This window comes from Pseudomonas sp. H3_C08, assembly GCF_054669455.1.
Window position 1 is genome coordinate 1,600,584 of the sequence record NZ_CP162803.1, and the last position, 115,343, is coordinate 1,715,926.

Genomic DNA, 115,343 nt, shown 5'->3' on the forward strand with positions numbered 1-115,343 from the left:
ATAACGACACCCTCACCGAAGACCCGCAAAGCGAAATCTCGCTGATCTGGTACGGCAACCGTGGCGGCCTCGAAGACCGCATCTTCCGGATCAAGACCGAGCGCTCCAGCGCGACCATTCCCGACACTCGCACCTCACACAACCTGAGCAACATCGAGATCGTCGAGCACAGCGAAGGGCAATGCCAAGTGCGTTTCAACTGGCACACCTTGAGCTTTCGCTATCAGGTCACCGACAGCTACTTCGGCAGCAGTTTCTACACCCTCGATCTGCGTGGCGAACAGCCGCTGATCAAGGCCAAGAAAGTCGTGCTGAAAAACGATTACGTCCGTCAGGTCATCGACATCTACCACATCTAGTCGACACGGCGAGGTGCACCATGAATTTCCAGATTGCGCTTAATTTCGAAGACGGCGTCACCCGTTTCATCGAGGCCGGCGGCCATGAAACCGTCGCCGACGCGGCGTATCGCCAAGGCATCAACATCCCGCTGGACTGCCGCGATGGCGCCTGCGGCACCTGCAAATGTTTCGCCGAGGCAGGGCGTTACGACATGGGTGACAATTTCATCGAAGACGCCTTGAGCGCCGATGAACTCGCGCAAGGTTATGTGCTGACCTGCCAGATGCGCGCTGAAAGCGATTGTGTGGTGCGAGTGCCGGCCGGCTCGCAGGTGTGCAAGACCGAACAAGCGAATTTCCAGGCATCGATCAGCACTGTTCGGCAATTGTCCGAGAGCACTATCGCGCTGTCGATCAAGGGCGAGGCGCTGAGCAAACTGGCGTTTCTGCCGGGCCAGTACGTCAATCTGCAAGTGCCAGGCAGCGAGCAGACCCGCGCTTATTCCTTCAGCTCATTGCAGAAAAACGGCGAGGTCAGCTTTCTGATTCGTAACGTGCCTGGTGGCTTGATGAGCAGCTTTCTCACCGGGTTGGCCAAGGCCGGCGACAGCATGAATCTGGCCGGGCCGTTGGGCAGTTTCTACCTGCGCGAGATCAAGCGGCCGCTGCTGTTGTTGGCGGGCGGCACCGGCCTGGCACCGTTCACCGCGATGCTGGAAAAGATCGCCGAGCAGGGCTGCGATCATCCCGTGCATTTGATCTACGGCGTGACCAACGATTTCGATCTGGTCGAACTCGATCGTCTCGAAGCCTTCGCCGCCCGCATTCCCGACTTCAGTTTCGGCGCCTGCGTGGCCAACCCGCTGAGTGCGCATCCACTCAAGGGCTACGTCACCCAGCACATTGAACCGCGCCACCTCAATGAAGGCGATGTCGACGTGTACCTGTGTGGCCCGCCGCCGATGGTCGAAGCGGTCAGCCAATACATCCGCGAGCAGGGCATCACCCCGGCGAACTTCTACTACGAAAAGTTCGCTGCTGCGGCTGCCTGAAACCCTTCTTTCGAGGTTGTCATGAACAACAGATTCTCCAACAAGGTCGCGCTGGTCACCGGCGCGGCGCAGGGTATCGGCCGCCGCGTCTGCGAACGCCTGCTGAACGAAGGCGCACAAGTCGTCGCCGTCGATCGCTCTGAACTGGTTCACGAACTGCAAGGCGAGGGCGTTCTCGCGCTGACCGCCGACCTTGAGCAATACACCGATTGCGCGCGGGTCATGGCTGAAGCCATCAACACCTTCGGCCGTCTCGACATTTTGATCAACAACGTCGGCGGCACGATCTGGGCCAAACCGTTCGAGCATTACGAAGTCGAACAGATTGAAGCGGAAGTGCGCCGTTCGCTGTTCCCGACGCTGTGGTGCTGCCACGCAGCGCTGCCGTACATGCTCAAGCAAGGGCGCGGCGCCATCGTCAACGTCTCGTCGATTGCCACCCGCAGCGTCAATCGGGTGCCGTACGGCGCCGCCAAGGGCGGCATCAACGCACTCACAGCATGTCTGGCCTTCGAAAACGCAGAGCGCGGCATTCGCGTCAACGCCACGGCTCCGGGCGGCACCGAAGCGCCGCCCCGGCGCATCCCGCGCAATGCCGCCGAACCGTCAGCGCAGGAGCAGGCCTGGTATCAAGAGATCGTCGCGCAAACCCTCGACAGCAGCCTGATGAAACGTTACGGCAGCCTCGACGAACAGGTCGGCGCGATCCTCTTTCTGGCTTCCGATGACGCCTCGTACATCACCGGCGTGACCCTGCCGGTCGGTGGCGGCGACCTTGGTTGATCACTCTGTAAAGGACACAGACATGCAGCGAATTCTGATTGAAAACCTGACGACGATCATCGTCGACCTGCCGACCATTCGCCCGCACAAACTGGCGATGCACACGATGCAGAAGCAGACTCTGGTGATTCTGCGACTGCGCTGCAGCGATGGCATTGAAGGCATCGGCGAAGCCACCACCATCGGCGGTCTCGCTTACGGTTATGAAAGCCCGGAAAGCATCAAAGCCAATATCGATGCGCATCTGGCGCCGGCGCTGGTGGGTATGGACGCCAACAACATCAACGCGGCGATGCAGCGGCTCGACAAGATCGCCAAGGGCAATACTTTCGCCAAGTCCGGCATCGAAAGTGCACTGCTCGATGCCCAGGGCAAGCGCCTCGGTTTGCCGGTCAGCGAGTTGCTTGGCGGCCGCGTGCGAGACAGCCTTGAAGTGGCCTGGACCCTGGCCAGCGGCGACACCGCCCGCGACATCGCCGAAGCCGAGCAGATGCTCGAAGCACGTCGCCATCGCATCTTCAAATTGAAGATCGGCGCCAACCCGCTGGAGCAGGATCTCAAGCACGTCGTGGCGATCAAAAAAGCCTTGGGCGAGCGCGCCAGTGTGCGGGTTGACGTTAACCAGTATTGGGACGAATCCCAGGCGATTCGCGGCTGCCAGGTGCTCGGTGACAACGGCATCGACCTGATTGAACAACCGATTTCACGGGTCAACCGTTCCGGGCAGATTCGCCTGAATCAGCGCAGTCCGGCGCCGATCATGGCCGACGAATCGATCGAAAGCGTCGAGGATGCTTTCAGCCTCGCCGCCGACGGCGCCGCCAGTGTGTTCGCCCTGAAAATCGCCAAGAACGGTGGTCCGCGTGCCGTGCTCAGAACCGCGCAGATCGCCGAAGCCGCCGGCATTGCGCTGTATGGCGGCACCATGCTCGAAGGCTCCATCGGCACGCTGGCTTCGGCGCACGCCTTCCTCACGCTCAAGCAACTGACCTGGGACACCGAACTGTTCGGCCCGTTGTTGCTGACCGAAGACATCGTCACCGAAACGCCGCAGTACCGCGATTTCCACTTGCACGTCCCACGAACTCCAGGCCTGGGCCTGACGCTGGACGAAGAGCGTCTGGCGCGTTTTCGTCGCCACTGAATCAGGAGAGTCACCATGCTGTTCCACGTAAAAATGACCGTGAAATTGCCCATCGATATGGACCCGTCTCTGGCCAATCGGCTCAAGGCTGACGAGAAGGAACTGGCCCAGCGGCTGCAACGCGAAGGCATATGGCGACACCTGTGGCGCATCGCTGGGCATTACGCCAATTACAGCGTGTTCGATGTGCCGAGCGTCGAGGCGCTGCACGACACGTTGATGCTTTTGCCGTTGTTCCCCTACATGGACATCGAGGTCGACGGCCTGTGCCGGCATCCGTCGTCGATCCACAGCGACGACCGCTGACCCAATCCGGTCCCTGTAGGAGTGAGCCTGCTCGCGATAGCGGTGTGTCATTCAGCATCGATGGCAACTGGCAGACCGCTATCGCGAGCAGGCTCACTCCTACAAGGGACGGTGATGGAGCTCAAGAACTGCGCCAACAAAACAACAAGATGAGGTAAACCACCATGACCGTGAAAATTGCCCACACCGCCGAGTTGCAAGCCTTCTTCAAAGAAGCCGCCGGTTTCGCCAACGACGAGGGTAACTCCCGGCTGAAAACCATCGTTCTGCGGATCTTGCAGGACAGCGCGAAAATCATCGAAGACCTCGAAATCAGCGAGGACGAGTTCTGGAAAGCGGTCGACTATCTCAACCGTCTGGGCGCTCGTTCGGAGGCGGGATTACTGGTCGCCGGCCTTGGCATCGAGCACTTCCTCGACCTGTTGCAGGACGCCAAGGATGCACAGATCGGCTTGACCGGCGGCACACCACGCACCATCGAAGGCCCGCTGTACGTGGCCGGCGCGCCGCTGTGTGAAGGCGAGTGCCGCATGGATGACGGCAGCGAAGAGGGCGTCGCCACCGTCATGCACCTTGAAGGCCAGGTGTTCGATCTGCATGGCCAGCCGTTGTCCGGCGCCACCGTTGACCTGTGGCACGCCAACACCAAGGGCACCTATTCGTTTTTCGACCCGAGCCAGTCTGAGTACAACCTGCGTCGACGCATCATCACCGACGCCGAAGGCCGCTACCGCGCTCGCAGCATCGTGCCGTCCGGCTACGGCTGCGACCCGCAAGGGCCGACCCAGGAATGCCTGAACCAACTCGGCCGCCATGGCCAGCGTCCGGCCCATGTGCATTTCTTTATCAGCGCGCCGGGGCATCGGCACCTGACCACGCAGATCAATCTGTCGGGTGATCAATACCTGTGGGATGACTTCGCCTACGCGACCCGTGAAGGCTTGGTCGGGGAGGTGGTGTTCCGTGCGGACGCGGTGTCGGGGCGTTATGCCGAGCTGAAGTTCGACTTCCAACTGCAACCGGCGCCGGACGCCAGTGCCGAACAACGCAGCCAACGGCCGCGTGCGTTGCAAGACGCTTGATACCGAGTCGTCAGTGCCCCTCACCCTAGCCCTCTCCCAGAGGGAGAGGGGACTGATCGGGGTGATCTTGAGTGCTACGTCGACCTGAACGTTTTGTACCGAATCCAACCTGGTCGTTCAGGTCGATGCATAACGCTAAACAACTCGGTCGGCTCCCTCCGGGAGAGGGTTGGGAGGGTACTGACCGAGTCGATATTTAGTGCTACGCCGACCTGAACAGTTTGTGCCGAATCCATAATCGACTCGGTCGTTCAGGTCGATGTATCGCGATATACACCTCGGTCGGCTCCCTCTCCCTCCGGGAGAGGGCTGGGGTGAGGGGAAATCAGGCCTAAGGTAATGCGAAAAAGATATTGGCTACGTATTTTTAAGATCGTTTAGTTTTGTCGCAACGACGAATCAAAACGCATCAAACCGATAGACCCCCGATTGCCATGACGGCACATGCTGAATCGATCACAGGTTCTTCAGGTTTGATTCACACGGGAGTGAATCATGCCGCATACCCTCGACATCACCGCATTACCGACGCTGGACCTGTCGCTGTTCGAAGGCACGACGCAACAGCGCTACGAATTTCTTGAAAACCTGCGCGATGCCGCCCGTGACGTCGGGTTCTTCTACCTGACCGGGCATGGCATCGACAGCGCTTTGCTCAAGCAGGTACAGGCCTACGCCCGCCAGTTTTTCGCTTTGCCCGACAGCGAGAAAAACGCCGTCGGCATGATCAATTCACCGCACTTTCGCGGTTACAACCGTGCCGCCTCGGAGATCACCCGTGGCCAGCCCGATCTGCGTGAACAGTTCGATCTGGGCGCCGAGCGCGAGGTGTTGCCATTGACGGCGGACAGCCCGTCCTGGGCGCGGCTGCAAGGCCCCAACCAATGGCCGGCGGCACTGCCGGAACTGAAACCTTTGCTGCTGGAATGGCAAGAGGCGATGACGCGGATGTCGTTGCGCCTGCTGCGAGCGTTCGCTCAGGCACTCTCGCTGCGCGCCGATGCGTTTGATCAGCTCTACGGCGACAAACCCAACGAACACATCAAATTGATGCGTTATCCCGGTCAATCCAGCGAGTCAAGCCACCAAGGTGTCGGCGCACACAAGGACTCCGGGTTCCTCAGCTTCCTCCTGCAAGACCAACAGGCCGGTCTGCAAGTCGAAATCGAAGAGGGCCGCTGGATCGATGCGTTGCCACGCGAGAACACCCTGGTGGTGAACATCGGCGAATTGCTCGAACTGGCCAGCAACGGTTATCTGCGGGCCACGGTACATCGCGTGGTTTCGCCACCGGCGGGTAGCGAACGCCTGTCTGTCGCGTTCTTCCTTGGCGCGCAACTGGATGCCGTGGTGCCGCTGTATCCGCTGCCCACCGCACTGTTGCGCGAGGCGCGCGGGCCGGCGAGTGATCCGCTCAATCCGCTGTTTCGCGATGTCGGCTGGAACTACCTCAAGGGTCGTTTGCGCTCGCATCCGGATGTCGCGCAGCGCTTCTACGCCGATGCACTGCTGCCGCCACCGCCCGTTCGTAAATCCGCATGACTCAACCACCGCTCAAGGACTCCGCACATGATCAAGAAAGCAGGTTTGACCCTGGCCGTGCTCGGCGCACTGGTGACGTCGTTTGGTGCGCAGGCGCTGGAGCCGTTGCGCGTCGCCGCCGATCCGGTGCCCCACGCGCAGATTCTGACGTACATCCAGAAAATCGATCCGCAGCTAAATCTTAAAGTCATCGAGATCCCCAACGGGGTGAACTCCAATGAGCTGTTGGTACACGGTGATGTCGACGCCAATTACTTCCAGCACCTGCCGTACCTGAAATCCCAGGAAAAGGCCCTCGGCGAAAAACTCGCGGTGGCCGCCACGGTGCATATCGAGCCCTTGGGCATCTACTCGCACCGGCACAAAAGCTTCGCCGACGTGCCGGTAAAAGGCACCGTCGCCGTGCCCAACAACGTCACCAACCTGAGCCGCGCGCTGTACCTGTTGCAGGACAACGGTCTGATCAAGCTCAAACCCGGCTTCAACGATCCGGCGACCGATCAGGCGACGCCCAAGGACATCGCCGAAAACCCGAAACAACTGAAGATTCTCGAGATCGAATCGCCGCAGATTCCGCGCTCGCTGGACGACGTCGATCTGGCCGTGATCAACGGCAACTACGCGCTCGACGCAGGCCTGGTGCCGGCCAAGGATGCCTTGGGTCTGGAGAAAGCCGAGCACAACCCCTACGCCAACATTCTGGTGACCACACCCAAGCTCGAACACGACCCGCGTATCGCGCAACTGGCCAAGGACCTGACATCGCCCGAGGTCGCCAAATACATCACCGACAACTTCGCCGGCTCGGTGATTCCGGTGGCGGGCGGCAAGCCATGATCGCCGTCGAGCAGTTGAGCAAGACTTATCCTTCGGCCGCGCAACCGGCACTCGATCAGGTCTCGCTGAGCATTCCCGACGGTGCGGTCTACGGGATTCTCGGGCGCAGCGGCGCGGGTAAGTCGACGTTGCTGCGCTGCCTCAATCTGCTCGAACGACCGGACAGTGGGCGCATTCTGCTCGATGGCATCGACCTGACGACGCTGCCGGTCAGCGAACTGCGCCAGCAGCGTCAGCGCATCGGCATGATCTTCCAAGGCTTCAACCTGCTGCATTCGCGCACGGTGTTCGACAACATCGCGGTGCCGCTGGAGATCGCCAAAGTCGGCAAGCCGTGGCGCCATGTGCGGGTTCGCGAACTGCTCGAGCTGGTTGGCTTGAGTGACAAGGCGCAGGCCTTTCCCTCGCAGTTGTCCGGCGGGCAGAAACAGCGCGTCGGCATTGCCCGCGCTTTGGCCGCTGAGCCGGCGTATTTGCTCTCGGACGAGGCCACCAGTGCGCTCGACCCGGAAACCACCGAATCGATCCTGCAATTGCTGCGCGATATCAATCGGCAACTGGGCGTGACCATCGTGTTGATCACCCACGAACTGGACGTGGTCAAGTCGATCTGCGATCACGCCGCGTTCATGGCCAATGGACGTCTGGTCGAGGCCGGGCCGGTGCCACGGCTGCTGGCCGATGCGCAATCGCAACTGGGCGCTTCGCTGCGACCGACCTGCGGTTTGCCGCTGGGCCACGCTGAGCCGGGCCTGAGTTTTCTAAAACAATACGGCGTACGAGCGGCGCACTCATGAACCGCACGGTCAATTGGGATGAAATCCTGCAACTGGTGTTCAACGCCACCGGTGAAACCCTGTACATGGTCCTGCTCGCGGGGCTGTTCACGCTGCTGATCGGTTTGCCGCTGGGCGTGTTGCTGTTCATCAGTCGTCGCGACGGACTGCTGCCGATGCCACGCTTGAATGCCGTGCTGGGTGGCGTGGTCAACCTCGGCCGTTCACTGCCATTCGTGGTGATGCTGATCGCCCTGATCCCGCTGACGCGGCTGGTGGTCGGCACAACGCTGGGCAGCACCGCCGCTGTGGTGCCGATCACCATCGGCGCGTTTCCGTTTTTCGCACGCATCGTCGAAAACGCTCTGGACGAAGTCGACAAGGGGCGCATCGAAGCGATCCTCGCCATGGGCGGCGACATCTGTCATGTGATCTTCAAGGTGTTGCTACCCGAAGCGCTGCCGGCGTTGTTGGCCGGGATCACCTTGACGCTGGTGATGCTGATCGGTTTTTCCTCGATGGCCGGCGTGATCGGCGGTGGCGGGCTCGGTGATCTGGCGATCCGTTACGGCTATCAGCGGTTCAATAATGAAGTGATGGTTGCCACGGTGGTGGTGTTGGTGATCCTCGTCCAAGGCGTGCAAAGCCTGGGTGATCGATTAGTTCGTTCGCTGGCGCATCGCCGCTAAGGAATTGTATGAGTGTGCCGGTCGTCGTCGTCCGCGAACCGCTGATTCGTGTACGTGAGCTAAGCAAAATATTTGGCGCGAGCCGGGCGCTGGACGCGGTCAGCCTGGACATCTATCCCGCCGAAGTGGTGGCGCTGCTCGGCGCCAATGGTGCGGGTAAGTCGACTCTGGTGAAGATCCTCGCGGGCAGCCAGACTGCCGACGCTGGCGAGATCTGGCTGGAGGGCGCGCCACGCCATTTCAGTTCGCCGCTGTCGGCGCGACGCTTCGGTATTGTCGCGGTGCACCAACAGATCAACGAGGGCATCGCACCGGGTCTGAGCGTCGCGGAAAACCTCCTGCTCGATGAACTGTGCAAGCCGGACGCGGACTTCTGGCTCAATCGCCAACGCCTGCTGGAACGCGCTGCGAGCATCGCCGCCGGGCTGGGATTGACCTTGCCCCTGGAGCAGCCGATTGAGCATCTCGGTCAGGCCGAACGGCAATTGGTGGTGCTCGCTCGAGCCTTGGCGTTGCAGCCGCGCCTGTTGATTCTGGATGAGCCGACCGCCGCGCTCTCCGATGCCGAGGCGCAGCGGCTGTTTGGATTGATCGACACCTTGCGCACTCGCGGTGTGGCGATTCTGTACATCTCCCATCGACTCTCCGACCTGCAACGCGTGGCGGATCGCGCCATCGTTCTGCGTGATGGCCAGTTCGCGGGCGAGTTCACGGCGCGGCAATTGCCGGAAGCGGTGAGCGCCATGCTCGGGCAGGCGCTGGCCGAGCATGTTTATCAGCCAAGCGTGGCCGGGCGCGAGGTGTTGAAAATCAGCGCCATGCAAATCCTGCCGCGCTCCGCCGCGTTCGATCTGAGCCTGCACGAGAATGAAGTGGTGGTGCTCACCGGGCTGTTGGGTGCCGGTAAAAGCGAAATCGCCGAGGTGCTGTTCGGTCTGCGTAAAGCGTCCTCGGGCCGCTTGCAACTGGATGGCGCGGACTGGCGTGCGGACTCGCCACGCCAGTCCATTCAAAGCGGGGTGTTCTTCGCGGCCGAAGATCGCGCCAGTCAATCGCTGGTGCCGGATTTCTCTTTGCGTCGCACCCTGACTTTGCCGTTTCTCGAGCGCTTCACCCGCGGCGGTTTTATCCGCAACCGCGCCGAAGCAGCAGCGGTCGAGGCACAAGTGGCGGCGCTGGGGATCAAGACTGTCGGTATCGATGTGCCGATGACTGCGCTATCGGGCGGCAATCAGCAGAAAGTCGTGCTCGGCCGCTGGCTGCTCGGCGAAGGGCGGGTATTGATCCTTGATGAACCCTTTCAAGGCGTTGACGTGCGCGCCCGCCGCGACATCGGCCAACTGCTGCGCGACAGCGCCGAGGGGCGCGCGACTTTAGTGATTTGCGCCGACGTCGATGAAGCCCTGGAAATTGCCGACCGCATTCTGCTGGTGCGCGATCACGCCGTGGTCGCCGTGTACCCGCGTGCCGGCCTCAATCGTGCTGATCTGGTCGCTGCACTGGCCGGCAGCGACGCCACCGAACATTCCCCTCAAGCCACGCCAAGGAGCAGAGCGAGTGCCTGATTCAAGTTCACTGTTATCGACCGAGTCGGCACGCGCCGAACGTCTGCTGCACGTATTGATCCGCTACGGCCTGCTGTGGCTGCTGGCGCTGATCGTGGTGTTTTTCAGTGTGTCCGAGCCGGCATTCCTGCGCGTCGGCAACCTGTTCAGCATCCTGCAATCGGTGTCGATTGTCGCGCTGCTGGCGTTGGGCGTGACGCTGACCATGTCCGTGGGCGGCCTCGATCTGTCGATTGGCGCGGTGGCGGCGATGAGCCTGATGATCGCCAGTTACGTGATGGTCGTGCTCGGCTTGGGCGCGGTGCCGGCGGTGTTGATCAGTCTGGCCGGTGGGGCGCTGGTCGGCCTGCTCAACGGCTGGCTGATCGTCAAACTGCGGGTGCCGGACATTCTCGCGACGCTGGGCAGCATGTTTCTGGTAATCGGCGTGCAATTGATTCCCACCGGCGGACGCTCGATTGCGGTAGGCATGACGCTGCCCAGCGGTGAGGAAACCGAAGGTACCTTCAGTGCTGCGTTTCTGGCGCTGGGGCGTGGGCGGTTGTGGGAGGTGGTGCCGATTCCGGTGTTGATCACGGCGGTGGTCGCGATCGCAGTGTGGCTGTTTCTCGAGCGCACGCGCATTGGTCGTTTGTTCTATGCCATCGGCGGCAACGAGCAAGCCGCACGACTGGCCGGTGCACCGGTGCAGCGCTTCAAGTTATTGGCTTACGTGCTCTCGGCGTCGCTCGCATCGCTGGGTGGATTGTTGCTCGCGGCGCGCTTGGGCCGTGGTGACGTCAGTTCCGGTAACGGTCTGGTGCTGGATGCCCTCGGCGCGGCGCTGATCGGGTTTGCCGTACTCGGCGCGAAGAAGCCCAACGCCTTTGGCACCCTGGTCGGCGCGCTGCTGGTGGCGGCGTTGCTCAACGGTCTGACCATGCTCAACGCGCCGTATTACGCGCAGGATTTCGTCAAGGGACTGGTGCTGGTGCTGGCCCTGATGTTCACGTTCGGCCTCGCGCATCGGGCGCGTTGAGCCGCTTTATGCAAGGAAGTTGTATGCACGGTTCAATCACACAGTTCGCCCGTCACTGCCTCGCCGGTGCGCTGCTTTCGGCATTGGCGCTGAGCGCGCAGGCCAAAGCCTTGCCCGGCGCGCCCGCACCGTTCGACAAAGGTCAGGTGCAGATCGCGCTGGTGGGGTATTTGTTCTCCGGGGACTTCCCCGAGGCGTATTTGCGCGGCGTCGAAAAACAGACCGAAGCACTGGGTGCCAACCTGCGGGTATTCGATGCCCGGCAGCAAGCGGCGAGTCAGGGCGAGATGATCGATCAGGCAGTCGATCTGGGCGTCGACGGCATCATCGTCCAACTCGGCTTGGCCGAAACCCTTAAAGCACCGATTGATCGCGCTATCGCTAAAGGCATCAAAGTCGTCGCTTTCGATGTCGATCTGAACACCCCGCAAGTGACCCAGGTCGAGCAGGACCACCATGCGCTGGCGCGTCTGGCCCTCGATCAAGCCGTCAAGGACAACGGCACAAAGTTTGATGCCGGCTACGTGTACATCAGCGGTTTTACGCCGATGGAGCGCCGCGACGAGATCTGGAGTCAGGTCAAGAAAGCCAATCCGGGGATCGTCGAGAAGGCACGCTTTGGCACACTGAATCCGCCGATTGCCAACTCCGTGGCGGATCAGGCCAGCGCCGTGCTTCGAGCCAATCCAGGCATCAGCGTGATCTTTGCCCCGTTCGATGAGTTCGCCAAAGGCGCAAAAATCGCCGTCGACGAAGCGGGGCTGGCGAGTAAGGTCAAGATCTACAGCGCCGATATTTCCACTGCCGATATTCAAATCATGAAAGAGCCGGACAGCGCCTGGGCGGCGACGGCAGCGGTCAATCCGCAAGTGGCCGGGGCAATCAGTGTGCGCAGTCTGGCGATGTTGATTGCCGGGGAAAATCCGGGGCATCAGGTGCTGGTACCGCCGACACTGATTACTCGTCAACAGTTGCTGGATCTGGATGTGAAAAACGTGCGTGATCTGGCGCAGAAACTCCCGGCCTTCGGTGATACCGCGAATGTCGCACGGGCGTCGTGGATCCCGGTGGCCAACTAGAACATTTGCCACGACGTCGCCCCTGTGGGAGCGAGCCTGCTCGCGAAGAGGTCCGATCAGTTGATATCTCTGTTGACTGACCCAGCGCTTTCGCGAGCAGGCTCGCTCCCACAGGGGTCACGTGTAGTTGCGCAAACTGAGGGAGTTCTGGAGCTTACATGCACAACAAAGCTGACCGCTTACGCAAAAGCCGTTCCCCGAAAACTGATCCGGCGCTCGGTAAACGACTGCCCCCAGGCCAAGTGCTGACGGAGCGTTTTCCAATCCTGCACGAAGGTGAAATACCGGAATACGACCTCGCCAACTGGTCGCTGCGCCTGTTCGGCACGGTCGACCAGCCAATCGAATTACGTTATGCCGATCTGCAGGCACTGCCGCAACGACAACTGCGCTGCGACATCCATTGCGTGACACGCTGGTCGAAGTTCGACACCGAGTGGAGTGGGGTGCATCTGCAGGATTTGTTGCAGGCGTTCGATATCCAGCCGACATCAGCGTTCGTCATGGCTCATGCCGACCCCGATTACCAGACCAACTTGCGACTCGATGATCTGTTACCCCCCGACAGTCTGTTGGCCACCCACTACGCCGGCCAGCCGCTGAGCGCGCAACATGGCTGGCCACTGCGGCTGGTGGTGGCGGGGCGGTATTTCTGGAAGAGCGCGAAGTGGTTGCGCGGGCTTGAATTCGTCGAGCAGGAGCAAGCGGGATTCTGGGAGCGCAATGGCTTTCATCTGCACGCCGATCCGTTTGCCGAACAGCGTTTCAGTGGTGATGAACTGGATATTGCCGAGGATGCCTGGCTGGAAAAAGAGTTCGACTAAGTTTTCTAGACGCAACCTGTTCAAACATTGAAATACGATCAACCTGTGGGAGCGAGCCTGCTCGCGAAGGGGCCGGGCCAGCTGCCTCTTTGGTGACTGATCCAGCGCTTTCGCGAGCAGGCTCGCTCCCACAGGGGGGGATGTGTTCCGCACCTTGCTTAGTTGTAGGTTAGTTGGTTCTGGTGTTGGCTAAGCAACACTTATGTTGAACTAAGAACAATCCTTTAGAGCGATCTAACCTAAGCGTTATTGGTTCTTTTGCGATCAACTGAAGCTCGTCTAGCATCGGGCTTCAAGGGGAAACGTCTCACGCTGGGGAAACTGCAATTCACCGTAAAAAAGCTTCACTGCCTTCCAGAAATCCAAAACTACAGCAGACATTGCCGCGCATTGCTTGCCGAACTTTATTGTCGGTAACGGCCGGGTATTAACTGCGATTCAAGGAGCTGTTATATGCATTACCGTTCCCGTTCATTACTGGCGGCCGCTGTCGTGTCCGCTATTTGGCAACTTCCGGCCAACGCCGAAGAAACTTCCGTCAGCGCCGACAGCGAATCCCGACTCGGCACGGTGTTGGTCACCGGCACCCGGGGTACTTCGCGTACCGTGCTGGATTCGCCGGTTCCGGTCGATGTGCTCACCGCCGAAGACCTCAAATCCGCCGGCGCCGCTGATGGTGAACTGGGCGCGGCGTTGCAGACGTTATTGCCATCCTTCAGCCTACCGCGCCAATCCAACTCCGGCGGCGCCGACCATGTGCGCGCGGCGCAACTGCGTGGCATGAGCCCGGATCAGGTGCTGGTGCTGGTCAACGGCAAGCGCCGCCACACCTCAGCGGTGGTCAACGACTCGTCGAAGATTGGTCGCGGTACTGCGCCGGTCGACTTCAACTCGATCCCGCTCAGCGCTATCAAACGTATCGAAGTGCTGCGTGACGGTGCCGGCGCGCAGTACGGTTCAGATGCGATTGCCGGGGTGATCAACATCATCCTCGACGACGCGCCCGAGGGCGGCGAAGTGTCGACCAGTTATGGCGCTTATCACACCCATCAGGACGCCATCGGCAAGACCACCACCGACGGCCAGAACAGCGTGACCACGGCGAAGATCGGCACGCGTTTAGGTGAGGAGGGCGGGTTTATCCGTGGCGGCACCGAATACAAGGATCGCAACCCGACCAACCGCGCCGGTTTTGACGGCTTTGCCGATACCCCCGGCCAGCGCAACTATGTGATGGGCGACGGCGTCGCGCGGGACGTCAACCTCTGGTTCAACAGCGAACTGCCGCTGGCCGGCGGCAAGGCTTACAGCTTCGGTACTTACAACCAGCGCCACACCACCGGCGCCGAGTTCTATCGCTATCCGTACGAACAGCCGCAGTTCTACCCCAACGGCTACTTGCCGCAATCGCTCGGCGACAACAAGGACATCTCCGCCACCGCCGGTTTCAAGGGCCTGATCGGTGACGAGTGGGATTTCGACAGCAGCGTCACCCACGGTCGCAACCGCTTCGATGGATCGACCCGGCGCACGCTGAACGTCAGCCTTGGAGAAGACTCGCCGACGAAGTTCGACACTGGCGATTACGAGCTGCGCCAGACCACCACCAACCTCGATTTCAGCCGCGAACTGCGTCTCGGCGAGCGCTCCTTTGTATTGGCGGTTGGCGGCGAATACCGCTATGAAAACTACCTGACCTATGCCGGTGACGAGGCCTCCTACATCGGCTCCGGAGCCGACGGCGCCAACGGCCTGCGCCCGAGCGAAGAGTCGGATCTGGATCGCAACGTGTTCGGCACTTACGCCGAGTTGTCCGGCGATCTCACTGATCGCTTCTTCGTCGACGCCGCGACCCGCTGGGAACATTACGACGATGCCGGCAGCAAACTCACCGGCAAACTCAGCGGTCGCTACAAGCTCACCGAGCAATGGGCCTTGCGCGGTGCGGTATCGAACAACTTCCGCGCACCGTCGCTGGCCCAAAGCGGCTTCCAGAACACCACCAGCAACTTCGGCGATGGCGGCACGCTGACTGACATCCGCGTGCTCTCGGTCAACGACCCGATCGCCCGCGCACTGGGCGCCGAGAAGCTTGATCCGGAAACCTCGAAGAACTTCAGCCTCGGGCTGACCTTCCAGTTGAACGAACGCTTCGACGCCTCGCTGGACGTGTTCCGCATCGACGTCAAAGACCGCATCACCCTGTCGCAACGCATTGGCAGCGATGCGCTGGAAAACTACATCAACGACAACTTCGGCGTTGCTGGCGTGCACGACGTCAGCTTCTTCACCAACGCCGCCGACACCAGCACCGACGGTGCCGAACTGGTGCTCAACTACCATCAGCCGTTTTACGAAGGGCAACTGGGTCTGACCACCGCGTACACCTACAACCACACCAAAGTCACCAGCACCAAAGGCACGCCGTCGCAACTGACGGCGCTGGGCATCGGCAATGACGCCCTCGTTGGCGTCGAAGAAACCAACACCCTGACTGACGCGGCGCCAAAGGATCGCTTCATCTTTTCCGCCAACTGGGCCAGTGAACACTGGGGCCTGCTCGGGCGGTTGACGCGCCAGGGTGAGACCACCCGCGTGTTCGATTTCGGCGACTCGCAACCGGAGCAAACCTACGGTGCCGTGTGGCAACTGGACGCCGAGGTGGCCTACAAATTCACTCCGAAATTCAACATTGCCGTGGGCGGCAACAACCTCACCGACAACTACCCGGAACGCTCCGGTTCGGCGATCAACTACGGCGGCAACCTGCCGTACGACGTGCTCTCGCCAATCGGCACCAACGGGGCCTACTACTACGCTCGCGCCACCTATGGTTTCTGACGCAGGGCCGGGGCGGCACCTGCCGGTGTTTCAGGCGTTGCTGATCACGCTGGGCATGGTGATCACCACCGATATTCTGAAAACCGCGCCGACCGTGGCCCTCAACGTCGGGCCAGAGCATTTCTATCTGGTGTGGGTGCTGGGCGGTGTCGCGTCGATGATTGGCGCGCTGTGTTTTGCCGAGATGGCCACGGCGTTTCCGCACCCGGGCGGCGATTATCACTTTCTGCGCACGGTGTATGGCGAGCGCATGGGATTCTTGTTCGCCTGGTCGCGGTTTACGGTGATGCACACCGGGTGGATTGCTTTGTCGGCGTTCATGTTTGCCGATTACGTCAACGCGGTGGTGCCGCTGGGTCAGTACGGCTCGGGGCTGTTTGCCGGGGCGGTGATTGCCGCGCTGGTGTTGCTCAATCTGACGGGCAAACGCATTGGTTTTATCACCCAGACCTTGTTGGTGGGACTGTTGGCACTGGGCTTTTTGAGCATTGCCAGTGCCGGCGTTTTTTTGGCTTGGCAAGGCATCGAAGCGCCTGCGCCGAGTCTTGCGCCCGTCGCGGAAAAAACCGGTATGGCCGGGTTTTCGGCGGCGATGATTTTCGTCTTTCTGGCGTTCGGCGGCTGGAGCGATGCGGCGACGTTGCCGGCGGAAGTGCGTGATGGCCGGCGGGGGATTTTCATCGCCATGCTCGGTGCGCTGAGCGTGTTGATGGCGATCTATCTGGCGCTCAATTGGGCGTTCGTTCAGGGGCTGGGATTCGCCGGACTGGCGGCCAGCAATGCACCGGCGGTTGAGTTGTTGAACCGTGCATTCGGTGCGCCCGGTGTCATGCTGATTTTGCTGATGGTCGGCATCGCCGCGATCGCTACGATCAATTCGACCCTGCTGGTCGGCGCGCGCACCACTTACGCGGCCGCGCGTGATGTGCCGCAACTGCGCGGTTTCGGCGAATGGGACGATCGGCATGGCGTACCGCGTAAAGCGCTGCTGGCGGAAGGTGCGGTGGCGTTGTTGCTGGTGCTGTTTGGCAGTTTTACCCAGAGCGGTTTCAACACAATGGTCGAGTACCTGACCCCGGTGTACTGGCTGTTTCTGAGTTTGAGCAGCGTAGCGCTGATCATCCTGCGACGGCGCTTTCCCGAGGTGCCGAGGCCGGTGAAGGTGCCGTTGTATCCGCTGTTGCCGCTGCTGTTCTTCGGGTTGTGCCTGTACATGCTGTATTCCAGCGTGACGGTGGTGGGGTTTGGGGCGTTTTTCGGGATTGCGGTGTTGCTGGTGGGTGTGGTGCTTTTGGCTGGATTGAGTCGCTTGAAGGCAGACCCTCACCCCAGCCCTCTCCCAGAGGGAGAGGGAGCCGACCGCGGTGTCTTGGGTGATACATCGACCTGAAAGACCGAATCGATTATGGCTTGAAGCAAATACTGATCGAAATCGATTTCGGATTCAGTGAGCCATGCTCAGGTCGGCGTAAATCTCCAATATTCCCGGATCGGTTCCCTCTCCCTCTGGGAGAGGGTTAGGGTGAGGGGCTTCTGATTCTAGAAGGACACCTCCGCCGGCTGCGACAACCGCAGCACCGACAAGTCCCCCGTAATACGCTTGTAAGCCAGGCGAATCGCTTCAATGTTGCCCGCATTCTTCGGGCTGTTCTCATGCAAGATCACAATCACCTTGGTGCTCAAGCGTTCAGGCTCCTTCGCGCCCTTATCCCGCCACTGCCCATACACATCGAACACACTGAAACCATCAGGAAATCGCGACGTCACCTCCTGATCAAGAAACTCGCGCCAGCGCGCCGGACTGACCGCACCTTCCTTGCCATCGATCGAACCCACGGAGAAGTACAACTCGGTGCGAATCCACTGCGCCTGCGCCGGCCGCGAGGCATCGCCTTGCAGGGTCGAACTGGCGGGATCATGGGTGTGAATGGACGCAGGAGGAGGGCTGGCACAACCGGCGACGGCCAAAAACAAGGCCGCCAGTAAAAGACGTTGAGGCATGGAACATCCTTATTGATCGTTAGGTGAACCGCACAAGTATAAGGTTGCGGTTTACCGGCCAATAAAGACCTAAAAAGCAGGCGGCTAGGCGCTTCGGGAATAACTCCGTCTATCGCCTTGATTCACCTACAGCGACTGTCTGTAAGGTCTGCTTGCGGTAACCAGAAGGTTCAGCTCAGTGGCTTGCACGTCGAGAACCGGACTATCTGCCACGGGAACCGGCACACCATCCGCATTCAACTCGGCACGGATTTTTATTTTCAATACGGCATCTGTTGATGCTTTTGCGAGGCAGGGGGCTAAAACGACTTCCAGAGGCGTTTTCTTTCCTTTGTAGAACCAGAAACCGTCTTCCGACGCTTTGACAGCCCACAGATTTTCGAGTGACACGGGTTGTGCGCAATTCAAATTCGGCAGTCCGAGGAACTCACCTAAAACCTCATGCACGGTACCGTCCGCATGTGAAGTGTATTTGACGTAATCGTCAAATACATAAAGCGCCCGAGCCGCATTCAATTTTGATCGGGATAGCACTTCGCCTGGGTCCGGAGTGTTCTTTGCACTCTGATGCGGGCTTTTCTTCAGTAGATCTCCACTGACCATCAATCTGTTTTTGATTTCAACAGACGCCATGTTATCGAGCGATCTCAGTAGCGCCGCAGTGAACGTCACAAGTGCCGCAGCCTGGGACGTACCGCTTACTTTAGTGATTTTTTCGCTGTCATTGAGCCAAGATGAAAGATCGCATCCTGGGGCGGCGAGGTCGACTCTGGTGGCGCTGCGATTACTGAAAGCTGCTAACTCACCATCAGGTTTATGGGCCGCAACTGATATGACGTTGCGCTGTGATAGGCCGCCAAATGCTGCCGGGTAGTAGGGGGCGTCGCTGACGTCGGCTTTTCCATCATTTCCTGCGGAAACAACAAACAGATTGTTGCTCTCTACCAGACGTAAAAATATCTGATTCGAATTCGAGCCGGCGCCGGCATCGTATTCCAGGCTGAGGTTGATAACGCTATTGTTCAGTAGATTGAGTTGTTGACTCAATTCGCTGGTTGAATTGGGGATCAATGTTTCCTCGCCATTGCCGACATTCACAATCCACAGCCGTAACCAGGATCCTCCTCCGGGACGATCAAACACAGAAAGATAGGGCTGAAAGCTGCTGCCGCCTAACACCAGTCCCGTAACGTGCGTCCCATGGCCGCTTACGATGGATGCGTTTGTTTTTCCGTTTAAATAGTTGATTGGATAAATCTGCTTACCGCTCATGGTCATCGGACCGATGATGCCCGTTCCTCCAGTCATCTTGTTCATGAAAAAACGGGAGGGGAAATGAGAGCCAAAAACGAGTTTGCCGGCAACCAGGTTCGCGCCAAAAAAACCATTGTCTGCAATGGCAACTCTGGTGAAAGACTGATCCAGATTCAACAGTCTCACCGCTTGCAGAGAGTCCTTATAGGCATTTGACAACCACAAACTGTTGAATGACTCGGCAGGTGCAGAGGGATCCTCGCACTCAGGCGGGTTTTTATACGACTGAGTTTTCCCGGCTGCAATCTGGAACTCAGGCATTCCGGGCTCGGCAGGCGATGTAGCGGGCAAGGACTCGTCGAAGGATATCTTGACAACGTTTGACGTCTTGTAAGTGCTCAGTTTTGATTTGAGGTTGTCCGGTGAAAACGAAGCATGGACCACTGTCGCGGTGGTGATGTGATTGGGGACGAGTGTTTGACCGGGCTTTAGTTTGTTCAGATTGTGGATGCCTGATGACTGGAAATATTCGTCGACAACCTGACTTTCACCTGGCGCCCCGGTCAAGTTCTTGTAAACGTTGAAGGCGGTATCTCCAGGCTTCACGGTGTAAGGTTGGGCGGGTTTTGTATCCACGATAAGGCAAGCAGGCCAGTTCATCTTGTACGCAAGGTCACCGATGATGGCATTCGGATCAGGTGATAAACCTACAGGCTGGTTCATCTCCTGCAACTTGTCCCAATAGGCCTGATTAAAGGAACCGCACAGCACCGAGATAATCTGGTTGGCGCTTAGTTGATTGAGATCCGGATAGTTTTCTCTTGGCAATTGTTTTGCATCGACCAAGCCCATGAACGCCCTCAGATAATCATCCGAGACCGGCCCGGCGGCACGAACGGCGAACGTTCGTTTCTCTGCGTCCGGCACAGCACTTGACGCCAATGCAACCCCGCAGCAGGTGGTCAGAGAGGTCAATAGAAAGGCAACTCGAGTCAATCTCGACATGGTTTGTACCCTGGGGTCCGATTGAACCCACAAATTACGTTCTGCTTATCGGTGGCCAGCCAGGTTGTCACAAACTTTCTGAACGAGTCGGTGGCAAGCGGCGCTACTCGGGAAATGGCGACGGCGCCGGCCTTGCCTGGAATCACTTCAACAGTAGAGTTCACGGCACGCACTTTTCTTGGCTGGGTCTGCGTGGCTGTTGTCACGCCGGAGAACAATGGGCCACCCGAATCTCCGGGGCAAAGCGCAGGCGCACTGTTGAGCGGTGATTGAATACTCGCAAACTGCTTTGAAAACTCTTGACCGTCACTGCCTGCAGACTGAATTTGTGCATCACCGATGCGAAGTAACCCATCCAGTTTCAAGTCAGTGTTCGGGTGGAGGAGGATCGCACTGTCAGAGCAACCAAATCCTGTCATCAGGACGCTAGTGCCGGAGTTCAGGTTGCTGGCGCTATCTATATTTTCATAGCGCAGTTGGTTGAAGAGTTCGGGCGACACCTCAGTGAGTTTGAAGCTGCACAATGCGTAATCCTGACTGACACGAGGTTCGTTACCTCGCCATCCACCTTCCTGTATTGCCTTGGAGTATTCGTCGGATATTCGACATGAAACCGGCAGCTTTTGCCCCCCGATATCCAGAAACACCACAGAACGAATCGGCCTCTCCAGCCCTGAATCGAAACAATGTGCAGCCGTCAGAAAAACCCCCGGCCCAACGAGCACTCCGGTACAGGTTACCGCCGGCTTGTTCCCCGGCGGCGAAAGCCGGGCATTCAGAATAGTGGGCCAATCCTGCCGCTTGGCCTTTACGCCGTTGACCAGTTGGATATCGCCTTCGACGCCGTGCTCTGCGAATGCTTTAAAGACAACCTCTGTCGGGTCGGATGACTCTTGTAGAGCTCCTGCACCACTAGCGAGCGCATTCAATACGATGAACAAGACTGTTTGAGCCGACGAAGTCAGCTTCGCTCTGTACATGATCCTTCTCCAATGACCCCGCCATGTTTACAACGTTATTTTTTTGCGTTGGAAGGCGCTTTTTCCTGACCCGCATCGGCATCAGTTGGTTTCTTTGCAGCCTTGATCGTTTCGATTAACTGTTTAACAGCTTGGAAGTCATCGGAGAAAGTTGAGAAACCATCCGCGGTGGTGGCGCCTGACACGGTTGCACTGCAAGTTGAGCCGAGTTCAAGTTTTCCATCTATCGATAAAGGTTGCAGGCGCACGGCATCCAGGTTGGATACGGTGACGTGGAACGCAGATTTTGAACCGTCAGATTTTCTGATAATTTCGAGTGTTGCACTTCTGCAAGCAGGTACTGGCCAGTACGGGACTTTACGATTCATTGCTTTTTCTCTGAAGCTTTGCAGAGTTACAGTTCCTGCGGGAGGGGTTGGGTTGTCGTATTTGAATGTATATGTCCAGTCACTATTTATCCTCCCGGACGGTTTGGAAATATCAGCAACAAAAGGCTCAAGATCGACTGCTTGTTCAGACGTTTCGCGACTCACAACTAATGCACCAATCTGCATTGCCGTGGCAACAACCGACGCTATTTGCCCTAGCCGCTTCGGTACCAGATTCTCGGCCTTGGTACTAACCGACGACACCATATCGGTATTTTGATACTTGGTTATTCCCACGGCGGTCGACTTCCAGAACCCTGAGTAGCCTTTAACCGCCATGGCTTGGCTATCATCGGGAAGCTGCACGACTTTGGCCTCCCATTTACGACGATCAATGACAGCTGTTGCCAAGCCGTTGGAGAGGGTGGGTGGCGAAGGCGTGGCGTCTTTCGACGGCGTTTCGGAGGTTTCGTTTTTTTTCTCGGCGGTGGAGCCGGTTTTAGTTTTTACGTTACTCGTCTTTTCCGTGGATTTGTTTTTTTCCTTGTTATTACCTGCTGCCGATTGTTCCTGGGCAGGCGTTTCCTTGCTCGTAACCTCTGCGATCGGCGTAACGAGAATATAAGTTTTTGGAAAGACAAAGTACTCATAATGCTCGTTCGCCTGAGCTTCTACTTCATCGAATTTTCCTTGAGGTGCCGGATCTGTGTATTGCATCTCCACCGTTTCACAACCGGTAAGAGCTAATACAGAAATGAGAGGGAAAATAGTTTTCACGCTAACCTCCTGGGCGATGCGCGAACGTCATCGGTCGGCAACCCGCGACACATTTAGTGTCAGGGAAGAATCCGTTTTGTTGGTTTTTAGGGATTCGCATTCTGTTGAATGCCCGAACGACATGCCCTGTCGGTGTACAACTAAAAAGTTTTGTACAGGTTGCTGAATTTCATTGAGTCCTGATGATGTTTCGAACTTTAGTCGCTGCCCCTGAACTGTCCAGTGGCCATTATTATTTATTAGAAATAATGCTTATTAAAAATGGCGATATTTGCGGTCCTCGCAGAGGCGGTAAAAGAGCTAGTACCCATGCTCAAACAAAAATCATGCGGTGGTCGGCGGTTTCGCCAACGCAATTTCCGCTGCCCCCAAACGCTTGAGAATTTCAAACAACAAATCACTTTTGGCCACCCCGACAATTCTCGGACTGCCTACATACCCGGTCACCGTCAAGGTGATTCCGTCCGGCGACAATTTGCTGAAGCGCACGAACGGTGCCGGTTTATCGAGGATGGTTTCGTTCTCCCGATACGTGTTGAGCAACAGGTCCTTGACCTCTTCGGGATCGATGTCCAGCGGGAACACCAGTTCCAGCAACGCCACGCCTTGCGCGCTGCCGCCCAGCGTGACGTTGCGCAGGTTCTGCGAGATCAGTTGCGAGTTGGGCACGATGACGATCGAGCGGTCGCTGAGCTGGATTTCCGTGGCGCGCACATTGATGCGGCGAATATCGCCTTCCACACCGCTGATGCTGATCAGATCGCCGACCTTCACCGGTCGTTCAGTCAACAGAATCAGGCCGGAGACGAAGTTCTTCACGATCTCTTGCAAACCGAAGCCGATGCCCACCGACAGCGCACTGACGATCCACGCCAGATTGGTCCACTGCACGCCCAGCGACGACAGCGTCAGCAGAATCACGAAGGCGTAACCTATGTTGGAAAACAGCGTGCTCAACGAGGCACACATGCCGGGGTCCATGTCGGTCCTGGGCAGGAACTCGTTGTCGAGCCAGCGACTCAGGGCGCGGATCAGCCAGATGCCGATCATCAGCGCCAGCACGGCATTGAGCAGGTGGCCGGGGACGATGTTCAGCTTGCGCAACCCGGCGCCGCCAAGGATCGCCATGATGTTGCTCGCCAGTTGCCCGAGCGTGGTGCCGATGCCACCGACAAACAGAGCGATCACCGCCAGCAGCATCAGCGCGGCCCGACTGAAGCCGGACAGCAGGATCGAGATCTGATCGAGGCGGCGATCACCGATGCCCAATAACTGTTTGAGCGCCTTGCCGCTCGCATGTCTGGGTGAAAATACGTGCTCGCAGGCGTCCTTGATCAACTGGATCAGCAGGTAGAAACCCGACAAGACGATGTAGGCCCACACCAACTCATAACTGATGAATCGCGCCAGCGACACGTAGCCGGCGAGCAAGGCAATCGCCGAGACAAACATCGAGACGCTGGCGATGGTGTAAATCACCCCGGCAAACGTACTGTTCGCTGCTGCCGCATCATTGGCCGCGACCAGCGCCTTGCGCACTTTGCCGACGCGCAACAACAGGACCGTCACGATCGCCAGCACAACGATCGAAATGACCCCGCGTCCGGCAATCACGATCTGGCTGCTCATGCCGGTGGCATTGCTCACCTGCACCAGCGTCACCAGCACCAATAACGTGCAGGACAGAATGCGCGGGTAGGGCCTGAGCGCCAGCGCCACCTGATCGGCAATCGCCGGCAGGCGCCACGAGGGATGTTCGGTCGACAGCAACGCGCGACTCAACCCGGTGAGCAGTACGCAGGCATAGACGACCTTTTCGAACTCTTCGGAGAAGGTTTCCAGCACTGGTGGCAAAGGTTGATGACGGGTGCAGGCGTAGAACAGTAATTGCAGGGCAATGGCGGTGGTGGCGATGGTCGCCAGCGCCGAGGCGAACGCCAGCGCACTGCGGCGCAGACGTCCCTCGGGCATGCGGTAAATGCACACCCAGGTCAGACCGCGTTCGGCCAGCCGGCGACCGAAGGTCCAGATGATCAGCGCCACTAGCACCAGGATACTGGTGAAGAGGCGTTCGCCTGGCGCCCAAACCGTGGCCCAGGTATCACGTACTTGATCGACGAAAAAACGCAGACGCTGACGATCATCGTCGGTCGGATTCACCAGCGGTGACCAGAAACTCGGACTCAGCACGCTGTCAGTGCCCAAGGTCAACTCGCTCTCGAGCAACGTGCGACGAATGCCGGCGATCTGCGTAATCAGGTCCGCCGCGCTCTGCTTCAACGCCGCCAGGCTCTTCAGGGTTCCGTCGACCTTGCTTTTCTGCTCTGCCAGCGCTGCCCGTTGCACTACGATATCCGCCTGTTCCGCCGCCAGATCAGCATCCGGCGCCGCGCCGAGCACCCCCAACTGCACCGCCAGTTGCGCCTGCTGCGGCAACAACGCCGTCGACAACCGATCGACATCCAGAATGAACGCCTGCACCCGATCCTGCGGGCCTTCGAGCTGGTTGTAATTGTTCGCCGCGGAAATCTGTTGCTTGAGGCCGTCGAGGCGTTGTTGCAGCGCCTGCAGTTCGCTTTGTGAAATCACCGGCAGCGGCGCGGCGGCGGTGGTTGCCGGCGGCGGCAAGTCGGCGGCCAATAGCGTCGGACTGCCGCCAACCAGCAGCATGAATGCAACAAAAAACAACGACTTCAATGTGTTGCGCATGGGTGAGGCGGCTCGAATGGATCACACAGTCTATGAGGTTAGGTGATCGAGGCGATTGGCGAGGAAAAGTTTCCGGCAGAGCAGGGTAGGTGAGCAGAACTTGCAGACGCAAAAAGCCCGACGGGTGAGGTCGGGCCTTTATTCGGTGACGGCGGTAAAGCGCTGCACTCAGACGGCGCGGCGTTCGAGCAAACGGTCGGAACCCCCTTCGGCAACGGCATCGCTGAACAGCGGATCAGTCTGGGTGGCGGCGGCTACTGCGTCGCTGAACAGCGGATCGGTTTGAGTCGCGGGAGCGGCAACAGCGTTCAGGGCGAACAATGAGAAAGCGATGCTGAGAAGGGCTTGGCGTTTCATGAGTGTGTGCTCCTTGGGGTAGTGGTCAGGTCTGGAGCCGATGTTACGCCGTGCTATTGATAAGAGAACTTCATTGAATCAATGGTTGTTATTGATGCGGTTAATGGCTGTGCTTTGTGAAGGCGCAACCCTGCACTCAGTCATAGCCGATCTTGACCTGCGCACTGATCAGCTCGGCCAGCATCCGTACAGGTTCGGTGAAGGTCTGGCGCGATCGGTGCACCAGCCCGATATCACGGTGGAACGTGTGCTGACCGAGGTCGAGCACCCGGACGCCGGCAGGCCAGGCAAAGTCGGGCGCCGTCTGCGGCACCAGCGCCACGCCGACACCGTTTTCGACCAGTTTGATAATTGCCTCCAGTTCATCCAGCTCGCAGACCTCGTGCAGGGTGAAATGCATCTGCCGTAAAAAGCGGTCGACCTGCCTGCCTCCGAAAGAGGAGCGGTCGTATCGAATGAATGGCTGGCTGGAAAGCAATTGGGCCCAGTCATCGCCCGGCACATCGCGTGGCACGATCAACCGGTAAGGCTCCAGCGCCAGCGTGGTCCAGCGCAGATCACTTTGCAGTGAGAAGGGGGGTCGGATGATCACGGCCATGTTGATCTCGCCAGCATCCACCAGGTTGACCAGTTCCATCGACAACCCCGGAACGATCCGGGATCTGCACTGCGGGCAGTGCTGGTGAAACTTCGCGAGTGCATCGGGTAGATAAGAGCGCTGCACCGACGCAATGGCGCCGATGTTGACCAGCACGCTGGGCGGCAGCCCCACCGTTGTCGAGCCGAGGCTGTCGTAGAGCCTGAGCAGTTCTTGCGCTTGCAGCAGTATCTGGTGGCCCATTCTGTTGAGGTGTGCCGAGCGCCCCTTTCGGTCGAAAAGCTCGAAGCCGAGTTCGGCTTCCAGGCGCTGGATCTGGGCGCTGACGGCAGCCTGCGTGAGGCCGATCCTGTTGCCGGCTGCAGCGAAAGTACCTTCGCGTGCTACGGCGATGAGTGTCTTCAGTTCTTTGATCATTCACAAATATTAATTGTGTTTCTAAGAAATATATATTGATTTTTATGTTTGGTTTTCCGCCCTAGGATGTTTCCCATCCCCCGGCAGCGGCTGAACCCAAGGCGCCGATGACGGCAGGAATGTTCACCAACCAACAAAAACATGATTGGAGTTTCTGATGAGCCTCTCGCCTTTTCACCTCGCTATCCCCGTTTACGATCTGGCTGCAGCGCGCACCTTTTACGGTGAAGTCTTTGGTCTTGAAGAAGGGCGCTCCAGTACTCAGTGGGTCGATTTCGACTTTTATGGCCACCAACTGGTGATTCATGAACACCCGAAAACTGCGTCCCAGGAAAGCGTTCACAGCAACCCGGTCGACGGTCACGACGTCCCTGTTCCGCACTTCGGCATCATTTTGGGATGGCAACAGTGGGAAGCATTGGCCGAACGTCTGAAGTCCTTTGGCACCGAGTTTGTGATCGAACCTTACATCCGCTTTCAAGGGCAGGTGGGTGAGCAGGCCACCATGTTCCTCTTTGATCCTTGCGGTAACGCCCTGGAGTTCAAGGCGTTCAAGGATATGAGCCAGCTCTTCGCCAAGTGACAACCGTCATGGCACAACCCGGTTGTGCCATTTGGTCCCTAGTGAGCTGGAAGCTCATGACTCTAGCAACTGCCGCTGACGCAGACCTTTCCTTCCAACAAAAAGGCTAGACATGAAACGTATTCCCCTGGTGTGGCAAATCGTTGCCGGGCTGTTGCTTGGCGTGCTCGTCGGTTGGTATTTCAATACCCATCCGCAATATCAAACGTGGGTCAGTACAGAGATCCTCAAGCCCCTCGGTGACATCTTTATCAAGATGATGAAGATGGTGGTTGTACCGATTGTCTTCTGTTGCATGATTCTGGGCATCGCTGGCGGTGGCGATAACAAGTCGTTTGGCCGCATGGGCATCAAGTCGCTGGGTTATTTCTTTGCTATTACCGCGCTGGCCATTGTCATCGGCTTGTGTTTCGCAAACCTCTTTGAACCGGGTAGCGGCACCGATATTTCCGGCCTGTCGCATGGCACGGCATCGATCAACATGGAACCCTCGAAAGGCGCGCTGGTGATCGTGCAGAACATCGTGCCGGATAATGTTCTGGTGGCGATGTCGGAAGCGAAATTGCTCTCGGTACTGTTCTTCGCCGTGCTGTTCGGCCTCGCTTTGAATGCGTTGCCAAGAGAAAAAAGTGCGCCAGCCATCGCGGTGGTTCAGAGCATTTCCGATGCGATGTTCAAAGTGGTCTCTATTGTCATGGCCTACGCGCCGGTCGGTGTCTTCGGCATGATTGGCGCCACAGTCGCGACATTTGGTTTTGCCTCGCTGTTGCCATTGCTCAAGTTGATCGGGGTGGTTTATCTGGCGCTGATTGTGTTCGCTCTGGTGATACTCGGCGGCATTTGCTACTTGATTGGCGAGAACATTTTCAAATTGATTCGCTACTTCCGCAGTGAATTGATTCTGGCGTTCTCAAGTGCCGCATCCGCCGCCGTCATGCCGCAGTTGATGAGCCGTTTGGAGACCTACGGTGTACCGCGGCGGATCGTCAGTTTCGTGGTGCCGGTGGGTTATGCATTCAATCTGGATGGCGCTTCGATCTTCCTCGGCGTCGCGACGATCTTTGTCGCGCAGCTCTATGGCATCGACCTGTCGCTGTCGCAGCAGATCCTGCTAGTGGTGACGATGGTCCTGACGTCCAAAGGCGCGGCGGGGGTGCCCGGGTTTGCCATCATCATCCTCTCCGCTACGTTGGCTTCGGCCGGTCTGCCCCTGGAAGGCGTGGCATTGATCGCGGGTATTTTCAGGATCATCGACAGCGGTACGACCACGCTGAACGTATTGGGCAATGCCATCGCACCGCTGGTGATTGCCAAGTGGGAAAGGGCAGCGCTTGAACCGTCAGGTGTTCATCCCGCTGCCGAAGTGTGAGCCTTCAAGCGTCGGACCCTCACGTTTGAAACCGCACCGATAACGAGTGCACGCCCGCTGGCGCAGGGGCGTTTTTTTTGGGTTGCTTTACTAGACGACCGGTCTATTGAATAGGAGTGCTTATGATTGATAACGCTGTTGATACCGACCTTTTTTCGCCCATGCAGATGGGCGCGCTGCAATTGGCCAATCGAATTGTCATGGCCCCCGTGACGCGCAGCCGGATGGCCGACGACGGCGTACCGAATGAAATGCATGCGACTTACTACGCTCAGCGTGCGAGTGCAGGTTTGATCATCGCCGAGGCGACGAACATTTCCGCTCAGGGACGTGGCTATGCGATGACGCCGGGCATCTGGTCGCAAGCGCAGGTCGCCGGGTGGAAACAAGTCACCGATGCGGTGCACGCGGCCGGCGGAAAAATCGTCTGCCAGCTGTGGCACGTGGGGCGTTTTTCCAGTGTCGAGTTGCAGCCCAATGGCGAAGCGCCGGTCGCACCCTCGGCCATCAAGGCTGAGGGCAGCACGTATACCGAGAAAGGTTTTGTCGAGGTATCGATGCCTCGCGCGCTTGAGATCGCGGAAATTCCTGGAATCATCGAGCAGTACAAACTCGCCGCCGAGAATGCCAAGCGAGCCGGCTTCGATGGCGTCGAAGTGCATTCGGCCAACAGTTATCTGCTCGACCAGTTTCTGCGTGATTCGACCAATCAGCGCACGGACCTCTATGGCGGCTCCATCGAGAACCGTGCCCGGCTGACGCTGCAAGTGACGGAAGCGGTGGCGTCCATCTGGGGCAGCGACCGTGTCGGTATCCGCCTGTCTCCGGTAACGCCCGATGCCGGCAATACGCCGCCCGACAGCAACGTCATGGCGACTTACGGCTACCTGATCCAGCAACTCAATCGATTCAATCTGGCCTACCTGCATTTCGTCGAAGGCGCCACGGCCACTTCTCGCAGCGTTCCTGCGGGCGTGGATCTTGATGCGCTGAGTGCGCAGTTCGACGGCGCGTTCATTGGCAACAACAACTATGACCTGGCGATGGCGCTTGAGCGTCGGGCGCAGGGCCATATCGATGCGGTGGCGTTTGGGCGTTTGTTTATTGCCAACCCCGACCTGGTCGAGCGCTTGCGCCACGGTCTCGAACTGACCATTGCCCCGCGTGAGAGTTACTACGGCGGTGGCGCGAAAGGCTACATCGATTGGCCAACCGCTAACGCCTGAATGGCAACCCTGACACCGACCGGGCGCAATCGCATTCACTGCAAAGAGGAACGGAACATGAATTATCTACACAACAAAGTCGCCATCGTCACCGGTGCATCTTCCGGTATCGGCGCGGCCACGACGCGCGCGCTGGCGGCACAAGGGGTTCGCGTGGTTGCCGCTGCGCTGGACGAAAAGGGCCTGCAGGCGTTCGTCGCCGAGTTGCGTGAGGCCGGCCATGACGTGGTCGCTTTTACCGTTGATGTGACCCGGCTTGAGCAAACCAGAGCACTCGCCAGGTTCGCGCAGGACGCCTATGGCGGTGTCGACATTCTGGTGAATAACGCCGGGCTGATGCTGTTCTCCAATTGGGTCGATCTGGCCGTGGAGGATTGGGAAAAGATGATCGACGTGAACATCAAGGGTTATCTCAACGCTACTGCGGCAGTGCTGCCTGTGATGCTGGAGCAGCGGTCCGGGCAGATCCTCAATATGGACTCGGTGGCCGGCCATCAGGTCGGGCCGGCGGCGGGTGTTTACAGCGCTACCAAATTTTTTGTGCAGGCCATGACCGAGTCCATGCGCAAGGAACTGGGCGTACAGCATGGCATCCGCGTCAACACGGTCAGCCCCGGCGTTATCAATACCGGTTGGGCGGACAAGGTCAGTGATCCGCAAGGGCGCAAGGCCGCCCAGGAACTCAACCGCATCGCCATCGCGCCTGACGATGTTGCCCGTGCGGTGATCTATGCGCTCAACCAGCCGGAAAACGTCACCGTCAACGACCTCATCATTTCGCCGACGCGCCAGGACTGGTGAGTGTTGGCTGCTGCAGCCACCGGGTGCCAGCCTTGGCTTCCGGTGGCCTTTGTAACTCACCCCCAACGAAAGGAAACAACCATGTCGAAGAACATCAAGGCTGTACCGACCGCCGAATACACCGCTGTCATCGCCACCGCCAATCAATACGTCGAAGGTCTTCGGGTCGGTGATGCTCAAGGCGTTGCTCAAGCCTTCCATAAAGAGGCGGTGATGTACGGTTTCACCAACGGCGAATTACTCGGCGGCCCGATCAAGAACCTGTTTGATTTCGTCGAGAAAAACGGTGCGGCCCCGCAAATCAGCACACGTCTTGACGTGCTGGCGATCACACCGACCACCGCAGTGGTGCGCGTGGACATGGAAACCGATGCGATCGGTGCTGACTACAACGACTACCTGACCCTGATCAAAATGGGCGGCGTCTGGAAGGTCATCGCCAAGGTTTATCACCAGTTCGAGGCCTGAGTCTCGGTCGATCCCGGTAGTCCGTTGCCGGGATCGGCGGATGATCAATTACAAGGGGATACGAGATGAAGGTTAAGTTTTCCGCTGTCGTGGAAGGCGCTGCACAACAGGTCTGGAACGTGGTGAAGCAGTTTGGCGAGATCAAGAACTGGCACCCTTCGATTGTGGACAGTCATATCGAAGGCGCAGGTCCCGAGATTGTGGGCTGCATTCGCACGCTCACGTTGAGCGATGGCACCGTTGTCAGAGAGCGCTTGTTGTCGGTTGATGACTCGGCGTTGAGGCTGTCCTACCGTTTTGAAGAGTCGCCCTTACCGCTGGACAACTACGTGGCCAGCGTGGAACTGGTTGCTTTGTCAGGCCAGGACAGAACACTGGTCAGTTGGCTGGCCAGTTTCGATCTTCGAGAACCGACCAGTGCCGAGCACTATCAGGCACTGATTCGCAGCCTGATCGTCGACGGCCATGGTGGGCTGCAGGCGCTGCTTGCTCGGTAATACAAAACCCAGGTTCACATGCCCCGCATTCCCGCAAGGAATGCGGGGCATGAAGCGAATGAATTTTCCCTCTCGCGCTCTTCGGCGTAGCGTGCTCGAAAAACCAGGAGCATTGCCGTGAGCCAAACCTCGACCAGCCCCGCAGAAAAATTCGACACTTCCCGCGCCAGCGAATACGCCCGCCAAAGCCGCATCGCGCTGGCCGGCTACGACGCCTGTCATGATCTGGCGGCCTGCATGTTGGCGGCGAGCCTGGGTTCGCGTCCGGCCAACATACTGGTGGTCGGCGCTGGCGGTACGGCGCAGGAAATCATTGCGATGGCGGCGCTGGAGCCGCAATGGCATTTCACCGCAGTCGACCCTTCCGTACCGATGCTGGAAACCGCGACAGCGCAACTGCAGGCCAACGACTTGCTGCACCGAATCCAGCTGCATCTTGGCCACGTCGAAGACCTGCCGGCTGCTGCCTCATTTGATGCGGCAACGTTGATCGGCGTGCTCCATCATCTGAACGGTGATGAGCCCAAGCGCCAGATCCTGCAAGCGATTCAGGCGCGGCTCAAACCGGGCGCGCCGCTGATTGTCGCCGGCAACCATTACGCCTATGCCAGTCAGCCATTAATGCTCCAGGCGTGGGGGCAGCGTTGGCGGCAGCAGGGCGTCAGTGCGCAGGAGGTGAAGGCCAAGCTGGGCAAGATTCTGCAAGGCGCCGACCCGCCGCATTCCGAAGCGGCGGTTCAGGCGTTGTTGCATGAGGCCGGGTTTGGCGAGGCGACGCGGTTTTTCAGCAGTTTGTTCTGGGGGGCTTGGCTGGCGTGTAAAACGCCTTCTTGATGCGGACTGGTTCGCAAGGTGCGCTCAGACATGCCATTAACGTCACCGTCGGCGTTCGATCCATTGTTCCCTGGTCAGCCCATAGCACTTGCACAGGGCCGGTGCACCGGAGAGGTTCAACTCGTCGTCGTACAAGTGCACGGCACCGATTTTCAACGCCGCTTTTTGCGAGCGGATGTTGGCGGGACCAATGTGAAAATAGACGGTGCCGTAGACTTCGAATACATGTTCCAGCATCAGTGCCTTCAACTCACGATTGGCATCGCCACCCCATTTTGCCCGCACCAGAAAGGTGTAGCCGATGGCAATACTTTCGGGCTGATCGGGTGGCGTGTAGTAGCTCGACATACCGACGATTTGCCCCGATTCGATATCGATAACGACGAGTGCTTTTCCGCTGGCCAGTCGAGCGGCAAAGTACCTTTCAAACACCTGCCGTTCATAGCGATCGTGGGCAGGATGGCCGGCCCAGATGAGCGGGTCACTCGCCGCTGAAAACAACGCTTCAAAGTCACTGGCGGTCAGCGCCCTGAGCTTTAGCGTGCGTCCATGAAGAACGGGTTGGCAGTCGAATTCGCATACCGGCATGGTTTCTTCCTGATCGATCTGAGGAGTGTGACCAGTCTAGGGTGGCAACAGGCTAAGGAAAGATCCAATTCGGTGCGAATTCATGGAGCCAACGGTTGTACCCATGACAATTCATTGATTGTCTTGATTCGGCGATTCTACGATGAGCTTCCGGCTATCTCGCTTGAGGCTCGGCATGCACATTGCCATTCTGACTTTCAAAGGTTTCAACGAACTCGATTCACTGATTGCCTACGCCATGCTCAACCGGGTTCGGCAGCCGGACTGGCACGTGTCTATCGCCAGTCCCACAGCCAAGGTGCGGTCAGTGAACGGCCTGGTTCATCGCACGGCTTGTCGGTTTGCAAGCTGCACGCGATGCGCTGCATGACGTGGCGCCGGTGGCGGAGAAAGACCGCTACATTGAGCGGGCGCTGGCGAATATTGCGCCGTTCTTGCAGGACAGGGATCAGCTCTCGCGGGTATCGGTTGATTCCACCGCCGCCTCAGCCTCCAGTTTCGCCCGCTCAGCCTTGCTGATGTACTTGGGCTTTTTCGGCGCCAGTTTGGCGCTGGCCTTCTTGGCCTTTTCCTTGAACAACTGCTGCAGTTTCTTTTGACGATTCATGTTTTCTGTCCGGCCTGCTCTTGCGCGCAAAAGGGGCGAATCCTGACGTAAGCGTCGGGCCAAGGCAATGCCCATTCTTCACATTGCGATAAAGTCGCGCACTGCCTTGATGGTCGGTGCCGGCGCCTCTTCCATCAACCAGTGTCCGGCTGCCGGAATCACCACCTCGGTAACGTTGTCCGCGGCATTGCGCATGACGATTGCTTCGTTGTTGCCAAAGGACTTTTCACCGCCCACGGCGAGCACCGGCATGGCCAGGTGTTTCTGCAGAACGGGGGCGTTGTCGAGGGCGTCCTGACGAATGCTGCGGAACTGGGCAAAAGCGGCGCGCATGGCGCCGGGGCGGGCGTAGAGCTTGGCGTAATGCTGGCGGGTGCCTTCATCGATTTTGGCCGGGGTGCCGGCGAACTCGTTCCAGAAACGGTCGAGGTAGATGCGTTCGCGCCCGGCAACCAGACGCTCCATGTCCGCGCCGCCGAAGTCGAAGTGCCAGAGCATCGGCGAACGAACGATGTCGTTCCACGGTGTGATGCCGGGCACGGGCGCATCCATCACCACCAGGCGCTCGGTCAGCTCGGGATAGCGCGCGGCATAGGCGAACGCGACCATGGTGCCGATGTCATGCCCGATGACCACCGAATGTTCGATCTTCAGCGCGCTCAATACCTGACGAATGTCGCCGGCCTGGGTCTTCTTGTCGTAGCCGTCCTGCGGAATCGATGACAAACCCATGCCGCGCAGATCCGGCACCACTACGGTGTGGTCGCGGGCCAGATCCGCCGCCAGCGGTGCCCACATGTCGCCGGTATCGCCGAAACCATGCAACAGCACCACGGCCGGGCCCTTGCCACCAACTCGCACATGCATTGTCGCGCCTTCGACTTTGATGTCCTGAGTGTGGAAGGTGGCGGGGAAGGGGGTGATGTCGGCGTGGACCTGGAAACTCAGGACGAGCAGGGCGAAGCCAGTCAGCAGCAGGCGGGTCATGGCGAAGTCTCCAGGCGTGGTGGCGATGGAGAGAGCGTAGACGTATCGATCAGGGGCGGCGGAGTTTCATCCGCAAGCAAATGCTGCCTCGATAAATGCCCCCAGCGCCTTCTCTTCGAGGATTTCGATCGAGAAATGCCCGAAGCGCTTGGGCAACCAGATGATGCGGGTTCCGGACGGGAGTCGATGGGCTGGGCGTAATCGACGACCGGTCAGCCGGAATAAACTAGGCTGATGTGTAACGTCACGATGACACAGGAGCAACCCACCATGAAGGCGCGCCGCATGAACAAGTCACGCACGTTGATTGCAACGATTTCCTCTCTTGCGCTGGTTTTCAGCTCGGCGATGGCATTGGCTGATCCCGGTAATGGCAAGGGCCAGGGCAATGGCAAAGGTAATTCGCAGAATGTGCAGGGCCACGGTAACCAGAAAGGTAACGGCAACAAGGGCAACAACTCTGGTGGTGACTGGAGTCATGGCCCAAATATCGATCGCGGCAATGTGCTCGGGATTGTAGGTGGCTACCGCGACTACTGGAGCCCGGGGCCTGCGCTGCCACCGGGCATTCAAAAGAATCTTGCACGCGGCAAACCGCTCCCGCCCGGGATCGCGAAAAAGCTCGATGGACGCCTGGTCGGTCACCTGCCGCATTACGATGGCTACGAATGGCAGCAGGCGGGCGCGGATCTGATATTGGTTGCACTGGCCACCGGCCTGATTTACGAGGTGCTCAACGGGGCGTTTGATTAAGATTTCCTGCTCCGCTGCGCACCACCTACCCCGATCAGACGATTTTCAAAGCGCTCAGCACGATCAGCGATTGTTCGGCAAACGCCTGGGCTTGCTCGGTCAGCGCGGCGATGTTGGCTTCGGCGGTGGTCAGCGTTTTGCCGTCCTTGACCAACACTTCGTTTTGTTCAGCGATGACGCTCCACGCCAGTTGCGCCCACTCCGCCGGGTGCTGTTTGCCCTGGCGGATTGCAATGAGGAACAGTTGCTGGAAGCGGCTGACCATGACGCCACCGCCGGTGACCGGGCTGCTCAACACCTGAATGTCGGCGTTGAACAGCGCGCGCTTGCACAGTTGCAGGTTGAACGCAGCGCAGCGTTCATACACCAGAGCCTCGGCAGCTTCGCTCTGGCAAGGGGCTACCGCGCCCATGCTGACCAGGATGGCGATGGCCTGTTCCAGATCGTCGTAGGCCATTGGTGACACCGCATCGAGCAACTGCTGCATCGTTTTGGCTTCATACATCTGATCCGCGAGGGCATTGAGGAGCGGGCGGTAAATTTCCGCTTGCAGCGTCGCTGCGCCAGCGGGGCCGGTGACGCTGGACGCTACGTTTTCTGCTGGTTGCATGAGGACAAAACGCGTTTTGAGCATGCGCGCCCGACGCTCGGCGGCGCAGAGCCGGTTGGCACCCCGCACGTACAGATCACGACGGAAAGACTGATTGACGAAGTAGTCACGTGCCTGCTCGCGCATCACCGGGTGCTCGATACCGTCGAGAAAGGTCAGGGCTTCGGCACTCAGATTGAGTGCATCAACCGAATCCAGCGGCACCGCTGTCGTGACGTAATCGAGCTTGGCCGGGGCCAGCGCATCCACCATGTCGGCGAAATACATGCAGTTCCAGTCGCGATTGAAATATTCGTGGGCGACGTATTGGCGGTCCTGACCTTTGATGGTCTGCAGTCGGGCGCCCAGACTTGGCGCGGCGATGGCGTACTTGGGGTTGGCCGCCAGCAGCGCTTCGGAAAACTGCAACGCGGCGTCGATGCGCTGATCCGCCCGCGTCGAGTGATTGGCGAAGCGGTCGTGCAGGCTGAACAATTGGCGTAACGGCGCCGCAGGCGACCAGCCCGGGAATGCGTTGTAACTGACGTACAGATGACCACCCGGCTTGAGGTGGCGCCGAGCGAATTCGACAATCAGTTTCTGGTTGTCACGGCTGACCCAGGTCCAGATGCCGTGCAGGCTGATGCTGTCGAATTGCGGCAAATCATGGCGCGCCAGCAGTTGCTCAAAGCTGTCGTCATAGAGTTTTGCGCCGTTGTTGCTGAGTTCTGCCAGCTCAATGGCATGGGCCGCCTGACCGGGGTGGAAGTCGGTCCCGACGAAGCCGGCAGGGCTCGCCGTGGCGTGGATATTGATCGACACACCCTGGCCAAAGCCGAGTTCACAGTGATAACCGTCGGGATTGTCCAGACCGGCAACGCCGCGCAACATCAGGCAGTAACGCTGGAAAACCGGATTGATTTCCCGGCTATAGCTGTAGGTGTAGCCTTCGTCGGTGAAATAACCTTCGTTCCAGGCGTTGCTCATGGGTGCAGCCTCTTGAATCAAAAATGAGGGATTGGACTTGCGTCGTTCAATCTTGCGCTGTCCACCGGGATGTTGTCGGCAGGATCAAACCATTCGATAGGGTCCATGCGGATATTTCGCAGAGCCACCGTTTGAAGGTGAGACGCGTACAGCGGCTCGGCCCAATAGTTGATCAGAACCGAACGCCGGCGCCCACCCAGTAGATTCCTGGTGCCGGCATGCAGCAGGTCGACATCGAACACCAGAATATCGCCCGCACGGCCCGTGAGCTGGACTGACCCCGACTCATCATTGACGTCTACCGGTGGCGCTCCCGGCGCCGGGCGATGGCTGCCGGGGACGAGGCGGGTCGCGCCGTTGTCGGCACCATAGTCATCGAAAAAAGCCAGGGCCACCGCACAGTCGCCGGGGCGTTGCGCGGACAAGTCGCGATGCAGCTGCTGATGGCCGCCCCCCGCAAGCGGTTCGCGACCCTCAACCTGGGACAGGAAGAAGCGCTCGGCGATCAGCTCACCGACCACGGCCAACACCGTTGGCAAGCGGCACACCGCGCGCACGGTCGCATGCTCATCCAGCAGCGAATGGCGCCAGTCCTGACCCCGTGGCACGGGCCAGCGATCTGACGGCCGCACACCCGCATCGAACGCCTGGCGCAGGTCGTCCAGCCACTCGGCGGGTATGGCGTGACGGAGCAGGGCGAAACCTTGTTGATGGAGCTGTTCACGGTTATTCATGATCGGACGTGTCCGCTCCTCACAAACGCACGCCCATCTCCAGGGCACGGGTTTCGAAGCCGAACTCGGCATACATGCGTACCGCGCGCTCGTTGAATGGCCATACCGTCAGGCGCAAGTCCTGAGCATCTTGCTCGATAGCCCAGTCTTTTACCCGTTGAATCAGTGCGCGGCCAATGCCTTTGCCCCAGAACGGCTCGGCGACACACACCGAGCCGATGCGCACCACATTCTGCGGTTGCATCAGCGGGCCGGAACTGGCGGACAGGATGGCCGTAATGAACGCCACGGGCCGTTCACCGGCGCTGGCGATGAAGACGATCTGGCCAGGCTTTTCGAATACCCCGGTCCAGTGCGGCAAATCGCGGGCAAAATCTTCGGTGGCGGCGGCGTAGATATCGGGGCGAGCGGCGTGGTGTACCGAGTTGAGCAGTTGGCCCAATTCGCTCATTACCGGCGCATCGTCAGCAGTGGCAATGCGATAGGTGATGACTTCTTCCATGATAAAAATCTCTTTGTTGTAGATATTGCCGCAGGTTCTCAGCGGGTAAGAGCAGCGTTGTTTGTCACTTTGCCGCAATTCTGAAAAAACGCTCTGGGCGGCACGGTGCAAGGGCAGCAGATGACTGGTGATCCAGCAGCTCTTCACTGACGAGGCACCCGACGATTGCCGCCAGCGTCACACCGGGATGCATCGCGCAAACGTAAACTCCACCGACCCCAGGCAAGTAACCGACAACGGGGAGGCCATCAGCGGGCATGGGCCGAAGACCGACGGCGACGGTTTGCGGCGCAATGGAAACCACACCGTGAAGTTCACTCTGTATGGCTTCGGCGGTTTGCCGGGCGATGTCAGTCGGCGAGTTGCCCGGCGCCTCTCCCAGATAATCTTCAGCGGCCAGCAACGTGCCGTCGGCGCTTTGCCGAATTTCCATGACAGGGCTGGAAATGATGCCTTTAACGAGGCCCGGTTGGGTCTGGTAGCGGATGAAAATGGCGGGCGAGGCGTCGATGGGCAGGGAGACGTTGAGCATCTGTGTTAACTGCCGGGTGCCAGTCCCCGCAGCAAGCACAACAAGGTCAGCATCAAACGTGCCCGCTGTGGTTTCAACGCCGGTGACATCTGCGTTGCAGGTTTTGAAAGCGGTCACTCGGGTTTGCGTGAGCAATTGCGCCCCCAGCGCCTGGGCGCCGGCAATCAAGGCGTGGGTGGCCTGCACGGCGTCGAGTGCGCCTTCTTCAGCAAGAAATAACGCGCAGGATGGGGGATTTTTCAGGTTGGGCTCGCGGGCAAGCACTTCGGCAGACGATAACAATGTCGCCGACGCCGGATACTCTGCTGATTCGCTGTTCGACAGCGCTCCGGTCCAGCGAATCTGCAAATCCGGCAGCTCGGTTTCGAGTCGCTGGTAGGCATCTATGGCCATACCGCGCAACTGCGCAATCGGATCAGCGCCGGCGTGCGTGGCAGTGATCCAGGCGAAAGAGCTTGCCGTCACGCCGCTCGCGATCTCGCCGGCCTCGATCAACGTGACCTGCGCACCTCTGCCAGACAGGTGATACGCAAGCGAGGCGCCGACGATGCCCGCACCCACCACCACAATTCGTCGATGTGTTGCCTGGTTCATTTCAACATTCCCTGTTGTCGATCGGCTGATCCTGCAGCAGGGAGACGCAGCGAGCAACCAGAAAAAAGCCCGGCCAAAAGCCGGGCTCGTACGCTGGCAACGGGTTAAGCAAACATATCTCCGGCGGGCATTAGGCCTGCCGGTCCGTGACGGATGCTCAGTCGCTATGGATCAAGGATCAGGTTACGACGCCGAATGCTGACTGACATGCTTGGGCCCCGCCAGCGCCCAGGCAATCAACCCGAACAACGGCACAAACACGATCAGCACAATCCACACACCCTTATTGCTCGCTTTCCCCTCGCTCTTGCGCACCCGATTGATGGCCCAGAGTTCGATTAGCAGAAGAACTGCCGCCAGTACGATCCACACGGTTTCGATTTGCATTGGCTACCTCCTGATGGTCTGTTCGTTAGGTGGCGTAGGGTGCGGCGGGTTCATTTATTTTTATTCAGGGCATTGAGCAGGCGGGCCAGTTGCAAGGCGACGCGGCCGCTGTTGTAGGTTGGCAGCAGGTGGGTGAAAGGGATCTCGATGATGCGGTTCTCGCGCACCGCGCGCAGTTGCGAGAGGACCGGGTCGTGGGCCAACAGGTAGCGTTTGCGGCGGGCGGGCGACCATTCGGCGTCGGCCAGCAGGATCACGTCCGGGTCGCTGGCCAGCAGGGTTTCGCTGTTCACGGTCACTCGATAGAGGTTGATGTCGGCAAACACATTGCGCGCACCGGCAGCGGCCAACAGCTGGGTGACAAAGCCACGTCGACCTTCGCTGTCGAGACCTTTGACTTCGCTGTCGAGATAGAACACGGACAACGGTTTACCTGCACCGGCCAAGGCTCGGGCGCTGGCAATGTCCTTTTCCATGGAGTCGATCAATGCTTGGGCTTTTTGCTGCTGGTGCAGCAGCTTGCCCAAGGTCAGCAAGTCATTGCGCACATGCGCGAAATAATCCAGCGAGTGCCCGTTGCAGGCGGATTCCAGCAGATACGAACCCACGCCATTGCGCGCAAGCCCCGAGCGCGAGGTCACCCCGTCGCCGAACGCCGTGGCAAAACCGCCGATCACCAGATCCGGCTTCGCAGCGTAAAGCACTTCGCTGGCCGGGTACTGCCGCGCGATTACCGGTACGCCGAAATACTCGGCTTGGCGCTGACCGGCACCGGTGTCATCCAGATACGCCACGCCGACCAGCGCTGGCCCGGCACCCAGTGCGAGGACGAGATCGGCCGCATGCTGATTGAGCGCGACGATGCGCGAAGATTGATCGGCGCTCCATTCTTCGCCGCAATTGCGGTAACTGTCGGCGAGTACAGGCATTGAGCAGAGCAGGGCGCCAAGTACGTACAGAATCGATCTCATGTCTGCGCCTTGATCAGCAAATCCGCAACCACTTCACCGCCCACCAGATGCCCCTCGACCAGCCGCTGCACATCTTCATGGCTGCGCACGCCATACCAGCAGCGCTCCGGATACACCGTTACAATCGGCCCCAGATTGCACGGAAACTGGCAGTGCGTACGCGTCAGCAAGACGCCATCCGGCGTCTCGATGCGATCGTGCGCGAGCAAATGCCGGCGCAGGGTTTTCCATAACTGCAAGGCGCCGCGCTGGGTGCAACGCGGGCCGGTGCAGAGGAATACATGGCGCGCATGCTCGGGCACATTTGACCAGTCCGGGTGCGTGTCGACGCCGTCGACGGTTTTGACTTCACTCATCAGAAGCGGTACGTGTAGCGCACTTCGGAGGTGAACGGCCGGCCGAGGTTGTCGACGTTGCTCGAACGGCTGGTGACGTAATCGCGGTCGAACAGGTTTTCCACCAGCAGGCTCACGCGGTGCTGATGAGCGTTGTCGAGGTAGCGATAAGCGTCGGCGTCGACCACGGAATAGTTACCGTACTCGACTTGCTTCGAGCTTTTGATGTCGCGGATATAGCGGATCGCACCGCCGGCGCCCCACAGACGGTTTTCCGATTCATAGCCAAGCCGCGAGCGGGCGAAGAAGCTCGGGATATCGTTGAGGGTTACACCGCTGCGCGATTCGGTGAGGTTGCGGGTCATGTCCGCTTGCAGGCTCCACTGATCGTTGAGCGCGAGTTTGGCGTCGGCCTCGAAACCGCGCATACGCACCTGGCCTTCACCGTTGACCCATTGAATGTCGTCGAGGGTGATCAAGTCGTCGATCTTGCGTTTGAACAGGGTCACGCTGGCGCTGAATTCGCGGTCGAGCAGAAAGCCTTTGTAGTCGACACCCAGCTCCGCATTGCGGCTTTTTTCCGGCTTCAGGTTGCGATTGCCGATCTCGTCGCCCGGTTCATTGACGAACAATTGCTCGGCGTTTGGCAGTTTGTAGGCGCTGCCGTACTGGCCGCGCACCGACCAATTGTCATTGAGGTCATACAGCGAAGTGAGCATGCCGACGGTGGCACCATCGCCACCGCTCATGGCTTCGTGACGCACACCGATGCTCGGGTGCCAGTCGGGCAGGGCGTCGATCTGCGGGCGCAGTTGCGTGTAGAAAGCGTGGGCTTCGGCCTTGTCGTTATCGATGATCAACACATCATCCTGGCCCTTGAACCACTGGTTGTCGGTGCCGAACACCAGTACATGGCCACCGGGCAATTCAGCCTTGCCCTCGGCCTGCACACCCCAATCGGTGAAGCCCCAATAGTCATTGTGGTTGATGACTTTGGTGCCGCCGCCCTCCACGTTGTTGACGCGGGTATAACGCGTGTCCCAGTCGTTGATATGGCCTTTGACGAAGTAGCTCAGGCGCTCATTGACGGTCTGCTCGAAGGTCGCCGTGGCGATCTGCTGCACGCGGTCGTTAGTAGTCTTGTGGTTGTCGACCGGGCGGGCGAAATCGAGGTTGGCGTCGGCGTATTGGTAAAACAGCTCCAGCCGCGAATCATCGTCGAACGACTGAATCGCCTTGCCGCCGAACGTGGTGACTTCGTAGGCGCGATCCTTGCCGGAATCGTTTTTCATGTCGCGGTTGCGATAGGGCTGGTAACCGTCGGAGACGTTGTGACTGACGTACGCCAACAAACCGAGGTCGCCGAAGCCGTTAGTGAAGATATTCTCGACGCGAGCGTCTTCGGTGGTGCCGCCAAAGCTGTCGACGCCTAGATTCACTTCGCCGGCGGCTTTGCGCGATTGCGGGCTGCGGGTGACGATGTTGATCACACCGGACACGGCCTGGGTGCCGAACAACAGGCTCTGCCCACCCTTGAGCACTTCGATGCGTTCGATGGCGTTGGCCGGCAGGGTGTCCAGATAGAGGCCACCGTACAGGCGATTGTTCAGGCGCACGCCGTCGAGCAGGATCAGCGTGTCGTCGTTGCGCCCGCCGAGCAGCGAATAGGTGCCGTAGTCGAAAGGGCCGTTTTTCGGCGCCACATACAAGCCTGGAATGAACATCTGCATCACCCGGCTGACATCGGCGCTGGGGCCGGCGCGTTCGATCTGCTCGCGGCTGACGATTTCGACCTTGCTGCCGAATCTGGCCATCTCGGCGACGGTGGTGGATTCCACTGACGGTGCAGTAACGATTTGTTGATTGAGTTCCAGCGGCGCGTCGTCGGCCAGTAGCAGCGGGCTGAACAGGCAGCCAAGGAACAGGGTTGGAGCAGAAGTGTTGAAAGGTCGAATCATTGTCTTCTCGAAAAGGATCTTCGCAGAAGAGCATGCAAGAGAAGGCATCGCGCACAGCCAATACCGGCCCATGCCCGCCCACCGCAGGATTTTGCCAAACGAAATTCCAGGCCGGTCTCCGGGCTCGCGCGTATCGAGGTTTTCACCTTCCCATGGCCGTCTGGCCACAGTGGTGTATTGAAAACATCACGCGCATACCGTTGCGGGGGCAGCACCGGACTTGTTCGAAAAGAACGTACCGGTTTCCCGTTTCACCCCATGCACGGCGGCATGGGACACCTGAAACTGGCCGGCATCTGAACATTCGAGGAGCGTCTCGTCAATGCGGCAACCACCAGGGGAGCTATTGGATGCGTTCCAGAGCGACAAACTGGCCACTCAACCACGCATAAAGCTGAGACACCGCCGGGGTGATCTGCTTGCGATGCGGGCACACCAGACTCAACGGTGAGGCATTGCCGGGAAAATCCTTCAGTAGCACGACCAGTCGCCCTGCGATCACGTCTGCACTGACGTCCAGCCAGGATTTGTTGGCGATGCCTTCGCCGCTCAACGCCCAGCGGCGCACGATGTCGGCGTCGTCGCTGAACATCGGTCCCGAGACCTGGATCGTTTCACTGCCCAGACTCCACTTGTCGTAGATCCGGCCGCCTTGCTGGTAGAGCAGGCAAGCGTGGTTGTGCAGATCATCCGGCGTTTGCGGGTATCCGTGGCGCTCCACGTATTCCGGTGCGGCGACCAGCACCCGCCGGTTCCACGGTGCCAGCGGCAGCGCCACGTAGTTGGCATCTTCATTCGAGCCGTATCGAATCGCCACGTCTACCGGGTCACGAAACAAGTCGGCCATCTGGTCCGACAGGGAAAAGCGCAAGGTCAGTTCCGGGTGCTGGCGGCGAAACAGTGTGAGCCACGGCAGCAAAATGTTGCGCCCCAGATCGGACGGCGCCGTCACTTGCAACACGCCGCGCAACGTGGCGTTTTCACCGCGCAGGTTTTCCTTGCCTTGCTTGAGCGCCTCCAGCACCGAGTGGGCAGTGGGCAAGTATTGCTCGCCCTCGGCGGTTAATCGCAGGCTGCGGGTGGTGCGCGCAAACAGGCGCACGTCCAGCTCACGCTCCAGACGCTTGATCGCCGCGGCAACCTGACCGGGCAATAAATCCGCCTCATGGGCGGCAGCTGTGAAGCTGCCCAGCGCGGCGCTGCGGGTGAACAAACCAAGATCATCGATGCGGATCATTTTCACTCCTGAAGTGAAAGTGTTGGCGCATTCTGCTGGTTTTTCTTTGTGCTTGGGAAGTCGAAGATGGCGGCAAGCGAGCACATCAGCTCTTCAGACAGCGAGTTTCCATGAAAGCCATCACCTTCACCCAACACGCTTTGCCCATTGAAGATCCGCAATCGTTGCAGGACATCGACCTTCCGGTGCCAACTCCCGGCCCCCGGGATTTGCTCGTAGAAGTTCGTGCGGTGTCGGTCAATCCGGTCGATACCAAAGTACGCGCCGGCACTTTCACCAAAGAACCGAAAATCCTCGGCTGGGATGCCGCCGGCATCGTCCGCGAGGTCGGGGCTGAAGTGACGCTGTTTCAGCCTGGCGACGAAGTGTTCTACGCAGGCTCCCTTGCCCGCACCGGCAGTTATAGCGAATTTCACCTGGTGGACGAGCGAATCGTCGGGCACAAACCGCGTTCGTTAAGTGCTGCGGATGCCGCGGCATTGCCGTTGACCTCGATCACCGCCTGGGAGCTGTTGTTTGACCGTCTCGGTGTCACCGAAGGTTCAGGGCAGGGCAAGTGCCTGTTGATCACGGGGGCAGCGGGCGGCGTCGGTTCGATGCTGGTGCAATTGGCCCGACAGTTGACGCGGCTGACCGTCATCGGCACCGCCTCGCGGCAGGAAACGGCTGACTGGGTCCGGCAATTGGGCGCGCATCACGTCATCGATCACAGTCAGCCGCTGCTCGCACAGTTGCAGGCACTGGGCATCGACGAGGTCAGCCATGTCGCCAGCCTGACCCATACCGAGGAGCATTTTGCGCAGCTGATTGAAGTGCTCCAAGCACAAGGGCGTCTGGGCGTGATCGACGATCCTGAAAGCCTCGACGTAATGCCGCTCAAGCGCAAGTCGCTGTCGCTGCACTGGGAGCTGATGTTCACCCGTTCGCTGTACGAAACCCCGGACATGATTGAGCAGCATCACCTGCTCAATCGCGTCAGCGATCTGATTGACCAGGGCATTTTGAAAACGACCGTCGGTGAACATTTCGGCGCGATCAACGCGGCAAACATGCGCCGTGCCCATGCCTTGGTCGAGAGCGGCAAGGCCCGAGGCAAACTGGTACTCGAAGGTTTCTGATTTCACTCATTCAGACGGGCCTGCACGCGGGCCGGTCAGGAGCAGCTCATGCGTATGAAAAAGCTTTCTGCTGCATTGGCCATGGTCATGGCAGCGCCGTTCGCCCATGCAATCAGTGCCGTGCCGTTGCCGGCCAATGCCCCCGCCGACCGATCCTTCGGCAAGCTCGAACAGGTCCATGCGTTCTACGACGCGATGCCCACCGGCGTGACCGTCACCGAGACCGGGCGCATCTTCGTCAACTTCCCGCGTTGGGGCGACAACGTGCCGTTCACCGTGGGCGAGATCCGCGACGGCAAAGTCGTGGCTTACCCGAACGCGGCGATCAACCAGGAAAACCTCAACGATCCCAGTGATGGTCTGATCAGCGTACAGAGCGTGGTGGCCGACGGGCGGGGTCGTGTCTGGTTGCTCGATACCGCCGCGCCGGGTTTCGCAGACCCAAAACCCAAAGGCGCGAAGCTGATCGCGGTGGATCTGGTCAGCAACAAGATCGTCAAGCGCCTGGTGTTCCCGGACAACGTCATGTTGCCGAGCACCTACGTCAACGACATGCGTTTCGACTTTCGCACAGGCCCGGAGGGAACGGTCTATCTGACTGACTCGTCCCTGCGCGGACCGGGCGCGATCATCGTCATGGACATCGCCAGCGGCAGTGCCATGCGCCGCTTGAGCGGTGTGCCGGCGACCTCGGTTGACCCGACCTTTGTCCCGGTGGTTGAAGGCCTGCCACTCACCGTTGAAGGTCCGGACGGCAAGCGCAAACCACTGGGCGTGGCCTCGGACGGCATCGCGCTGTCGGCGGACGGCAAGACACTGTATTTCACACCGCTGTCGAGTCGGCACCTGTATTCGGTGTCCACCGCGTTGCTGCGTGACGCCAACTTCAGTGAACAGCAACTGACGGCCGCCGTGCAGGACCTGGGGGAGAAGGGCGCGTCCGATGGTCTGGAGGCTGACGCCGCCGGCGCCGTCTATGCCGGCGATTACGAGCACAACTCGATCCGCAAGCGTCTGCCGGACGGCCAATGGCAAACGCTGGTACACGACCCGCGCCTGCTCTGGCCAGACACATTGTCGATTGGCCCCGACGGCTATCTGTATTTCATCGCCAACCAGTTGCACCGCCAGGCGGCATTCCGTTCCGGGCAGGATCAGCGGCAAAAACCTTACAGCCTGATGCGTCTGAAGATCGACGCAGCGCCGGCGCCGACGCGCTGATTTCCAAGCGGCATTGAGTTCTACGTTTTCACTTTTCAGATCAGGAGTTCAATCATGGATCTCGTTTCTCTGGCCAAGCGCCGTTTCACCACAAAAGTTTTCGATGCCGAGCGCAAGATTCCCAGGCACACACTGGAGTTGCTGCTGGAACAACTGCGCAACAGCCCGTCGTCGGTCAACTCCCAGCCTTGGCATTTCGTGGTTGCCGAGAGTGATCAGAGCCGTGCGCGAATCGCCCACAGTACTCAGGGGCCGTTCAGCTTCAACCAGCCGAAAATACTCAACGCGTCGCACGTCATCGTCTTTTGCACTCGCACGCATCTGCCCGAGGAATACCTGCAAGCGTTGCTGGCTCAGGAAGCCATGGACGGGCGCTTTCACAATGCCGAGGCGCGAGCAGGGCAGGAGCGTGGGCGGCGCGGTTTTGTCGATCTGCATCGCTTCGATCAGAAAGACCTGCAGCACTGGATGGAAAAGCAGACCTACCTCGCGCTGGGCACATTGCTGCTGGGTGCCGCCTCGCTGGGTATCGACGCGACGCCGATGGAAGGTTTCGACAGCAAAGTCCTCGACAGTGAACTGGGCCTGCGTGAACAGGGCTTCACCAGTCTGGTTGTGGTGAGCCTAGGCTATCACAGCAGCGAAGACTTCAACGCAGGCCTGCCCAAGTCCCGCTTACCGTCCCAGTCGCTGTTTACCTTTCTCTGAATGCACCCGGTCCCAGGAGTATTGAAGATGAGCCAGTCCACAGAAACATTGATCTCGATCGCCGTGCTCAAGGCCAGGTCAGGCCAGGAACAGGCCTTGAAAGAAGGCTTGCTGGCGCTGGTTGAGCCGACACGCGCAGAGCCGGGCAATCTCGACTATGTGTTGTTTGAACTGCGCGACCAGCGCGGCACGTTCTACATGCGCGAGGCCTTCAAGGATCAGGCGGCACTGGATGCGCATTTCGCCATGCCTTACTTCAAGCGCTTTGCCGCCGCGGCGGATGACCTGCTGGAAGAGCCGCTGCAACTGATATTTCTTGAGCACGTGTCGAACTGATCCAGTCGTCCATTCAACCTGTCAGGGTGTGCAGCCATGAAAGATACCGCGCAACGGCCAACCCACGGAACGCCGGTTCACGAAGACATCGATGCCATTGAAACCAACGAGTGGCTGGAAGCCCTGGCAGGTGTCGCGAAAGTCGGCGGCAGACCGCGCGTGCGGTTCTTGCTGCTGCGACTGGCCGAGCAGGCCAGCCGTCTCGGCGTGCAAACGACGGCGAGTGCGTATTCGCTGTACCAGAACACCATCGCGCTCGAACAGCAGCCGGTTTATCCCGGGGATCTGGTGATGGAGGAGCGCATCACCTCGATCATTCGCTGGAACGCCCTGGCCATGGTGGCGAAGGCGAACAAGGCCTATGGCGAATTGGGTGGTCACATCGCCAGTTACGCCTCGGCGGCGGAAATTTTCGAGGTCGGCTTCAATCACTTTTTCCGTGCGGACAGCGAAGCCGGGCGCGGTGATCTGGTTTACTTCCAGGCGCACTCTGCCCCCGGCGTGTACGCGCGGGCCTTTCTTGAAGGGCGTTTGCAGGCGTCGCAACTGGAGCGTTACCGGCAAGAAGTGAAGGGCGGCGGATTGTGTTCCTATCCGCATCCTTGGCTGATGCCCGACTTCTGGCAGTTTCCCACGGGCTCAATGGGTATTGGCCCGATCAATGCGATTTACCAGGCGCGGTTCCTGCGGTATTTGCAGCACCGTGGGATTGCCTCGACGGAGGGGCGGCATGTCTGGGGCGTCTTTGGTGATGGCGAGATGGACGAGCCGGAGTCCATCGCGGCGCTTTCGCTGGCAGCGCGGGAGAATCTCGACAACGTCACCTTCGTGATCAACTGCAATCTGCAGCGTCTCGACGGCCCCGTACGCGGCAACGGGCAAATCGTTCAGGAACTGGAGTCACTGTTCAGCGGCGCCGGCTGGAATGTGATCAAGGTGCTGTGGGGTTCGGACTGGGACCCATTGTTTGCCCGCGATGACGGCCATGCACTGTTGCGCCACTTCGCCGGGATGGTGGATGGCGAGTACCAGAATCTGGGGGCCAATGACGGTGCGTATAACCGCAGCCATTTCTTCGACCAGGATCCCCAGTTGCAGGCGTTGGTTGCAGACATGAGCCCGGAGCAGATCGACGCGTTGCGCCGGGGCGGTCACGACTTTCGTAAGTTGCATGCCGCGTTCGAGGCCGCGCGCAAGCACAAGGGCAGGCCGACCGTGGTGCTCGCCAAAACCAAGAAAGGTTTCGGCATGGGCCAGATCGGCGAGTCGCGCAACACCTCGCACCAGCAGAAAAAACTCGATATCGAGGTGCTCAAGGCCTTCCGTGATCGTTTCGCCTTGCCGCTGGATGATGAGGCCGTGGCAGAAATGCGCTTCTACAAACCGGCTGACGACAGCCCCGAGTTGCGATACCTGCATCAGCAGCGACGGGCACTCGGCGGTTACTTGCCCAAGCGCAACGGTGTGGCAGCACCAATAGCCGTGCCACCGCTCGACAGCTATGGCCGTTTTGCGCTGAAGGCCGATGAGCGTGAAAACTCGACGACCATGGCGGTGGTGCGACTGTTCACCCATCTGATCCGGGACAAACAATTGGGGCCGCGCATTGTGCCGATTGTCGCCGATGAAGCGCGCACATTCGGCATGGCGAATCTGTTCCGGCAGATCGGGATTTATTCATCCGTCGGCCAGTTGTACGAGCCAGAAGATGCCGGCGCGCTGCTCTATTACAAGGAATCGACCGACGGGCAACTGCTCGAAGAAGGCATCACCGAAGCCGGTGCGATTTCTTCCTGGATCGCTGCGGCCACCTCCTACAGCGTCAATGGCGAGCCGATGCTGCCGTTCTACATTTACTACTCGATGTTCGGTTTTCAGCGCATTGGCGACCTGATCTGGGCAGCGGCCGACCAGCGCGCCAGAGGCTTTTTGATCGGTGCCACATCGGGGCGCACAACGCTGGCCGGTGAAGGACTGCAGCATCAGGACGGTTCCAGTCAGTTGATGGCAGCCACTGTGCCCAACTGCCGCGCCTACGACCCGGCATTTGCCAGCGAGGCGGCGGTGATCATCGACCATGGCGCCCGGCGCATGCTGGAGCAGCAAGAGGATGAGTTCTATTACCTGACGGTAACCAACGAGAACTACGTTCAGGCCTCACTTGAACCAGACGAACACGCGGACGTGATTCGCGGCATGCGCCTCTATGCCCGCTGTGGCGAGGGGGTGCCGGCGGTTCGTTTACTGGGTTCGGGAGCGATTCTGCGCGAGGTGATTGCCGCCGCACATATGCTGGATCAAGAGTGGCAAGTCAGCAGCGAAGTGTGGAGTGTGACCAGCTTCTCCGAACTCGCCCGGGATGCCCGCGAGGTGCAGCGTCAGCAAGTGTTCGGCGGCGATGTCGAGTGCCAGAGTCACCTGCTGCATTGTCTGCCCGGTCACGCTCCAGTCGTGGCGGCCAGTGATTACGTGCGTGCCTATGCACAATTGGTGGTGCCGTATTTACAGGCGCCGTGCATCTGCCTGGGCACCGACGGATTTGGACGCAGCGACACACGTTCGGCGTTGCGCAGCTTCTTTGAAGTGGATCGCTATCACATCGTTTTGGCGGCGCTGGCTTCAGTCGATCCGCAGGCACATGCCGAGGCTCGGGCGAAATACGGCATCGACGCCGACGCCGAAGCCCCCCTGGAACTGCTGAGCTTTCACGTCGTGTGTTGCGTCTTTCATCAACTAACAATCGCGACGGCACACTTTGGCTGTCTGCTGCGCAAATGGATCGCGTCGGCTGGCGAACAACTGATCTGAATGGCCTGCTGACGTTCGGCCCTATATCCTTCCCGCCTGTTTGATGAAATGACTTAGGGAAGAATTGCATGCCGTTCAGGGTGATGGTGGTCGGGGGCTACGGAAATTTCGGCATCATCGTGTGCAGACATCTGGCGCTGATGCCGGATATCGGGCTGGTGCTGTCGGGCCGTGATCCGCGCAAGTTGCAGCGCAAACTCGATGAGCTCAACAGCCATTCGGGAAACGTCTGCGAAGGCTGGTGCGGCGATGCCATGGGGACGGAGTTCGAAGCCGCTTTGCGTGCGCTGAACATTCAGTTGGTCGTCCATACCGGCGGGCCGTTTCAGGGGCAAGCCTATGCTGTTGCGCAGCGTTGCATCGATGCCGGCGTGAACTACTGCGACCTCGCGGACTGCCGCACCTTCGTCAACGGCATCGACGTGCTCGACGCGCGGGCGAAACAAGCGGGCGTGGCGATCCTCAGTGGTTGCAGTTCGGTGCCGACGCTGTCTTCCGCGATCATTGATGAGCAGCGCCAGCGCTTTTCGCGCATTGACTCGATCGAGCATGGCATTTCTTCCTCGGCAAAAATGCCCGGGCTGTCGACCATCGAAGGCGTACTCGCTTACGCCGGCAAACCGATCAAGCAACTCAAGAACGGCAAAGTCCATGAAGTGTCGGGCTGGCTGGACCTGACCCTGCGCAAGATGCCGCAGATGGGCACGCGATTGCTGGCCAACGTCGATGTCCCGGACATGGACATCTTCGCCGGTCGTTATGGTGCGCAAACGCTGAGCTTCAAGGCCGGCGCCGGTCTCAAGCTCGGCGGTATCGCCAACGGCTTGCTGGCGCAGGCGCTGAAAGTCGGGCTGGTGCGCGACCATGCCTTGTGGGCCGGCAGGCTGCATCGCCTGGGTATGCATTTCGAGCGATTCGGCGATGGCAAAAGTGCGATGTACATCGATGTGCAGGGCCTTGGTGTTGATGGCAAACCGCTGTCGATGACCGCGCAACTCACCGCTTTGAACGACAAAGGCCCGGAAATCCCCAGCTGCGCCGCCGTGGCCCTGGCCACGAAAATGGCCCAGGGTTACGTGCCAACCGCCGGCGCCAGACCGTGCGTGGGCGAAATCAGCGTCGCCGAGTACATGGCCGCGATCAACGACCCGGACAACCTGAGCCTGGCCGTGCATTTCTCGGACGGGCAGCGCTGACATGCTCTATCTGTGCCTCAAGTACCTGCACATCATCGCCGCGATCTTCCTGTTCGGTTTCGGCATGGGCTCCTACCTCTACCTGATCGCCGCCAGCCGCACCGGCAATCCGTACGTGATAGGGCACGTCGCGCGCATGGTGGTGCGCTTCGACACCTGGATCACCACGCCGGCCGGGTTTGTGCAGATCATCACCGGTTATCTGCTGATGCGGCTTTCGGGGTTGTCGATGAGCACCGAGTGGGTGCTGACCTCGCTGATCGTCTTCTTCTGCGTCGGCTCGCTGTGGCTGCCGGTGTTGCTCCTGCAGAAGCGCCTGTATGTGATGGCGTCGAGTGCGAGCGAGGCGGGGACGGGGCTTGATGAGCAGTATCAAGCCGTTTACCGGAAGTGGTTCTGGATGGGCGTGCTCGGGTTTACCGGGATGTTTGTCATCGTGCTGATGATGGTGACGAAGATGACACCGGTGCAGTTGATTAGCTTTCTGGCGTAGTTATTTTCAGAAAGCGCTGTTGATGATCCGGGGTTGGCAGCAGGCAGGTGTCGTACTTGCCGAACAGTCGGTAGCGGTTCAGCGCGATGCGGTCGTAGGCCCAGTCGCGCAGGCCGCGCGGAAATACGCGTAGCAGCCGCAATGGCTGCCAGCGGGCGGGTAGTTGGCTGATGACTTCGAAGAACGCGTCTGAACGTTCCCAGTAGTGACGGTCACGGATTACCGCCATGGTGTCGAATTGGTCGACTGGCAGGCCGGCCCACGCGAGCAAGGCTTGTCCCTCCGGCGACTGCACCGCTGCCAGACGCACGCGACGTTGATGATCATGGCGAATCAAAAAACGCGCCCAGCCGTTGCAGAGTTTGCACACGCCATCGAACAGGACCACGGATTCGCCGGGGTTGAGGAACGGGGCGGGGGTAGGGCGGGTTTTTGGCGTGGGCATGGGTTTTGTGTTCAAGACGTCGGGTGTTGCGATCATAGCGCCGCCAGCAGTGGTTCGCGAATGACCGCGCTCGCTTAGGCACATGAATGTGAGAGACAGACCACGTTCAGCAGCGTGATCCCTCGCCTGTTGAATGTCGCCGTCAAGCCGTTGCCTCACTTGCCCGAACGGCCCCCACTCGATCCTTGGAGCCGGCCCGAAGTTTATGCCGATACTTCAACGCTGGCCGCTCGACGCAGTAATACGAAACACCACTGAGCAAGAACGACAGCACCAACACCGTTGCAACCTTGGACCAATCGAATGAGGTGATCGGCCAGAGGCCGTGCAGGAAGTAAATCACCAGGAAGTGATTGAGGAATACGCCATAGCTGATGTTCCCGAGAAACTCGTCAATCCGGTGAAATTTGAGTGTTGTCAGCCCGTACACGGCAGGGATGCCCAGGGCAATGCCGGCGGCCACTTCGGCGTTGGACGGCCGACGTTCGATCCAGCCCATCATGATCGCTGCAAAGATCAATGCCGCTGCCGCAGCGGTACCTGCGGCGATTATTAATCCCTTGGCCTGCGGTTTGTAGAGGTAACTGCCGCACAGGAATATAAACAGCACGCCGGGCAACAAGCGGTAGCCGTAGTAGTCGGTGTTGACGAAACCCAGGCACGCGGGGATGAAGACCGCAACGGACAAGGCGAAAGCCACGCCCCGTGCTCGGTAGATGAGCAGGAACGGGATCACCAGATAAAAGCACATCTCAAGCCCGAGCGACCAGGCCGGAGGCAAAATCCACGATCCGCTCGCGCCGAACATATAGAAACCCAACGGCACGATCGCCAGGCTGGCTGCGATGTTTCTGAAGGTCAATTCGGCCCATTGCGGCGTGCCAGGCAGGAGGAAATAGATCACCGCACAAGAGAGGATGAAGTAGAACAGGAACTGTGGGTAAAGGCGCAAGGCCCGGTCCAGGTAGAACCGGCCAACTTTTTCGGGCGCCTGGTAGTTGCGCTCGATCAGTGAGGTCATCACAAAACCACTGATGAGCAGGAAAGAAATCACCGCCACCACGCCCGGGTTGAACCCCATGAACATCTTGCCCATATGCGAAACAGCGACCGGCACGGCCAACAGCAGACGGTAGGCTCCCACGTGTATCCCCAAACGACCTTGTAGTTATGGCGGGTAAATTACGATGGTTTATGGGTGGATAACAGGTTTTTCTCTGCGTTCGGGCGGGACACGGCTTGGCCAGCCAGCGCTTCGGATACCCCCAGCCCGGTCGCCATCGGCGTCAACAGACTGGCCGGAAGGTACCCAGCGGGCAGCAAGCCAAACACGGCCTGGCCTTTTTGGGGGGGGCCGTTGGCGTGGTCGAACTGGGTCGCCAGCGCGGTCCCCGACCAAGCGGAAAGCGCCGGGGGATGGTGCTAGCGTCTGTACAGTCGGCCATCGCCACAGGCGCAGCTGCTGGTGGGGCAATGTTTAGCTTTCCAAGCGGAGCCGACCCGCCATAGCGGCTATCTACTCCGCCAGCTACCGGCGCCCCAAAGATGACAGAGCTGAGGCTCAGGTTGAGCCTGAACAAGCCGGTTACGCCCCCGGTTGGACCGCCGGCGTAACCCCGACACCCCCGGCTGCTAGGGCGTGGGAGCCCTTGTCACTGGGCTTATGAGATATCGATCTGGTACCTGAACCCCTCGGCCGCCGCGCGGGAAATTCGGTATTCGAGCGGGGAGCGGTCATAGCCGAGGGCGGTGCGCTCGATGGTGACGACCGGGGCGCCTTCTTTGATTGAAAGGGTTTTGGCGGTGGCCCGGTCGGCTTGCTCTACGGTGAGGGTCTCTGTCGCCGAGCCGATACATTGTCCGCACTGGGTTTCATAAAACAGGTAGAGCAGTTCGCCGAAGCTTTCGGATTCAATTTCCAGCAATACGCCGAACCGTGTGGCGGGGAGCCAGATATCCTCGTGAAACAGTGTGCGGCTTTCAACCATCCGCAGCCGTTCCAGGTGCACGACGTCTTCGTCGCCCTGCAATTTCAGGGCTGTTGCCACAGGTTGAGAGGGTTTTTGCCGGCTCTTTGCCAGGATGCGGCTGGTCGGTATTTCGCGCCCGCCAGCGGCATTCACTTGCCTGAAGAATCGCGCCAGTGAGGCATCGAAGTTGGGACGGCGCACATAGGTGCCCCGGCCCTGGCTGCGCAGGAGCAGGCCTTCATTGACCAGTGTGTCCACGGCCTTTCGTACCGTGCCGATGGCTACACCATAGTGTTTGGTGAGCTCGGCCTCCGTGGGGATGGGCGAGCCTGGCATCCATTCGCCGGTGGCGATCTTGGCGAGCATTTCTTCTCGCAGGCGCTGGTAGAGCGGCAAGCGCTCGTCGTATCCGAGGGTAGGGGCGTTCATTTTTTCTTGGATTCCTTTTCGGCATGCGCAGCCACTTTATCACCTGCGTGAGGTTTGACAGATATCCATCCCTGAATATATGGTGATCTAGTCATATATATGAATTTAAGCTTCTGTACACGTGCTGACGATTGCAGGATTGGGCCAAATAACCTGATTTCTCATGGCGGCAGGTGATTCTCCATAACAACAAACGAACGGGGTTATCTGTTTATGACCAGCCTTCACCCGCCTGCCTTCACCGGTGTGGACACGCACGCCCACGTCTTCCGCCAGGATCTGCCGATGGTTGCCAACCGTCGCTACAGCCCGCGTTACAACGCTTTGGTGGAGCAATACGTGGATCACCTGGATCGCCACGGTTTTTCACACGGCGTGTTGATTCAGCCGAGCTTTCTGGGCACCGACAATCACTTCATGCTTGACGCGTTGCGTCGTTATCCGCAGCGCTTGCGTGGGGTGGCGGTGGTGGATGTCGACGTCAGCGAAACCCTGCTCGACGAATTGGCCAAAGCGGGTGTGGTTGGTATCCGTTTGAATCTCATTGGTAAGGCGCTGGCGGATTACAGCGGCCCAGCCTGGACCACTCTGTTCCAGCGGTTGGCGCTGCGGGGATGGCAAGTTGAAGTTCAGCGCGGCATCGATGACCTGGCGCCGATCGTATCGGCCATCAGGGCCTGCGGTGTGACCGTGGTCATCGATCATTTCGGCCTGCCGACGGGGGGCATCGATGCCGGGAACCCCAACCATCAGGCGTTTCTTGAGTTGCTGAAGGATGACGGGGTGTGGCTCAAGCTTTCCGCCCCGTACCGCAGTCGATCCGATCTTGCCCAGGCATCGCATGGGCTGGCGCTGTTGCGCGACGCGAGTGGCGGTCTCCAGCGACTCGTCTGGGGCAGCGATTGGCCCAACACTCAGTATGAACAGCAGACGGACTATTCCCGGCAAGTGGCTTTCCTCGAAGGCTTGCTGCCGGACGCGGCCGAGCGGGCGCATGTGCTGAAGGACAACCCAGCGAAGCTGTTTGGCTTCGAAATACGCTGCTAAACGATCAATAACAACAATAGGACTTCCATCATGATGAGCCTGCTCGTCGTCGCGGCAATCGTTGTCGCCGTTGCCCTGGGTTACAAGACCAAGATCAACATAGGTCTGTTCGCCATCGCTTTTGCTTACCTGATCGGCTGTTACGGCATGGGGTTGAGCCCGTCCGACGTCATCAGCCTGTGGCCGTTGAAGATTTTCTTCATCATCTTCTCGGTTTGTCTGTTCTATAGTTTTGCCACCGTCAATGGCACGCTTGAAAAATTGGCGGAGCATCTGATTTATCGATGCCGGTCGATGCCTCAATTGTTGCCGTTCGCGGTCTTCTTCACGGCAACCACCATCTCGGCGATGGGGGCGGGCTACTACACAGTGCTGGCGTTCATGGCGCCCATCACGCTGCTGCTGTGCGAGCGCACCGGGATGAGCCTGATCACGGGCGGCATGGCGGTCAACTATGGCGCCTTGAGCGGAGCCAACTTCGTCTCCAGCCAGAGTGGAATCATTTTTCGTGGCTTGATGGCCAATGCTGGCATCCCGGAAAACGAGGCCTTCATCAACGCCGCAGCGATTTTCGCCAGTACCCTGGTGATACCGCTGGCGGTGATTTCGGTATTGGTGTTTCTCACCGGCCATGGCAAGGCGATGAAAGCGTCCGCTTATGCGGTCGCCGTGCCGACGCCGCTGAACCGCGAGCAGACAATCACCCTGTGGCTGACGTTAGCGATGATGGTGATCGTACTGGCGGCACCCGTCGCGCAAATTGTCTTCCCGGCAAATTCCACGGTGAGCTTCATCAATTCGAAAATGGACATCGGTTTGATCGCCAGCCTGTTCTCGGTGATCGCGCTCTTGCTGAAACTGGGCGACGAACGCAAGGCAATGGCGTCTGTGCCTTGGGGCACGTTGATCATGATCTGTGGTGTGGGCATGCTGATCTCGGTCGCGATCAAGGCCGGGACCATCGGCTTGCTGGCATCGTGGATGGGCAATAGCATTGCGCCGATCATGGTGCCGATTGTCTTCGGTGTGGTGGCGGCGTTCATGTCGTTATTCTCCAGCACGCTGGGGGTGGTGACGCCGGCGCTGTTCCCGTTGGTGCCACCGCTTGCCACGGCACTGGGGCTAGATCCGATGATTCTGTTTGTGGCCATCGTCGTTGGCGCTCAAGCCACCTCCATCTCGCCGTTCTCCTCTGGTGGTAGCTTGATATTAGGCTCATGTGTCACGGAGCAGAGTCGCAGCTCACTGTTCCAGCAGCTCCTGTTTCGCGCAGCGCCACTTGGCTTTGTCGCGGCACTGGTGTTCAACGCTGTTCTCACGTTCCTCTAAGCACGGCTCTTCACGGCCCGGCGCCTTTGCCGAGCCGTTGCATTTGGCACGTCGATCAATCAATAGGGAAAAATGACCATCATTGATGTGCTGGGAAGTGTGCAAGCCATCCGATATCGGTCAAATCGAATGGGGTTGCTTGCCGTCGCCCAGCACGTTAAGGCTTTTATCGCGCTAACTGAACCGGACGCTGAAGCCTATGCTCGTTAATTTACGAGCGCTCTAACCAGAATTCATCCACCTGATGCTGGGAACCAGCCTACAGATCTCCGCCTAGCGATTGCAGCTTTTATAGCTACGCTTGCCAGCATGAGACTGGTGCAAGTGCGCCAACTCCTTAATTGTCTGGCAAGGGAGCCAACAACCATGGATAGCACTCAGGGCGTTTATCCATCAGCGACCGTTCTGGTGGTCGACGATACCCCCGACAACCTGATGTTGATCGCCGAGTTGCTGAAGGACAAATATCGGGTCAAGGCCGCCAACAGCGGCGAAAAGGCCCTACGCCTTCTTCAGGCCGACCCGCTTCCCGATCTGATTCTGCTGGATATCATGATGCCGGGCCTGTCCGGTTATGACGTTGCCGAGCAGCTCAAGCTTGACGTTCGCATTCGCCATATACCGATCATTTTCCTCACCTCCATGACCGCCACGGAGGACGAGATTCGCGGCTTGAGCCTCGGGGCTGCGGATTACATCACCAAGCCGATCATCCCCCCGGTGCTCATGGCCAGGGTCGAGACCCAAATCAAGCTCAAATCCGTTGCCGACTTCCTGCGCAATCAGAATGAGTTTCTGGAGCGGGAAGTGCAGCGCCGCACCCAGGAGGTGATCGCCATCCAGGATGTCACCATCCACGCCATGGCTTCGCTGGCCGAAACCCGTGACAACGAAACCGGCAACCACATTCGCCGTACCCAGCACTACATCAAACGCCTGGCTGAACTATTGCGAAACCACCCGCGCTTCCGGCACTTTCTCGACGAGGACAGCATCAAGCTGCTCTTCAAATCGGCACCGCTGCACGATATCGGCAAGATTGGCATTCCCGATCGCATCCTGCTCAAACCGGGACGGCTCACCGCTGAAGAATTCGAGATCATGAAGACCCACACCACATTGGGGCGTGACGCCATCCAGCACGCGGAGGATCAATTAGGCATAAACGTCGATTTCCTTCATTTGGCCAAGGAAATCGCCTACGGCCATCAGGAAAAGTGGGATGGCAGTGGCTATCCGCAAGGCTTGGCCGCCGACGATATCCCGATCAGCGCCAGGTTAATGGCCGTGGCAGATGTCTACGATGCGCTGATCAGCCGCCGCGTGTACAAGCCCGGCATGCCTCACGAGCAGGCGGTGAAAATCATCGGCGAAGGCCGGGGCTCGCATTTTGATCCGGACATCTGTGACGCGTTTCTCGCCAATGCCGAGCAGTTCCGCGCAATTGCCGAGCGTTTTGCCGACAGCGACCAGGACATGGCCAGGCAGTTAGCACTGCTTGAGCAGATTGCCGAACGTCCCTGAATCCCGCGCATTACTCTGCACATCCAGCTGAAAGAGGCCGTTTATGAACAGACTGTTCGAGATGCTCGAGCGCCTGTCTCTGCGCAGTAAATTGATCATCGGCTTCGCTGCGCTGCTGATATTGATCCTGATATTGGGCGTGCAAAGCCTGCGCACGCAGTATTCGCTAAGAACTGAAATGCAGCAGTTGTACCAACAGGATCTGGTAGGTATCCAGCATGTGCAGGAGGTCCGGGTGCAGTTGCCGCATCTGTTGCTCGCCATGCAACGTGCAATCGCGACCAACAACGCAGACATCCGTATTAGCGCCAGAGCCCAGATGGATGTCGCCCAGGCGCGACTCCACGAAGCGCTGGAGCAGGTTCGTCCAACGCTGCGCAGGCAGAGCAGCGTCAGCAGCCTGCTGGAATTCGAAATGGTATTAAAGCGTCTGCAAAAAGACGGCGATGAGGCACTGGAGCTGGCCGGCAAGGGTTCCTTGGGTCAGGCCTTGATGTTGCTCAACAGTAAGGATTTTCTTGCGCTGGAACAGGGCGGCGACGGGCTGCTCAACAAGATCGAGAAAAACAAGGAAGCCGACATCCACGATACAGCGAAGAACCTGGCGGAGTACGCAGAGCGAAGTACTGCGATTACGTCCATCTTGCTGCTGGGTGGGTCGACGCTGGCCTTGCTGTTGACCTGGCTGGTCAGTTATTCCATTCGCGTGCCGTTGAATCGCGTCCGCGTGGCGGTGGACGAATTGGCGTCCGGCAAGCTGGACGGTCACATCCCGCACACCGATCTTCGCAACGAAACCGGCGACCTGGCGCGTGCCATCGCCACGCTGCAGCTGGAAGCTTGTCAGCTTGAGCGCCAGCGCTGGATCAAAAACCACACGTCGCTCCTGCAAGTGGATCTGCAACAGGCGGAGACACCGCAGCAGTTGGCCCAGGCTTTTTTCAGCCACATCGCGCCGCAGTTGGGCATGTGCCAGGGAGCGCTTTACGTTCTCTATGAAGGCGCGGCACGCCTGCGCCTGGTTGGCGGTTATGCGGTGGACAGTGTTCATCCGCTCCCCGCTGAACTTGATCTCGGTGAAGGGTTGCTTGGCCAGTGCGCACTGGATCGCCAGCCCCGCCAGCTTCAGGATCTACCGGAACCGTTTTGGCATGTGCGCACGCCGTTGGGCGCAGCCCCCGCCAGCGTCCTGTTGGTTCAGCCCGTGATGCGTGGCGAACGCCTGCTCGGGGTGATGGAAATGGCCGGTTTTCGCCAACTGGAAGAGAACGAAGCGCTGCTGCTGCAAGAAGTCCTGCCCCGGTTGGCCGGCGCCATGGCCATTATGGAACGCAGTGAGGCAGCTCAGGCGCTGCTCTTGGAAACTCGCCGTCAGGCAGACGAAATGGGCGCGCAGGCTTTGCAACTGGAGCACCAGGCCAGCGAGCTGGAGGCCCAGCAGGCCGCATTGCGCGCCACCGAAGCCTGGTACCGCGGCATCATCGAGGCAGCACCGGACGGCATGCTGGTGCTGGGCGCCGACGGTCGCATCCTGATGACCAACCCGCAAATGGATACCCTGTTTGGCTACGCCCCCGGCGAGCTGATTGGCGCCAGCATCGAGCGTCTGGTACCGCAGGCTGCCCGCGAGCGCCATGTCAGGTTACGCGACGGCTTCATTGCCAGCGGCGGAACCCGGCAGATGGGCGGCGATCTTGACGATCTGAGCGGCGTACGCAAAGACGGCAGTTTGTTCTCCGTGGAAATCGGCCTTTCCCATCTACCGCGTCTGGAGGGGCGTGGCGTCTGTGTGTGCGCCTCGGTGCGCGATGTCAGTGAGCGCAGGGCGATGGAAGCCAGGCTGCGCACGGCCAGCGATCGTCTGAATCTGGCGCAGGAGTCCGGTGACATCGGGCTGTTCGACGTCGACCTGGTCAGCGGCACAAACTATTGGACACCCCAACTCGAAACCCTGTTTGGTCTGGAGCCAGGCGGCTTCGGCGGTACGCTGGCGCACTGGAAGGCACTGGTGCATCCCGACGATCTGGCGCGGGTCAGCAGCACGTTCGAGAGTGCCGTCCAGAGTGGCGATGATCGCGCCGAGTTCGACTTCCGGATTGTGCGTAAAAACGATGGGCAGGTGCGCACGTTCCGGTCGCTGAATCGCTTTTCACGCACGCCTGACGGCAAGCCATTGCGCGCAACCGGCATCAACATCGATGTCACCGCACTGGCAGAGGCAAGGGCTGCGGCCGAGGAGGCCACGCAGGCCAAGAGCGAGTTTCTCGCCAACATGAGCCATGAGATCCGAACACCGATGAACGCCATCATCGGCATGAGCCACCTGGCGCTGCGTACCGAACTGGATAAACGCCAGCGCAACTACATTGAAAAAGTCCACCGATCAGCGGAGAACCTGCTGGGAATCATCAACGACATTCTCGATTTTTCAAAGATCGAAGCCGGCCGAATGAGTCTCGAGCAGATCCCGTTCCGTCTGGAAGATGTACTCGACAGCTTCGCTGCCATGATCGGCTTGAAGACCGAGGACAAGGGGCTGGAGTTGTTGTTTCAGATTCCGCCTGACCTGCCCACGGCACTGCTGGGCGATCCCTTGCGGCTGGGGCAGGTGCTGATCAACCTCGGCAACAACGCGGCCAAGTTCACCGAGCACGGTGACATCGTGGTCGGCGTTGAAGAAGTTGCTTCTCACAACGAACACGTGCAACTGCATTTCTGGGTGCGCGACACGGGCATCGGCATGACCGTCGAGCAGTGTTCACGTCTGTTCCAGTCGTTCAGTCAGGCTGACACTTCGATCACTCGCAAGTACGGGGGCACCGGGCTGGGATTGTCCATCTCGAAGAAGCTGGTGGAGCTGATGGCCGGTCGAATCTGGGTTGAAAGCCAACCGGGAGTCGGCTCCACGTTTCACTTCCAGGTACAACTCGGCGTACAGCAAAATGTTCCGCCGCGTCGCATGTTCAAGGCTGGCGAGCTGTTGGGCATGCGCGTGCTTGTCGTGGATGACAACGCCAGTGCCCGTGAAATCCTTTCGGGCATGGCGCGCAGCTTTGGTCTGGAAGTGGATGTCGCGCAGAGCGGTAGTCTGGCGCTGCGCATGTTGGCCGACGCCGAGCACAAGGTGCTGCCTTACGATCTGGTCTTGATGGACTGGCGGATGCCCGGCATGGATGGCATGGAGGCTGTGAGCAGAATGCATTCCGCCAGCCTGATGCGCACGCCATCGGTGATCATGGTGACCGCTTTTGGCCGCGAAGAAGCCCGCGAAGAAGCCGAGCGCCAGGGCATCCAGTTGCCGGTGGTACTGACCAAACCTGTCACGCCGTCCTCGTTACTTGAAGCCATCGGTGTCGTGATGGGCAGAGACACCCACAGCGATACTCGGGCTGGCGAACGCTCTCTGCACAATGCCAACACCGTCGCCAGCCTCAATGGAGCGCGACTGCTTCTGGTCGAAGACAACGATCTGAATCAGGAACTGGCCAGCGAGCTGCTGGAGAGTGTCGGAATACGCTTGCGACTCGCCACGCACGGCCAAGAGGCCCTGGATATTCTCGGCGAGGATGACGACTTCGATGGCGTGCTGATGGATTGCCAGATGCCGGTGATGGATGGCTACACGGCCACCCGGAAAATTCGTCAGCAACCGCGCTTTCGCACTCTGCCAGTGATCGCCATGACCGCCAACGCCATGGACGGTGACCGCGAGCGCGCCCTCGAATGCGGTATGAACGACCATATCTCCAAGCCACTCAATGTCGAAACCATGTTCGCCACAATGGCAAAATGGATCAAGCCACGAGCCGCTCAAGCTTCGCTGAACGCAGGTTTGGTCGATGGATTGCCAGATCGTCTTGAGGGCATTGACCTGGCGGCGGGACTCGCCACCTGCATGGGGCGGCGGGATCTCTACTTACGTCTGCTCTGCAAGTTTCGCGACACTCAGACAGATTTTTCCGAGCAATTCCAGGCCGCACGAATCGATCCGGATTCTGCTGCTGCCGCACGACTGGCGCACAGCTTGCGCGGCACCGCCGGCAACATCGGCGCCAAGGCCGTGGCGCAGGCCTGCACGTTGTTAGAACAGGCCTGTCAGGACAACGAACCGGCTGAGGTCGTGCAAGCGCTAGCGATGCAGGTCGAGCATTACTTGCTCCCGACCCTCGCGAGTCTGGCGAACCTTGAGGCGGACACACTGGCCTCCACGGAGGGTGACCTGCTGGACGACGCGGGAATCAGCGAGCAACTGAACAGGCTTATTGTTCTTCTGGACGAAGGAGATACGGCGGCTTTGGACGTGCTAGCGGCCCTGCGCAACAGGCCACTCGATCGAGCGTTGGCAGAACGTCTGGCACTTGCCGCGGCGCAGGTGGAGCTGTTCGACTTTGATCGCGCCTTGAAGCTCCTTCAGTAAAAGTGAGTTGGGTAAACACGTAGCCGTTTAGTTTTAATTGCAGCTGACGGCTTTTGGCCGAGAGCCGACGCCAAATGCAATCCTGATCCCTTTGTGACAGCAGCCAGAACGCCGCCACAAAGGGATTACTCATCAATCCACTGGCACAACTTTATCCAGCGCTTGATTTACCGCCAATTCGCCCAGCATTACCACTTGCGCAATGCCCAGCGCAGTTTTGCGGTGGCCTGGGTCGAGGAGGGCGGCGAAGTTGCAGAGCATTTCTGTGGCTGAACTTAGAGATTCGCTGGCGTTAACGAGCAGGGACTCGCTGTCGTAATCGGAGTTGGCCTGAAACATGGGAGCGTGTTTCTGGTCGCTGCCCATGATGCGTTGTGTTGGCGTGAGGTAGTAATCGAGGGCGCGTTCGGCGGCGTCGTTGAGTGTTCGCGAGTCTGGAAATTTGTAGGGTGAGACTGGATCGGTTTCTGGGGGATTCGGCGTTGGTTTGAACATAGATGAAGCTCCATATGGGACTTAAGGAGCCATCACCTTCGCTACCAAACGAAAGGTGGTGGCCATACGAAGGTTGGTAGACCGGCCCATATGGAAAATCCGGCGCGCCCGAGGGCGCCCTGCGCATGGCCACCATAAGACAAATGCTGAAAAGCATCTGCGCACGGTGACGTTATGCGTCATATGGAAACGGGCTACCAAACCCCATCACTGTTTTTCAGTGACCCGGAAACGATAAAACCCGCGCCCCAGACGCACAAGCCGGCGGATTCTGGCGTAGTCGTAGGCAATGGCGCAAGACGTTGTAGCCTTAAGCAGGTAACGCGACGTGTCTTTTAAACAACCATAAAAAACGCCTAAACACGGCTCATCAACACGCTGTTCAAAATGACATTCGTCGGTCCACTCTCCAGCTCAGGCAGTGGCGGGGAACCCTCACGACAGGGCACGCACCAACACTAGGTTACAACCCCAAAAGACGAGGAAGGATACCCATGTCAGTTCACCCGATTTTGTTCCTGGGCGGTTCCGGCGCCATTGGCCACCGTTCTGCCGAAGCGTTGCGTGCTGCTTATCCCGGCGTCCCGTTGCTGATCGGCGGCCGAGACCTGGCCAAGGCTGAGCAAGCCGCCGAGGAAATGGGCGGGGCGCAGGGCGTGGTCATTGACCCTGCTGCCGATGACCTTGGGCTGGGTGATCGCCCGGTCAGCGCCGTAGCGGTTTTCTATATGGATCATTCCCTTGCCGGGTTGCGTTTCGCGCAGAGGCGACGGGTGCCGCACCTGAGCATTTCTTCCGGCATTTTCGAGATAGCGCCGCAAATTGCCAATTTCATCCATCGACCTGATGCGTCGCCCATTGTGTTGGGTTACGAATGGATGGTGGGCGCGACGACCGTGGCGACGCTGCATCTTGCCAAGGCGTTTGCCCGGGTGCGCGACATCCGCATCGATGCGTTGGTCGACGAGCAGGATGGCGGCGGGCCGACGGTGGCCAAGGATTTCGAACACCTGAACAAGATGCTGCCCGCCGCCCTGACTCGGCGCGAGGGCGATTACCTCTGGCGCGAAGGGGTGGACAAGAACGTCAGCTTCCGAGCGCTGGACGGCACGGCGATGCAAGCCAGCGGCTTCTCGTCCATCGATGTCACCGGGCTGGCGGCGGCCACCGATGCGCCAAATGTTCAGTTCAATCTCGCCAGCGGAGTGAGTTCATCGCGGCGCTCGGGTCGGCCGATGTCGACCGAGATTCTCATCGAACTGGTGGGTGAGGATCATCAAGGGCGACCGTTGCACACCCGGCATGCTCTCGTTCACCCGGCAGGCGCTGCAGCGTTGACGGGTCTGAGCGTCGCCATGCTGCTGGAGCGATTGCTTGGGCTGGATGGTCAGCCGCCGACTCCGGCAGGTCTTTACTTTCCTTATCAGTTGCTTGACGCCGGTGCATATCTGCAGCGTCTGAGTGAAGAGGGTGGTGAGTTGCTTCAACTGAATGTGCAGTAAGGCAGGCCTCTTTCGGAATGCTGATTTTGCTCAATGAGCCGCTGACGAGCCTTTAAGTGCTCGCCAGCGATGATTTGCTCACGGTGACTGCCAAACCCCACCGTCAGCCACCGGCACCTCACCCAGATGATCTTACCGATCTGTTTGAACATGACTAAGCCTCCGTCCAGTCCACCGTCGCCGTTTCGCGCCATTTCACCTCGGTGATACCGAACCGCTCGGCTTGGGGTTTGGAGATGACTTTCAACGGAGGCTTGCCGGGTTTTGGAATCGGCGCAATGCCGGCGTCGCAACTCGCCCAATGCCATGCGTCAGCGTTGCGCATGGTTTTTGCGCGGATGACGAATGACTTTGGCTGGCCGTGAAGTTTGTATTCGATGACGAAGATGTCGACGTTACTCATGCGCTCCTCCTTACGCTCATACGCAAATGAGTTTTGCCGACGAAAAAAATTCAAAGGATTTTCGGGAGTTCGTTTCAGGCCGCTGGTAGGTGTTTTGCTTTGAACGGTTGGAACCGGCGGCAGCCTAACGATCAAGTACTTACCAGGCAGGCAGAGGACGAAAAATCCCCACGATTTCAACTCCGGAGGTTAGCGGTGAACAAGACCATCAGCGCCAGGGATTTGAACATTCAGCTTAAGCACAACGATGACGGTGGCTTGTTCAAATGGCTGCTCGCGAGCTTCTTGATGGGCAAGCGGATACAGGCTGAAATCGCCGCCGAAGCGTATCGGGTGATTGCCGATAAACACGGGCGCGATACGCCGCGCAAACTGGCTGCGTGCAGCCATCGTGAACTGGTCGCGATGTTAGGGGAGGCGCATTACGTGCGTTACGACGAAACCACTGCCGTGCGGCTGCACGCCTTGGCACGCAAACTTAACGACGAGTACGCGGGCAAGGTCAGCCATATGATCGAGGCAAGCCCTGATCGCCAGGCATTCGAGAAGCGACTGGCGGAGTTCGATGGCATCGGCCCGAAGACCGTGGAAATCTTCATGCGCGAAGCCAGCGCTGTAATCAGCCTTTGATCGCGGGCCGTAAAAAAACGGTCACCGCCCGCGTCGTGCAAAGCCTATTTGACTCGACGGCCAGAACGATTGATCGCCAACAAGCACAGCCCTACCAGCAATGCCGCGCCTGCAACCAACAGCGCAGAAGGTTGCATCGGCTGGCGGTCGGCTGTTGTATGCCGCTGCGATATCGTCAGAGGTCGGGTTTTAACGGTCACTTCGTCAAACGTCCGCAATGGTGAAACGGCTTCTGCCGGAAACGGCATTTCCTCGATGCTCAGACGCAACCCATCCGCCAGTTCCAGTGTCCGCGCGGTAATCGTGCCAACGATTCTGCCCGGATAAACCGGCTCGCCATTGGGATCGAGTTGGTCATACAGGAAATTCTGTCCTTCAAGCCAGCCGACGGCCGTCTGCAACTCGGGGCCCAGGTAATACTTGCCATCGAGGAAAAATCCAGGAAATTGCGGCGCGCGCTCGACGCTTTCAATGCAGTAACGCTCACCCGGTTTCATACCGGTTTCAGGGGCAATCATGGTCAATCCCTCCACTGTAGGTTCAGTGGTAGAGAACAAGGATCGACCGTCGTTCCATGTAAAGGAGGAAAGGTAGCGGTTGTCCCGGAACGGACCTGTAACAGGCGAAAACAACTTCGCCCGACCAAGGCCGGGCGAAGCGGTGTGGCGCTAGCTCAATCAGTAATCCCAGATCGCCGGAATCCAGCGGAACGCCTCGCCATTGACGGCAACGCGGCCGACCGACGGGAAGGGCAGATGTGTGGCGACAAACAGTTCGCCACTGGCCGCTGCTTCCTGCAGCAGGCGCACGCGTACGCGCACCGCTTCATCAGGATCGTGCTCGAAGCCGTTGTGCCAGTCCGGATGGTCGAAGGCAACCGGGAACAGGGCGTCGCCGGCGAAAGTCAGGCGTTCGGCGCCGGAGGTCACGTAGACCACGCAGTGGCCCGGGGTGTGGCCGCCAGTGAGTTTTGCGACCACGCCGGGGGCGACTTCGAACGCGTCCTCGAAGATATGCAGTTTGCTTTGGTATTGCTGGATGAAGGCGTTGGCGGTGGAGCGCAGCACGTCCGGCACAGGCGCGGGCATGTCGGTGCTGGTGAAGTCCGGCGAGGTCCAGAAGTCGACTTCGGTGGCGGTGACGTGGATGCGCACGTTGTCGTGCAGACGATTTTTCACCGTCTCGACGAGTAAGCCGCCGATGTGGTCCATGTGCATGTGCGTGATGACAATATCGGTGACGTCCGCGAGGTCGATACCGGCCGCCGCGAGGCGTTTGGGAAACTGCCCGGCGCGAGGGAAACCGGGAAATTGTCCGCCGAGGCCGGCGTCGACGAGGATCACCTGTTCGCCGCTGCGCACCACCAGCACATTGAGTGCCCAGTCGAACGCGTCGGGACCCAGATACATCTCTTTGAACCACGCGGCGCGCTCGGCGGGATCGGCGTTGGTCGACATGGTTTGGGTCGGCAGCGGCAGGACGCCGTCGCTGATTACCATCACGTCGATGTTGCCGAGGCGCAGCGCGTAACGCGATGGCACCAGCTCTTCGGTCGGGGTTTGCAGGGTGGCCTTGTGGGCGGTGAAGGAATCCAGATGTATGGTCATGGTGTTCTCCTTTTTATCAGGCAAGACATCGGTTCTTGGACAATGGGGGCGAGATCAGGCCACCGGAATCATCGGGTCGGCAGCGGCGAGGGCGGTGCGACGGTCAGCGGCCGGCGGGTAGATCCACACACTGTTGATTTGCGTCTTCAGTTCCTTGGCTTCGGCTTTCACCAGCTTCAGTTGGCGATCCCAGCCTTCGGTGTACACCGCGCCCCAAGCACCCAAATCGAGGCAGGTCACGTACTTCGGCTGACGGTAGGTGGTCGGCGTCACGCCAAGCAGATCAGCAATGGCGTTGTTGCCGGCATGACGACCAAGGCTGATCGCGTGCTGGCAGGACATCACCGAGATATTGCCGACGTCGTCGGTGGCAGCACGGGCGACATCGCCGGCGGCGAACACGTGCTCAAGACCTTGCACTTTGAGATTGCCGTCGACGTGCAGACGCCCTTGGCCATCGCGTTCGGCATTGAGCTGTTCGGTCAGTGGACTGGCGCGGAAACCCACGGTCCAGATCACGGTATTGCTCTCGATGTGGCGACCGTCGGCGAGGGTGACGCCGTTGGCATCCACGGCGGCGACCGTGGCGTCGATGATCCACTCGATGCCCAGTTCTTTTGACGCTTCGATGATGGACGGACGGATGCCGTCGCCCATGGTCGCGGCGATGTCTTTGCTGCGATCAACGATGATCACTCGAATGTCTTGCAGCTCGCCGAGAATGGCGCGCAGACGGTTCGGCATTTCGGTCGCGGTTTCGATACCGGTGAAGCCACCACCGGCGATGACCACTGTGTTGCGCGCGGCGCTGGCCGGTTGGCTGGCCAGCGCGTGCAGGTGGCGCTCCAGGCGTGCCGCCGACTCGATCTGGTCGACGTCGAACGCATTCTCTTTCAGGCCCGGCACTGGCGGACGCGCCAGTTGACTGCCGCTGGCCAGCACCAGGCGATCGTAAGTCAGCTCACCCGGGCGACCGGCCTCATCGCGATAACCGACACGGCGTGCCTGGCTGTCAATGCTCTCGGCGGTGCCTTTGACGAAACGCACACCCACGGCAGCGAGCAGCGCATCCAGCGGCGCGTACATGCTGTGGACATCGGGTTCGTAGAAGCGCGGACGGATGCGCAGTTCGGCTTGCGGGGCGAGCAGTGTGATCTCCACATCGTGGCGGTCATGCATATCCAGCAAACGCGCGGCGCTCAACGTGCTCCACAGCCCGCCGAACCCCGTACCGATCACCAATAATTGCTGTTTCATAATGTGCTCCCTGATGCTGATGGATGGATAACCCGAGTTTTTTCAGACACTGGCGTGATGATCACTGGCCGCCGCAAACTGCTTGCCGTACTGCATGGCGCTTAATCGTCCGCTGTCGAAATCAATGCTATGGCGTGGGCGCTGCGGGCGCAGTTGTCCATCGGTGTGTGCGGATTACGCATGGGTCGAAGGGCGGTATACGAAGGTATCGAACACGCTACAGAGGACGGTTCAGGGCAAAGTCGATGTGGTTGAGAAGGGTGTCGGGCGGGAAGGGTTTGGGCAGACAAGCGATGACACCGGGCGCGCGGGTGTGGAATTCTTCGGGATGGGCGGTGACGAAAATCACCGGAATGCGCCAGCCTTGTGCGCGTAATGCTTCGTGCAGTTGCGGGCCGCTCATGCCAGGCATCTGGATATCGGAGATCAGGCAGTGTGTCTGCGCCGGGCTTTTTGACTCAAGGAATGCCTGCGCGCCCGGATAGGTGAACACCTGATAACCGAAGGCGCGAAGCAAACCTGCGAGTGCATCGCGAATGGCCTCGTCGTCGTCAACCACCGCAATGACAACCTTGTGCTGCATAGGGCTCCCTGGCCGGACGGGCACATATCGCGACTCCTGTCGTTCTTGCACCATACGCCCTCAGCACCGGCGCAAAACTATACCTAGGTATAGTCCGTGGAGACTTTTTGAGCGTCAGCGGTTTTCGGCATCAACCTTCGCGGCTGAAGCGGCTGCGGTAGTCGCGCGGTGAAATCGACAGGTGACGCTGGAAGCAGGCGCGCAGCCGCTCTTCATCACCGAAGCCGCAAAGACGCGCAACCTTGTCGATGGTGTGCGCCGAGTTCTCCAGCATGCGCCTGGCCGCTTCGAGGCGGAACAGTTCAATGGCTTTGGACGGCGTGCGCCCGGTGCTCTGTTTGTAGACGCGGGTGAAATTGCGCAGGCTCATTTTCGCCTGTTCGGCGAGTCGCTCTACAGTCAACTTCGGATCGTCCAGGTGATCGATCAGCCACAAGTGCAGCGGGTCGAACTGCGGGCTGTCCTGCACCTGCGCTTGCAGCAATGTGCTGTATTGCGCCTGACCACCGGGGCGCTTGAGGTACACCACTAGCTCGCGGGCAACCTGCAACGCCACTTCGCGGCCGTAATCGGCCTCGACCAGCGCTAAGGCCAGATCGATACCGGCCGTGACCCCCGCCGAGGTCCAGACCTTGCCCTGCTGGATGAAGATCGCATCGGCATCCACGTCGATCGCCGGGAAGCGCTCGCGCAGGTTGTCGCACATGGCCCAGTGCGTGGCGGTGCGGCAGCCGTCGAGCAAACCGGACTGGGCCAGCAGGAAAGCGCCGCTGCACACCGACACCACTCGCCTCGCGACAGGAGCATTACGCCGCAACCACGCGGTAAGTTCGGCATGCTCGTCGAGGGTCTGGCAGATATCGGGTGCGCCGGGTACGACGAGGGTGTGCAGCGCGGCAATGTCCAATTCGCGCAGCGCTCGGGTGTCCACGGCCAAACCTTCAACGGTATTGACCAAACCACCCTCAAGGCTGGCGGTGTGCAACTGATAACCGGGTTGGTATCTTTCGGCCAAGGCTTTGCTCGCGGCCCAGAACACCGTTTGCGCGCCACTGAGGTCGAGCAGGCTCATTCGCGGGTAGGCAATAAACACCACGTCGCGCGGTTCGGGCGTAGCGGTGAAGGGAATGCTGGACATTGAAATCCTGCCTGTTCAAACGGCTAAAGAAGGAGGGGAAAGGGCATGGCCGATTTTCAGGGGTTTCTGGCCTGTCGGCAATGCGCGTCGACTGCTAGCCTGCTGCGCGACCGTTTGGCTGGCCTCTGGCTGCGTTCGCCATCATGGACTAGATTTATTCACCTGCACATCGCACACGTTGCGATCTCGCCGAGGACTCACGATGACCCTGTGGTCGCATTCCAGCCCCAGCGCAGCCCCGTCCGTGCTGAGGGAACCGGTGGTTTATGTGGTCGACGACGACACCTCCATGCGTCAGGCCCTCGACGGTTTGCTGCGTTCGATCGGCCTGCAGGTGCAGACCTTTGAAACGTCCCGAGACTTCCTCGCTTCGGCCAAACGCGACGTGCCCGGTTGTCTGGTGCTCGATGTGCGTTTGCGCGGTGAAAGTGGCCTGACCTTTCAGGAGCAAATGGAAAAAAACGGCCTGCGCATTCCCGTCGTGTTCATGACCGGTCACGGCGATATCGCCATGAGCGTGAAGGCGATGAAGGCCGGCGCGGTGGATTTCCTGGCCAAGCCTTTTCGTGATCAGGACATGCTCGATGCGGTGGCCAGTGCTTTGGCCCGCGACAGTGCGCGACTGCTCGCCGAACAATCCGGCGCGGCGTTGCGTCAAGCCTACGAAACATTGACGGCACGTGAGCGCGAAGTGCTCGGTTTCGTCATTGGCGGGCTGATGAACAAGCAGATCGCCGCGCAACTCAACCTCAGCGAAGTGACGGTGAAAGTCCATCGCGGGCAGGTCATGAGGAAACTCGCTGCACGTTCGGTCGCCGATCTGGTGCGTATTGCCGAATCGCTGGGCATCGAGCCGGCGCGGCGGACAAGCTGAACCGAGCTTCAGCGCGTGACAGAAACCCCTTTGACGGTGTCGACTCCGATGGCCAGCAAACAACAGATTTTGTGGGACGACGGCGAGCGGGTGTTCTCCCGCAAACGAGGACAGGGGGAGAGCGCCAGCCTGCTGATAGTGCGTCCGGCAATCGCTCAGCCTTTGCCCGCAACCCTCGACCGGCTGGCGCATGAATACGGCCTCAAAGACGCTCTGCACAATGAATGGGCGCTGCAACCGCAAGCCCTTGAACGCGCGGGCGGAACCACGCACTTGTTATTCGACGACCCCGGCGGCGAGCCGCTGTCGCGTTTGCTGATCACGCCGCTGGACACTGAAACCTGCCTGTTGCACGCAATCAACATAGCCGTAGCGCTTGGCCGTTTGCACCTGTGCGGGCTGGTGCACAAGGATCTCAAACCGCAGCACATCCTTGTCAACTGCCACGACGGACAAGCCCGGTTGATGGGGTTTGGTCTGGCCTCGCGACTGCCGCGCGAACGTCAGGCCCCCGCGCCGCCAGAAACCATTGCCGGGACCCTGGCCTACATGGCGCCGGAACAAACCGGTCGAATGAATCGTTCGATCGATTCGCGCAGCGATTTGTATGCCTTTGGTGTGACGCTGTACCAGATGCTTACCGGCTCGCTGCCGTTCAACGCCAACGACCCGATGGAGTGGGTGCATTGCCACATTGCGCGGCAACCGATGCCTGCATGCGAACGCGTGGCCACGGTGCCGTTGATGCTCTCGCGGGTAGTCATGAAACTGCTCGCCAAGACCGCCGAAGCGCGCTACCAAACCGCCGCCGGCGTCGAGCATGACTTGCGTCGTTGTCTGGACGACTGGCGTCGGGCGCGGCGGATCGATGTGTTCACGTTGAACGAGCAGGGCGCGATCGATCGCTTGCTGATCCCGGAAAAGCTCTACGGTCGTGAACGCGAAGTGCAAACCCTGATCGATGCTTTCGCCCAGGTGGTGCGGGCTCCTTCGCCGAAGCTGGTGCTGGTGTCCGGTTACTCCGGCATTGGTAAATCCTCGGTGGTCAGTGAACTGCACAAAGTGCTGGTGCCGTCGCGGGGATTGTTCGCCGCTGGCAAGTTCGATCAGTACAAGCGCGACATCCCCTATGCGACGCTGGTCCAGGCCTTTCAAGGATTGGTGCGAACGCTGCTGGGCAAGCGTCGCGAGGTGCTCGCTGACTGGCGCGCGGCGTTGTTGCAGGCACTGTCACCGAATGCACGGTTGATGACCGAGCTGATCCCGGAACTCAAGTTGATTATCGGTGAGCCGCCAGCGGTGCCGGAGCTTGAACCGCAGCAGGCGCAGCAGCGCTTCATGGCGGTATTGCAGCGCTTCATCGGCGTGTTTGCTCGGCCGGAACATCCGTTGACGCTGTTTCTCGATGATTTGCAATGGCTCGACGCAGCGACCCTCGATCTGCTCGAAGATCTGCTGACCCGCTCGGAGCTTGGGCATTTGCTGCTGGTGGGCGCGTACCGCAATAACGAGGTCGATGCCGACCACCCGCTCAGCGGCAAACTCAAAGTGCTGCGTAATGGCGGCGTGCATATCGACGAGATCTGCCTGACCTCGCTGGCCAGCGTGCACATCGAGCAACTGATCGCAGAATCCCTGCGCTGCCCACCCGCGAGCATCGTTGCCCTGGCGCGCCTGGTGCTGGAAAAGACCGGCGGCAATCCGTTTTTCGTCATCCAGTTTCTTCACGCGTTGGCCGAAGAACAGCTGCTGATCTACGACCACCAATTCAACCGTTGGCGCTGGGATCTGGCACTCATCAACGCCAAGGGCTACACCGATAACGTGGTCGATCTGATGGTTGGCAAACTGGCGCGTCTGCCGTTGGACACGCGTCAGGCCCTGCAACAATTGGCCTGCCTGGGCAACGTAGCGCGCATTGATACGCTGGCCACCGTGCTTGACCTGCCGACGGCGCGGGTGCACGCGGCGCTGTGGCCGGCGGTGCGCCAGGAACTGGTGGAGTTTCACGACGGTACTTGTGCGTTTGTCCATGACCGTATCCACGAGGCGGCATACTCACTAACCGCGGAAACCGAACGTGCGCAAACTCATCTGCGTATCGGCCGTTTGCTCGCCCTGCAGACGCCAGCGGAGGGGCGTGAAGACGCGATCTTCGAAATCGTCGGGCAACTCAATCGCGGCGCCAGTCTGATCAGCGCGCGGGCCGAACGCGAACAGCTGGCCGAATTCAACCTGCTCGCAGGTCAGCGTGCCAAGGCTTCGACCGCTTACACCTCAGCATTGAGCTACTTGGGCACGGGTGCGGCGTTGCTCGGCGAGCACGGTGATGACCGTCGCCATGAACTGGGGTTTGCTCTGGAGCTGAACCGCGCCGAGTGCGAATTTCTCACTGGGCAACTGGCACTGGCCGATGCGCGCCTGACTGCACTGGCCGAGCGCGTCGAGACCACGGTAGAGCGGGCGGCAGTCACCTGTTTGTTGATGGATGTCTGCCTGCTGCTCGACCGCAGTGACCGCGCGGTGAATGTGTGCCTGACGTATTTACGTCAGGTCGGTATCGACTGGACGGCGCATCCGGACGATCAGCAGGTGCGCGCCGAATACCACCAGATCTGGAGGCAACTGGGTGAACGCAGCATCGAGCAGTTGATCGACCTGCCACTGATGGAGGATCCGGCCACGCTGGTGACACTGGATGCGTTGAGCAAACTGTTGGCCCCGGCGTTGCAGTCCGATGCGAACCTCGCCTGCCTGACCATATGCAAAGCCGTTAACCTGAGCCTGGAGCACGGTAATTGCGACGCCTCCTGCATGCTCTACGCCAATGTTGTGCGGGTTGCCGGGCGGCGCTTCGGCGATTATGCCAGCGGTTACCGCTTTGGCCGCTTGGGCTGCGATCTGGTCGACCGCCGTGGCCTTGCGCAATACGAAGCGCGTACCTACCTGTGCTTTTCGATCTTCGTGGTGCGCTGGATGCGCCCGGTGCGTGAGTGCCGCGAATTGCTGCGGCGTGCGCTCAGCGCCGGCAACCGCACCGGCGATTTGCCCTATGCAGCCTACGCTGGCAATAGCCTGATTTCCGACTTGCTGTTCATTGGCGAGCCGCTGGCGGAAGTGCAGGTGCAGGCTGAAACGGGTCTGGCTTACTCGCAAAGAATCCGCTTCGGTCTGGTGATCAGTTTCATGAGTTGCCAACGGGCACTGATCCGCATGTTGCGAGGGCAGACCCCGGTGTTTGGCAGTTTCAATGATGAAGAATTCGATGAGACACGCTTTGAGGCGAGCCTCGCTGCTCCGGACCTGGCCTTGGCTCGGGGCAAGTACTGGGTGCGCAAGTTGCAGGCGCGTTATCTGGCCGGGGATTACGCAGCGGCCGCCGATTGCGCGGCGCAGGCCCGGGAACTGTTGTGGGTGATCTCCTCGTTTTTTGAAGAGGCCGAATTTCACTTTTACGCAGCGTTAACGTTGGCTGCCCACGGCGAAGCCGATACCGACCGATTGCAACGCTTGGGCGAGCACCACGATCAACTGCAAACCTGGGCGCAACAGTGTGCGGAAACCTTCGCCAGTCAGACGGCGCTGGTCGCAGCCGAAATCGCTCGGGTCACCGGGCAGTTGATCGAAGCCGAGATGCTGTACGAGCAAGCGATTCAGTTGGCCAGGGACAACGGCTTTGTGCATGTCGAAGCCTTGGCCAACGAACTCGCAGCGCGGTTCTACAGTGCCCGTGGTCTGAGCAAAATCGCCCGCCTGTACCTGCAAGATGCGCGCTACGGTTACTTGCGCTGGGGGGCAGAGGGCAAGGTGCGGCAACTGGAGCTACAGCACCGTTATCTGCGCAATGAAGATACGGCGCCCGGTCCGACTGCGACCATCGCCACCCCGGTCGAGCATCTGGATCTGGCCACGGTTCTCAAGGTGTCCCAGGCCGTTTCAGGCGAGATCGTGCTGGATCGACTGATCGAAATGGTCATGCGCACCGCTATCGAACAGGCTGGCGCCGAGCATGGCCGGCTGATTCTGACCGAAGGCGAGGCGCCGTATATCGCCGCGAAAACCAGTGTCGGTGACGACAGCGCGCTGCTTTGCCATGAGCCGGTAAGTTCATCGATGCTGGCCGAATCGGTGCTCTACCAGACCCTGCGCACCGGTGAAAATCTGTGTCTGGACGATGCCGTCGCCGATCCGGCATTTGCCGCTGATCTGTACATTCATCAACGCGGCGCTCGCTCGATCCTGTGCCTGCCGTTGATGAATCAGGGCCGGATTGCCGGGGCGCTGTACCTGGAGAACAATCTGTCTGCGGGTGTGTTCAGTCCGGCGCGCATTGCCGTATTGCGATTGGTGGCTTCGCAGGCGGCGATTTCGCTGGACAACGCGCGGCTGTATCGAGACGTCGCCGAGCGCGAGGCGAGGATTCGCCGGTTGGTCGACGCCAATATCATCGGCATCATCGTCTGGAGTGTCGACGGTGAAATCATTGAGGCCAACGACGCGTTCCTGCGCATGGTCGGTTACGAGCGCGACGATCTGCTGTCAGGCAGGGTGCATTGGCGCGACATGACACCGCCGCCACTGCGCATGAAAAGTGAAGCCGCGCTGGCGACGGCAATCCGCACCGGGCGCGCCCAGCCGTTCGAGAAGGAATACATCCGCAAGGACGGCACTCGCCTGCCGGTGATCGTCGGTCTGGCCGCATTCGAAGCCAGTCAGCAGCAGGGCGTGGCCTTCGTGCTTGACCTGAGCGAACGCAAACAGGCCGAAGAGCAAGTGCGCGAAGGCGAGCGCCGATATCGCCAGGTACAAGCGGAACTGGCCCACGCTAATCGCGTGGCGACCATGGGCCAGTTGGCAGCGTCCATTGCCCATGAAGTCAACCAGCCAATCGCCGCCACCGTGATCAATGCCAACGCGGCGTTGCGCTGGCTCGGCGCGCAACCGCCGAACACCGATGAAGTTGAACAGGGCCTCAGACGCATCATCAACGACGGTAACCGCGCGGCCGACGTGCTCGGACGTATCCGCGCATTGATCCGCAAAACACCGCCGCAACGACATCCGGTGGACCTCAACGCGGTAGTGGGCGAGATGGTCGGGTTTACCCGGGGTGAAGCGGCCCGCTATGGCGCGGCGGTCACCACGCGCCTTGTCAACGATTTGCCTGCCGTGCTGGTTGACCGCGTCGAGCTGCAACAGGTGCTGCTCAATCTGATCATCAACGGTCTGGAGGCCATGGCGGTGATCGAGGAGGGCGAGCGTCGGTTAATCATTGTCAGCGAGTCTGTCGGGAAAGACGTGCGGATTGTCGTAAGCGACTCGGGACCGGGATTTGCCTGCGATCAGGTGGAGGAGGTTTTCACCGCGTTCTACACCACCAAAGTCACCGGGTTGGGGATGGGGTTGTCGATCTGCCGGTCGATCATCGAAGCCCATGACGGTCACTTGTGGGCGGAGGCGAACGCGCCGTGTGGGGCGCGTGTGGTGTTTACGTTGCCGGGGTGTGCGGGGAGGTGAGGGCGAGATGAGGGTATCTGTCGTCAGATACTGGGTGACTTATCGGTATTCATTGCGACCGATTGGTTTCGATATGTCGATATCAGACACAACCATGACGCAATCAGGCTACTGAATCATCTGACAGGCCGGGTAAGGTGACACGTCTTCACATCAAAATAATCCCATCCAGATCATGGGGTTGATAAGAACTGCGGCGGTTGAAGGGGGCTTCTTTCGGGGGGCTCGGCAGGCAACGACAGTGCTCGATTGCCTTGGTCAACTCGCTAGAATGTCGTTCAGCAGAGAATAAAAAAACCAATGATCAGCCCGAACTCAACGGATTCGAGTAGCCAATTGGCGCAGGGCTTCAAGCCTCGTCACGTCACTATGTTGTCCATTGCCGGGATTATCGGCGCCGGATTGTTCGTAGGTTCAGGACATGCCATTGCGGCGGCGGGGCCGGCGGTTCTGCTGGCTTATCTGTTCTCCGGTTTGCTCGTTGTGCTGGTCATGCGCATGCTCGGCGAGATGGCGGTGGCTAACCCCGACACTGGCTCTTTTTCGACCTATGCCGACCAGGCCATCGGACGCTGGGCCGGCTTCACTATCGGCTGGTTGTACTGGTGGTTCTGGGTGTTGGTGATTCCCATCGAAGCGCTCGCCGCCGGGCATGTGCTGAACCAATGGTTTCCGCAGGTCGATGCCTGGCTGTTCGCGTTGGGCTCGATCATTGCGCTGGTGGTGACCAACCTGTTCAGCGTGGCCAAGTACGGTGAATTCGAGTTCTGGTTTGCCATGGCCAAGGTCGTGGCAATCATCGGTTTTATCGGCGTTGGTTTTGCCGTGTTGATGGGCTGGATTCCCGACAGAGAAGTCAGCGGTTTGAGCGGGCTGATGGCCGAGCACGGTGGGTTTGCACCCAACGGCTTGTCAGCGGTGGTCGGTGCGTTCATCACCATCATGTTCAGCTTTATCGGTACCGAAGCGGTAACCATCGCCGCCGCCGAATCGAATGACCCGTCGCGAAACATTGCCAAGGCCACCCGTTCGGTGATCTGGCGTATCGGCGTGTTTTACCTGCTGTCGATCTTCGTGGTGATCTCCGTGGTGCCCTGGAATGATCCGTTGCTGGCCTCGGTCGGCTCTTATCAGCGCGCTCTGGAAATCATGAACATTCCCCACGCCAAGTTCATGGTCGACGTCGTCGTGCTGATTGCCGTGGCCAGTTGCATGAACTCCTCGATCTACATTGCTTCGCGGATGCTGTACTCGCTGGGCCGGCGTGGCGATGCACCGAAAGCGCTGAAGGCGACCTCTTCCGAAGGTGTGCCGCGCGCAGCGGTTATCGCCAGCACCGTGCTCGGTGCGTCGATCACTGTGTGGAGTTACTTCATGCCTGCCGGGCTGTTTGAATTCCTGCTGGCCAGCTCCGGAGCGATTGCCCTGTTGGTGTACCTCGCCATCGCGGTGTCGCAGTTGCGCATGCGGCGGATATTGCAACAGCGCAACGTCGAGCTGACCTTCCGCATGTGGCTGTTTCCCTGGTTGACGTGGCTGGTGATCGTGTTCATCTGCGCTGCGCTGGCGGTGATGATGATCACCCCGCAACACCGCACTGAAGTCACCACAACCATTGGCCTGGCGCTGGCGATTTCCTTCATTGGCCTGTTGACGTCGCGTCATCCCGCGCCAGCGGCGAGGGTCACGTCGGTGGGGTAGGCGGTTGCGCCGAACCTGATACTCCCTCCACGTATGTCGGAGGGAATGGCAGACGCCTGCGTCGCGACCGATTTTTATGAGGCCATGATGTCATCGATCCCCTCCGTAGCCGACGGTGCAACCCAATCCATAGGGTTTCTGCTGTTGGACAAATTTACCCTGATGTCATTGGCGTCCGCCGTCGAGCCATTGCGCATGGCCAATCAACTGACGGGGCGAACGCTGTATCGCTGGCATACCTTCAGCCCCAATGGCGCGGCGGTCTGGGCCAGCGATGGCGTGCCAATCACCCCGGATGGGTCGTGGAGCAATCCCTCCGTGGCGGACACGGTTATCGTCTGCGGTGGCGTCGGCATCCAGAGCGCAATTACCCGCGAGCACACGACATGGCTGCAAGCCCTGGCGCGACAGTCCAAGCGCTTGGGCGGGGTGTGCACCGGTAGCTGGGCGCTCGCCAAAGCCGGGTTGCTCGACGGCTACGAGTGCAGCGTGCACTGGGAATTTCTGGCGGCGATGCAGGAAGCTTTTCCGCGCGTCAATGTCAGCACCAGTCTGTTTACCCTCGACCGCAACCGCTTCACCAGCTCCGGCGGCACCGCGCCGCTGGACATGATGCTGCACCTGATTGCGCGCGATCATGGTCGTGAACTGGCCACCGCCATCTCCGAGATGTTCGTCTACGAACGCATCCGCAATGAGCAGGATCACCAACGCGTACCGCTCAAGCATGTGGTCGGCACGCATCAGCCCAAGTTGCAAGAAGTGGTGGCGTTGATGGAGGCCAATCTTGAGGAGCCGATCGACCTGGATAACCTGGCCGAATACGTCGACCTGTCACGTCGACAGCTGGAGCGGCTGTTTCAGAAATACCTGCAATGCACGCCGTCGCGCTACTACTTGCGGTTGCGGCTGATTCGCGCACGACAACTGCTCAAGCAGACGTCCCTGTCGATCGTTGAGCTGGCGTACGTGTGCGGTTTCGTCTCAACACCGCATTTCTCCAAATGCTACCGCGAGCATTTTGGCGTGCCGCCGAGTGATGAGCGCTCCGGCTCCGAGATGAGTCGCAAACCGGTAGCGCAGCCGTCAACAATTAAGCCGCTGACGACGCTTGACCAAGCGCGCAACGAATCGACGTTTGCCAGTGTTCGAATGATGGAACGTGGCGATCTGGCGTCCACGGGATGATCGGTCAGTCCTGCTTCGACAGTTGATCACTGGAGATTCCGCATCCGTATAGTTCTTGCCCCATCAGACGATTGCCAATAAACCCTCCCATTAAGGTCAATGAAGCCGGTGAGTCACCGGCACCAGGAGGGACCATGGACGCCATCGCAATTCCCGAAGGTTTCACCGCGTTTACCCGCAGCAGCCCGTTGCTTGATTTGCTGGGCCCGATCTACGCGAGGGGCAGCGGGCTGCAACTGGAACTGGGTTTGTTAACCGACTCACGCCATGCGAATGGCCGTGGCACCTTGCATGGCGGCGTATTGGCAACGTTGGCCGATGTCGGGATGGGGTACGCGATGGCATTTTCCAGTGACCCTCCACAGCCATTGATCACGGCGAGCATGACGCTGGATTATCTCGGCGCGGTGCAGATGAACGAGTGGCTGGAAGTGCGTTTGGAGTACTCGAAAAAAGGCCGGCAACTGGCGTTTGCTGCTGTCAGTTTGCATGTTGGGGAGCGCACGGTGGCGCGGGCCAGTGCGGTGTTTGCGGTGCCAATGGGTTGAAAATGTGTGTTCATCAAGCGGTGGATCATCGATGGACTGCGTCTTGGGCAATAGCGGGTGAGTGTTTGCATGTCTTGGATGAGGCGATATCCGCTCACGAACGACTGCTGTCGGCCAGTGGACGCTCTCTAAACTACCGCCCGGGCGTTGCGATATTCGAATCGACCTTTTTCCCCATGCTGATGCGCGGTTCGGTCGAGTAGCCAAGAGATTCGTAGAAGGTTTTAACGCTTTCATTGGTGTTGACGATTTGCAAATTGATTTTCATGCAGCCGCGCAAGGTCAAGGCGCGCTCAGCATGATTAACGAGTTGTGCGCCCAAACCCTTTCTGCGATGTGCAGGGTGCACAGCAACTGAATATAACCAACCACGATGACCGTCATATCCCGCGAGAACGGTGCCTATTACTTCATTTCCGGACAGCGCGACAAAGAAGAGGCCGTCCTTGACGGCCAGCTTCTTATCGATAGCAAGGCTCGGCGTGTTGTGCGCGGTTTCGTAACCGAAAACGGTTTCCCATAGCGCCATGACAGGCATTCGATGGTGTTCGTTTGAGTAATCGGCAATAACATCCATGGAGCAGCCTCTTAGTTAAAGAGCGACCCTAACTCCCTGTAAAGGTCTGTGTCCACTGGACGACTGCTGCCGATTGCAGTCTCCGCTGCCGACCAATCGCGAACGCTTAATTCAGATTTTCAGATCCTCCTGATGCTACTGCCAGGATTGCGCCATATGCGCCTTCCTCAGGGACATAGGAAACAAATCTTTCACTGTCATCTTTTTGCACCCAAAGGCGTCCACAGTTCTGGCACTCGTAGGCACTCGACATTCGGCGAATGTAGAGGCTGGATATCCGGTCTTGCAGCTTGTCAGCAGCGCTGAACCAGGGTGCAAACTCGCCAAATGCATCGGCGATCGCAGCCTTGTCTCCGGACTCCGCAGCCTCTACCAGGGGTTTGAGTTCACGGTGCACCTCATCCCAAAATTCATTTTCTACCTCGTCGCGAAGCAGGCTCGCCTTATAGGGCAAGCCGTCGGTCTGATCGGTAATCACATGGCCACATGTGCAACCCAATTTACTCATTTTCGGTTCATCAACCTGATGTTCGATCACTCATTAAATGGCGGACAACTCTTTGTTACAACTCCTAATTGATCGTCCGCTTCCGGCCGATAGCAGTCACCCACAAGCTACTGCTTCCAACCAGCCCCACACCCTCAAGCCTGATCCATCGTCGCCGATCACCAAGGGCTGGAAACAACCAATACTGGCCACTCGATTCCGCTAGGTTCATCTGGAAGTAGACGGTGATACGAGTTGCTGAGTGCCAAAAAGATCAGCTCACTCGTAGGAAAAGTCCTACATTTCCGTCGGAAAAGCCTGAATTTTTGCCGCTAAATTTCCTGTTCAAATTTCTCCTCAGTGACTTTCGAGCGCCGGCTTGTTTAAGCCTGTCCTGAAAAAAATCAATGAATGAGAGATTTATGAACAGCATCTACCGAACTATATGGAATCGCACGTGCACCTATTTTACGGTGCCGTCGGAGTCGGCGTCTGGCGTATTAAAATCGCGAAACAGCGTTGCGCGCTTAACTTCAAGAGCCCCGGCTTTTCCCTTGAGCACGTTGTCTGCCAGCTTGTTGTTGGCCTTTTCCAGCATGGGGCACGCCACTGGTGTGCTCGTCGACGGTACGATCTATAACGGTACCGGGAAAATGGTGACATCAGGTGACAACAACCCTGCATTGCGGGTTATGAATGTCGGTGATGCGACTTGGAGCAACGGTATTCTCAGCACTTCAGGCACTGGCTTGGGCGCTGTGCTGGTAGAAACCAGCTCCACGCTGAACTTGATCGGCATGACCGTGAATTCCCTCATGGCCAATACGCCTGGGTTGGTGGCGTCTGGTGGCTCTAAGGTAAACCTTCAAAACACCGAGGTCGCTACGCTGGGCAACAGCGTCGCGTTGGATATCAAAGAAGCAAGCCAGCTAAGTGGTAACAATGTGCAGATCAATAGCACAGGTTCGGGCCTGCTCGTGACGAATGCGACGGCTGATGTCAGCAATCTCGATATCGTTACCCTCGGAGCCAACGGGTATGGAATTGCAACAACGGGGACCAGCAACGTCAACGTTCGCGGAGGCTCCATTAAAACCACCAATAGCAGGGGCTATGGAATATACGCCACCGCAGGCGGGACGGTGTCGGCGGACAATATTGCGATCAGTACTTCGGGGGACAACAGTCGTGGAGCGCTGGCCTCAGGAGAGGGTGCTCACATAAGTCTGGACGGCGGCAGCATAACCACTACCGGATCAGGGTACGCCTATGGTGCTCAGGCATCCCAAGGGGCGACCGTTGATGTCAAGAACATGGACATCAACTCTAACGCCGAAGCCGTATTTGCTGATGTTGGAGGGACGGTGAATGTTGAGTCGTCAAACCTGCACTCCACGGCCACTGCCATCTCGGCCAAACAGGGAGGTGTGGTCAATGCGAACAATGTGAAGATCACCAGCGACGGATCAGGACCTATGCTCCGGGCATCTGCAGGCTCAACCCTCAACTTGACTAACAGTGAAGTGGATTTAGGGGAACACGGCTTCTGGAGCAGCAAAATCGATGGCGGGAAAGCAACGTTCGATAATGTCCGCATCCACGGTGAGCACGGCGGCATCGGTCTCTACTCTGCATCTGGGGGTACTGTCATCGGTAAGAATGTCGATATCGCTCTCAATGGTAATGGCAGCTACGGTGTCTATGTAGGCACGGACGTCGGTTCATCGTTGAGCCTCGAAGACTCACGTGTTGTGGTCAATGGCACGACCGCTGTCGGGATCACCGCTCTGACATCCGGCCAGCATAGCGTTCATCTCAAAAACAGCCTGGTCAGCTCTAATGACTATGCCATCAAGGGAGGGGTTCTCGCCGGTGTTGATGTGACCGCTGACGGTTCAACGATTGAAGGCAACATCTTGATGGGCTCCCGTAGCGTGGAGACTAGCGGCAAGAAAATCGAACGTATGACACTGGCCGCCACCAATGGGTCGCGACTGAAAGGCGACGTGTCGATCGATCATGATCACACGCTAGACAGCAGCATCAACCTTGAAAATGGTTCGACCTGGCAAGGTGCAGCGCAATGGCTGGATAAACTGGGTGTAAACAGTGGAAGCGCCTGGACAATGACTGGCGACTCTTCGTTGGGTTCTCTTTCGTTGAACGACGGCCGTGTCAATTTCGACCACGCCAACGGCTTGTTCAAAACGCTGACGGTGGGCAATTTGAGCGGCAATGGCAGCTTCTTGCTCAACACTGACCTGGCAACGCTGCAAGGCGACTTGCTCAAGGTTGAAGGACAAGTTGACGGGGAGCACACGCTGATCGTTGCCGATTCCGGCCACCAGGCCCAAGGTGGTGCACTGATGCTGGTGGATACCAACGGCGGCGCGGGCAAGTTCGATTTGTACGGCGGCAAAGTCGACGTGGGTGCCTTCCGTTATGGCCTCGAACAGCGTGGCGATGACTGGTACCTGGCTGGTACTGCACAGGATGCGGGCGGTGGCGAGGGTCCAGTGGGTGATACCGGTGGTGGTGCCGGAGACATCGTTGCGCCAATTGATCCCATTATCAGCAATCCTCAGCCGGAGAATCTGAGTAAGGGCGCGAACGCTGCCATCGCTCAACAGGCGGCGGCCACGGGCCTCATCGGTGCGCAGATGAATGCCTTGACCAAACGACTGGGCGAGTTGCGTATGGGCAAAGATGAGGGTGGTCTGTGGACACGTGGCTTCGGTAAGGAGCAGCGCATCGATACAGGTTCCAGCCGTGCCTTTGAGCAACAGGTCAACGGTTTCGAGATCGGCGCCGACAAGGCCATTCCTTTCTACAACGGCAAGCTGTACCTCGGCGGTATGGCCGGGAAAGGTGAGGCTCGTCAGAACTTCGGCGAAGGCAGCAAAGGCCAAATCGACAGCGCCATGCTCGGCACCTATGCCACCTACATCGACCAAAACGGCGTGTACGTTGACAGCGTGCTGAAATACACCCACTTGGACAACAAGGTCGACATCACCAGCAATATGGGTAAGAAGGTGGATGGCAAATACAAGAATCACGCGATCGCTGCGAGCGTAGAGGTTGGTAAGCAAATCGATCTTGGACAAGGCTGGTTCGTCGAACCACAACTGGAAGTGCAAGCGTTCCGCGTGGGCAGTGGCGATTACACCGCAAGCAATGGCTTGAAAGTCGAACAGGACGCCGTTACTTCTGTTCAGAGCCGAGTTGGCAGCCTGTTCGGTCGTAACATGAAACTGAATAACGGTATGTCCGTGCAGCCATACGCCAAAGCATCGTGGATTACCGAACATGCCGGTGACAGCAAAGTGAGCGTTAACGACGTAAGTCTGGACAGCAAATTGCCAGGCTCGCGGGCGGAAATCGGTGGCGGGGTGATCCTGCAAACCGCCGAGAAGCACAAGTTCTTCATCGACGCGGAGTACACCAAAGGCGATGGCATAGAACAGCCTTATTCGGTGAACCTCGGCTACCGCTACGCTTGGTAAAAGCCTCTCCTGAAGGCAGTTTCAGATAAACCGAACAGGACCCGGATCTTTGAATTCGGGTCTTGTTCGTTTGTATTTTTGTTGATGACAATCGGCAGGTTCATTTCGTTATTTCAAACAAGAAACGATTCCTTCCCAGAAAAGTAAGCGCACCTGAGGCAATTGGGGCAAATGACTAATATGCAATTGACGTTTTTGTTGGCCATTGGACGTTTAGACCACTTTCCGATAATGGCCGATAGCAGTCGCTCACAAGCGACTGCTCCCCACTCAGCCCCACACCCTCAAGCCTGATCCATCGCCGTCGCCACGCCCTGATCCTCACCGAGAAACCCACCACTCTGATGCTGCCAGAGCCGCGCATAAATACCGTTTCTGCTCAGCAACTCAGTGTGCGTCCCTTGCTCGATAATCCGCCCCTCATCCATGACAATCAGTCGATCCATCGCCGCAATCGTCGACAGCCGATGGGCAATGGCGATCACGGTTTTGCCCTGCATCATTTCATCGAGGCTTTCCTGGATGGCCACCTCGACTTCCGAGTCCAGCGCACTGGTGGCCTCGTCGAGCAGCAGGATCGGCGCGTTCTTCAGCATCACTCTGGCGATGGCGATGCGTTGGCGCTGGCCGCCGGAGAGTTTGATGCCGCGCTCGCCAACCAGAGTGTCGTAGCCGCTGTGGCCTTGCTTGTCGCTCAGTTGGCTGATGAAGCCGTCGGCCTGCGCATTGGCGGCGGCGCGGCGGATATCTTCGTCGGTGGCGTCCGGGCGGCCGTAGGCGATGTTGTCGCGAATCGAGCGGTGCAGCAGCGACGTGTCTTGGGTGACCATGCCGATGGCGCTGCGCAGACTGTCTTGCGTCACGTGCGCGATGTTCTGGCCGTCGATGCGGATCTCACCGCTGTCGACATCATAGAAGCGCAGCAGCAGATTGATCAGCGTCGATTTGCCCGCACCGGAGCGGCCGACCAGGCCGATTTTCTCGCCAGCGCGGATGCTCAGGCTCAAGTTGTCGAGGACCTGACGTTCGCCGTTGTAGTTGAAATTGACCTTATCGAACGTCACCGCGCCGCCCGCCGGCACCAGCACGCCGGCGTTCGGCGCGTCCTGCACTTTAGGGCCACGGGTGAGGGTGGCCATACCGTCCTGCACGGTGCCGATGTTTTCGAACAGCGACGTCATCTGCCACATGATCCAGTGCGACATGCCGTTGATGCGCAGCGCCATGGCGGTGATCGCCGCCACTGCACCGGTCCCGACCTGGCCCAGATGCCACAGCCACAGGGCATAGCCGCCGGCACCGATAATCAGCCCGACCACCAGCGCCTGATTGACGATCTCGAACTGGCTGACCAGACGCATCTGGCGGAACCCGGTGAGTTTGAAATCCTCCATCGCCGCACGGGCGAAGTGCGCTTCACGCTTGGAGTGCGAGAACAGTTTTACCGTGGTGATGTTGGTGTAGGCGTCGGCAATGCGCCCGGTCATCGACGATCGCGCATCAGCCTGCTCCTGACCGACCTGGCCCAGACGCGGCACAAAGTACACCATGGCCAACCCGAACAACGCGACCCAGATAATGAATGGCAGCATCAGTTTCAGGGCAAAGCCGCCGGCCAGGGCGATGATCGCAATGAAGTAAACGCCAATGCCCGGTGCGATTTCGATGAGGGTGAACAACACTTCACGCACGGCCAGTGCGGTCTGCATGACCTTGGTCGTGACCCGCCCGGAGAACTCATCCGAAAAGAACGAAAGGCTTTGCCGCAGCATCAGCCGATGGAAGTCCCAGCGCAGCCGCAACGGCAGATTGATCGCCAGGATCTGGTGCTGAACCATGGTGCGCAGCGCCACCAGCCCGATGCTGATAAACAGCACAATACCGATGCCCCACAGCACGCGACTTTCCTGCGCGTTGACTCCACCGCCGGCCTGCCACGTCGAGAGCAGATCGACGACCTGGCCGAGAAAAGAAAACAGCCAGGCTTCGTAGATCGACACGCCGGCACTGAGCAGCGCCAGCGCGAGGATATAACCGCGTGCACCGCGCGTGCAGGCCCACAGGAACCGCATCAGGCCGACGGGCGGAGGCGGTGCTTCGTCGGGAGGAAATGGGTCGAGCCGTTGTTCAAACACGCGCAGCATTGTGGTCTCCGAAATCATCAGGGTCAGGGGATTCTGCCATTGAATGGCGGACTTGAGGGTTTGCATGTCACAGACTTGTCCCCACCCACTGCTACTGCCCGGGATCACTGCGGCGGAGAACCCCACGGATTCCGGGGGCATGCCGATCAGCTAAGCTGTCTGCTCAGACAACTTGAGCAGCGCACGATGCAGCGAACAAATCCGGTTTCATGTTGGGAGTCGATGGACAAAGGAAATGTTTAATTTCTTTTTGACGTTTTTGTTCGTGTTGATCCCCACGGCGTCGTTGTCACTCGACAGTTACCTGCGTTACCGAGTCGCCAGAAACAAACCGGTGAGCAATGTCTGGAAGGGCTGTAATCATTTGCTTTCCATTCTGCTGCTCATGCAGTTGCTTGGCTTGGCGCTGTACTTCTTCTACATCGCCTGAGCACGGTGATTGTCGAGAGGAACCGTACGTGATCCCTAATTATCGAATTCGCTTCTACTCGCTCATTGGTGCGCTGTTATGCCTGCTCGGGGCGTGGGCCAGTGCTGATGCGATACACAGCGCCGCGACCCTTTGGCAGTTCGACGTCACCACGGGGCGAGGCGTTTCCAAAGTCCGCGAGCACTTGGTCTTCGATCAACAGCCATGGCGCTTCGGTTTTTATCTGCTGATGACCATTGCCGTTTTTATTGCCTCGACGGGTGCTGGGCTGTGGTTGTGCTGGGGTGTTTTGTGCGGGCGGCGGGCGTTCAAGCGTTGGAGTGGGAAGTTTCGTTAGGTACCGCAACGGCCTCGATGCGTGCCGAAATCCATTGCCGACTGTACGCCAGCACACCCTCGGCGATGGCCGTGGGAAAGTGGATAAAACCGTGGGGCGAGGAGGGCAGCAGGTACATCTCGACCGGCGCCGATTGCGCCCAGCGCCTGGCGATGTCGAGGGTGTCGTCGCGCAGCGGATCGAGTTCGCCGGCAAACAGCAGCGCGGGCGGGAAACCGGCGAAGTCGCCGTACAGCGGTGACAACGGTGGCTGGCGGCGCTGCTCGTCAGTCATCTCAGGCGTCAGCAAGCGTAACGCCTCGACCATGCCGGGGCCGTCCAGCACCAGCGTGTCGGCGGGCGCGCTGCGCACACTTGGCGTGCCGGTCAGGTCGTAGACGCCGTAGTACAGCAATGCGCCGCAGATTCTTTGCAGCAGATCGGGACATTGTTTCAGCGCCAACAGGGTCGCCGCCGCCAGATGGCCGCCCGCCGATTCACCGATCACCACGACGGGCAGGCCGGCAAACTCCTCCTCGTGCAATAACCAGCGAGTGGCGTTGAGGCAATCTTCCAGCAGTCCTTCGATGGGCGTGGACACGGCCAGTCGATAATCCACCGAGACCACGGTCACCTGGCAGCTGTCGACGATGGCCGCGTTGAAGTTGTCGTCCATCTGCGCATTGCCGATCACCCAGCCGCCACCGTGAAAATCCAGCACCACGCCTTTCGCCGGGCCCTTGGGGCGGATGATCCGCACGGGCACTTTATCGATCAGTCGGCGCTCAGCTGTCAGGCCAAATTTGCGCAACACGCCGGAGCCGCCGATCTGACTGACGCGCAACAGCGCCTGAATCAAACGCGGCGTCAGGCGGTTGCGGATCTTGAACCGCGGCAGCCAGGCCAGCTTCCTGTTGAAGGCGCGCACCTGCGCCAACTCGCGCTCGCCTTGCGGCCACGGTGTTTCGGTACCCCAATTGGCACTGGTCATCAGCGGTTCTTGATCAGGATGGAAAAATTCAACGCCGCCGCCACGCACAGCCACGCCAGATAAGGAAACAGGATCAAGCCAGTGATCAGGTCCAGTTGTATCGCCAGCACCACCATCGCCGCGACCACCAGCCACAACACGGTGAGAATCACCATTGCCGCCAGCACCTGATGCGCGCCGAAGAACACCGGCGTCCACAGCGTGTTCAGCGCAATCTGCGCCGCCCACAACGCCAGCACGGTCTGGCTACCGGGGATCAAGCTCAAGCGGTAACCGGCCCAGGCCAGCAGCAGGTAGATAATCGTCCAGGCCACCGGGAACGCCCAATTGGGCGGGGTGAAACCGGGTTTGTTCAGCCCTTCGTACCACGGCCCTGGTTTGAACATCACGCCGGTGGCTGCCGCCGCTGCGCAGGCCAGAAGAAAAATGAAAAAGGTCATCGCCAGTCCTTGGCTGAAATCAGCCGGTTGGGGGTTTAAGAAAGGGACGCCTCGGCAAGGAAAAAGTTTGCCATGAATTCCAGATTGGTCAGAGAGGCGATTCAATTTGAACTAAAAACTGACCGTCACGTCAGGATGATCAGTGCCTTTTCCTACTGACGTGGATGACATCATGTACACCTATCACATCAAATATCTATTCAACGGCGAGCCTCGGACTTTTCTGCTTGAACTCAAGGAGCAGCAGTTGGCCGAGCATGAGGCTGCGATGCATCTACTGGAACTGCATCTGGGCGATGCGGAAAACGGCTTGATCATGCCTACAGCGGATTCAACGCCCGAGCAGATTCTTGAACATGCCGAGCGAGTAGGAATTACGGACATTGAGGTTGTCAGCCAGACCAACTGAAGCAGGCTGACGGCAAACCCATCGCGCCACCGAAGATGGGTTTGCCCGCGTGTTTATGCGCGCTTAAACCGGCATCGCTGCTTCCTGCGCATCGTGCTCCACTTGCGCGCACTCTCGATAGAACCGTAAAAACTCCTCCGCCGGCATCGCCTTGGCAAAAAGCCAACCCTGCCCAAACTGCACACCCTGACGGCGCAAGTAGTCGCGCTGCGCTTCGGTCTCGATACCTTCAGCAACGATCTGCAAACGTAAACTCTTGGCCATTTCGATGATGTGGCCGGTCACGGTGCCGGTCGCGGCATCCTGATCGATATTGTCGACAAACGACTTGTCGATCTTCAGCACGTCCAGCGGCAGTTGCTGCAAATGCTGCAGGCTGGAAAACCCGGTGCCGAAATCATCGATAGCCGCCAGATAACCCAGCTCACGGGCGCGATTGACGGTGGCGCGGGCAGCATCAATCTCAACGAAGCCGCGCTCGGTGGCCTCCAGCCAGATCTGCTTTTGTTGCACGTCGGCGCGGCGTAACGCAGCGTCGAGTATCGGCAGAAAGCGGCCGCTGCTGACGTCTTTCGCCGCCAGGTTGATTGCCACGTGCAAGCTGCGTTCCTTGACCAGCAGCGGACCGAGGTCGTCCATCACGTGGTCAATCACTTGATCGGTGATCGGCAGAATCAAACCGCTGTGCTCGGCCAGTGGGATAAACGCATCGGGGCAGACCCGCGTACCGTCCGGGTGCTGCCAACGCACCAGTGCCTCAGCGCCAACGCAGGCACCGTCGCTGAGGCGGATGATCGGTTGATAGTGAACAACGAACTCGCGATTGCGCACCGCCAGTTGCAGTTCCGCCAGCGGCGACAGACGTTGCCGGGTGCGGCGCACGATCAGCAACACCAGCACGCCGGCGAGCAAACCACCGATGGGCAACAGCAGTAACTCCCGGCGGATCAAGCCTTGCATCAGCTCATGGCGCGACAGCGCGGCGATGGCGACCCAGTCGCCGCTGTGCACGAGGGTGTAGAGGTAGCCGTCGGCAAGGCCCGAGTGCGGGCCGGAATGTACGCGAGCAAGAAAGTGTTCCGCGCCCGGGCGCGAGGCGCTGACCAGTTGCCCGGCAGCGGTGCCGACGGCCAGATGCAGATCCTCATCGAGCGTTACATGCAGGAACTGCTGGGGATCGACCAGCACGTTGAACGCCGCATACTGCAGCGCCATCATCGGTTTCGCCGCAACGATGCGCGACTGCACGCCGAGTGAAACGCGCACGCCGTCGGAGGTGATGAAGTCTTCCTGCCACGGCGCCGCATGCTGGCCGACCGTACCCCACGAACCGCAGGCGTAAATCTCTTCTTCGACGTAACCGATCGACTTCACTGACAGGGTGTTGATGGTCAGCAGCCGCATCTCGTCGATGCTCTCGGGCGTGCAGGGGGCGAGGTTCGAACCGGCGACGCTCTTCAGCGCACCGGCCGCTTCGCTGAAGGTGCCATTGGCGCGGCTGGAGGCCACCGCCGCGAGGGTTTCCAGGCGTTGCTGAGCCGCCGCCAGATTCAACATCCAGGCGACGTAACCCATCAAAAGTACCGGAAGCAAGACACACGGAAGGCCCAGGAGAATGCTCCCCCAGACAATGCGTTTTTTGTTCATTTAGCGCCACCTTGGCCACAAGGCCTGTGACGTGCGCACAGCACGGCTGTTTTCAGCCCATTCAGAATACCGCCGCCGGGATCGGCGGATATTGTTGTAGATCAACTATTCCAATGCCGGCCTTCAATCCCTGTGGCTTGCTCCCACAGGTTTGTGGCAAACCACAGATCTTTAGTAGCCCAAAGAACCCTGTAGGAGTGAGCCTGCTCGCGATCGCGGTCTATCTGCCACATCATTGCTAAATGACCCACCGCTATCGCGAGCAGGCTCACTCCTACAAAATTTGTGTCAAATCCAGGATATCCAGCAATCCCGAGCTCCTACAGTTTTTGTGTGAAAACCGAGGTATCCAGCATCCCGAAGAACCCTGTGGGAGCGAGCTTGCTCGCGAAGGGGCCCTGTCAGCCAATATCACCTTAGCTGACCCTCCGCATTCGCGAGCAAGCTCGCTCCCACAGTGTCGCCGCTCAAACTCCACCATCCGACCCGATGGACAATTTACGCACCCCACGGCCCATTCGCGCAGGCATTCTCGTGCTACGCGAATTTGTCATATTTCGTGTCAGTTCAGTGCAGATAGTAGGTAGCCCAACGCTAACCGAAATGAGGCTGCACCGTGTTTCAACGTCTTCTGTGTTCGCTGTCCGTACTGAGCCTGTCCATCGCCGCCGCCCATGCTGCCGAGGCTGTACCGCTCGACACGCCGCGCCTGCAAGGCATCGACAACTTCCGCGACGTCGCCGGCATCACCACCGCGTACACCACGGCCCACGACGGCACGATGCGCGCCGGGGTGTTCTACCGTTCCAACGCGCTGACGCCGACCGCCGCCGATCTGGCGATTCTCAACGGCCTCGGCATCAAAGCCGTTTACGACTTGCGTACCCCCAGCGAAATCGCCGCCACCCCCGACACCATGATCAGCGGCGCGACCTACCAGAACATCGACATCATCGGCAGCACCACCTCCGGTTCGAATATCACCAACATCTCCTTCAAAAGCGCCGCCGACGCCATCGCCATGATGGAACAGACCAACCGCGCTTTCGTCAGTGACGCCGGCATGCGCGGCCAGTTCGGCAAACTGTTCAATGAACTCGCCGGCGTCGACGCCGCGCAACTGTTCCACTGCACCGCCGGCAAGGATCGCACCGGCTGGACCGCCGCCGTGTTTCAGAGCATCGCCGGGGTCGACAACGCGACCATCATGGCCAATTACCTCGCCACCAACGACTACACCGCCGCCCGCGTCGCCGCCACGCTCAAAGCGCTGCCGCCGAGCATGGCCGCGATCTACGAGCCGCTGCTCGGCGTGCAGGCCAGCTACCTGCAAGCCGGCCTCGACGAAGTCACCGCGCAATACGGCAGCATGGACAACTACCTCAAACAAGGCCTCGGCCTGTCGCAGGAAACCATCTATGTGCTGCGCGGCAAACTGGTCGAATACAACAGCCTGCCGGGTCAGGCCGGGCTGATCGGCAACGCCGCCGCCGGCGCCGAACTGCTCCGCCAATTGCAGAACACCAACCTGTCCGGCACCTACAGCGCCTACAACTACTACCTGCAATCGGCCATCGACGCCGGCACCCTCGGCGGTGTCGAATCCCAGGTCGGCGGCCAGGTACACGCCGACGCCGCCAGCTACCTGCTGCGGCAAAACGCGATGATCGAACAAGCCGCTGCACCATTCGCCAGCGGCACTGATCTCAAGGTCGGCCAATATCGCCTCTGGACCACCGCGCTCGCCGGCTACCTCGGCACCGACGGCTCGGCCCACGCCGAAAGCAGCAACGAACACAGCCAAGGCCTGATGGTCGGCATCACCCAACGCTTCAGCGAACAACTCAGTGCACGCGGCGGCTTCGGCTACAGCAAAGGCACGGTTGGCGGCGCGGGTGGCGAAGCCGACACCGACTTCACCTTCCTCAACGTCGGCGCCCGCTACGGCTTCACCAGCCTCGAACAAGGCCTGTTTCTCGACGCTAACGCCAGCGCCGGCTACATCGACTACGACAGCAAACGCGACCTCGGCGGCGGCCTCGGCACCGCGAAAGGCAACAGCCAGGGCAACCTCACCGGTGCCACTCTGGCCCTCGGCTACCGCGCCCCGGTCGACGGCATGACCTTCGAACCCAGCCTCGGTTTTCGCGTCAGCCACCTCGACCTCAACGGCTTCAAAGAGAAGGGCAGCGAACTCTCACTCGACGTCGACGACAACAGCGCCACCCGCCGCAGCGCCGTCGCCAACCTCAACGTAGGTTTCGCCCCGGTGACGATGGGCGCATGGCAACTGGTGCCGGGCGTACAAGTCGGTTACGAACGCACACTGGGCGACAACCAGGTCGACAGCCAAAGCCACCTGCTGGGCCTCGATATCGAACAACGCGCGGCGTTTGACAATCGCGACCAATTCACAGGTGGCGTCAACGTCATGGCCAGCCTCGGCGCCCTGAGCCTGGGCGCAGAAGTGGGCGCCAATGGCGGCGGCGACAGCCACGGCTTCAACGGCGGCCTCAAGGCCAGTTACGCGTTCTAAAAGAAGTGGCGTCAAGGATGACTCCATCCAACCAACGCCCCAAAACCCAATGTGGGAGCGAGCTTGCTCGCGAAAGCGCCAGACCAGTCAACATCAAACCGACTGACTCACCGCATTCGCGAGCAAGCCCGCTCCCACAAATTTGATTCCATCCAATAGCAGCCAATCAAAAGCCCCTCACTGTAGAGACCGGTACATCCTTTACAAATTAGACCGGGGACATCGTTTACACCTTTACAGGCTTGAAACGCGTTTGGCGCCTCTTTCAAGCCTGCCTAAACAGTGGCTGCAAAGGTACAGTTCCCAAGCGTCATCAGCCACTTCCTTCAACGCGATGTCCTCTCCAATTAGAGCCTCTCCTAGAAAAATCAGCTGTCCTTTCCATTTAATTTCCCCATTTGACCGAACCTTACGTACTTCAACATCGGAACCGTATTCAAGCGCAGGCAAGTAACCGGGATAAGCGCGTATCGACGGGCGATAGACAGATGCCGGCGGTTTCATGCCCAGCGCGGTGTGCGGTCGGTGGTGGTTGAAGTCTTGGATGAAATCCTGAAAAGCCAGCTGCTGGCGCACCAGGTTTTCCGCCGGTGGCACTGCTGCCTTTAGCGTTCGATGCATCCGTTCATGTCGACCATTTTGGTCGGGACGGCCAGGTGTAATCGTTTCGACATGGATTCCGAGCCTGATGAACCAAACCGATAACTTCGAAAGTCGCGCCAGACCTGTCGACGCAAAAGGAGCGCCATTATCAGTGCGGATCACATCCGGCAGCCCATATTCTCGAAAAGCCCACTCGAAGCCTTCCCGCGTCGGCGCTCCGTGCGTACTGGGCAAAGCGCGACAGACGAATAAAAAGCGGCTCATCTGATCGGTAATGGTCAGCGGATAGCACCAATTACCGTCCTGCATTTTGAACTGCCCTTTGTAATCAGCACACCAAGTCTGGTTGGGCGCGTCGACCGGACGCAAATGTGTTGGAGCACGGGGACGCGGGGGATAGGGCCGTCGCGCCACCACCAAACCAGCTTTCTTCAACCACTCCCCGGCGGTACTCGCCGCCGGCCATTGGATATGCGGATCGGAATCGCGCAGGCGACCAATGATCTGCTTGGGTCCCCGATCGGGATGTTCGTTTTTCTTGGCCAGCAACTTGGCGATGATTTCATCGGAAGTTTGGTGAGGGCAATTCAGCGGCTTACGCGACTGCTCTTTCAAGCCATCCACGCCCAACGCTGCATACCGTTCCAGCCACTTGTCGATGGTTGGACGACTGACGCCATACCGCCGGCTTAATTGGCTTTTGGTGTAGCTGCCGCTGAGCCAATCGCTAATTAACTTCACTCGTTGATCCATTGTGGACTCTTGTTTCCAGGGCATGGTCAGCACCTCCTGACCATGATTGATACCTGTAAACCATGTCCCCGGTCTCAAACGTAAAGGATGTACCCGGTCTTTACCCACCCTAACCCTCTCCCGAAGGGAGAGGGGACTGACCGAGGCGTCTTGCGTCATGCATCGACCTGAAAGATCGAGACGATTATGGATTCAAAGCAAGACTCTCAGGTCGGTGTAGATCTTCAATATCCCCGGCTCGGTTCCCTCTCCTTGGGGAGAGGGCTAGGGTGAGGGGAAAGCAGTTACCGCAAAATCAACTGGCCAACTCGGTCAAACGCCTCCGCGCCCACTCCTCGATCAACCGCGCCGGCGTGCCATCCCCACGCTTAGCGACCCATCGGCGCGGTGCGACGTTTAGCTAAATCTTCTCACCTTGCAAACCTGTTACCCAATCACCCCCGAGCCCGAAACTCCGCCGGACTCACCCCATAAGCCCCCTGAAAATACCGACAAAACCGCCCCACATTACTAAACCCGAACCGCAACGCCACCTCCGTCACCGACCCCGAACCCCGCTGTTTCAACACCTCATAAGCCCGCTCCAGCCGCACCTGCCGCTGATACGCCACAATCGACATCCCGACAAACCGCCGAAATCCCTCCTGCAACGCGCGCTGACTGACATGGCTCAAGCGCGCCAGATCCACGCCACTGACCAACTGCTCCGGATGCGCCTGAATAAACTCCACCGCCAACTTCACATGCCTCGGCGCAACCATCGCCGTCGGCCGCTGCAATGCCTCGGAAAAATTATGCGGCCACGCCTCCAGCACCGCATCAATCAACATCTCGCGCAACCGCGACGGCATCAACGTCCCGCTGTTGAGCAACAGATCAAACTCCGCCCCCGTCGCCAGATCAATCAACGCCCGAATCCCCTGAAACGCTGCAGTGTTCAGGTCCACGCTGGGTGCAAAAACGATCTTCTGCAGAATCGGTTTATCCAACAGCATCGACAACCGCTCGGTAAGCTGATGACGATTGATCGACATGCCGTGATGCGCATGATCATCAACAAAGCGCATCGAACGAATATCGGCCTTATCAACCGCCAGGCCCACATGCGTCACACCGATGGACTCGGTCGCGTGATTGAAAACAATCTTGCCCGCCGTGGGGATCACAAACGTGATCTCATCCTGCGGATCGGGAAACGAAACACTGAAATCGCCGTGGTAATGCATGCGCCGGAAACTGACGCCATCGTGCCGCCCGTAAACGCCGCCGATAATGATGTTCGACGGCAGCGGCGGGGAGTCGGAATAACGGTTGCCAAAGAATCGGGAGAACAACGCGCCGAAGTCATCGGAACGGAGATTGTCGGAGCGCAGGATGATTTGCTGGCGAACGGGAGTCGGAATCACCTTGGCGGCACCTTCGGTTGGGGGCTCTAGGACTGGGGTGTAGGGCAGGGCGCCGAGGAGATTAGCAGAGGCAATATGACGCGTTTGTGACAGTCAGAAACATGTCGTTACAGGGCCGCCCCACGTTTACGCAACGGACACTCGGCAGGCCATGGCCAACATGGCAACCTGCTCGCAACTGTACTCAGAAAAAAACCAAGGCATCGCGCCGAGCGCCCAGCCTTGTTTACCGAGACCTGAAAGCATTCAAGTCAATTGGAGCGGCAATGCAAGCCAACACGCAAACACTCCCCATCAGCCTGTCCCCCGAACTCGACTTCGACCAAAACGCCGCCAGCGCTTTCGGCGAATCGCTGACCAGCGAATACACCCAAGCCACGCCATTCCCGCACATCGTCATCGACAACTTCCTGCAAGCCGACGTCATCGCCAGCATCCGCGAACACTTCCCGGTCGAACCGACCAACAACGAACAAATCTACGAGCGCGGCTACAAAGGCCAACTCAAACGCCAGATCAGCCCCAACGCCTGCAGCCCGTACCTGAAGAACGTATTCAACACCTTCAACTCCGCACCCATGCTGGAATTCCTCGAAAAACTCACCGGCATTCAAGGGCTCATTCCCGATCCTTATTTCGCCGGCGGTGGCTTACACGAAACCAAAACCGGCGGCTTCCTCGGCGTGCACTCGGATTTTCGGCTGAACAAGAAGCTTAATGTTGAGCGGCGGCTGAACGTGATCATTTACCTGACCGAGGACTGGCAGGAGGCGTACGGCGGCAACCTGGAGCTTTGGGATGTGGGGATGAAGAAATGCCTGAAGAAGGTGCTGCCGGTTTATAACCGGTGTGTGATTTTTAATACGGACAAGGACAGTAACCATGGGCATCCGGAGCCGTTGACTACGCCGGAACACATCACTCGGCGGTCGATTGCGCTTTATTACTACACGGCGAGTGGGGTGGGCAGGGAGCCGGGGCAGAGGAATAAAACCCATTACAAGCCAAGGCCGAAGGATCGTTGGAGTGTGAAGTATTACTTGAATAAGTTGTTTAAGAATAAGGGGTGAGGAGGCTGCGTAATCAGGGTGGCGGCTGTTTTTTTTGGGGGCGTTGGGTACTTGGTGCTTGTTGTGCTTTCGGCCAGAAGCTGACGCTCGCGGATAACCGCTTTCGACTCAAGTGGACATACCTAATGACCACCATTCGCCGTGTTCAACCACCCGACAGGCCTGCATGATCAAGGCGCTGCTGGATAGAACTCACCATCATCACCCTGAACTCTCGCGTTCAAACTGCGAGCCATCTCTTCGAGTTTGGAGATCGCCTTGTCAGTCGGATTTTTTGTATACAGCTCACCAAGATCTGAGCGATACCAGAGCGGAAATGACTCTCCAGGTATGGAGACCATAAAGTCTTGTGGGCTATTGGCAACATCCCTGATGACCTCTGGGTCGGTTTTCAAATGTTCTTGCCATTCGTCGAAGGTGATTTTGGGACCGAAGTCGTCAGCCCAAAAATCCTTGCGACTGATATGTAGATCGTAACCGGCGACCGCAAAGGTGCTAACACCCATAAGAAGCACTGAAAGGAAATTACGCATATGTCCCTATTTGAGGATGTCTGTGGGATTTATGCTGACGTCCTGAGACTTTCCTTACAAGGGGAACCTGCTACAAAAGTCCGCTCTTGGCCGAAACCGGCCGTTTGTTCATGTTTTTTCAGGTTCATTTCGGTATGGCGGCAGCCTGACCGCCGCCATGGTTAGAGTACCGTTTACTCCACCGGCACAACGTTATCCAGCGCCCGATTCACCGCCAACTCCCCAAGCATTACCACCTGGGCAATGCCTTGCAGTGTCTTGCGCGCCGGTCCGTGAACCAGACCGATCACATCCCCAAGCATCACCGAAGCCGAGCCCAGCGACTCGCTGGCATTCACCAGCAATTCCTCAGTCTTGGTGTTCGGGTTGGCGATAAACATCTTGTTGGTTTGGTACGGGGTGAGCATGATTTCCGGGGCAGGGCCGAGGTAATGGGAGAGGGCGCGGTCGACGGCTTCGTTGAATTTCTTGGCGTCGGGGGATTCGTCGCCTGAGATTGGATCGGTTTCTGGTGGATTCGGCGTAATTTTGAACATAGATGAAACTCCTGGGAAACGATTAAGGAGCCATCACACTTCGCTACCAAACGAGGGGTGGCGGCCATGCACAGGTTGGTAGACCGGCCCAGGAGCCCGGCGCGTCCGAGGACGCCCTACGCATGGCCACCATAAAGCGGAGATCAAAAAAGCGATCTCTGCGAAAGGTGCGCAATGCGCCTGGGAAAGTCGGGCTACCAAACCCGATCACTGCTATTCAGTGACCGACCCACAATAGAACCCGCATCCAAGGCGCACAAGCCGGCGGATTCTGGCGTAGTCGTAGGCAACGGCGCAAGGCGTTGTAGGTTGGGATGACGTAACTTGGGGTGTCTTTAAACAGAGTCCAGGAATTGCTTCAACAGGGCAGTTCGAGCTGTTTTTGCGATGTGTTTGTAGACTAGAGGAGAGAGAGCCGTTTCGCGATTCATCGAAGCAAGTCCCGTCGCTAGAGGGGGATTTAATTCGCCAGTGAAACAAGTGTGTCAATCACATTAATCGGCACATAAATCAGCGTAATCCCCGCATACGCTTTCCGCGACCGAGCCAAAAACGCGCCAATCGGCAACGCAATCATGATCACATCCAGCAAACCCCAAAGCGCCACCGGCGATGCCTCAAACAGTGTGACATTGACGATCAGCCCCAGGCACAGATACGTGGACAGCGACAGCAATGCATAGCGCCCATCCTGTTCGAAATACACGCGCAACCCGTTCTGCTCATCCTCACTACGGCTCGGCAGCAACAACGCCGCCGTGACGAACAACGACAGTGTCAGCATCACCAACAGTAGAAATTCGAGAAACGAGAAGGTCTGTTTCACCGCCGACAGTGCGTTGACGGCCCACCAGAATTGCAGCTGCATGGTAAACAGCATCACCGCCCAGACCAGCGCCACCCAGTCTGGCTTGGCTACTCGGCGGATGCGGAACACCGTTAATGCGCCGAGCAGCAGGCGGGTGACGGAGAGCCCGAGGATCATTGAGAGGACGGTGGCGACGATTGGGAAGTTGCTCATCTTGCCTCTCGTGAACTCGTTTTTTACTGAAAGGTGCTTTGGGCGGACTAGGTGGGGCGGGTAGGACCGTCAAATGTGGCTGTGCGGTTGGGTTGGCAGAAAACGCCTGTAGAGCCTTGCTGCGCGGAGGTAATGGATTAGGATGCCCGCAGGCTGGAATGGATCTTCTCGACTAAGGATGTGTGGTTTATGGAATCTGCTTTTTCGCAAGTTGCCGAGCGTTTGCACAACCGCCGGTTTTCCGTGGCGAATAACGCTCAGGGCTTGTCCGATGCACGCACGGTGTTTCACTACTTCGTCGAAGGCGCGGCGGTTTGGGGGACTTATGCGGGTGAGCATATTCGCATGGGCAACCAGGTTGGGCGGGTGACCGGGCCGGATAGTATCGAGCTGCTTTATCAGTGCATCACCACGGATAGCGAGATTCGCGCGGGTTGGTCGCGGGGCGTGGTGGGGGTTGATGCGGCGGGGCGGACGACGTTGAGTTTTGTGTGGGGGTGGTTGTCGGGGGCCAGTGGAGGCGGGGAGTCGAGTTACGTTGAGGTATCCCCGGACTGTGTTTCGGCATAGATCCGGTCTCGTTTAACCCGCTGATTTGGGCGTAATTGCTTAAGCGCGAATACACATACGACGCCGCCGGCCAACTGACCGACATCAACGACAGCCGCCGCGGCCCGCTCGCCTATCGCTACGATCCGGTCGGTCGTCTGCTCAGCGCCGCGACGCGCCAAGGTGTGGAAACCTTCGCCTTCGACCCGGCCGGCAACTTGCTAGACGACAAGACAACAGAGATTCGCCGCCCACTGGACCTGACCCCACCGCGCAGCAAACTGGTCGACAACCTGCTGCGCGAATACGCCGGCACCCACTACGACTACGACGAACGCGGCAACCAGATTCAGCGCTGGCACAACGGCCAACGCAGCGACCTGCGCTGGGATCTGTTTGATCGATTGGTGCATTTCGAGGACCCGCGCCTGAGCGTGGATTTCGCCTACGACGCACTGGGACGCCGCCTGCACAAAAACTCTAGTGCGCACTACAAGCAGCGTCCGGAAGCAGGTTCCCTTTGGAACAAAAACGAGCACGCGCGCAAACAGCGCGAACTCGGCTGCGGCTTTACCTTGTACGGCTGGGACGGCGACACCCTCGCCTTTGAAAGCAGCCCGGCACAAAGCGATGGGGAACCGGGTCGCACGGTGCACTACGTCTTTGAACCGGGCACTTTTGTCCCCGTTGCACAGGCTGTACGGCATGCGCCAATCGATCTGATGGGACAACCGGATTACAGCGGTGAGTACAGCCTTGATGAGGATCCGTTGTGGAATCACAAGTCAACGGCATTACCGTTTGATGCGTTGGGCTGGTACCAGTGTGATCACTTGGGTACGCCGCAGGAACTGACCGATTCACAAGGCAACATGGCGTGGAACGCGCAGTACAAGGCGTGGGGACAGGTGACGGAACAGCGATCGGAGTGGGCGCAGCAGCACGGCGTTATGAACCCGATACGGTTTCAGGGGCAGTACCACGATCATGAGACCGGACTGCATTACAACCGGTATCGGTATTACGATCCGGGGGTTGGACGGTTTGTTAGTAAGGATCCGATCAGCTATGCAGGTGGATTGAATCTGTATAGCTATGCGCCAAACCCGATTGGATGGATGGATCCTCTTGGCTTGACACCTTGCCAAAAGAAAAAATGCGCTGCTCATCTTAGTGCGATATATCGTAAGTCGGAAGGAACAAAATCGGCAAATGGTGCCCGAGGATTACAAGAGCGTGTTGATCACTTACATGAAGATAAGTACGATCTTTATCGACTTGCGCCCAAGAATAAAATGGCAGTTGGGCCTCTGAGAGGCAAGGGTTCCTATGATGGCCATGTGCAGGCGGCGAAAGATCTCCAAATGAGTCTGCAGGGTGATATTAATAAATTCGACAGTGATGGGTGCGATAAGTACTATCGAGTGCCAACTCGCATACGTGAGATGGCTCATGCAAAGATTCCTACAGCTCCAGCGGGCCGATAAATGAATTTTGATCATATTATTTTTATTGCGAGCACCGACTGCTTTTCAGCAATGCTCTTAGGGGAGCGGTTTGCTGGTAATCTTGATGGCATAAAGAATATCGCCAGAGCGGCGACTCTGGAGTTAATGAATGGAGATGCTGACTATTACTACGATGCAGATTTTAGAGAGGAAAGAATAAATAAGACAAAAAACGATTTTGTCCAAAAGCTCTCAAAGCTTAGCGATTCAATTTCTGGAAGATTTGCTGAGCTTGACTCAATTGCTAGCCAGCGAGCACTAAGCCAGAGCGCCAATTCTATTCAACTTATAAAGAGTGTGTCTGCCAGAACATATTGGTTGAATACCGATGACTTCCAGATTGAAATTTCTGACGAATTAATCGAGGCAGTCATTCAGGCTCAGCTTATGGAAGTGCCTTTAGACACAGAAACAGATCTTGCTTGGGAAGAAATTCATGAGCGATGGGAGTATTCATCATCCGAGTGGGACAAATACATAAAAAATATTATGAAAGACGTTCCTGACGCGATCTGTGCGATATTTAACGATCTTTACAACTCGCCGCTTTCTTTAAGTTATCTGAATGTCTGGAGTGAAAAATTGTCAAGAAAACACTTTATGACTCTGATTAATGCCATTGAAGATGAAACTTTCTTGGAAATGGAAAAAATCGATAAGGGTTACGCAGAGCTGGTCAGGCCTACTATGAAACAGTTTTACGAATGAAGAGTTTTTAACGGGCAGATCAAGTTTTTTGACTGTTAGTCAAGCACAGTCTGCCTGCGGCTCCTCACCCGGAGTGTATGGACATGAACGAAATTTTTCACAAGATTGTCTTTGAGTTAACGCCTGGCGAGGATGGTTATCCTCCTGTATCCGCTGAGTCTATTTGGGGCATCTATGCCGGTGATGGTACCCATGTCTTAGACAATACTCCCTATTACGTTTATGGCGTGAGTAAGGGAGATTCCGTGCAGGTAAAGTCCAGTGGCGATGAGATGATAGCTGTGCGTGTCGCAAAACAGGGTGGCCATTCGACTGTCAGAGTTTTTGCCAGTGATACTGAAGAGAGAAGTAAAATAATCGCTCATCTTCATCAGTTGGGTGCCTCGTGCTCAGTTAGTCAGGAAATGTCGCTGTTTACAGTGGATATTCCCTCAGATTGTGATTTTTTCGCAATCGACAGATATTTGTCTGATATTGCTGATGGGGAAAATTCTGCATATGAGGATGCTTGTCTGCAGCACTCAGATATTGAGTCATCTCGTCTAGGGGAGTGCCTGTCATTGGCTTCTTTACCACTACTAGCTCATTGATTGAGTAAGCCCTAAGGGGGCATGGAGACAGGCCGTGAGCTGGAGTTTATTAATCGTAGTCTGTCCCTATTAATACTCTGGACTGCACAAATGCCCAAGTCCGGCTACCCGGGAACGGGCGAGTTAAGTCTGCCTAAACGAGGGGCGCTGCCGTAACGGAGAATTCATGTCCAAGACACGTGTAATCGGTACATCGACAGACGCTATTCAAGCGGCAGAAAAGGAACTCGGCCGAACACTGCCAAAATCCTTTTCGGATTGGCTTTTGGCAAATAACGGGAAGTCCTTGGGGGCGTTAACGATATTTCCTGTGCTTGACGCTCGTGACCCACGGAAGACGTGGGAGTCGATCGTTCACCACTTTAAAAAAGACTGGCAGGAGTGGTTGGAGAATTTTTCCGATACCTCCACCGATTTCTCGGCACTTCTACCGTTCGCCGAGTTTGGCACAGGCGACTATTACTGCTTCAACTATGCGGTAAATGGGCAAACCGGAGAGCCTGTCGTTGTGTTGTGGTCCCATGAAACGGGTGAGATTGATCAGGTAGCGGAAAGTTTTGCAGCGTTTCTTGCAATGCCGGGACGGCCGGGCTGATTGTTTCCGGACCACAAGTCAAAGGAGTGAAAAATGAAAGACGCGATTCGTCTGGGCGACTCCACCACCCACGGTGGCAAGGTGCTCGAAGCCTTCTCTCAGACCGACCTCAACGGCAAGCCGATTGCCGGTGTCGGTCACAAGGTCAGTTGCCCATTGTGCAAAGGCATATTCCCGATTGCCGAGGGCAGCAGCACCTACACCGTCGATGGCACGCCCATCGCCCTCGACGGCATGAAAACCGCCTGCGGTGCTGCGTTGATTGCGAGTGGGCCGAAAGGCGCCGTGATCAGCTAGGCATCAAACATTAAACATTCTGGATTCAATCAATACCCCCGCTGTAAACCTTAAAGGACTAAACATGAAATACACCGCTTTGATCTTCGCCATGACCGCAGCCCTGGGCACCGCCAGTCTCGCCCATGCGAAAGAGATGGATCCTGCAGCGCTGAAAAATGCCTACGACATGGGGCGCAACTCGGTTGGTTTGATCAACCACTGCGTCGACAAGGGATTCTTGAAAGCTGACAGTACTGAGAACGCCAAGAAGATGAGCGACTTTATTAAGGGCATGCCTGGGCCAGTGGACAAAAGTGACGGCGACAAAATCGAAGCTCAGGGACGCAAGGGTGAGATATTTATGAACGGTGAATACCAAAAGCTCGAGGGTAACCTGCCGCCGACGCTCAGTCTCAAGCAGTGGTGCGAACAGGCGGATCAAGGCATGCGTAATGGCTTGAAGCAAGTAGGTTTGTAAGTGAGTCCGACCTTGTGGCCAGGCTCGAAAAACGCTCGCTGATTGCGAGCGTTTTTTATTCCGCTGCAGGTGCTTGATGTAGTTCTATTGGCTCAGCCCCTTGGAATCCGCCAACCCGCCCTCATAACCATCGCTATACCCAACACCCCGAAGAGGAACGACACGCCATGACCACTCAAACCGAAACCGCCATCCTCGCCGGCGGCTGCTTCTGGGGCATGCAGGATCTGCTGCGGCGCTATCCCGGCGTGTTGCAGACTCGCGTCGGTTACAGCGGCGGCGACGTGCCGAACGCTACTTATCGCAACCATGGCGATCACGCCGAAGCTATCGAAATCACCTTCGATCCGGCGGTGATCAGCTATCGGCAGATCCTCGAGTTCTTCTTCCAGATCCACGACCCGAGCACAGCCAACCGGCAGGGCAATGACCTCGGGCGCAGCTATCGTTCGGCGATTTACTACTTCAGCGAAGCGCAACGCGACATTGCCGAAGACACCGCGGCCGACGTCGAGGCCTCAAAACTGTGGCCGGGCCCGGTGGTGACCGAAATCGAACCGGCGGGGCCGTTCTGGGAAGCGGAGCCGGAGCATCAGGATTACCTTGAGCGTATTCCGAATGGCTACACCTGCCATTTCATTCGGCCGAACTGGAAGCTGCCGAAGCGCGCGTGAGAGGTGCACGCCGCTCATTCAGCGCCACTTCAGTGGTTGCGAGGCTGAATGAGTTTCCGACTTCGCGGGCAAGCCCGCGAAGAGGCGAGCGCTCATGGCGCCGTTTTAGCCCTGCGCTTGATCCTTCAAATCATCCAGCGCATCGATGATTGCCTCATCGCTGTCGGCCATTGCATCTCGCATATCTTTAGCGAGGGTGCTCTGGACGGCCATGAATTTTTCGGCCAGATCGCGGCCCTTTTTCGAACTCAGGATGATCGTCATCGCCTGCTCGGGATGCTGGTTGGCGCGAGTCAGCAGGTCAAGCTCCTCGTTGTTGAAGTGATTGGCATAGATTTCCACGACCATGCCCTTCAGGTCGTCAGGATCGATATTCTCTCGCACGACGTTGCGAATTTGCTCGCGTTCGAGCATCGGGTAGCGGGAGGCATAACCGCTGGACGCGGTCTCGACCATGCTGGTGTATTGCTTGGTCATGCCACTGGACTCGACGAACGCCTGCGCCTTGTCCTTGTTACCCCCACAACCCGCCAGCGCCGCTGCGGCCAATACAGCCAGCATAGTTTTTTTCATGCTCATGAGCATTTTTCCTTGAATGATCTGTAAGTGCAGAGAGCGCCACAAGTGTCCCTTTCTCTCACTCCAAACACCGTTTAGGGGGCATGCGGATTTCCCCGGACGGGTCAGCACTATTGGCCCCCTCGGCACTGCGCGCAGGCTCTTTACGACCGCTCCATTCGACAGGATAAGGTCCGCTCGGTGCCAGCAGCGCCTGCATTCGGCTCATGAAATCAGTGTCACTTCGGGCGTAGAAGATCCACTCCCGACGGTGTTCTCCAGTGACCGTGCACACCCACTTCGCAAGCCCGTCATCCGCAGCGGCCGAGAGTAAAAGGGCCTCCATCTCATTCATGCGTACAAGATCACGAGGTCGCGGCAGGAGTTTCCTGGAGGTGTAATTCCAGCGGACTCTCATCTTGAACGGTAGCGCCTGCTGCTCCGTCGCGGAAATTGAGCGAGCAGTCCGGTAACTCATGGGGCTGGGGGTGTCCGGATAGTCGGACGCCTGAAAGGTGTCCTCGCCCGGCTTGGCGAGGCGCGTTTGTGTGTAGAGATCAGGGGCATCGCCCAGAATGGCTTTGAGTGCAGCATCACTTGCGTCCTTACGGTCAGCCACGCAGTCATCGTAAGCGGCACTGTGGCTTGGGCCTTCATCCAGGCAGGGGGCGCGTTCGATCGGTGGCGGGGGATGGGAACAGCCCGTGTTAAGCAGAGCTGTCGATGCCAGCAGCAAAAACAGCGGCCAAGCGCGATTCAGGGTGTTTCGATTGTCGGGTTTAACGTCATTCACAACGTGCCTTCCTTGGGAGGGGTGAGAGCTGGTTTGGAGTGGAAGTGATCGAACAGTGTCGCCATTAATGCCGACTGACCTGCTTGAGCCAGTTCCAGAAGGGGTCGTTCGATTCGCTCACATCCATGCACTCTGTACCGCGGACCAGATCCGCTGCTCGCGCCGGTATGCTCAGCCCGAGCGTTCGCTCGACGTGGCCTCGCAACAGAAGAGGCGGAGGAGGGTAATCGTCTTCGGCGTATTCTTCTTCGCGTACTTGATCCGGTGTCAGTTGAAACTGCTCCGGCCAGCAGAGCTCGTCGTAACCGATAGCCAGCAGCCTCAACAAGTCTTCAATCGTGTCGGTCAGGACGCAAAGCATCGTTGACCCGGACCCTGATCCCAGATGGACGAATCGCTGTTGCCCGATGTCGTCCAGCCACAGCCCGGCCCGCGAGCCGTCCCCACCGGTTCTGAGGAACAGGGTCAGGCGCTGGTTTACGTCAGGATCATCGCTATTAGTCCAGCGGGCGGTGTCGGCAGGTACTGGCAGGTAAAAAGCGGTTGTCGCCACATCGCTGTGTGCCGGGTCCGGATGCAGCGTCATATAGCGCGTGCCATCGCGGTGACTGCGCACGCAGCCATGTTCTTCCAACAACTCAAGTGCTTGGCGAAGGCGTGCGGGCAGCGGATTGCCCGCAGGAAAAGCGGCCGCCATTTCATCGGTGAAGTTCATTCATTTCCTGACTCGGCGGGCATTGGAGAGGGTTGGGTTCCGGTGACCTCGGCGGTCTCGTCCAGAACCCAAGGTCCCGGTGTATGTTCAATCATGCTTTACCAAACCCCAGAAAAGAACGCAGTTTATGGCCCCACTTGCGCTCATAGAACGGCGTGGTCTCCCTGAGAAAGTAATCACTCAGACCCGCTTCACCTTGGGACACCCGGCACAAATCAACCGGCTCGCCCTGTGGCGCGGTATCCCCGGCAACATTGCCCGCCTCACGCATAACCCGCTCAATATCGCCGTCCGCCTCAATGCCCACGATCAAGTGCGGTTTTTCGTCCACCGAGGTGTCATGCATCAATGCCAGAAATCCGCGCTTCACATTGGAATGTTTGGCGAGCAGTTGGGTGAGCGAGTGGACCATTTGTGACGGGTATTCGGCAGGCTGGCCGAGCAGCACGTTGGTTTCTTTCTCGACCGTGCGTTGCGTGGCGGTCTGGCCAACAGCATCGGCGAGCAAATTTTGCACCTCTTGCGGGAAAAACTCTTTGCCGTACGGCGACTTCGGATTCAGGCAGAGCAGGGCGCCGAGTGTGATTTCGAACAACGATCGGGCGGGTATCTCGAGGTAGGACTGCTCGCTGTCGATGGACTGTTGCAGTGTTTGCAGTGACGAGAAAAACGGGATGACCGGGGTGCCGTCCGGTTTTTGCCAATGGGCGATGCTGATGTTGCTGCCGGCTTGGAGATTGACGTGACCGTCGGCATCTCCGGCGGTGCCGAGAATGTAAACGTTTGAGTTCAACAGTGTGTTGAAAAACTCGGGGCGATGTGCCGGTTCGTCGGCGGCCCGTTTGAGGCTTTTTTCCAGCAGGTTTTCTGGTTGGGTATCCATGGTGTTCATCCGTGACTCGTTCTGAAACAGGACATAGAACAGGTACATCGACGCGTGTTCGGCTGACGCCTACGCGGGCAAACCTGTTGCCACAGGTTTGCGTATAGATCACAAAATTCGGGTGCAGCGCAAATCACTGTGGGAGCTTGCCTGCTAGCGATGGTGGTGGGTCAGTCAGCTTCTTCGCAACAGACACACCGCCATCGCCAGCAGGCTGGCTCCCACAGGATTAGGTATCAGAGCAGACTCCACGACACCCCGACATAAACCCCCATCCCTTCACCCGGAGTAGACCGCGCCGCATCCAGTCCCTTGTCGTCATACCCCGGCGTGACCGTTGCCGCGTAGTGTTTGTTGGTCAAATTGCGCATATCCACCCACGTCTGCCAGTCACCCTTCGGCGCGTTGTAACCCAGCGTCGCACCGAACAGTGCGTAAGGATCGGCGTAATAGCTGTTGGCGTAATCCACTGCCACCTTCGACACCAATTGCGTATTCACCGCCGCAAAGAACCCCTGCGGCCAGTCGTAACGCAACTCACCCTGGTAGTAATGCATCGGCAGGCCGGGGAGGCGGTTGTCGCCGAAACGATCATCATCGCGATAGTGGAAATCACTGAAGGTATACGCCTGACGCAAACTCAACTGACGGCCATCGGCCGCCGACCACAGTTTGCTGTTCAGGCTCGCCTCAACGCCTTGGTGCACGGTCGGGCTGGCGTTCAACTCATAAGGTGTAACGGCGTTGGCATCCGGCAACACCGACAACAATTCATGCCGCACTTGCGCGTAGTACCACGCCAGACTCCATTCGCCGACGGCGCTGTCGCCACGGCCACCCAGCTCCAGTGTGGTCGCGGTCTGGTTTTGCAGTTTGATCGGGTCTTTTTGCGTGCCCGTCGCCGGGCCGTTGCCGGGCGCAAAGCGAACGTTGGAGCTGTAGATCAGCGACCACGGATGCGGCGCTTCAACCGATCGGCTGAGGTTGCCGAATACTTGCAGATCCGGGGTGATCTGGTAACGCAGGCCGAGGCGTGGCGCGTAATCCCAGTCGTTCATGCTGGTTTTGCCGCCGCTTTGCGGGTAGGTCACGGCGCTTTCGCGGCGGGTGTAGATGGCGGCGAGGCCGGTGGTCAGCCACAGGTCGTCGGCGATTTCCAGGTCGTTGCCAAAATGCAGAACGGTGTCGGAACCCTGATAGGTGAAGTTACGCATGCGCGTGCCCGGCACGTAGCTTGCGGTGTTGCCGGTGGGGATGCGCACGAACTCGCTGGCGCCGTCGTTGGGCAGGTGTTTGGTCACGCGCAGGCCGACGTTGCTGCGGCTTTCCATGCCGAAAATCGTGTCGCGGCGCTTGTAGTCGAAGGTGCCGCTGACGTCGGTGTAGGCGACTTTCAAGCGGTTCGGGCCTTCGCGCAGGTCCATCGGGTAGTCGTGGTAAACGAGACCGGTCTGAATGCTTGAATCGTCGTCGATGTAATAGGTGGTCTTGTTGCCGATGAACGTGCTGCCCGGCTGCTTGCGGCTGTCATCGCGTGCCACATAGGACGGATTGGCCGCGCGAGGCGAGTGCTCGATGGAGTGCTTGGTCACGCGGCCGGCGAGGTCGTTGTCGGTCTCGCGGTAACGGATATAGAAACGGGTTTCCAGGTTCGGGTTGAAGCGATAGCCGAAATTGGCGATCACGCCTTTGCTCTCGCTGTCGGTGTGATCCTGATAGCCGTCGGCGTTGGAATCAGTCAGCGACACGTAGTAATCGAAATCGCCGAGCACTTGTCCAGAACTGACCTGGCGCTGCTGATAGCCGTGGCTGCCGGTGGCATAACGCACTTGCAGTTTCGGCGCGTTGTAGCCGGTGTGGCTGACGTAATCGATGGCGCCGCCCAGTGCCAGCGAACCGCGATCAAAGCCGTTGGCGCCGCGCAGTACTTCAACGTGATCGACCCACAGCGGTTCGAGCAATTCATACGGCGTGCCGCCCGGGCCAGTCAGAGGCAGGCCGTCGAGCATCGTGTACAGCCCCGACGCATGGGCGCCCGGCGCGCGGTTAATGCCCGAGCCACGCACCGAGATCTTCACGCCTTCGTTGCCCGCCGACTGCGCATAAACGCCCGGCTGATAGGCCAGCACATCCTGATTGCTCGCGACGCGGCCCTGCAACGGCTGACGCATGTCGACCACGTTGGTGCCGCCGGGGACCTGTTCAAGACGGGTTTTGGCCTCTTCAATGCTCGCGTCTGAGCCGCTTTGCTCGTCAGCCGAAATCAGCACTTGCCCCAGTTCCAGACCTTGAGTCTCGGCCATTGCCGGGCCGGCGAGAGCCAGACCGAGCAGGGCGGCGGGCAGGGATTTGGACGCGGGCATCGAGAAAACTCCAGGCAGACAAGGGCAGGGCAATGAACAGTGCGACGCAACAAAGAACGAAGGAAACACATGGCAATTTTGCTTTTTGCCCGGCAATGGCAAACAGCACGGCATGAACTAACCTCACGTGTCTGGTGTATCCCGTCAATCAACAGTCTGTTTCTGCATTTATTGGAGAGGGCCAAGGTCATGGCAAAAGGCAAAAAGAAGGCCGCCACAGCGCCTGAAAGTCTGAAGCTGAAAAACAAGGATTACCTCGACCATTTGCGCAAACTGCATGTCGAACTGGTCAAGTTGCAGGACTGGGTGATCGCCAAGGGCGTCAAGGTCTGCATCGTTTTTGAAGGGCGCGATGGCGCCGGCAAGGGCGGCACGATCAAGGCGTTGACCGAGCGCGTCAGCACGCGTGTCTTTCGCGTGGTGGCGTTGCCGGCACCGACCGATCGCGAGAAAAGCCAGATGCATGTGCAGCGTTATCTGCCTTATCTACCGGCAGCGGGCGAAATAGTGATCTTCGATCGCAGCTGGTACAACCGCGCCGGTGTCGAGCGGGTGATGGGCTTCTGCACCGACGAGCAGGCTGACAAATTTCTCAAATCGATTCCCTTGGTTGAACACGCCATCGTCCAGTCCGGAGTGATCCTGCTCAAGTACTGGCTGGAAGTCAGCCCCGAAGAGCAGACCCGCCGGCTCGAAGCGCGAATCAACGATGGTCGCAAGACCTGGAAACTGACACCCATGGACTTGAAGTCCTACAGCCGCTGGTACGACTACTCACGGGCTCGGGATGAAATGTTTAAACACTCCGACACCGAACACGCGCCGTGGCTGGTGGCCGACTCCAACGACAAGCGCCGCGCACGGCTGAACATCATCACCGATGTGCTCAGCCGCATTCCGTATGAGGATGTGAAACGCGAGAAAATCGAGCTGCCCAAACGGCAGAAACCGGGCAAGTACCGGGATCCGGATTATCCATACCGGCGCGTGGCCGAGAAGTTCTGACAAACTGCCCCAATCCCTGTAGGAGTGAGCCTGCTCGCGATAGCGGTGTTTCAGCCAACACATCCGCCACAGACAATCCGCTATCGCGAGCTGGCTCACTCCTACAGGGTTCGGTGGTGTATCCAAAGCAAACAGTCCATCCGTCGACTGCGCTGAACCACTGCGCTGACCTTTCTTTCTACCGGGGAAGTCCCTCACGAGATCATTCCCGATGTTCGATCAGCGCAAACAAGAAAAACTGGCGGCATGGCGAAAGCTGGCGACGCAATCGCAGATGCGTCTGGACCCGGAAGAGCAGTACGACGAACTGCTCAAGGCAGCCGATGAAATGGAGGAGCAGGGACTGATCACCAGCGCCGAGTGGCGGCAACTGGTGCGGGATGCGGGCAATGTGTTCATCGGGGATACGGGGCGATCAAACGGTTGAACCCGGCGCAAACGGCTACAGCGATGGATCCGCCCTGTAGCCGTTCAGGTCACTCGACCTGTCTTCGCTTTCAACTGTGCACCTCTGGAATCCTGCAGCAACCGCGCAAACGCTGCTTTGTCGATCGGCCGGCTCATAAAGTAACCCTGCACCTCATTGCATTGATCGACCCCGAGAATATCCAGCTGTTCTTCAGTTTCGACCCCTTCGGCAGTCACGGTCAGGCCCATGGCCTTGCCCAGGCCGATGATCGCCTGCACCACCGCGCGATCGTTAGTGCCGCTGCTGATCGAGGCGATAAAGCGCTTGTCGATCTTGATCCCGTCAAAAGGGTAAGCGCGCAGGTAACCGAGCGATGAGTAACCGGTGCCGAAGTCGTCCATGTTCAGGCGCACACCCAATTCCTTCAGGGCATTCATGGTGGTCAGCGCGCAGTCGGTGTCGTTGAGCATCACGTTCTCGGTGATCTCCAGTTCCAGGCGACTGGCCGGGAAACGGGTCTGTACCAGCACTTCGCGAACATCCTCGACCACATCGCTGAGGGCAAATTGCGCCGGCGACAGATTGACCGACAGCAGGATGTCTTCCGGCCAGCCGAGCGCGGTTTCGCAGGCTTCGCGCAATACCCAGCGACCCAGCGGAACGATCAGATCGGTTTGCTCCGCCAACGGAATGAACAGGTCAGGGCCGAGCAGGCCCTTGGTCGGATGTTGCCAGCGCACCAGCGCTTCGACCGAAACGATGTGCTTGCCATCGATCTTGTAGCGCGGCTGATAGTGCAGGATGAATTCGTTGTGCTTGAGCGCGTGGCGCAGGTCATCCTCAAGTTGTCGGCGGGTCTGGATCTGATCGCTCATGTGCGCTTCGAAATAGCACCAGGTGTTCTTGCCCTCGGATTTGGCCTGATACAGGGCAATGTCGGCGTAACGGATCAGGTCGCTGGGCACATAACTGTGGCGCCGGCTGAGCGCGATGCCGATGCTGGCGCCGATGTGCAGCGGATGCTGCTCGAAGACCACCGGTTGATGCAGGCTGGCGATCAGGCGGGTGCAGAACTTGTCGATTTCGTGGTGACTGTCCATGCCATTAAGCACCACGATGAATTCGTCGCCGCCCAGACGCGCGACGATGTCCAGTTCGCGAGTGCATTCACGCAGGCGTACGGCGACTTCCTGCAGCACGGCATCACCGGCCGGATGGCCGAGCGAATCGTTGATCGGTTTGAAGTTGTCGAGGTCGATCATCAGCAGCGACAGCGGCGGCGCGTGCTCCTTGAGCAGCAGCGCTTCATCCAGATAACGCGCGAGTTTGTTGCGATTGGGCAGGCCGGTGAGGGCGTCGTGCATCGACAGATGCTGGATTTGCGCATGGGCTGCCACTTCGTCGGTGATGTCGCTGGCGGTGCCGCGATAGCCGATGACCGCGTGCTTGTCGAAGATCGGCCGGGCGGAGAGCCGGCAGTGGCGTTGCTGGCCGGCGTGGTCACGGTAGGTGCAACGCAAGTCACTGGCGCTGTCTTGCTCGGTGAGATTCCTCAGCCACAGTTCCAGAGGCGTGGTGTCGCAAAACAGAAGTTGACCGATGTCTTGCCCCAGCCAGAGGGTTTGCGGGTAACCGGTCACTGCGCTGAAGCGTGCCGAAAGGTAGGTCAGTGCCAGGGTGCGGTCGACTTCCCAGATCCAGTCCGACGCGGCTTCGGCCACCGCGCGAAAGCGTTCTTCGCTGGCTTCCAGTTCGCGGTTGGCGTTCTCCAGAGCGTGATTGGAAGTTTGCATGACAGCAAAACTCTGATCGACGTACTGCGATGACCGCAACGCGTGGCGGAAGAAGTACGCGGTCAGCAGCATTAGCACCACTATCGTCGCGCCGAGTGGTGGCAACAGTGACCACAATAAATGTTGCCCGGGCCGCTCCAGATCGGCGATCAGGCTGTAACCGGTGTTGTCCAGTGGCACCCGAGGGCGCTGCGGGTCGATGGTCTCGTCCGGCGCCAGGGTCAGGTTGTTCAAGCCGTAACCGCTACCGATCAGACGCAATTTGGTCGGCGTAAGTTTGTCGACGAACACGAGCACCGAAGTTTTCTGCGGGTCGCCGAGTGGTCGCTCATCGTTGGGAATAATCGCTGCCGCCGAGACCAGCGCCGGCCAGCCTTCGAACAGTGAATAGCGGCTGACCGGCTTGGTCAGATCACCTTGGCCCAACGCTTGATCGAGTAACTCCGTGGCGCTCACCTGCACGAACGCGGACAACTCGGCAGCGACCATTTGCCCGCGCACCACCGCGTAACGGGTGCCTTCACGGTTGAGCACGAACACGCCGTCATAACCGTCGGTGGTGAACAGGGTCTTGCCGAGGTTCTGCTCGGTGTAGGCCCAGTCGGTGTCGACCTGACCGCTCAAATGCTCGTAGGCCGTGGTCCAGTAGGCGTAGCTGGTGATGTAGTTTTTCGAGGCGGTGATGCGGTTTTCCAGCGCGCGAGCGGAATAGAAGCGGGTTTTGTTGATCTCGTCGTTGTCGAGGCGTTCGGCAATGCCGAGCAAGGCCACGGCGGCAGCAATCACGCCACTGACAAACAGCGCACCGACCGCGAAGGCCAGGCGGCGGGTGACGGCGCTCTGGCGCGGTGGAAGCGGGGCTGCAAAGCTGGAAAGGTCCATGTGCTCGTCCTTGATCCGCTGTCTTCTGAATCTAGAACCACGGCGCGGGCGCAATGTTCAGATTCTTCTGGGGGACTGCATTGAAAGCGTAGTGAAACCCGCGTGATTTGCCTCCCCAAGTGCAGCGCGCCGATCAGCGGCCAATCCCGAAAGGGCAAGACTTCCCGCGCAAAAACCGGATAATGGCGGCCATTCGTTTAGCCGTATTCTGGTAATCCCGCATGGAAATCAAGGTCAATTTTCTCGACAACCTTCGACTTGAAGCCAAGTTCGACGACTTCACGGTGATCGCCGATCAGCCTATCCGCTACAAGGGCGATGGTTCGGCGCCGGGGCCGTTCGACTACTTTCTGGCGTCTTCGGCGTTGTGTGCGGCGTACTTTGTGAAGTTGTACTGCGACACGCGCAACATCCCGACGGAAAACATTCGCCTGTCGCAGAACAACATCGTCGACCCGGAAAACCGCTACAACCAGATCTTCAAGATCCAGGTGGAGTTGCCGGCGGACATCTCCGAGAAAGATCGCTTGGGCATCCTGCGTTCCATCGATCGCTGCACGGTGAAGAAGGTTGTGCAGACCGGCCCGGAATTCATCATCGAAGAAGTCGACAACCTCGACGCCGATGCCCAGGCCTTGTTGATGCCGGTGGGCGGTTCGGACGCAGGCACCTTCATCGCCGGCAAGGACCTGCCGCTGGAGCAGACCATCGCCAACATGTCGGGCATCCTCGCCGACCTCGGCATGAAGATTGAAATCGCCTCGTGGCGCAACATCGTGCCCAATGTC

At 58.8% G+C, this 115,343-nt stretch carries 104 protein-coding genes, 4 pseudogenes and 1 riboswitch (2 of these 109 cut by a window edge); of the genes and pseudogenes, 60 read left to right on the forward strand and 48 right to left on the reverse strand.

The genetic code is table 11. The features are described 5' to 3' along the window. The 16 genes from benB to AB4N74_RS07455 all read left to right on the forward strand — a co-directional run. Window positions 1-359, forward strand: partial view of a benzoate 1,2-dioxygenase small subunit gene (gene benB / locus AB4N74_RS07380; RefSeq protein ID WP_093433479.1) — the 3' portion only. The gene continues 130 nt to the left of window position 1, outside the view; 359 of the gene's 489 nt are visible here — the last part of the coding sequence; its start codon lies beyond the left edge, outside the window; the stop codon is at window positions 357-359. Window positions 360-379: 20 nt separating this feature from the next. Continuing rightward, a complete protein-coding gene (benC, locus tag AB4N74_RS07385) occupies window positions 380-1,393 on the forward strand; it encodes a benzoate 1,2-dioxygenase electron transfer component BenC (protein ID WP_460099058.1) in 1,014 nt (337 codons plus the stop codon). Window positions 1,394-1,414: 21 nt separating this feature from the next. Beyond that, window positions 1,415-2,176 (forward strand): 1,6-dihydroxycyclohexa-2,4-diene-1-carboxylate dehydrogenase, encoded by a 762-nt coding sequence (locus AB4N74_RS07390; RefSeq protein ID WP_093433473.1) that lies wholly within the window; start codon window positions 1,415-1,417, stop codon window positions 2,174-2,176. A 22-nt stretch (window positions 2,177-2,198) separates the two neighbouring features. Continuing rightward, window positions 2,199-3,320, forward strand: coding sequence for a muconate cycloisomerase family protein (locus AB4N74_RS07395; RefSeq protein ID WP_093433469.1), 1,122 nt, complete (start codon window positions 2,199-2,201; stop codon window positions 3,318-3,320). A 15-nt stretch (window positions 3,321-3,335) separates the two neighbouring features. Beyond that, the gene (gene catC / locus AB4N74_RS07400; RefSeq protein ID WP_257358368.1) at window positions 3,336-3,626 is read left to right on the forward strand and encodes a muconolactone Delta-isomerase; all 291 of its coding nucleotides are present in this window, start codon (window positions 3,336-3,338) and stop codon (window positions 3,624-3,626) included. 164 nt (window positions 3,627-3,790) lie between these two features. Then, window positions 3,791-4,708: a catechol 1,2-dioxygenase gene (gene catA, locus AB4N74_RS07405; RefSeq protein ID WP_460099063.1), complete on the forward strand. Its 918-nt coding sequence runs from the start codon at window positions 3,791-3,793 to the stop codon at window positions 4,706-4,708. A 495-nt stretch (window positions 4,709-5,203) separates the two neighbouring features. Beyond that, window positions 5,204-6,250, forward strand: a complete 1,047-nt coding sequence (locus tag AB4N74_RS07410) for an isopenicillin N synthase family dioxygenase (RefSeq protein WP_093433460.1) — start codon at window positions 5,204-5,206, stop codon at window positions 6,248-6,250. Window positions 6,251-6,277: 27 nt separating this feature from the next. Further along, window positions 6,278-7,087, forward strand: coding sequence for a MetQ/NlpA family ABC transporter substrate-binding protein (locus AB4N74_RS07415; RefSeq protein WP_093433458.1), 810 nt, complete (start codon window positions 6,278-6,280; stop codon window positions 7,085-7,087). Next, a complete protein-coding gene (locus AB4N74_RS07420; RefSeq protein WP_093433455.1) occupies window positions 7,084-7,884 on the forward strand; it encodes a methionine ABC transporter ATP-binding protein in 801 nt (266 codons plus the stop codon). Before AB4N74_RS07415 ends, AB4N74_RS07420 begins: the two co-directional genes overlap by 4 nt. After that, on the forward strand, window positions 7,881-8,552 hold the full coding sequence (locus AB4N74_RS07425; protein ID WP_093433452.1) for a methionine ABC transporter permease: 672 nt from the start codon (window positions 7,881-7,883) through the stop codon (window positions 8,550-8,552). Before AB4N74_RS07420 ends, AB4N74_RS07425 begins: the two co-directional genes overlap by 4 nt. Before the next feature lie 8 nt (window positions 8,553-8,560). Continuing rightward, entirely contained in the window at window positions 8,561-10,117 is a 1,557-nt protein-coding gene (locus AB4N74_RS07430; RefSeq protein ID WP_460099068.1) for a sugar ABC transporter ATP-binding protein, read from the forward strand. After that, window positions 10,110-11,135 (forward strand): ABC transporter permease, encoded by a 1,026-nt coding sequence (locus AB4N74_RS07435; RefSeq protein ID WP_460099070.1) that lies wholly within the window; start codon window positions 10,110-10,112, stop codon window positions 11,133-11,135. Before AB4N74_RS07430 ends, AB4N74_RS07435 begins: the two co-directional genes overlap by 8 nt. A 23-nt stretch (window positions 11,136-11,158) precedes the next feature. Further along, the gene (locus AB4N74_RS07440) at window positions 11,159-12,214 is read left to right on the forward strand and encodes a substrate-binding domain-containing protein (RefSeq protein WP_093433443.1); all 1,056 of its coding nucleotides are present in this window, start codon (window positions 11,159-11,161) and stop codon (window positions 12,212-12,214) included. 158 nt (window positions 12,215-12,372) lie between these two features. Continuing rightward, window positions 12,373-13,038 carry a sulfite oxidase-like oxidoreductase gene (locus tag AB4N74_RS07445; RefSeq protein ID WP_093433440.1) on the forward strand — a complete coding sequence of 222 codons (666 nt, stop codon included), beginning with the start codon at window positions 12,373-12,375 and terminating at the stop codon, window positions 13,036-13,038. Window positions 13,039-13,491: 453 nt separating this feature from the next. After that, on the forward strand, window positions 13,492-15,879 hold the full coding sequence (locus AB4N74_RS07450; RefSeq protein WP_460099074.1) for a TonB-dependent receptor plug domain-containing protein: 2,388 nt from the start codon (window positions 13,492-13,494) through the stop codon (window positions 15,877-15,879). Beyond that, window positions 15,869-17,269 carry an APC family permease gene (locus AB4N74_RS07455; RefSeq protein WP_460099077.1) on the forward strand — a complete coding sequence of 467 codons (1,401 nt, stop codon included), beginning with the start codon at window positions 15,869-15,871 and terminating at the stop codon, window positions 17,267-17,269. Before AB4N74_RS07450 ends, AB4N74_RS07455 begins: the two co-directional genes overlap by 11 nt. Window positions 17,270-17,418: 149 nt before the next feature. Here the strand turns inward: AB4N74_RS07455 and AB4N74_RS07460 are convergent, their stop codons facing one another. The 7 genes from AB4N74_RS07460 to AB4N74_RS07490 all read right to left on the reverse strand — a co-directional run bounded on the left by AB4N74_RS07460 (window position 17,419) and on the right by AB4N74_RS07490 (window position 26,345). Continuing rightward, complete coding sequence (locus AB4N74_RS07460) at window positions 17,419-17,880, reverse strand: DUF3574 domain-containing protein (RefSeq protein WP_460099080.1); 462 nt, start codon at window positions 17,878-17,880, stop codon at window positions 17,419-17,421. A gap of 126 nt (window positions 17,881-18,006) precedes the next feature. Then, complete coding sequence (locus AB4N74_RS07465; protein ID WP_460099083.1) at window positions 18,007-20,139, reverse strand: S8 family serine peptidase; 2,133 nt, start codon at window positions 20,137-20,139, stop codon at window positions 18,007-18,009. Further along, window positions 20,127-21,119 (reverse strand): trypsin-like serine protease, encoded by a 993-nt coding sequence (locus tag AB4N74_RS07470; protein WP_460099086.1) that lies wholly within the window; start codon window positions 21,117-21,119, stop codon window positions 20,127-20,129. Before AB4N74_RS07470 ends, AB4N74_RS07465 begins: the two co-directional genes overlap by 13 nt. A gap of 35 nt (window positions 21,120-21,154) precedes the next feature. Beyond that, window positions 21,155-22,264, reverse strand: coding sequence for a hypothetical protein (locus tag AB4N74_RS07475; protein WP_460099089.1), 1,110 nt, complete (start codon window positions 22,262-22,264; stop codon window positions 21,155-21,157). A gap of 324 nt (window positions 22,265-22,588) precedes the next feature. Further along, window positions 22,589-24,973 (reverse strand): DUF3772 domain-containing protein, encoded by a 2,385-nt coding sequence (locus AB4N74_RS07480; protein ID WP_460099091.1) that lies wholly within the window; start codon window positions 24,971-24,973, stop codon window positions 22,589-22,591. A 168-nt stretch (window positions 24,974-25,141) separates the two neighbouring features. Beyond that, window positions 25,142-25,330, reverse strand: a complete 189-nt coding sequence (locus AB4N74_RS07485; protein ID WP_186624177.1) for a hypothetical protein — start codon at window positions 25,328-25,330, stop codon at window positions 25,142-25,144. Between the two features lie 136 nt (window positions 25,331-25,466). After that, window positions 25,467-26,345, reverse strand: a complete 879-nt coding sequence (locus AB4N74_RS07490; RefSeq protein ID WP_460099094.1) for a LysR family transcriptional regulator — start codon at window positions 26,343-26,345, stop codon at window positions 25,467-25,469. Between the two features lie 157 nt (window positions 26,346-26,502). Here AB4N74_RS07490 and AB4N74_RS07495 point away from each other — a divergent pair, with 157 nt between their 5' ends. From AB4N74_RS07495 to AB4N74_RS07525, 7 genes are all read left to right on the forward strand, one after another. Beyond that, window positions 26,503-26,928: a VOC family protein gene (locus tag AB4N74_RS07495; protein WP_026000724.1), complete on the forward strand. Its 426-nt coding sequence runs from the start codon at window positions 26,503-26,505 to the stop codon at window positions 26,926-26,928. Between the two features lie 112 nt (window positions 26,929-27,040). Then, on the forward strand, window positions 27,041-28,297 hold the full coding sequence (locus AB4N74_RS07500) for a cation:dicarboxylate symporter family transporter (RefSeq protein ID WP_186624178.1): 1,257 nt from the start codon (window positions 27,041-27,043) through the stop codon (window positions 28,295-28,297). Between the two features lie 122 nt (window positions 28,298-28,419). Next, window positions 28,420-29,523 carry an alkene reductase gene (locus AB4N74_RS07505; protein WP_093433416.1) on the forward strand — a complete coding sequence of 368 codons (1,104 nt, stop codon included), beginning with the start codon at window positions 28,420-28,422 and terminating at the stop codon, window positions 29,521-29,523. Window positions 29,524-29,580: 57 nt separating this feature from the next. Continuing rightward, on the forward strand, window positions 29,581-30,324 hold the full coding sequence (locus tag AB4N74_RS07510; protein ID WP_093433610.1) for an SDR family oxidoreductase: 744 nt from the start codon (window positions 29,581-29,583) through the stop codon (window positions 30,322-30,324). Window positions 30,325-30,405: 81 nt separating this feature from the next. Beyond that, window positions 30,406-30,792: a nuclear transport factor 2 family protein gene (locus AB4N74_RS07515; protein ID WP_093433413.1), complete on the forward strand. Its 387-nt coding sequence runs from the start codon at window positions 30,406-30,408 to the stop codon at window positions 30,790-30,792. 65 nt (window positions 30,793-30,857) lie between these two features. Then, window positions 30,858-31,289, forward strand: a complete 432-nt coding sequence (locus tag AB4N74_RS07520; RefSeq protein WP_460099100.1) for an SRPBCC family protein — start codon at window positions 30,858-30,860, stop codon at window positions 31,287-31,289. A 117-nt stretch (window positions 31,290-31,406) separates the two neighbouring features. After that, window positions 31,407-32,123, forward strand: a complete 717-nt coding sequence (locus AB4N74_RS07525; protein WP_460099103.1) for a class I SAM-dependent methyltransferase — start codon at window positions 31,407-31,409, stop codon at window positions 32,121-32,123. A 42-nt stretch (window positions 32,124-32,165) separates the two neighbouring features. On the opposite strand, the gene AB4N74_RS07530 is transcribed toward AB4N74_RS07525, so the two are convergent. Continuing rightward, window positions 32,166-32,711, reverse strand: coding sequence for a GNAT family N-acetyltransferase (locus tag AB4N74_RS07530; RefSeq protein WP_257358381.1), 546 nt, complete (start codon window positions 32,709-32,711; stop codon window positions 32,166-32,168). Between the two features lie 175 nt (window positions 32,712-32,886). Here AB4N74_RS07530 and AB4N74_RS07535 point away from each other — a divergent pair. After that, a pseudogene (locus AB4N74_RS07535) lies at window positions 32,887-33,033 on the forward strand (AraC family transcriptional regulator); the annotation flags it as partial. Between the two features lie 126 nt (window positions 33,034-33,159). Here the strand turns inward: AB4N74_RS07535 and AB4N74_RS07540 are convergent. The 3 genes and pseudogenes from AB4N74_RS07540 to AB4N74_RS07550 all read right to left on the reverse strand — a co-directional run. Further along, window positions 33,160-33,318, reverse strand: a complete 159-nt coding sequence (locus tag AB4N74_RS07540) for a DUF2986 domain-containing protein (RefSeq protein WP_093433404.1) — start codon at window positions 33,316-33,318, stop codon at window positions 33,160-33,162. 78 nt (window positions 33,319-33,396) lie between these two features. Next, entirely contained in the window at window positions 33,397-34,305 is a 909-nt protein-coding gene (locus AB4N74_RS07545; RefSeq protein WP_460099106.1) for an alpha/beta fold hydrolase, read from the reverse strand. 66 nt (window positions 34,306-34,371) lie between these two features. Further along, window positions 34,372-34,485, reverse strand: a pseudogene (locus AB4N74_RS07550) (VOC family protein); the annotation flags it as partial. A gap of 105 nt (window positions 34,486-34,590) precedes the next feature. On the opposite strand from AB4N74_RS07550, the gene AB4N74_RS07555 reads away from it, so the two are divergent. Then, the gene (locus AB4N74_RS07555) at window positions 34,591-35,058 is read left to right on the forward strand and encodes an anti-virulence regulator CigR family protein (RefSeq protein WP_460101078.1); all 468 of its coding nucleotides are present in this window, start codon (window positions 34,591-34,593) and stop codon (window positions 35,056-35,058) included. A 34-nt stretch (window positions 35,059-35,092) separates the two neighbouring features. Here the strand turns inward: AB4N74_RS07555 and AB4N74_RS07560 are convergent, their stop codons facing one another. The 9 genes from AB4N74_RS07560 to AB4N74_RS07600 form a co-directional block, all read right to left on the reverse strand. Further along, window positions 35,093-36,634, reverse strand: a complete 1,542-nt coding sequence (locus AB4N74_RS07560) for a methyltransferase regulatory domain-containing protein (RefSeq protein ID WP_460099109.1) — start codon at window positions 36,632-36,634, stop codon at window positions 35,093-35,095. 17 nt (window positions 36,635-36,651) lie between these two features. After that, window positions 36,652-37,368: a phytanoyl-CoA dioxygenase family protein gene (locus tag AB4N74_RS07565; RefSeq protein ID WP_460099111.1), complete on the reverse strand. Its 717-nt coding sequence runs from the start codon at window positions 37,366-37,368 to the stop codon at window positions 36,652-36,654. A gap of 19 nt (window positions 37,369-37,387) precedes the next feature. Continuing rightward, the gene (locus tag AB4N74_RS07570; RefSeq protein ID WP_460099114.1) at window positions 37,388-37,870 is read right to left on the reverse strand and encodes a GNAT family N-acetyltransferase; all 483 of its coding nucleotides are present in this window, start codon (window positions 37,868-37,870) and stop codon (window positions 37,388-37,390) included. A 64-nt stretch (window positions 37,871-37,934) separates the two neighbouring features. Continuing rightward, window positions 37,935-38,996: an NAD(P)/FAD-dependent oxidoreductase gene (locus AB4N74_RS07575; protein WP_460099117.1), complete on the reverse strand. Its 1,062-nt coding sequence runs from the start codon at window positions 38,994-38,996 to the stop codon at window positions 37,935-37,937. A 183-nt stretch (window positions 38,997-39,179) separates the two neighbouring features. Continuing rightward, window positions 39,180-39,383, reverse strand: coding sequence for a PLD nuclease N-terminal domain-containing protein (locus AB4N74_RS07580; protein WP_007916127.1), 204 nt, complete (start codon window positions 39,381-39,383; stop codon window positions 39,180-39,182). A gap of 50 nt (window positions 39,384-39,433) precedes the next feature. Further along, window positions 39,434-40,354, reverse strand: coding sequence for an ABC transporter substrate-binding protein (locus AB4N74_RS07585; protein WP_460099120.1), 921 nt, complete (start codon window positions 40,352-40,354; stop codon window positions 39,434-39,436). Beyond that, on the reverse strand, window positions 40,351-40,710 hold the full coding sequence (locus AB4N74_RS07590) for a (2Fe-2S) ferredoxin domain-containing protein (RefSeq protein ID WP_460099123.1): 360 nt from the start codon (window positions 40,708-40,710) through the stop codon (window positions 40,351-40,353). Before AB4N74_RS07590 ends, AB4N74_RS07585 begins: the two co-directional genes overlap by 4 nt. After that, a complete protein-coding gene (locus tag AB4N74_RS07595) occupies window positions 40,710-42,647 on the reverse strand; it encodes a TonB-dependent receptor plug domain-containing protein (RefSeq protein WP_460099126.1) in 1,938 nt (645 codons plus the stop codon). The genes AB4N74_RS07590 and AB4N74_RS07595 overlap by 1 nt, the downstream gene beginning before the upstream one ends. A gap of 92 nt (window positions 42,648-42,739) precedes the next feature. Continuing rightward, a riboswitch (cobalamin riboswitch) is annotated at window positions 42,740-42,945 on the reverse strand. A gap of 45 nt (window positions 42,946-42,990) precedes the next feature. Beyond that, window positions 42,991-43,884 (reverse strand): LysR family transcriptional regulator, encoded by an 894-nt coding sequence (locus tag AB4N74_RS07600; RefSeq protein ID WP_093433378.1) that lies wholly within the window; start codon window positions 43,882-43,884, stop codon window positions 42,991-42,993. 110 nt (window positions 43,885-43,994) lie between these two features. On the opposite strand from AB4N74_RS07600, the gene AB4N74_RS07605 reads away from it, so the two are divergent. From AB4N74_RS07605 to AB4N74_RS07635, 7 genes are all read left to right on the forward strand, one after another. After that, entirely contained in the window at window positions 43,995-45,002 is a 1,008-nt protein-coding gene (locus tag AB4N74_RS07605; protein WP_460099129.1) for a zinc-binding alcohol dehydrogenase family protein, read from the forward strand. 48 nt (window positions 45,003-45,050) lie between these two features. Beyond that, complete coding sequence (locus tag AB4N74_RS07610) at window positions 45,051-46,223, forward strand: L-dopachrome tautomerase-related protein (RefSeq protein ID WP_093433373.1); 1,173 nt, start codon at window positions 45,051-45,053, stop codon at window positions 46,221-46,223. 54 nt (window positions 46,224-46,277) lie between these two features. After that, the gene (gene nfsB / locus AB4N74_RS07615; RefSeq protein WP_099758926.1) at window positions 46,278-46,931 is read left to right on the forward strand and encodes an oxygen-insensitive NAD(P)H nitroreductase; all 654 of its coding nucleotides are present in this window, start codon (window positions 46,278-46,280) and stop codon (window positions 46,929-46,931) included. Between the two features lie 27 nt (window positions 46,932-46,958). Next, window positions 46,959-47,267 carry a putative quinol monooxygenase gene (locus AB4N74_RS07620; protein ID WP_095049901.1) on the forward strand — a complete coding sequence of 103 codons (309 nt, stop codon included), beginning with the start codon at window positions 46,959-46,961 and terminating at the stop codon, window positions 47,265-47,267. A 36-nt stretch (window positions 47,268-47,303) separates the two neighbouring features. Continuing rightward, window positions 47,304-50,075 carry an alpha-ketoglutarate dehydrogenase gene (gene mdeB, locus AB4N74_RS07625; RefSeq protein ID WP_460099134.1) on the forward strand — a complete coding sequence of 924 codons (2,772 nt, stop codon included), beginning with the start codon at window positions 47,304-47,306 and terminating at the stop codon, window positions 50,073-50,075. Window positions 50,076-50,143: 68 nt separating this feature from the next. Continuing rightward, the gene (locus AB4N74_RS07630; protein WP_460099137.1) at window positions 50,144-51,271 is read left to right on the forward strand and encodes a saccharopine dehydrogenase family protein; all 1,128 of its coding nucleotides are present in this window, start codon (window positions 50,144-50,146) and stop codon (window positions 51,269-51,271) included. A 1-nt stretch (window position 51,272) separates the two neighbouring features. Then, complete coding sequence (locus tag AB4N74_RS07635; protein WP_460099140.1) at window positions 51,273-51,764, forward strand: DUF2269 family protein; 492 nt, start codon at window positions 51,273-51,275, stop codon at window positions 51,762-51,764. Here the strand turns inward: AB4N74_RS07635 and AB4N74_RS07640 are convergent. Both AB4N74_RS07640 and AB4N74_RS07645 read right to left on the reverse strand, forming a co-directional pair. Beyond that, a complete protein-coding gene (locus tag AB4N74_RS07640; protein WP_093433359.1) occupies window positions 51,748-52,209 on the reverse strand; it encodes a thiol-disulfide oxidoreductase DCC family protein in 462 nt (153 codons plus the stop codon). The genes AB4N74_RS07635 and AB4N74_RS07640 overlap by 17 nt on opposite strands. A gap of 142 nt (window positions 52,210-52,351) precedes the next feature. After that, a complete protein-coding gene (locus AB4N74_RS07645; protein ID WP_460099142.1) occupies window positions 52,352-53,353 on the reverse strand; it encodes an acyltransferase family protein in 1,002 nt (333 codons plus the stop codon). Between the two features lie 126 nt (window positions 53,354-53,479). On the opposite strand from AB4N74_RS07645, the pseudogene AB4N74_RS07650 reads away from it, so the two are divergent. Then, window positions 53,480-53,706 (forward strand): annotated as a pseudogene (locus tag AB4N74_RS07650) (MFS transporter); the annotation flags it as partial. 164 nt (window positions 53,707-53,870) lie between these two features. Here AB4N74_RS07650 and AB4N74_RS07655 read toward each other — a convergent pair. After that, window positions 53,871-54,608, reverse strand: coding sequence for a GntR family transcriptional regulator (locus AB4N74_RS07655; RefSeq protein WP_460099145.1), 738 nt, complete (start codon window positions 54,606-54,608; stop codon window positions 53,871-53,873). Between the two features lie 213 nt (window positions 54,609-54,821). Between AB4N74_RS07655 and AB4N74_RS07660 the strand changes: the two genes are divergently transcribed. The 4 genes from AB4N74_RS07660 (at window position 54,822) to AB4N74_RS07675 (ending at window position 62,925) form a co-directional block, all read left to right on the forward strand. Then, window positions 54,822-55,655 (forward strand): amidohydrolase family protein, encoded by an 834-nt coding sequence (locus AB4N74_RS07660; protein WP_460099148.1) that lies wholly within the window; start codon window positions 54,822-54,824, stop codon window positions 55,653-55,655. A gap of 30 nt (window positions 55,656-55,685) precedes the next feature. Continuing rightward, window positions 55,686-56,984 carry an SLC13 family permease gene (locus AB4N74_RS07665; RefSeq protein WP_093433350.1) on the forward strand — a complete coding sequence of 433 codons (1,299 nt, stop codon included), beginning with the start codon at window positions 55,686-55,688 and terminating at the stop codon, window positions 56,982-56,984. A 366-nt stretch (window positions 56,985-57,350) separates the two neighbouring features. After that, window positions 57,351-58,508 carry an HD-GYP domain-containing protein gene (locus AB4N74_RS07670; RefSeq protein WP_093433347.1) on the forward strand — a complete coding sequence of 386 codons (1,158 nt, stop codon included), beginning with the start codon at window positions 57,351-57,353 and terminating at the stop codon, window positions 58,506-58,508. 43 nt (window positions 58,509-58,551) lie between these two features. Then, window positions 58,552-62,925 carry a response regulator gene (locus AB4N74_RS07675; protein ID WP_460099152.1) on the forward strand — a complete coding sequence of 1,458 codons (4,374 nt, stop codon included), beginning with the start codon at window positions 58,552-58,554 and terminating at the stop codon, window positions 62,923-62,925. Between the two features lie 132 nt (window positions 62,926-63,057). Here the strand turns inward: AB4N74_RS07675 and AB4N74_RS07680 are convergent, their stop codons facing one another. Beyond that, entirely contained in the window at window positions 63,058-63,420 is a 363-nt protein-coding gene (locus AB4N74_RS07680; protein WP_186624198.1) for a DUF6124 family protein, read from the reverse strand. Window positions 63,421-63,914: 494 nt separating this feature from the next. Here AB4N74_RS07680 and AB4N74_RS07685 point away from each other — a divergent pair, with 494 nt between their 5' ends. Continuing rightward, a complete protein-coding gene (locus tag AB4N74_RS07685; protein WP_460099155.1) occupies window positions 63,915-64,922 on the forward strand; it encodes an NAD(P)-dependent oxidoreductase in 1,008 nt (335 codons plus the stop codon). On the opposite strand, the gene AB4N74_RS07690 is transcribed toward AB4N74_RS07685, so the two are convergent. Both AB4N74_RS07690 and AB4N74_RS07695 read right to left on the reverse strand, forming a co-directional pair. Further along, on the reverse strand, window positions 64,904-65,074 hold the full coding sequence (locus tag AB4N74_RS07690) for a hypothetical protein (protein ID WP_175559598.1): 171 nt from the start codon (window positions 65,072-65,074) through the stop codon (window positions 64,904-64,906). The two genes, AB4N74_RS07685 and AB4N74_RS07690, sit on opposite strands and share 19 nt — an antisense overlap. 2 nt (window positions 65,075-65,076) lie before the next feature. Further along, window positions 65,077-65,325 (reverse strand): DUF6555 family protein, encoded by a 249-nt coding sequence (locus AB4N74_RS07695; protein ID WP_077572547.1) that lies wholly within the window; start codon window positions 65,323-65,325, stop codon window positions 65,077-65,079. A gap of 195 nt (window positions 65,326-65,520) precedes the next feature. Here AB4N74_RS07695 and AB4N74_RS07700 point away from each other — a divergent pair, with 195 nt between their 5' ends. Continuing rightward, window positions 65,521-65,955 carry an HhH-GDP family DNA glycosylase gene (locus AB4N74_RS07700; protein ID WP_099758936.1) on the forward strand — a complete coding sequence of 145 codons (435 nt, stop codon included), beginning with the start codon at window positions 65,521-65,523 and terminating at the stop codon, window positions 65,953-65,955. 44 nt (window positions 65,956-65,999) lie between these two features. Here AB4N74_RS07700 and AB4N74_RS07705 read toward each other — a convergent pair whose 3' ends face one another. The 5 genes from AB4N74_RS07705 to AB4N74_RS07725 form a co-directional block, all read right to left on the reverse strand. Next, a complete protein-coding gene (locus AB4N74_RS07705; protein WP_460099159.1) occupies window positions 66,000-66,473 on the reverse strand; it encodes a short chain dehydrogenase in 474 nt (157 codons plus the stop codon). A 159-nt stretch (window positions 66,474-66,632) separates the two neighbouring features. After that, window positions 66,633-67,562, reverse strand: coding sequence for an MBL fold metallo-hydrolase (locus AB4N74_RS07710; RefSeq protein WP_460099161.1), 930 nt, complete (start codon window positions 67,560-67,562; stop codon window positions 66,633-66,635). Between the two features lie 54 nt (window positions 67,563-67,616). Further along, complete coding sequence (locus AB4N74_RS07715; RefSeq protein ID WP_460099164.1) at window positions 67,617-68,819, reverse strand: NAD(P)/FAD-dependent oxidoreductase; 1,203 nt, start codon at window positions 68,817-68,819, stop codon at window positions 67,617-67,619. A gap of 217 nt (window positions 68,820-69,036) precedes the next feature. Beyond that, window positions 69,037-69,402: a response regulator transcription factor gene (locus AB4N74_RS07720; protein ID WP_093433326.1), complete on the reverse strand. Its 366-nt coding sequence runs from the start codon at window positions 69,400-69,402 to the stop codon at window positions 69,037-69,039. 130 nt (window positions 69,403-69,532) lie between these two features. Further along, window positions 69,533-70,540 (reverse strand): GlxA family transcriptional regulator, encoded by a 1,008-nt coding sequence (locus tag AB4N74_RS07725; RefSeq protein ID WP_460099167.1) that lies wholly within the window; start codon window positions 70,538-70,540, stop codon window positions 69,533-69,535. Between the two features lie 202 nt (window positions 70,541-70,742). Here AB4N74_RS07725 and AB4N74_RS07730 point away from each other — a divergent pair, with 202 nt between their 5' ends. The 5 genes from AB4N74_RS07730 to AB4N74_RS07750 all read left to right on the forward strand — a co-directional run bounded on the left by AB4N74_RS07730 (window position 70,743) and on the right by AB4N74_RS07750 (window position 80,368). Beyond that, window positions 70,743-71,414: a response regulator transcription factor gene (locus tag AB4N74_RS07730; protein WP_258709754.1), complete on the forward strand. Its 672-nt coding sequence runs from the start codon at window positions 70,743-70,745 to the stop codon at window positions 71,412-71,414. Window positions 71,415-71,462: 48 nt separating this feature from the next. Next, the gene (locus AB4N74_RS07735) at window positions 71,463-76,931 is read left to right on the forward strand and encodes a trifunctional serine/threonine-protein kinase/ATP-binding protein/sensor histidine kinase (protein WP_460099170.1); all 5,469 of its coding nucleotides are present in this window, start codon (window positions 71,463-71,465) and stop codon (window positions 76,929-76,931) included. Between the two features lie 300 nt (window positions 76,932-77,231). After that, window positions 77,232-78,632, forward strand: coding sequence for a GABA permease (gabP, locus tag AB4N74_RS07740; protein ID WP_186624209.1), 1,401 nt, complete (start codon window positions 77,232-77,234; stop codon window positions 78,630-78,632). Between the two features lie 87 nt (window positions 78,633-78,719). Continuing rightward, the gene (gbdR, locus tag AB4N74_RS07745; protein WP_257358429.1) at window positions 78,720-79,820 is read left to right on the forward strand and encodes a choline metabolism transcriptional regulator GbdR; all 1,101 of its coding nucleotides are present in this window, start codon (window positions 78,720-78,722) and stop codon (window positions 79,818-79,820) included. Window positions 79,821-79,954: 134 nt separating this feature from the next. Further along, window positions 79,955-80,368: a PaaI family thioesterase gene (locus AB4N74_RS07750; RefSeq protein ID WP_095049916.1), complete on the forward strand. Its 414-nt coding sequence runs from the start codon at window positions 79,955-79,957 to the stop codon at window positions 80,366-80,368. 133 nt (window positions 80,369-80,501) lie between these two features. Here the strand turns inward: AB4N74_RS07750 and AB4N74_RS07755 are convergent, their stop codons facing one another. After that, window positions 80,502-80,945 carry a GNAT family acetyltransferase gene (locus AB4N74_RS07755; RefSeq protein ID WP_186624211.1) on the reverse strand — a complete coding sequence of 148 codons (444 nt, stop codon included), beginning with the start codon at window positions 80,943-80,945 and terminating at the stop codon, window positions 80,502-80,504. Between the two features lie 106 nt (window positions 80,946-81,051). Then, a complete protein-coding gene (locus AB4N74_RS07760; protein ID WP_175559597.1) occupies window positions 81,052-81,453 on the reverse strand; it encodes a hypothetical protein in 402 nt (133 codons plus the stop codon). A gap of 401 nt (window positions 81,454-81,854) precedes the next feature. Between AB4N74_RS07760 and AB4N74_RS07765 the strand changes: the two genes are divergently transcribed. Continuing rightward, a complete protein-coding gene (locus tag AB4N74_RS07765) occupies window positions 81,855-84,938 on the forward strand; it encodes an autotransporter outer membrane beta-barrel domain-containing protein (protein ID WP_460099176.1) in 3,084 nt (1,027 codons plus the stop codon). Window positions 84,939-85,222: 284 nt separating this feature from the next. Here AB4N74_RS07765 and AB4N74_RS07770 read toward each other — a convergent pair whose 3' ends face one another. Beyond that, window positions 85,223-87,082: an ABC transporter ATP-binding protein gene (locus tag AB4N74_RS07770; RefSeq protein ID WP_116255724.1), complete on the reverse strand. Its 1,860-nt coding sequence runs from the start codon at window positions 87,080-87,082 to the stop codon at window positions 85,223-85,225. 235 nt (window positions 87,083-87,317) lie between these two features. Between AB4N74_RS07770 and AB4N74_RS07775 the strand changes: the two genes are divergently transcribed. Continuing rightward, window positions 87,318-87,512: a hypothetical protein gene (locus AB4N74_RS07775; protein ID WP_093433302.1), complete on the forward strand. Its 195-nt coding sequence runs from the start codon at window positions 87,318-87,320 to the stop codon at window positions 87,510-87,512. A 308-nt stretch (window positions 87,513-87,820) separates the two neighbouring features. Here the strand turns inward: AB4N74_RS07775 and AB4N74_RS07780 are convergent, their stop codons facing one another. Continuing rightward, window positions 87,821-88,819 (reverse strand): alpha/beta hydrolase, encoded by a 999-nt coding sequence (locus tag AB4N74_RS07780; protein WP_460099181.1) that lies wholly within the window; start codon window positions 88,817-88,819, stop codon window positions 87,821-87,823. Next, window positions 88,819-89,259, reverse strand: coding sequence for a tryptophan-rich sensory protein TspO (tspO, locus tag AB4N74_RS07785; RefSeq protein WP_095049923.1), 441 nt, complete (start codon window positions 89,257-89,259; stop codon window positions 88,819-88,821). Before tspO ends, AB4N74_RS07780 begins: the two co-directional genes overlap by 1 nt. Before the next feature lie 142 nt (window positions 89,260-89,401). Between tspO and AB4N74_RS07790 the strand changes: the two genes are divergently transcribed. Next, window positions 89,402-89,668, forward strand: a complete 267-nt coding sequence (locus AB4N74_RS07790) for a hypothetical protein (protein ID WP_194934197.1) — start codon at window positions 89,402-89,404, stop codon at window positions 89,666-89,668. Between the two features lie 63 nt (window positions 89,669-89,731). Here the strand turns inward: AB4N74_RS07790 and AB4N74_RS07795 are convergent, their stop codons facing one another. Then, window positions 89,732-91,243, reverse strand: a complete 1,512-nt coding sequence (locus AB4N74_RS07795) for an EAL domain-containing protein (protein WP_460099185.1) — start codon at window positions 91,241-91,243, stop codon at window positions 89,732-89,734. A gap of 688 nt (window positions 91,244-91,931) precedes the next feature. Here AB4N74_RS07795 and AB4N74_RS07800 point away from each other — a divergent pair. Continuing rightward, window positions 91,932-93,851, forward strand: coding sequence for a tyrosine-protein phosphatase (locus AB4N74_RS07800; RefSeq protein WP_460099188.1), 1,920 nt, complete (start codon window positions 91,932-91,934; stop codon window positions 93,849-93,851). A 234-nt stretch (window positions 93,852-94,085) separates the two neighbouring features. On the opposite strand, the gene AB4N74_RS07805 is transcribed toward AB4N74_RS07800, so the two are convergent. Next, entirely contained in the window at window positions 94,086-95,231 is a 1,146-nt protein-coding gene (locus AB4N74_RS07805) for an integrase core domain-containing protein (RefSeq protein WP_460099191.1), read from the reverse strand. Between the two features lie 410 nt (window positions 95,232-95,641). Then, window positions 95,642-96,613 (reverse strand): AraC family transcriptional regulator, encoded by a 972-nt coding sequence (locus AB4N74_RS07810; protein WP_460099193.1) that lies wholly within the window; start codon window positions 96,611-96,613, stop codon window positions 95,642-95,644. 266 nt (window positions 96,614-96,879) lie between these two features. Between AB4N74_RS07810 and AB4N74_RS07815 the strand changes: the two genes are divergently transcribed. Continuing rightward, the gene (locus tag AB4N74_RS07815) at window positions 96,880-97,683 is read left to right on the forward strand and encodes a 2OG-Fe(II) oxygenase (protein ID WP_460099196.1); all 804 of its coding nucleotides are present in this window, start codon (window positions 96,880-96,882) and stop codon (window positions 97,681-97,683) included. Between the two features lie 170 nt (window positions 97,684-97,853). Here the strand turns inward: AB4N74_RS07815 and AB4N74_RS07820 are convergent, their stop codons facing one another. The 3 genes from AB4N74_RS07820 to AB4N74_RS07830 all read right to left on the reverse strand — a co-directional run bounded on the left by AB4N74_RS07820 (window position 97,854) and on the right by AB4N74_RS07830 (window position 99,773). After that, the gene (locus AB4N74_RS07820) at window positions 97,854-98,216 is read right to left on the reverse strand and encodes a hypothetical protein (RefSeq protein ID WP_141129236.1); all 363 of its coding nucleotides are present in this window, start codon (window positions 98,214-98,216) and stop codon (window positions 97,854-97,856) included. A 173-nt stretch (window positions 98,217-98,389) separates the two neighbouring features. After that, complete coding sequence (locus AB4N74_RS07825; protein WP_257354764.1) at window positions 98,390-98,752, reverse strand: DUF6124 family protein; 363 nt, start codon at window positions 98,750-98,752, stop codon at window positions 98,390-98,392. Between the two features lie 460 nt (window positions 98,753-99,212). Then, window positions 99,213-99,773 carry a hypothetical protein gene (locus AB4N74_RS07830; protein ID WP_257354765.1) on the reverse strand — a complete coding sequence of 187 codons (561 nt, stop codon included), beginning with the start codon at window positions 99,771-99,773 and terminating at the stop codon, window positions 99,213-99,215. 189 nt (window positions 99,774-99,962) lie between these two features. Between AB4N74_RS07830 and AB4N74_RS07835 the strand changes: the two genes are divergently transcribed. The 8 genes and pseudogenes from AB4N74_RS07835 (at window position 99,963) to msrA (ending at window position 105,154) form a co-directional block, all read left to right on the forward strand. Next, window positions 99,963-100,343, forward strand: a complete 381-nt coding sequence (locus AB4N74_RS07835; RefSeq protein ID WP_460099201.1) for a hypothetical protein — start codon at window positions 99,963-99,965, stop codon at window positions 100,341-100,343. A gap of 35 nt (window positions 100,344-100,378) precedes the next feature. Further along, window positions 100,379-101,464 (forward strand): annotated as a pseudogene (locus AB4N74_RS07840) (RHS repeat-associated core domain-containing protein); the annotation flags it as partial. A 345-nt stretch (window positions 101,465-101,809) separates the two neighbouring features. Beyond that, window positions 101,810-102,538, forward strand: coding sequence for a hypothetical protein (locus AB4N74_RS07845; protein WP_460099204.1), 729 nt, complete (start codon window positions 101,810-101,812; stop codon window positions 102,536-102,538). An 83-nt stretch (window positions 102,539-102,621) separates the two neighbouring features. After that, window positions 102,622-103,128 (forward strand): DUF4265 domain-containing protein, encoded by a 507-nt coding sequence (locus tag AB4N74_RS07850; RefSeq protein ID WP_460099206.1) that lies wholly within the window; start codon window positions 102,622-102,624, stop codon window positions 103,126-103,128. A gap of 166 nt (window positions 103,129-103,294) precedes the next feature. After that, window positions 103,295-103,723 carry an SMI1/KNR4 family protein gene (locus AB4N74_RS07855; protein WP_427120801.1) on the forward strand — a complete coding sequence of 143 codons (429 nt, stop codon included), beginning with the start codon at window positions 103,295-103,297 and terminating at the stop codon, window positions 103,721-103,723. Between the two features lie 33 nt (window positions 103,724-103,756). Then, on the forward strand, window positions 103,757-104,020 hold the full coding sequence (locus AB4N74_RS07860; protein WP_077572604.1) for a PAAR domain-containing protein: 264 nt from the start codon (window positions 103,757-103,759) through the stop codon (window positions 104,018-104,020). 64 nt (window positions 104,021-104,084) lie between these two features. Continuing rightward, on the forward strand, window positions 104,085-104,480 hold the full coding sequence (locus AB4N74_RS07865) for a hypothetical protein (RefSeq protein WP_460099211.1): 396 nt from the start codon (window positions 104,085-104,087) through the stop codon (window positions 104,478-104,480). Between the two features lie 167 nt (window positions 104,481-104,647). Then, the gene (gene msrA, locus AB4N74_RS07870) at window positions 104,648-105,154 is read left to right on the forward strand and encodes a peptide-methionine (S)-S-oxide reductase MsrA (RefSeq protein WP_320414385.1); all 507 of its coding nucleotides are present in this window, start codon (window positions 104,648-104,650) and stop codon (window positions 105,152-105,154) included. Between the two features lie 105 nt (window positions 105,155-105,259). Here msrA and AB4N74_RS07875 read toward each other — a convergent pair whose 3' ends face one another. The 5 genes from AB4N74_RS07875 to AB4N74_RS07895 form a co-directional block, all read right to left on the reverse strand. Further along, window positions 105,260-105,733, reverse strand: coding sequence for a DUF2059 domain-containing protein (locus AB4N74_RS07875; RefSeq protein ID WP_320414386.1), 474 nt, complete (start codon window positions 105,731-105,733; stop codon window positions 105,260-105,262). Window positions 105,734-105,791: 58 nt separating this feature from the next. Beyond that, window positions 105,792-106,505 carry a DUF695 domain-containing protein gene (locus AB4N74_RS07880; RefSeq protein WP_460099215.1) on the reverse strand — a complete coding sequence of 238 codons (714 nt, stop codon included), beginning with the start codon at window positions 106,503-106,505 and terminating at the stop codon, window positions 105,792-105,794. A gap of 64 nt (window positions 106,506-106,569) precedes the next feature. Beyond that, a complete protein-coding gene (locus tag AB4N74_RS07885) occupies window positions 106,570-107,220 on the reverse strand; it encodes a hypothetical protein (protein WP_460099218.1) in 651 nt (216 codons plus the stop codon). 91 nt (window positions 107,221-107,311) lie between these two features. Further along, a complete protein-coding gene (gene sseB / locus AB4N74_RS07890; protein ID WP_460099221.1) occupies window positions 107,312-108,103 on the reverse strand; it encodes an enhanced serine sensitivity protein SseB in 792 nt (263 codons plus the stop codon). A 236-nt stretch (window positions 108,104-108,339) separates the two neighbouring features. Continuing rightward, window positions 108,340-110,466: a TonB-dependent receptor family protein gene (locus AB4N74_RS07895; protein WP_460099224.1), complete on the reverse strand. Its 2,127-nt coding sequence runs from the start codon at window positions 110,464-110,466 to the stop codon at window positions 108,340-108,342. Between the two features lie 189 nt (window positions 110,467-110,655). Between AB4N74_RS07895 and ppk2 the strand changes: the two genes are divergently transcribed. After that, window positions 110,656-111,471: a polyphosphate kinase 2 gene (ppk2, locus tag AB4N74_RS07900; RefSeq protein ID WP_257354778.1), complete on the forward strand. Its 816-nt coding sequence runs from the start codon at window positions 110,656-110,658 to the stop codon at window positions 111,469-111,471. 211 nt (window positions 111,472-111,682) lie between these two features. Continuing rightward, a complete protein-coding gene (locus AB4N74_RS07905; RefSeq protein WP_093433233.1) occupies window positions 111,683-111,898 on the forward strand; it encodes a hypothetical protein in 216 nt (71 codons plus the stop codon). 44 nt (window positions 111,899-111,942) lie between these two features. On the opposite strand, the gene AB4N74_RS07910 is transcribed toward AB4N74_RS07905, so the two are convergent. Next, window positions 111,943-114,555, reverse strand: coding sequence for a bifunctional diguanylate cyclase/phosphodiesterase (locus AB4N74_RS07910; RefSeq protein WP_460099231.1), 2,613 nt, complete (start codon window positions 114,553-114,555; stop codon window positions 111,943-111,945). A 221-nt stretch (window positions 114,556-114,776) separates the two neighbouring features. Here AB4N74_RS07910 and AB4N74_RS07915 point away from each other — a divergent pair, with 221 nt between their 5' ends. Further along, window positions 114,777-115,343, forward strand: partial view of an OsmC domain/YcaO domain-containing protein gene (locus AB4N74_RS07915; RefSeq protein WP_460099233.1) — the 5' end (the start) only. 1,638 nt of this gene lie beyond the right edge of the window; the window shows 567 of its 2,205 coding nt (coding positions 1-567); its start codon is at window positions 114,777-114,779; its stop codon lies beyond the right edge, outside the window.

Coding starts and splice junctions, on each gene's coding strand:
- benC (WP_460099058.1), top strand. CDS start 380: ATGAATTTCCAGATTGCGCTTAATTTCGAAGACGGCGTCACCCGTTTC.
- AB4N74_RS07390 (WP_093433473.1), top strand. CDS start 1,415: ATGAACAACAGATTCTCCAACAAGGTCGCGCTGGTCACCGGCGCGGCG.
- AB4N74_RS07395 (WP_093433469.1), top strand. CDS start 2,199: ATGCAGCGAATTCTGATTGAAAACCTGACGACGATCATCGTCGACCTG.
- catC (WP_257358368.1), top strand. CDS start 3,336: ATGCTGTTCCACGTAAAAATGACCGTGAAATTGCCCATCGATATGGAC.
- catA (WP_460099063.1), top strand. CDS start 3,791: ATGACCGTGAAAATTGCCCACACCGCCGAGTTGCAAGCCTTCTTCAAA.
- AB4N74_RS07410 (WP_093433460.1), top strand. CDS start 5,204: ATGCCGCATACCCTCGACATCACCGCATTACCGACGCTGGACCTGTCG.
- AB4N74_RS07415 (WP_093433458.1), top strand. CDS start 6,278: ATGATCAAGAAAGCAGGTTTGACCCTGGCCGTGCTCGGCGCACTGGTG.
- AB4N74_RS07420 (WP_093433455.1), top strand. CDS start 7,084: ATGATCGCCGTCGAGCAGTTGAGCAAGACTTATCCTTCGGCCGCGCAA.
- AB4N74_RS07425 (WP_093433452.1), top strand. CDS start 7,881: ATGAACCGCACGGTCAATTGGGATGAAATCCTGCAACTGGTGTTCAAC.
- AB4N74_RS07430 (WP_460099068.1), top strand. CDS start 8,561: ATGAGTGTGCCGGTCGTCGTCGTCCGCGAACCGCTGATTCGTGTACGT.
- AB4N74_RS07440 (WP_093433443.1), top strand. CDS start 11,159: ATGCACGGTTCAATCACACAGTTCGCCCGTCACTGCCTCGCCGGTGCG.
- AB4N74_RS07445 (WP_093433440.1), top strand. CDS start 12,373: ATGCACAACAAAGCTGACCGCTTACGCAAAAGCCGTTCCCCGAAAACT.
- AB4N74_RS07450 (WP_460099074.1), top strand. CDS start 13,492: ATGCATTACCGTTCCCGTTCATTACTGGCGGCCGCTGTCGTGTCCGCT.
- AB4N74_RS07455 (WP_460099077.1), top strand. CDS start 15,869: ATGGTTTCTGACGCAGGGCCGGGGCGGCACCTGCCGGTGTTTCAGGCG.
- AB4N74_RS07460 (WP_460099080.1), bottom strand. CDS start 17,880: ATGCCTCAACGTCTTTTACTGGCGGCCTTGTTTTTGGCCGTCGCCGGT.
- AB4N74_RS07465 (WP_460099083.1), bottom strand. CDS start 20,139: ATGTCGAGATTGACTCGAGTTGCCTTTCTATTGACCTCTCTGACCACC.
- AB4N74_RS07470 (WP_460099086.1), bottom strand. CDS start 21,119: ATGTACAGAGCGAAGCTGACTTCGTCGGCTCAAACAGTCTTGTTCATC.
- AB4N74_RS07480 (WP_460099091.1), bottom strand. CDS start 24,973: ATGCGCAACACATTGAAGTCGTTGTTTTTTGTTGCATTCATGCTGCTG.
- AB4N74_RS07485 (WP_186624177.1), bottom strand. CDS start 25,330: ATGAAACGCCAAGCCCTTCTCAGCATCGCTTTCTCATTGTTCGCCCTG.
- AB4N74_RS07490 (WP_460099094.1), bottom strand. CDS start 26,345: ATGATCAAAGAACTGAAGACACTCATCGCCGTAGCACGCGAAGGTACT.
- AB4N74_RS07495 (WP_026000724.1), top strand. CDS start 26,503: ATGAGCCTCTCGCCTTTTCACCTCGCTATCCCCGTTTACGATCTGGCT.
- AB4N74_RS07500 (WP_186624178.1), top strand. CDS start 27,041: ATGAAACGTATTCCCCTGGTGTGGCAAATCGTTGCCGGGCTGTTGCTT.
- AB4N74_RS07505 (WP_093433416.1), top strand. CDS start 28,420: ATGATTGATAACGCTGTTGATACCGACCTTTTTTCGCCCATGCAGATG.
- AB4N74_RS07510 (WP_093433610.1), top strand. CDS start 29,581: ATGAATTATCTACACAACAAAGTCGCCATCGTCACCGGTGCATCTTCC.
- AB4N74_RS07515 (WP_093433413.1), top strand. CDS start 30,406: ATGTCGAAGAACATCAAGGCTGTACCGACCGCCGAATACACCGCTGTC.
- AB4N74_RS07520 (WP_460099100.1), top strand. CDS start 30,858: ATGAAGGTTAAGTTTTCCGCTGTCGTGGAAGGCGCTGCACAACAGGTC.
- AB4N74_RS07530 (WP_257358381.1), bottom strand. CDS start 32,711: ATGCCGGTATGCGAATTCGACTGCCAACCCGTTCTTCATGGACGCACG.
- AB4N74_RS07540 (WP_093433404.1), bottom strand. CDS start 33,318: ATGAATCGTCAAAAGAAACTGCAGCAGTTGTTCAAGGAAAAGGCCAAG.
- AB4N74_RS07545 (WP_460099106.1), bottom strand. CDS start 34,305: ATGACCCGCCTGCTGCTGACTGGCTTCGCCCTGCTCGTCCTGAGTTTC.
- AB4N74_RS07555 (WP_460101078.1), top strand. CDS start 34,591: ATGAACAAGTCACGCACGTTGATTGCAACGATTTCCTCTCTTGCGCTG.
- AB4N74_RS07560 (WP_460099109.1), bottom strand. CDS start 36,634: ATGAGCAACGCCTGGAACGAAGGTTATTTCACCGACGAAGGCTACACC.
- AB4N74_RS07565 (WP_460099111.1), bottom strand. CDS start 37,368: ATGAATAACCGTGAACAGCTCCATCAACAAGGTTTCGCCCTGCTCCGT.
- AB4N74_RS07570 (WP_460099114.1), bottom strand. CDS start 37,870: ATGGAAGAAGTCATCACCTATCGCATTGCCACTGCTGACGATGCGCCG.
- AB4N74_RS07575 (WP_460099117.1), bottom strand. CDS start 38,996: ATGAACCAGGCAACACATCGACGAATTGTGGTGGTGGGTGCGGGCATC.
- AB4N74_RS07580 (WP_007916127.1), bottom strand. CDS start 39,383: ATGCAAATCGAAACCGTGTGGATCGTACTGGCGGCAGTTCTTCTGCTA.
- AB4N74_RS07585 (WP_460099120.1), bottom strand. CDS start 40,354: ATGAGATCGATTCTGTACGTACTTGGCGCCCTGCTCTGCTCAATGCCT.
- AB4N74_RS07590 (WP_460099123.1), bottom strand. CDS start 40,710: ATGAGTGAAGTCAAAACCGTCGACGGCGTCGACACGCACCCGGACTGG.
- AB4N74_RS07595 (WP_460099126.1), bottom strand. CDS start 42,647: ATGATTCGACCTTTCAACACTTCTGCTCCAACCCTGTTCCTTGGCTGC.
- AB4N74_RS07600 (WP_093433378.1), bottom strand. CDS start 43,884: ATGATCCGCATCGATGATCTTGGTTTGTTCACCCGCAGCGCCGCGCTG.
- AB4N74_RS07605 (WP_460099129.1), top strand. CDS start 43,995: ATGAAAGCCATCACCTTCACCCAACACGCTTTGCCCATTGAAGATCCG.
- AB4N74_RS07610 (WP_093433373.1), top strand. CDS start 45,051: ATGCGTATGAAAAAGCTTTCTGCTGCATTGGCCATGGTCATGGCAGCG.
- nfsB (WP_099758926.1), top strand. CDS start 46,278: ATGGATCTCGTTTCTCTGGCCAAGCGCCGTTTCACCACAAAAGTTTTC.
- AB4N74_RS07620 (WP_095049901.1), top strand. CDS start 46,959: ATGAGCCAGTCCACAGAAACATTGATCTCGATCGCCGTGCTCAAGGCC.
- mdeB (WP_460099134.1), top strand. CDS start 47,304: ATGAAAGATACCGCGCAACGGCCAACCCACGGAACGCCGGTTCACGAA.
- AB4N74_RS07630 (WP_460099137.1), top strand. CDS start 50,144: ATGCCGTTCAGGGTGATGGTGGTCGGGGGCTACGGAAATTTCGGCATC.
- AB4N74_RS07635 (WP_460099140.1), top strand. CDS start 51,273: ATGCTCTATCTGTGCCTCAAGTACCTGCACATCATCGCCGCGATCTTC.
- AB4N74_RS07640 (WP_093433359.1), bottom strand. CDS start 52,209: ATGCCCACGCCAAAAACCCGCCCTACCCCCGCCCCGTTCCTCAACCCC.
- AB4N74_RS07655 (WP_460099145.1), bottom strand. CDS start 54,608: ATGAACGCCCCTACCCTCGGATACGACGAGCGCTTGCCGCTCTACCAG.
- AB4N74_RS07660 (WP_460099148.1), top strand. CDS start 54,822: ATGACCAGCCTTCACCCGCCTGCCTTCACCGGTGTGGACACGCACGCC.
- AB4N74_RS07665 (WP_093433350.1), top strand. CDS start 55,686: ATGATGAGCCTGCTCGTCGTCGCGGCAATCGTTGTCGCCGTTGCCCTG.
- AB4N74_RS07670 (WP_093433347.1), top strand. CDS start 57,351: ATGGATAGCACTCAGGGCGTTTATCCATCAGCGACCGTTCTGGTGGTC.
- AB4N74_RS07675 (WP_460099152.1), top strand. CDS start 58,552: ATGAACAGACTGTTCGAGATGCTCGAGCGCCTGTCTCTGCGCAGTAAA.
- AB4N74_RS07680 (WP_186624198.1), bottom strand. CDS start 63,420: ATGTTCAAACCAACGCCGAATCCCCCAGAAACCGATCCAGTCTCACCC.
- AB4N74_RS07685 (WP_460099155.1), top strand. CDS start 63,915: ATGTCAGTTCACCCGATTTTGTTCCTGGGCGGTTCCGGCGCCATTGGC.
- AB4N74_RS07690 (WP_175559598.1), bottom strand. CDS start 65,074: ATGTTCAAACAGATCGGTAAGATCATCTGGGTGAGGTGCCGGTGGCTG.
- AB4N74_RS07695 (WP_077572547.1), bottom strand. CDS start 65,325: ATGAGTAACGTCGACATCTTCGTCATCGAATACAAACTTCACGGCCAG.
- AB4N74_RS07705 (WP_460099159.1), bottom strand. CDS start 66,473: ATGATTGCCCCTGAAACCGGTATGAAACCGGGTGAGCGTTACTGCATT.
- AB4N74_RS07710 (WP_460099161.1), bottom strand. CDS start 67,562: ATGACCATACATCTGGATTCCTTCACCGCCCACAAGGCCACCCTGCAA.
- AB4N74_RS07715 (WP_460099164.1), bottom strand. CDS start 68,819: ATGAAACAGCAATTATTGGTGATCGGTACGGGGTTCGGCGGGCTGTGG.
- AB4N74_RS07720 (WP_093433326.1), bottom strand. CDS start 69,402: ATGCAGCACAAGGTTGTCATTGCGGTGGTTGACGACGACGAGGCCATT.
- AB4N74_RS07725 (WP_460099167.1), bottom strand. CDS start 70,540: ATGTCCAGCATTCCCTTCACCGCTACGCCCGAACCGCGCGACGTGGTG.
- AB4N74_RS07730 (WP_258709754.1), top strand. CDS start 70,743: ATGACCCTGTGGTCGCATTCCAGCCCCAGCGCAGCCCCGTCCGTGCTG.
- AB4N74_RS07735 (WP_460099170.1), top strand. CDS start 71,463: ATGGCCAGCAAACAACAGATTTTGTGGGACGACGGCGAGCGGGTGTTC.
- gabP (WP_186624209.1), top strand. CDS start 77,232: ATGATCAGCCCGAACTCAACGGATTCGAGTAGCCAATTGGCGCAGGGC.
- gbdR (WP_257358429.1), top strand. CDS start 78,720: ATGTCATCGATCCCCTCCGTAGCCGACGGTGCAACCCAATCCATAGGG.
- AB4N74_RS07750 (WP_095049916.1), top strand. CDS start 79,955: ATGGACGCCATCGCAATTCCCGAAGGTTTCACCGCGTTTACCCGCAGC.
- AB4N74_RS07755 (WP_186624211.1), bottom strand. CDS start 80,945: ATGGATGTTATTGCCGATTACTCAAACGAACACCATCGAATGCCTGTC.
- AB4N74_RS07760 (WP_175559597.1), bottom strand. CDS start 81,453: ATGAGTAAATTGGGTTGCACATGTGGCCATGTGATTACCGATCAGACC.
- AB4N74_RS07765 (WP_460099176.1), top strand. CDS start 81,855: ATGAACAGCATCTACCGAACTATATGGAATCGCACGTGCACCTATTTT.
- AB4N74_RS07770 (WP_116255724.1), bottom strand. CDS start 87,082: ATGCTGCGCGTGTTTGAACAACGGCTCGACCCATTTCCTCCCGACGAA.
- AB4N74_RS07775 (WP_093433302.1), top strand. CDS start 87,318: ATGTTTAATTTCTTTTTGACGTTTTTGTTCGTGTTGATCCCCACGGCG.
- AB4N74_RS07780 (WP_460099181.1), bottom strand. CDS start 88,819: ATGACCAGTGCCAATTGGGGTACCGAAACACCGTGGCCGCAAGGCGAG.
- tspO (WP_095049923.1), bottom strand. CDS start 89,259: ATGACCTTTTTCATTTTTCTTCTGGCCTGCGCAGCGGCGGCAGCCACC.
- AB4N74_RS07795 (WP_460099185.1), bottom strand. CDS start 91,243: ATGGGTTACGTCGCCTGGATGTTGAATCTGGCGGCGGCTCAGCAACGC.
- AB4N74_RS07805 (WP_460099191.1), bottom strand. CDS start 95,231: ATGCCCTGGAAACAAGAGTCCACAATGGATCAACGAGTGAAGTTAATT.
- AB4N74_RS07815 (WP_460099196.1), top strand. CDS start 96,880: ATGCAAGCCAACACGCAAACACTCCCCATCAGCCTGTCCCCCGAACTC.
- AB4N74_RS07820 (WP_141129236.1), bottom strand. CDS start 98,216: ATGCGTAATTTCCTTTCAGTGCTTCTTATGGGTGTTAGCACCTTTGCG.
- AB4N74_RS07825 (WP_257354764.1), bottom strand. CDS start 98,752: ATGTTCAAAATTACGCCGAATCCACCAGAAACCGATCCAATCTCAGGC.
- AB4N74_RS07830 (WP_257354765.1), bottom strand. CDS start 99,773: ATGAGCAACTTCCCAATCGTCGCCACCGTCCTCTCAATGATCCTCGGG.
- AB4N74_RS07835 (WP_460099201.1), top strand. CDS start 99,963: ATGGAATCTGCTTTTTCGCAAGTTGCCGAGCGTTTGCACAACCGCCGG.
- AB4N74_RS07845 (WP_460099204.1), top strand. CDS start 101,810: ATGAATTTTGATCATATTATTTTTATTGCGAGCACCGACTGCTTTTCA.
- AB4N74_RS07850 (WP_460099206.1), top strand. CDS start 102,622: ATGAACGAAATTTTTCACAAGATTGTCTTTGAGTTAACGCCTGGCGAG.
- AB4N74_RS07855 (WP_427120801.1), top strand. CDS start 103,295: ATGTCCAAGACACGTGTAATCGGTACATCGACAGACGCTATTCAAGCG.
- AB4N74_RS07860 (WP_077572604.1), top strand. CDS start 103,757: ATGAAAGACGCGATTCGTCTGGGCGACTCCACCACCCACGGTGGCAAG.
- AB4N74_RS07865 (WP_460099211.1), top strand. CDS start 104,085: ATGAAATACACCGCTTTGATCTTCGCCATGACCGCAGCCCTGGGCACC.
- msrA (WP_320414385.1), top strand. CDS start 104,648: ATGACCACTCAAACCGAAACCGCCATCCTCGCCGGCGGCTGCTTCTGG.
- AB4N74_RS07875 (WP_320414386.1), bottom strand. CDS start 105,733: ATGAGCATGAAAAAAACTATGCTGGCTGTATTGGCCGCAGCGGCGCTG.
- AB4N74_RS07885 (WP_460099218.1), bottom strand. CDS start 107,220: ATGAACTTCACCGATGAAATGGCGGCCGCTTTTCCTGCGGGCAATCCG.
- sseB (WP_460099221.1), bottom strand. CDS start 108,103: ATGGATACCCAACCAGAAAACCTGCTGGAAAAAAGCCTCAAACGGGCC.
- AB4N74_RS07895 (WP_460099224.1), bottom strand. CDS start 110,466: ATGCCCGCGTCCAAATCCCTGCCCGCCGCCCTGCTCGGTCTGGCTCTC.
- ppk2 (WP_257354778.1), top strand. CDS start 110,656: ATGGCAAAAGGCAAAAAGAAGGCCGCCACAGCGCCTGAAAGTCTGAAG.
- AB4N74_RS07905 (WP_093433233.1), top strand. CDS start 111,683: ATGTTCGATCAGCGCAAACAAGAAAAACTGGCGGCATGGCGAAAGCTG.
- AB4N74_RS07910 (WP_460099231.1), bottom strand. CDS start 114,555: ATGGACCTTTCCAGCTTTGCAGCCCCGCTTCCACCGCGCCAGAGCGCC.